Below are 113,116 nucleotides of genomic sequence, written 5' to 3'. Positions count from 1 at the left end.
TGCACGGCACCAACGACCTGTCGACCTTGGCCGTGATCGGGCCGAGGTTCGTGGTGATCGTCATGGTCTGCACACCCTTGGCGGACTGCTGGTTGCTCGGCAGCCCGACATCCTTGATCTGCGGGGACCGCTGGTCGGCCGGCAGCTCGTTGTAGACGCACTCGGCCGCGCCGGCCGCCGGTGCGGCGGTGTCGGTCTTGTCGTCGTCGCCGCCGAGGGTGGTCGCGAGCCAGACGGTGCCGGCGACCACGAGCACCAGCACGGCGGCCGCGCTGACGATCGCCTGCGTCTGGCGGCGCTTGCGGGCCTTGCCCGCCCGCTCGGCCATCTCCTTCTCGAGTCGGGCGCGTGCCGCCGCGCGCTGCCGCTCTCTGGTGGACGTCACGCCTGGATCCTCCTGGCTGTCTGTTTCCGGGTGCCGCTCGGGTGGGTGGTGCGACCGGTCAGCCGGCGCTCGGGCTGCTGGCCGGGGCGCCGGACGGCGACGCTGCCGCGCCGGTGGCCGGCTCGCCGACCGTGAGGCTCTGGATCACCACATCGGTCTTGGGCTTGACCTTCGCCCCGGTCCCATTGTCCACGGTCGGCAGGGCGCCGATTTTCTCGACCACGTCCAGACCGCCGGTGACCTTGCCGACCACCGGGTACTTGGGGTCGGTGGTGGTGAAGTCCTTGAAGAAGATCAGGAACTGGCTGCCGTTGCTGCCCGGCGGGTTGGAGATCATCGCCACGGTCCCCTTGGGGTACGTGGGCGGCTGGCCGGGCGCCGGGCTGGCCGACGGGGACGCCGACGGCACGGTCGGCACCTCCTCGTCGTAGAACGAGTAGGTGGGCCCGCCCAGGCCGGTGCCGCTGGGGTCGCCGCAGCGCAGCGCCCCCTCGGCGGTGATCTCGTGGCACTTGGTGTTGTCGTAGAACGACCGGCTCGCCAGGTGGGCGATGCTCGCCGCCGCGCACGGCGAGTTGGCGAGGTTCAGCTCGGCGGTGATGGGCGCGCCCTGGTTGGTGGTCACGGTCATCGCCCGGGTGCCGGCGGTCGGCAGGCCCTTGGTCTCCGGCGTGCCGACGTCCTTGAGGTTGGTGTTGGCCGTCGCGTCCTGCGGCGTCCAGAGGCAGGTGTCCTCCGCGGCCGTGTTCTGCTTCGGGTCGGAGTCGAACGCTCCCAGCGCCCACGCCGAGCCGGCCACGATCAGCACGAGGACCAGCGCGGCACCGACACCGGCCTGGATCTGCCGACGCCGCCGCGTGGCGGCTGCCCGGCGGGCCAACTGTCGGTCGAGCTTGGCACGCGCCAGTTTGCGCTGCCGGTCCCTGCTGGAAGCCACAGGTGCTCCCCTCTCCTTCGCCAGGTCGTCGCCGGCGGCCGGGCGTCCCGGCCCGTCCGGGCGTCACGTGTGCCGCGCCACACGCCCGCCAGAGTGTACGGCTAGCGACTGGGAATGTGGTGTACGAGGTCCACCCCTCCGCGAGCAGCGTTTATCGGGCGATGTCACTGTGCTGGACGGGGCGGGCGGGACGGACGCGACAAACCGGTTCGCCCGGCCGGATAGGCTGCTGGGCAGGACGACAGTTCGACGGAAGGACAGCGCCCGTGCTCGTGGCCGGCTTTCCCGCCGACGCCTTCGGCACCAACTGCTACGTGGTGGCGACCGCGCCGGGGGAGCAGTGCGTGGTGGTCGACCCCGGCATCGGGGTGCTCGACCAGCTCGACGCGTTGCTCGCCGAGCACCGCCTGCATCCGGCCGCCGTGCTGCTGACCCACGGCCACCTCGACCACACGTTCTCGGTCGCGCCGGTCTGCGGCGCGCGCGGCATCACCGCGTACGTGCACCCCGGCGACCGGGAGATGCTGGCCGACCCCGCCAAGGGCCTGTCCACCGACCTGACGTCACTCTTCGGCGGCCGGTTGAGTTACACCGAGCCGGAGGACGTGGCGGAGCTGACCGACGGCGCCACCCTGACGCTGGCCGGGCTGGAGATCGCCGTCGACCATGCCCCGGGCCATACCGGCGGGTCGGTGCTGTTCCGGCTGCCCGGCGCGGGCTCGGGCTGGGAGGCGGACGAGATCTGCCTCTCCGGCGACGTGCTCTTCGCCGGTTCGATCGGCCGCACCGACCTGCCGGGCGGGAGCATGCCGGCCATGCTCACCAGCCTGCGCGACAAGATCCTCCCGCTGGCCGACGACACAGTCGTCCTGCCCGGCCACGGCCCGAGCACCACGATCGGCCGCGAGCGCGCCAGCAACCCGTACCTCGTCGAGGTGGCCGGCACGTCGCCGGCCGCGCCCACCCGGGGCCTCTAGTTCTTCGTCCGCGCCGCGCGCGGACCCACGACATCACCGCGCCGTGTGGGCGCGGCACCGCAAGGAGTACGCCGATGAGCAAGCCCACGCCCATCTCCGGTTTCCCGGAGTGGACCCCCGGTCAGCGGATGGTCGAGCAGTTCGTGCTCGACAGGATCCGGGCGACCTTCGAGCTGTACGGCTTCGCCCCGCTGGAGACCCGCGCGGTGGAGCCCCTCGACCAGCTTCTGCGCAAGGGGGAGACCTCCAAGGAGGTCTACGTGATCCGGCGGCTGCACGCCGACGCCGAGGGCGCCGGCGGCGACGACCAGCTCGGGCTGCACTTCGACCTGACCGTGCCGTTCGCCAGGTACGTGCTGGAGAACGCCGGCAAGCTGGCCTTCCCGTTCCGCCGCTACCAGATCCAGAAGGTGTGGCGCGGCGAGCGGCCGCAGGAGGGGCGTTACCGGGAGTTCGTCCAGGCCGACATCGACATCGTCGACAGGGACACTCTGGCGCCGCACCACGAGGCGGAGATGCCGCTGGTGATCGGCGACGCGCTGCGCTCGCTGCCGATCCCGCCGGTGACCATCCAGGTCAACAACCGCAAGATCAACGAAGGCTTCTACCGGGGCATCGGGTTGACCGACCCGGAGGCGGCGCTGCGCACCGTGGACAAGCTCGACAAGATCGGCCCCGCGAAGGTCGCCGAGCTGCTGGCGCAGACCGCGGGGGCGAGCGAGTCGCAGGCCAAGGCGTGTCTGGCGCTTGCCGAGATCTCCGCGCCGGACGCCTCGTTCGCCGACGCCGTCCGCGCGCTGGGGGTCACCGACCCGCTGCTGGACGAGGGCATCGAGGAACTGGTCCGGGTGGTGGAGACCGCGGCCGAGCACTCGCCCGGCCTCTGCCTGGCGGACCTGCGCATCGCCCGCGGGCTGGACTACTACACCGGCACCGTCTACGAGACCCAGCTGCGCGGCTACGAGCGGTTCGGTTCGATCTGCTCCGGCGGCCGGTACGACAACCTGGCCAGCGCGGGCGCCACCTCGTACCCAGGGGTGGGCATCTCGATCGGGGTGACCCGGCTGCTCGGGCTGCTCTTCGGCGCGGGGCAGCTGCCGGTCTCCCGGGAGGTGCCGACTGCCGTGCTGGTGGCGGTGACCAGCGAGGAGCGGCGTACGGCGAGCAACCGGGTGGCGGAGGCGCTGCGGCGGCGCGGGGTGCCCACCGAGGTGTCGCCGAGCGCGGCGAAGTTCGGCAAGCAGATCCGCTACGCCGAGCGGCGGGGCATCCCGTACGTCTGGTTCCCGGGGGCCGACGGCGCGCCGGACGAGGTGAAGGACATCCGCTCGGGTGAGCAGGTCACGGCCGTCGCGGGGGAGTGGATGCCGCCCCGGGAGGACCTGACTCCGACGGTTGGCTGAGCTTCCTGACTGGCGCGTACGGCCGCGGGGACCTACGGTAGCGTAAGTTACGCCACCGTAGGGAGCTTCTCGTGACCATGAGCACCACACTCAGCCAGACCGCACTCCTCGTCGAGTTGGAGCCGGTGGTTGCCCGCAACCTCGACCGCCACCTCTCACTGGCCAAGGAGTGGTTCCCGCACGAGTACGTGCCGTGGAGCGAGGGGCGGACCTTCGACGGGCCGCTCGGCGGCGAGGCGTGGTCACCCACCGACTCCACCATCCCCGACGTGGCGCGCACCGCGCTGATCGTGAACCTGCTGACCGAGGACAACCTGCCCTCGTACCACCACGAGATCGCCACCCTGTTCGGCCGCGACGGCGCGTGGGGCACCTGGGTGCACCGGTGGACGGCCGAGGAGGGCCGGCACGGGACGGCCATCCGTGACTACCTGACGGTCAGCCGGGCGGTGGACCCGGTGGCGCTGGAGCGGGCCCGGATGACGCACATGTCCGCCGGGTACGTCAACGCGCACGACGACGAGGTGCTGCACTCGCTGGCGTACGTCTCGTTCCAGGAGCTGGCCACCCGGATCTCGCACCGCAACACCGGCAAGGCCACCGGCGACCCGGTCTGCGAGGCGCTGCTGGCCCGCGTCGCCGCCGACGAGAACCTGCACATGGTCTTCTACCGCAACCTGCTCGCCGCCGCCTTCGAGCTGGCCCCGAGCCAGGCCATGCGGGCCGTCGCCGACGTGGTGGCCGACTTCCAGATGCCCGGCAACGGCATCGACGGTTTCGCCCGCAAGTCGGTGGCGATCGCCCTGGCCGGCATCTACGACCTGCGCCAGCACCGTGACGAGGTCCTCCAGCCGGTGCTGCGCCAGTGGGACGTGTTCAACGTGACGGGCCTGAACGCCGACGGCGAGGCGGCCCGCGAGCAGCTGGCGGCCCAGCTGGAGACTCTGGAGAACGCCGCCCGCCGCTTCGAGGAGAAGCGCGACGCCCGGGCAGCCCGCCTAGCCCTCCGCTAATCCCCCTCCGCCCCCTGCGCCCGCACTCCGCACCCCGCCGCTCGTGCACTTCTGTCGTCACAAAACCGGGCGTAGTCCTCATGTCCGCGACCGAAACTGCAAGATCGGCGGGGGAGAGGGTGGCGCGGGTTAGGGGAGGGGGAGGATCAGGCAGGTGCTTGTGGCGTGGGCCACCAGGCGGTTGTCGGCGCTGGTGAGGCGGGCTTCGGCCAGGGCTGTGCGGCGACCGCGTTGCAGGACTGTGCCCTCGCACCGCAGGGTGCCGCTGTCGACCGTGACGGGGCGCAGGAACTTCACGTTCAGGTCCAGTGAGGTGTACCCGACGCCGGCGGGAAGCGTGGTGTGCACGGCGCAGGCGGCGGCGGTGTCCAGCAGCGTCGAGATGACGCCACCGTGGACGGTGCCCAGCGGGTTGTAGTGGAATTCCTGCGGGACCAGCTCGATGGTGACCCGGCCCTCGTCGGCCTCCATCCGCCCCATGTCGATCAGGTTCATCACCGGCGGCCCGGCCAGCTCGCCGGCGATCATCGCGCGGAGCATCTCGAGGCCGCTGCGCCGACCGACCTGGGCGGCGTTGGCCGCCGGGTCCGACCAGGTGAAGGTACGGCTGCGGGCCGGCTCCTGCGTCTGTGTCATGGACGCAGCGTGGCAGCCCGTTGCTGAGTCTGTCAATGAGACCTAGCCTGGGCGGATGAGACCCGCGGCACTGGACTGGTCGGTGGACAACTGCACCATCGCGCGCGCGATGGCGATCCTCGGCGAGCGGTGGACGCTTGTGGTGCTCCGCGAGGTGTTCAACGGCGTCCGGCGCTTCGACGACATGCGGGTGCGCACCGGCATCCCGCGTCAGGTGCTGACCAATCGGCTGACCGCTCTGGTGGGGCAGGGCGTGCTGCGTCGCGAGCCGTACCGGGAGCCGGGCAGCCGGCTGCGCCACGAGTACCGGCTGACCGAGAAGGGCCTGGACCTGTGGCCGGTGCTGGTCGCCGTACTCGGCTGGGGTGACAGGTACCTCGCCGATCCGGAGGGCTCGCCGTTGAGCGTGGGGCACCGCGACTGCGGAGCCGAGGTGCGCGTCACGCTGCGCTGCGCCGACGGGCACGAGGTGGGCGAGCCCCGCGACGTACTGCCCCGCCCGGGTCCGGGCGCCCACCGCCGTACCCCCTGAGGTCGATCGCCGGGCGGACCGGCGCCCGCCTGTCGCGTGACCCGCCGGGACATCGATGCTCATGCGTGTCCGAAACGGATCCGGCGCCCGTCCGGTGTGACGGCCGGTGTCGGCGAGCGTGTCAGCGGTGTTGCGGGCATGTGGCCGATGAAGATCGGCGAATCCGGGCGAATCCAAGTCTTGTTAATGATCTTAAGCATGTGAATACTTCAGTTCACCCGACCGGTTTCCCCTGATCGGCCGGGTTGCCCTCGGGTCGGCCGTCCCCCGGCGTGACCCGTATCCCCCGCCCAGGAGGTTTGTTACATGCGACCCACGAGGTCCTCGTTCCGCGTTGCGGCCACCGTCGCCGTGGCCGGAAGCCTGGTCGTCGGCACGCTCATCGGCGCACCCGCCCAGGCCGCCCCCGCAGCCTCGCCCGACGCCGCCGCCGCCCTCTCCGCTCAGCTCGGCGACAGCTCCGCCGGCTCGTACATCGACGCCAGCGGCCGGTCCGTCGTCACCGTGACCGACGCCGCCGCCGCCCGCAAGGCGAGCAAGGCCGGCGCCACCGTCAAGTACGTGACCCGCGGCGCCGCCGAGCTGAACCGGGCCACCGCCGAGCTGGAGCGCTCCGCGAAGATCCCGGGCACCGCCTGGTGGAGCGACCCGGTCACCAACCAGGTAGTCGTCTCCGTCGACAGCACCGTCACCGGTGCCAAGCTGGAGCGGGTGAAGGCCGCCGCCGCGCGGGCCAACGGCGCGGTGCGGATCGAGGCCGAGGCCGGCGTGCTGAGCACCCGGATCTCCGGCGGTCAGGCCATCTACGCCGGCGGCGGCGGGCGCTGCTCGCTCGGCTTCAACGTGCGCAGCGGCAGCACCTACTACTTCGTGACCGCCGGGCACTGCACCAACATCTCGTCGAGCTGGTACTCGAACTCCGGCCAGACCGCGCTGATCGGCACCCGTACCGGCACCAGCTTCCCGGGCAACGACTACGGCATCGTGCGGCACAGCAACTCCGCCAACGCCGCGGGCAACGTCTACCTCTACAACGGCAGCTACCGGGACATCACCGGCTCCGGCAACGCGTCGGTCGGTCAGTCGGTGCAGCGCTCCGGCAGCACCACCGGCCTGCGCAGCGGCTCGGTGAACGCCACCAACGCCACGGTGAACTACGCCGAGGGCTCGGTCTCCGGCCTGATCCGCACCAACGTCTGCGCCGAGCCGGGCGACAGTGGCGGCTCGCTGTTCAGCGGCAGCACCGCCCTGGGCATGACCTCCGGTGGTAGCGGCAACTGCCGCACCGGTGGCACCACCTACTTCCAGCCCGTCACCGAGGCCCTGAGCCGCTACGGCGTCAGCGTCTTCTGATCGACCCACCGCACGCGGGCCGCCGGAGCACTCCGGCGGCCCGCGTCGCGTCCGCGGCCCGCCTCACACGAGCCCGTCGGCGCCGTCCACCGGTCGCAGAGGATCCGGGGGTACGACACCGGGCAGGGCCGGCCCGACAGCTGTGACGGCTGTCGTCGACGCCAGGTGCGCCCGCCGGGCCGACAGCACCGCCAGCAGCGGCCAGAGCGACACCGCCACCGCCGTCACCCGCTCGGCCAGCCCCGTGCGCGACCCGCTTGTCACCTCGAACGCCGACCAGCCGAACAGGGCGAGCAGCACCGCTGTGGCACTCAGCCCCACGGTCCGGCGGAACGCCCACGGCGGGTGCGGAGCATCCGGATGCGCGGTGTCCGGACCGCGCGGCAGCCGCAGCGCCGAACCGGCGGGCCACAGCGCGAGCGCCAGCACCGCCACCGTCGCCGCGATGCCGTGACTGAGCGAACCACCCACCGGCGGCCGGGGAAAGGCCACAAGCGCGACGGTGGCCACCCCGCCGACCGCGAGCAGAAACCGGCTGGGCAGGCCGGCCGCGTGCAGCACCGCGGCGACCGACACGTAACAGCAGCCGAGCAGCACCAGGGCCACGATCATGATCCAGGAGTCGGTGGCGTCCTGCCCCGCCAGCTCGCTTATCGTGTCCCGGATCGGGTCGTACCCGGCGGGTTGGCGAGCCTGCGCGACTGTCCAACCTCCCACCAGCAGCACGGGCGCGGCCGCCGCCGTGGCGACGGCCCAGTTCGGTACGGCGCGCATTTCGCCACGGTAACTGGCGAGACGGCCGGTTGAATCGGATTCCCCCCGGCTGTCAGCCCGCGCTGACCGCGGCGTCGGTGAGAACGACCGACCCGCCCGGATACTGGCACTGCACCCGCAGCGTCAGCTCGTCGGCCCCCTCCACATCGGCGACGAGCTTCTGCGGATTGTCCATCCGCGCGTCGAACTGCTGCCCCCGGGTCACCCGGGTGATCGTTCCGTCCCGCTGGCGAATCCCCACCTGCGCATAGACGAGAACGATGCCGTCGCGATCGTCGGTAGACGAGAAGAATGGTCGTACGGTCGAGGTGAGATCGAGATATCGGCGCTGGAGCCGATACGTGACGTCGCGTTGTTTGTCCGCACCGGCATTCTTCGGGCAGTCGATGACGACCGGACGGTCGTACCCGGGCTGGCCGGTGAGTTGACGCGGCAGTTTCCCGAGATTGGCCGCCCCGGCCTCGACGGCCAGGGTGTCCAGCCGGACGGACGATACAGAGGCCGGGGTGGGCGACGCGTTCCCGGCCGGTGACGGCGTCGTCGGCGCGGTCCCGGGGCTCGACGCGCTCGTCGCCGGCCCGCCCGGCCCGACCTTCCAGTCGAAGACGGTCACGGCCAAGGAGGCCGCCGCGATGAGCACCCCGAGCGCCGTGAGAACGACGACCGTCTGCGCGCCGCGACGGGCAGGCATTGCCGTCGGTGCCTGGCTCGAATCCTGCATATCCGGCATCTACCACTCCACCAGTGACGTTGGGAACCGGCCGCTGATATCTGACGGCTTTCGGTCAGATCGCGTCGGCGAAGAATACTCTCTCCCGACCAGTGGCGAGTTACTGATAACGTGCCGGTCCCGAGCCGAAATCCCATCCGACGTTGACTTCTGCCGATGCAGGAGGTTCTAGCGGTGAGCCAACCCGATCCGCGCGCAGAGCAATCCGCCCCCACCCCACCACCCCCTGCGGGTGGCACCGCGCCACCGGGCGGCGGTACCGCCCCACCACCCCCTTCGGGCGGCGGCACCGCACCGCCGCCCTCTGCGGGCGGCGGCACGCCGCCGCTCCCGGGTGGCGGCACAGCACCACCGCCGGGTCGCGGCGGACCCCCGCCGGGCGGTGGGGCGGCACAGTCGTTCCCGGGCGGCACCGCACCGCCGCCGGGTGGTGGGCCACCACCGTCGTTCCCGGCGGGTCCCGGGCCGGCCGACCCGCCGGCGTCCGGCGCGCGGCGCGGTCGGCTGGGTCTCGTGGTGATCGCCGTGGCCGCCCTGGCGCTGCTGGTGTCCCTCGGGTCCGCCATCCTGTCCTGGCGCGCGTTGGACCAGGCGCAGACCGCGCGGGACATCGCGTCCGCGCGAGGGCCTGTCGGCTCCACCGGCGGCGTTCCGACGCCCTCCGACCCGGCCCCGCCGAGCGACGCACCGCAGACGTCCCCGACACCGGAGGATTCGCCGCGTGACCCCGGAACCCCACCGGACATCCCCGAAACGGCCGTCTACGAGGTGGAGTACGAGAACCAGAGCCTGACGCTGAGGCCGGGGGACTGCTTCACGAAGATGCGCGTCGACCTCGATGAACCCCGGGCGAACGTGGGGACGAACGGGTGGGAGTTCAGCCTCGATCCCGGCTGTCAGGGTGGTACTCCCAACATCACGTTGAGCGACGGGGTGGAAGGCAGCGAGACGACGGCGGCGATGAAGCCGGGCGAGTGCTACAACGCCATCCGCTCGTCTCCGATCGCCGAGGGGGCCGAGGTGCCCCTGCGCAAGGGGGCGTGGCTCTGCCTCAGCACCAACTACGCCGCCGCCCGGGAACGACGTGACGAGTGGCGGATGGTGCTCATGGAGGTCATTTCGATAAACAACGACCGGACGGTCGTCATCCGTGCCACGGCCTGGAACATCCCGGATAACTGACGCGCACCGACCGGCCGCGCCACCCGTCCAGCCGCCCGGATCAATGGGCCGGGTCGACGGGTGGCGCGGACCGTTTCCGGCACTCCTGACAGAATGCGGAGGCAGACCGCACCGCAGATGAGGAGACGCACGTCGTGATCCGTACCCATGATGCCGGCAGCTTGCGCGCGACGGACGCCGGCACGACGGTGACGCTCGCCGGGTGGGTGGCCCGCCGGCGTGACCACGGCGGCGTCATCTTCGTCGACCTGCGCGACGGCTCGGGCGTGGTCCAGGTGGTGTTCCGCGAGGAGGACGCGCACGCGCTGCGCAACGAGTTCTGCGTGAAGGTCACCGGTGAGGTGACCCGCCGGCCGGACGGCAACGAGAACCCGGAGCTGCCCACCGGTGAGGTCGAGGTGACCGCCGCCGAACTGGAGGTGCTCTCCGAGGCGGCCCCACTGCCGCTGCCGGTGGACGACCAGGTCGAGGCCGGTGACGACATCCGGCTCAAGTACCGCTACCTGGACCTGCGTCGCAGTGGCCCGGCGAACGCGCTGCGGCTGCGCTCGCGGGCCAGCCAGCTGGCCCGGGGTGTGCTGCACGACCGGGACTTCCTGGAGATCGAGACCCCGACGCTCACCCGTTCGACGCCCGAGGGTGCCCGCGACTTCCTGGTGCCGGTGCGCCTGCAGCCGGGCAGCTGGTACGCGCTGCCGCAGTCGCCGCAGCTGTTCAAGCAGCTGCTGATGGTCGGCGGCATGGAGCGGTATTACCAGATCGCCCGCTGCTACCGCGACGAGGACTTCCGCGCCGACCGGCAGCCGGAGTTCACCCAGCTCGACATCGAGATGTCCTTCGTCACCGAGGACGACGTGATCGACCTCGGCGAGGCGATCGTCTCGGCGCTGTGGAAGGACCTGGCCGGGCGCGAGATCACCAGGCCGATCCCGCGGATCACCTGGCACGACGCGATGGCCCGGTACGGCTCGGACAAGCCGGACCTGCGCTACGGCGTGGAGCTGACCGAGCTGACCGACTACCTGCGCGGCACCGAGTTCCGGGTGTTCGCCGGGGCGATCGACGCGGGTGGCTACGTCGGCGCGGTCGTCATGCCTGGTGGTGCGTCGCAGACCCGCAAGGAGCTGGACGGCTGGCAGGACTGGGCCAAGGCGCGCGGCGCGCGGGGCCTGGCGTACGTGGTGCTGGACGCCGAGAGCGGCGAGGCGCGCGGCCCGGTGGCGAAGAACCTCTCCGCCGAGCACCTGGGTGGCCTCGCCGACGCGGTAGGGGCCAAGCCGGGCGACGCGGTCTTCTTCGCCGCCAGCGCGAACACGCGGGAGGCGCAGGAGCTGCTGGGTGCGGCCCGCGTGGAGATCGCCAAGCGGGCCGGCCTGGTCGACGAGAGCGCCTGGGCGTTCTGCTGGGTGGTCGACGCGCCGATGTTCGAGAAGACCGACGAGGGCGGCTGGACGGCCGTGCACCACCCGTTCACCTCCCCGAACGCCGAGTGGGTGGACCGGTTCGAGGAGGCGCCGGACCGGGCCCTCGCGTACGCGTACGACATCGTCTGCAACGGCAACGAGATCGGCGGTGGGTCGATCCGTATCCACAGGGGTGACGTGCAGAAGCGGGTCTTCGACCTGCTCGGCATCACTCCCGAGGAGGCGCAGGACAAGTTCGGCTTCCTGCTGGAGGCGTTCAAGTACGGCGCCCCGCCGCACGGCGGCATCGCCTTCGGCTGGGACCGGGTCTGCATGCTGCTCGCCGGCGCCGACTCGATCCGCGAGGTCATCGCCTTCCCGAAGACCCGGGGCGGTTTCGACCCGCTGACCGGCGCGCCGACGCCGATCACCGGCCAGCAGCGCGCCGAGGCGGGCATCGACGCCAAGCCCAAGCCCGCAGCCACCCCCCACACCGGCACCGCCGGCCCCGCCGCCCCGGTGGCAGACCCCGTCTGACCCCCCGCCCCCTGCTTGGTTGATCAAGAGGTTTGCGTCATGCTCGCCCGGCGAGATGACGCAAACCTCTTGATCGTCTGCGGGGGAGTGGTGGGGATGCGGGCGCTTGTCGTCGGGGGTAGCGGGTTTCTGGGGCGGGAGGTCTGTCGGCGGGCCGTTCACGGCGGGTTCTCGGTCGTCGGGACGTTTCACTCGCGTGAGGTAGCGGTGCCGGGTGTCGTGGCGCTGCGGCTGGACGTGACCGACCGGGCCGCGGTGCGCGCGCTGGTCGCGCAGGTGCGGCCGGACGCCGTGGTGGGGACCCCCTACCGGTACGGGGACTGGGCGGTCACCGCCGACGGGGCGGCGCACGTGGCCCTCGCCGCCGCCGAGGTGGGCGCCCGGCTGGTGCACGTGTCGAGTGACGCGCTGCACGCCGGCCGTCCCACGCCGTACGCCGACGACGACGTGCCCACCCCGATGAACGCGTACGGTGCCGCGAAGGCGGCTGCCGAGACCGCCGTTCGTGCGATCGACCCGGGCGCGGCCCTGGTGCGGACCTCCCTGATCGTGAGGGAGGGCAGCAAGCAGATCCAGCTCTGCCGCGAGGCCCTCGCCGGCCGGGCGGTCCTGTTCAGCGACATGGTCCGTTGTCCGATCGACGTCACCGACCTGGCCGACGCCGTGCTGGAACTGGTCGGCGGCGATCATGCCGGCCCGCTCAACGTGGCAGGCGCGGACGCGGTCAGCCGTGCCGAACTGGGTCTGCTGGTGGCCCGGTACTTCGGGCTGGACGCCGCCGGGCTGAAGACCACCACCAGCGCCGCCGCCGGACAGGCCGGCCCCACCGACGTACGCCTGGACTGCGCGCGTGCCGCCGGTCTGCTGTGGACGAGGTTGCGGGGAGTGCGGGAACTCCTGGCCTGACATCATGCACACATTCTGTGCACAACTCTTGTGCACAGAATGTGTGCAGAGATAGTGTGCAGTCATGGCTGACGACGAAGCGACCCCGCGGCCGGCCCCGCGTGAGGTACGGATCGACAAACGGCAGGTCCGGGTGCTCGCGCACCCTCTGCGGATGCGGCTGATCGGCGCCCTGCGGGTGCACGGGCCCGCCACCGCCACCACCCTCGCCGAGCTGCTCGGCACCAACACCGGCGCGACCAGCTACCACCTGCGGCAACTCGCCGAGGTCGGGCTCGTCACCGAGGACCCCGACCGGGGCAGCGGACGGCAGCGCTGGTGGCAGGCCGCGCACGACGTCACCAGCTGGGAGCCGAGCGACTTCGACGACGACCCCGACGCCCGTGCCGCCATCGAGTGGATCCAGGGCGACCAGGTGCGCCATCTCGTCGAGCACGCCGAGCGCTGGTTCGCCACCCAGCACGAGTGGACCCCCGCCTGGCGGGACGCCCTCGGCATGGGTGACATCTTCATGACCCTTGCGCCGGACCGGCTGGAGGAGCTCAAGGCGGAGGTGTGGCAGGTGCTGGAGCGGTACAACCGCGAGGCCGGGGCCGGCAACTCCGCCGACCCGCAGGCCCGCCCGGTGCAGGTGTTCCTGGCGGCCTACCCGCTGCTGGACGGTCCCCGATGAGCGCGCTGACCGTACGCCAGGTCCGGGGTCGCTACCTCACGCTGTACGGCCTGCGGTGGCTGCCGACGGGCCTGATGATCCCGGTGACGATCCTGCTCATGCAGGAGCGTGGCCTGTCGCTGCCGCAGATCGGCCTGACCTTCACCGCGCAGGGGCTGCTCGTGCTCGCGCTGGAGCTGCCCACCGGTGGGTTCGCCGACGCCCTCGGCCGCCGGCCCGTCCTGCTCGCCGCCGGCGCGCTCAACCTCGCCTCACTGGCGCTGTTCGCGGTGGTCGACTCGTTCGCGTTGTTCTTCCTGGTCTGGGCCCTGCAGGGCGTCTACCGGGCGCTGGACAGCGGCCCGCTGGAGTCCTGGTACGTCGATGCCACCCTCGCCGCCGACCCGCAGGCCGAGTACGAGAAGGGCCTCGGGTACGCCGGCACCGTCATCGGCGCGGCCATCGCCGCCGGGGCGCTGCTCAGCGGTGGCCTGGTGGCGCTCGGCCCGATCGGGCCGGTCAGTGCGCTCACCGTGCCCGTCCTGGTCGCCATCGTCGCCCAGGCCGTGGCGCTTGTCGCGCTGCTCGTCCTGCTGGTCGAGGAGCGGCCCGCCACCGGGTTCGCGGCGGTGCGGGCCTCGGTGGTCGAGGCGCCCCGCATGATCCGCCAAGCGGTGGGCCTGCTACGTCGCTCCCGGGTGTTGCTCGCCCTGGTGGCGGTGGAGTTGTTCTGGGGCTTCGGCATGATCACCTTCGAGTCGCTGCTGCCGGTGCGGCTCGCCGAGGTGGTCGGTGACTCCGAACGCGCCGCCGCGCTGCTCGGGCCGGCCAGCTCGGCCGCCTGGCTCGCCTCGGCCGCCGGCGCGGCCCTGACCCCGCTGCTGCTGCGCTGGTTCGGTGCCGCTGCGGGCGCGGCCCTGCTGCGAATCCTGCAGGGCGTGACGGTGGTCGGGATGGGACTGTTCGCCGGGCCGGTCGGGGTGCTCGTGGCGTACCTGGCCTGCTACGCCGTGCACGGCGCGTCGAACCCGCTGCACAGTGGGCTGCTGCACCGGCAGGTCGACGGCCCGTACCGGACAAGTGTGCTCTCCCTCAACTCGATGGTGGGGCAGCCTGCCGCCGCGCTCGGCGGGGTGGTGCTCACCGCGCTCGCCGCCGCCACGAGCATCAGCACGGCCATGGTGGTCGGTGCGGTCGTGCTGGCCGTCGCCGCCCCGCTCTACCTGCCCGCCTGGCTGGCCGGCCGTCGGACCGCCCCGGCCGTCGAGCCGACAGCGGTCCCGGTACCCGCCGCCGACCGTTAGCGACGATCCCTCGCCTGGCCGGCCGAAACGCCGGTCAGGCGAGGCGGATCGAGCTGAGCGGGAGAGTGTCGGTGAAGCCGAGCCGACGGTAGAGCCGTGCCGCACCGACGTTGTGCGTGTACACGCCGAGCCCTACGACGTCGTGGCGTGCCAGCAGCGCCCGGGTCATCCCCGCGGTCAGGGACGCGCCCAGCCCCCGGCCTCGCTGGTCGGGGGCGACGGTCAGGCCGGCGAGGAAACCGATGTCGCCCTGGCTGCGGTCCGCGCCGCACGCCACCAACCGGTCGCCGGCCCGGCTGCCGTACCAGTCGACCACCCGCGGGTCGCCCGGGCGGGAGGTGCTGCTGGGGAAGGATCCTTCGACCAGCGCCGCCAGCGCCGGTTGGTCGGCGTCGGTGAGGCGTACCACCGGCTGCTCATCTGGTTGCGGTGGTGGCGACGTGTCGGTCCAGTGGAAGTCCCAGTCGCTGTGCTCGGCCACCGCCAGTCCGTCGACCAGCAGGCCGCGATCGTGTCGAGGCAGGTGCAGCCGCTGGCCCGGCTGGAGCGTCCCGTCGGCGGCGAGCGCGGCGCAGATCTCCAGCGCCGGTTCGGCCGGGCCGATCGCACAGCCGGCCGGGCCGTGCGCGGGCGGCACCAACCACAGCACGGCGCCAGCACGCCGGTATCCGCGCACCGGCATGGCCCGCCCGAGCGCGTGCCGGGCGAACGGATGATGGCCGACCGCGGCCAGGACGGCGCTCCGCTCCTGGAGCACCTGGTCGTCGATGATCATGCGGACCAGCCTAGGAGCCGCGGGGCGAACGGCCGCGTCGGGCCGGCGGCGCGTACCCGATCCACCGTGGAGATTGACGAGTCGACCGATTGGGTACATCACGCGCCGACCTACTGGGAACCCCCACCGGAGGACCGACATGCTCGCCATTCTCGCGGCCATCGTCTTTGGCTTCGCTCTGCTGCTCGACCTGCTCAACACCGATTTCGGAGCGCCGGACCTGTTCAACTGGAACACCCTCGTGCTCATCGGATTGCTCCTGCTCTCGCTCTACCTGGCCGGCGTGGGCAGCGGCCCGCGCGGCGGTGGCGGCGGCCGCTGGTACCGGGGTCGTCGCCCCGGCCGCGGCTGACCGGAAGCGATCACCGGTGGCGGGCCCACGGCGCGATTCCGGCGCCGTGGGCCCGGCCCGGTACTGTCTTCGTGATGGAGTCCGACGCCCTCTTCTCCCTCGGTGCCCCCGCCGGGCCGCGTGACGCGCCCGCCGGTCCCGTTGGTGTCGACGGGTTCACTCCGGTAGCTGACGATTCGCCCCTACCCGTCCGGATGCGCCCGGCGACCCTCGACGAGTTGGTCGGGCAGGACCACCTGCTCGCCCCCGGGGCTCCGCTGCGGCAACTGGTCTCCGGCGGCGCGCCGATGTCGGTCATCCTCTGGGGACCTCCGGGCAGCGGCAAGACCACCATCGCGCACCTCGTCGCCGCGGCCACCGACCGCCGGTTCGTGGCCATGTCGGCGCTCTCCGCCGGGGTCAAGGACGTCCGCGCGGTCATCGAGACGGCCCGCCGTCAGCGCCGCTCGGGCGGCCCGCAGACCGTGCTGTTCATCGACGAGGTGCACCGGTTCAGCAAGACGCAGCAGGATTCACTGCTCGCCGCCGTCGAGGACCGCACGGTCACGTTGCTGGCGGCCACCACGGAAAACCCGTACTTCTCGGTCATCTCGCCGCTGCTGTCCCGGTGCGTGCTGCTCACCCTGCAACCGCTCGACGACGAGGCGGTCCGGGGCCTGCTGCGCCGCGCGGTCGCCGACGAGCGCGGCCTCGGTGGCGCGCTCACCCTGACCACCGACGCCGAGGACCACCTGGTACGCCTCGCCTCCGGCGACGTCCGCAAGGCGCTGACCGCGCTGGAGGCGGCGGCCGCCTCGGCCACGGCGCTCGGCACCGGCCGGATCGACCTCGCCACCGCCGAGCAGGCTGTCGACGTGGCCGCGGTGCGCTACGACCGCGACGGCGACGCCCACTACGACGTGGTCAGCGCGTTCATCAAGAGCATGCGCGGCTCGGACGTGGACGCCGCCGTGCACTGGCTGGCCCGGATGCTTGTCGCCGGCGAGGACGCCCGGTTCATCGCCCGCCGACTTGTCATCTTCGCCAGCGAGGACGTCGGCATGGCCGACCCCGACGCGTTGAGCGTGGCCACCGCCGCCGCGCACGCGGTCGAGTACGTGGGGTTGCCCGAGGCGCAGCTCAACCTGGCCCAGGCGGTGATCCACCTGGCCACCGCACCCAAGTCCAACTCGGCCACCACAGCCATCGGCGCCGCGATCGCCGACGTACGGGCCGGCCGGGGTGGTCCGGTGCCCCGGGGTCTGCGCGACGCGCACTACGCCGGCGCCCGGGGGCTGGGCCACGGGACCGGCTACCGCTACCCGCACGACGACAAGCGCGGCGTCGTCACCCAGCAGTACGTTCCCGACGACCTCGTGGGCACCGACTACTACCGGCCGAGCCCGCACGGGGCAGAGCGCTCGGTGGCCACCCGGCTGCCGCTGCTGCGCCGCATCGTGCGCGGGCTGCCCGCCCCGGTGACCCGTCCGGAGACCCCGAGCGCCGGGCAGCGCGTAACGGAGCAGACCGCGCCAGCGCCTGCTGGCGAGAACGGTCGCCCGACGACGGACCCGGGCGGATCCGGATCGACGCAGGACAGCGGCACCGACGCCGCAGGAGAGGGTCAACAGTGAAATCGCGTGGTGGGGACCGCCCGGACGAGAGCCCGGACGAGCGGCGCGATACCCGGCCCAAGGGCCGCCGCTGGGGTCGGGGCCGAGCCGAGCCCGAGCCGGAGGAGCCGGTGTCGGGTGAGGAGTTCGGCTGGATCGACGACCTGCGCTCGGCCAAGCAGCAGCGTACGGAACTCGGCCCCGAGGGCGCCGCGGCGGAGCCTGCCGGCCCGCGCGGTGCCGCCCCGGCGCCGCCCCCTGGTGTACGACGTGGTGACCCGGAGGGTGCCGCCGCGCGCCGTCCCGTGGACGGTCCGTGGCCGGGCGAGACCCCGCCGCCGCCCCGCAACCCCGCCGACCGGCCCCCGGTCGCCGGTACGCCCGCAGCCGGTGAGCCGGCGCGGCGCGGCGCGACGCCGGCACCCGGTGCCCGCTCTGCCGCACCGCCCCCCGCAGCCCGTCCCGTCGCCGCTGAGCAGGCGGGACCTCCCGGCCCGCGGCCGACGTCCGGCGGTCCGGCGGGACCGGCCCGCTCGACGTCCGGCGGTCCGGTTGGACCGGCCCGCTCTGCTCCGGGTGCGGTCCCGCCCGGTGCGCCCGCCGGTCCGCCGATGCCGGGCGCACCGACCGGCCGTCGCCCGGACGTCCCCGCCCCGACCGGTCGGGCGGACGCCGTGCCGCCGCTGCGCCGGCCGGACGCCGTGCCACCGGCTCGTCCCGGCCCGGAGACCACCGAGCCCGTCCGCCCGACGCCCGCCGGCGGCAGGCCCGCCGCCGGCCGTGTAGCCGGTCCGGCGACCGGTGCTGGTCGCGTGGCCGGTCCGGCGGCCGGCGCTGCTGGTCGCGTGGCCGGTCCGGCGACCGATCCGGCGCGCGCCGCCGGGCCGCCCGGCGCTCGTGCGGCGGCCCGGTTCGACGCCCCGCCGGCTGGCGTCGTGCCACAGGTCTCCGACGGACTGCGCCCCGATCCCGCCATCGACATCGACCCCCGGACCGCTCGGCGGCGCCCGGGACCGGTCGGCCCCGGAGCGCCCGAGCCGACAGGCTCCGGGCCCGCCACCGGGGCCCGCGCAGCCTCCGCCGGCCGCCGCCGCGCCGCCGAGCCGGCCCCGCCGGTGGTGCCCCGCTCGGGCAACGCCCCGCCGGTGCCCGACGCGACAGGCGGCACCACAGGCGCCATGCCCACCGTCGGCACGCCCACCGGTGGCATGCCCACCGTCGGCCCGGCCGACCGCGCCGGGCGTCGCCGGGCCGTCCCCGACGAGCAGGAGCGGCGTCCGCAGGTCGGCGGCGAACCCCGGGCGGATCGCCCGGAGCGGCCGGCCGACTGGCTGCGGCAGGCCGGGCGCCTGCCGCACACCGACCCCGGCCTGCCGGTGGTCAACCGACGAGGTGGTCCTCCCGGTGGGCAGGCCGCCGCACACCGCCCCGCACCGCCCCCGGGTGATGTGAGCGAGCGTCCGTCCGGCCGGCTCGCCGTGCCCGACCCGGCCGCCGAGCGGCCCGGCCGCCGCCCCGTCGGGCCGCCGCCGGACCCGGGCGCGGAGCCACCTACCGGTCGTCGGGGTGCCCGAGCCGACGCGCCGGACCCCACCGGGGAGCAGCCGAGCGGCGGTCCGACCTACGCGTCGGGCACCGGCGAACGGCCCATCACCCGCCGGGGTGCCTCGGCGCCCCCGCCGGACCCGACCGTCCGACGCCGCCGCCCTCCGACGGAACCCGGCTCCGACGGTCCGGCCGGCCCGGCGGGCGACACGTACACCGGTCCCGCCGTCGCGGGTGGCCGGCCCACGCCCGCCGGCGGTCCCGCCGGTGCTGGCGCGCCGCCGCGTGGTGCCGCCCGTCCCGGCCGGGCCCGACAGGCGCCCGGCGACATGCCGCCGCCCGGCGACGGCCGTGGCCCCGACGGTCCCGCTCGAACCGGCCCGGGCGCCGAGCCCGCCGCCCGGGCCGCCGTCCGGCCCGACGGCGCCGCCCGGGCCGCCGTCCCACCGGGTGTCGGCCCCGACGGTCCGGCCCGCCCGGGTCCCGACGGTCCGACCCGTTCGCGTCCCGACGGTCCGGGGCGCCCACGCCCGGACGGCCCGGCCCGGGCGGCCGTACGCCCGCCCGGCGTCGCCGGTCCGCCCGGCGTCGACGACCGGGTCGGCCCACCGACCGGGGCAGACCCCGGGGCACCCGTGGTGGCCCGGGGCGGGGCGCCGGCCGTCCGACCCACGCCGGCGGACCGTGCCGCCGGCCGCGCGCTGCCGCCGCACCGGGAGCCCGGCCGCCCCGAACCGTCCGGAGTCGCGCCCGTCGGGCCGCCGGGACGCCCGGGAGAACCCGTCGGTGTGGCACGCGCCGCCGCCGCGGTGCCCGCCCCGGCGGGACCTGTGGACCGGCCGGCACCCGAAGCGGCGCCCGGCCCCGCGTTGCGCCAGGCCGGTCAGGACACCCCCGAGGACGACGGCCCCGCCACCGGCGCCCGGTCCGAGCAGCGTCGGCAGACGCGCGAGCGACGGCGGCTGCGGGCGCTGGCACTGGCGTTGGTCAGCATCGTGCTGCTCGGTGCGGTGCCGCTCTTCTTCGGCATCCGTACGCTGAGCCGCGACCCGGTCTTCGACAACCTGGACCAGCTCAACGTGCCGGCCTGGGCGGCCGCGAAGACCGACGACGACGTCAGCGGCAGCCGCTGGTGCCTGCTCGACTGCCGGCTGCGCGAGCGCACCGTCACCTCGGAGAAGTCACCTGCGGATACCACCAAGGTCTACGAGGACGCGCTGCGCGAGGACGGCTGGCGACCGTGGAAGGTGAGCCGCTGCCCGGAGCAGGAGACCAAGGGCAGCTACACCTGCTGGCGTCGGGACGAGTTGACCCTCGACCTGTGGGTGCGCGAGCCGACCTGCGTGCCGCCGCCGGTCGACGGCGAGCCCGCCATCGTGCCGTCTCCCGAGGCGTCGGCCGCTGCGACCGAGTGCGCCGGCTCGTTGGTGTCGGTGAAGGTGCGCAACGCGATCGACGACGAACGGACCAGGCCCCAGCCGACCACGGATCCGTCACTGACCGGAGAGGATCCGTTCCCGACAGTCAGTGGTGACCCGCTTGGCGACCTGACACCCTCACCGTCCTGAGCCGGTTTCCATCACGGACGGTAGGGTCTGGGGCTGGCGGGCTCTCCCGCCTCCGCCGACCGGCGACGGTCGGCGTGTCTGGTATTCGTAGCACCGTTGTGCGTTCCGGGGACGTCGGATCCTGCGGAACTCTGCTTGAGGAGGACAGGCGTGGGCGACATTGGAGCGATCGCGGCGCTGGTCGCGGCGTGCGCGTTCGCGGTGCTGGTGCTCATCCTGACGCTGCCCATCCTGCGGCTGCGGCACACGGTGGACGCCACCACGCGGATGATCAACGACCTCAACGATCGGACCGCGCCGCTGCTCGGTGACGTGAACACCACTGTGAAGAACGTCAACGTCGCGCTGGAGCAGGTGCAGACCTCGCTGGACGGCGTGAACCTCCAGTTGGCGAAGGTCGACACGATGACCAGCCACGCGCAGAACGTCACCGCAAACGTCGCCAACCTGGCCACCGTGGTCTCCGCCGCGGCGGCGAATCCGCTGGTCAAGGTGGCGGCGTTCGGCTACGGGGTGCGCAAGGCCGCCGCCGGCCGTCGGCACGCCGAGACCGAGCGCGAGGTGCGCGACACCATCAAGCAGCAGCGGCGGGCCGCGAAGCGCGGCAACCGCTGACCGGCCGCCGTACCAGGAGGTAGCAAGACATGAGGCGGTTGTTCTGGCTCGGCATCGGGCTCGCCGTTGGCGTCGTGGTGGTCCGCAAGGCGACCAAGACCGCGCAGGCGTACACCCCGGCCGGCATGGCCAGCTCGTTGTCGGAATCCGCTGGCGGGCTGGTCGAGTCGCTGCGTAGCTTCGTGGAGGACGTTCGCATCGGGATGGCCGAGCGCGAGCAGGAGATCCACCAGGCGTTCGCCCAGGGCGAGGCGTTCGACGACAAGTTCGCCGAGCTGCGGGAGGACCCGCGGATCGGCGATCGACACATCTTTCCGGAGGAACACCAGCGATGAAGACGGCGGAGATCAAGCGGCGGTACCTCGCGCACTTCGAGGCGAACGGCCACGCCGTGGTGCCGTCCGCTCCGCTGCCCGCCATCAGCGACCCGAACCTGCTGTTCGTCAACGCCGGTATGGTGCAGTTCGTCCCCTACTTCCTGGGTCAGCAGGCGCCGCCGTACCAGCGGGCGGTAAGCGTGCAGAAGTGCCTGCGTACGCCGGACATCGACGAGGTCGGCAAGACCAGCCGGCACGGGACGTTCTTCCAGATGAACGGCAACTTCTCCTTCGGTGACTACTTCAAGGAGGGGGCGATCCCGCTCGCCTGGGAGTTGATCACCAAGCCTCTGGACCAGGGCGGGTACGGCCTGGACCCGGAGCGGATCTGGCCGTCGATCTACCTCGACGACGACGAGGCGTTCGAGATCTGGCGCTCGATCGGTGTGCCGGCGGACCGGATCGTGCGCCGCGGCAAGGCTGACAACTTCTGGTCGATGGGCATCCCCGGGCCGTGCGGCCCGTCCTCGGAGCTGTTCTACGACAGGGGTCCCGAGTACGGCCGCGAGGGCGGCCCGGCGGTCGACGAGGACCGCTACATGGAGTTCTGGAACCTCGTCTTCATGCAGTTCGAGCGGGGTCCGGGCACCAGCAAGGAGGACTACCCGATCCTGGGTGACCTGCCGGCGAAGAACATCGACACCGGCATGGGCCTGGAGCGGATGGCCTCGATCCTGCAGGGTGTCGACAACCTGTACGAGATCGACGAGGTCCGGCCGATCCTGGCCCGGGCGGCCGAGCTGACCGGCAAGCGGTACGGCGCGCACTCCGGTCATGTGGCGAGCGAGTCGCACCCGGACGACGTGCGGCTGAGGGTCGTCGCCGACCACGTGCGCACGGCGCTGATGCTGATCGGCGACGGGGTGACCCCGAGCAACGAGGGCCGCGGGTACGTGCTGCGGCGGATCATGCGCCGGGCGATCCGCTCGATCCGGCTGCTCGGCTGGCAGGACCGGGCGCTGCCCGAGCTGCTGCCGGTGGCGCGGGACTGCATGGCGCCGTCGTACCCGGAGTTGGCTACCGACTTCGACCGGATCTCGCAGTACGCGTACGCGGAGGAGGAGGCGTTCCTGTCCACCCTGCGGGCGGGGACGACGATCCTGGACACGGCGATCGCGGAGACCCGGACGTCGGGTGGCACGGCGCTGTCCGGCGCGAAGGCGTTCCAGTTGCACGACACGTACGGCTTCCCGATCGACCTGACCCTGGAGATCGCCGCCGAGCAGGGCCTCAAGGTCGACGACGAGGGTTTCCGCCGGCTGATGGCCGACCAGCGGACGCGGGCGAAGGCCGACGCGCAGGCGCGCAAGACCGGGCACACCGACGTGTCGGCGTACCGGTCGGTGCTCGACTCGGGTGGTCCGGTGACGTTCACCGGGTACGCCGAGGTGGCCCGCGAGGCGACGGTGCGGGCGCTGCTCGGCGCGGACGGGCCGCGCGCGGCGGCGACCGAGGGCGAGACCGTCGAGCTGGTGCTCGACACGACCCCGTTCTACGCCGAGGGCGGTGGCCAGCAGCCCGACCAGGGCATGATCACCGTTGGTGGCGGTCAGGTCGAGGTGCTCGACGTGCAGCAGCCGGTGCCGGGCCTGATCGTGCACCGGGCCCGGGTGATCCGGGGTGAGGTGCGCGCGGGCGAGACCGGCTACGCGGAGATCGACACCACCCGCCGCCGGGCGATCTCGCGGTCGCACACGGCCACCCACCTGGTGCACCAGACCATGCGGAACTTCCTGGGCGAGTCGGCGACCCAGGCGGGTTCGTTGAACGCGCCGGGCCGGCTGCGGTTCGACTTCAACACCCCGACGGGGGTGTCGCCGACTGTGTTGCGCGATGTGGAGCAGCAGGTCAACGAGGTGCTCCTGGCCGACCTGGAGGTGCACGCCTTCATCACCTCGCTGGAGGAGGCGCGGCGGATCGGCGCGATGGCGCTCTTCGGCGAGAAGTACGGCGACGAGGTGCGGGTGGTCGAGGTGGGTGACTATGCGCGGGAGCTGTGCGGTGGCACGCACGTGGCCCGTTCGGCCCAGCTCGGCCTCGTGAAGATCCTCTCCGAGTCGTCCATCGGCTCCGGTGTCCGTCGGGTCGAGGCGCTCGTCGGGATGGACGCGTTCAGCTTCCTGGCCCGCGAGCACCTGTTGGTCTCCCGGCTGGCCGAGTTGTACCGGGTGCCCAGCGAGCAGGTCGCCGACCGGGTGGAGCAGACCGTCACCCAGCTGCGCGACGCGGAGAAGGAGCTGGAGAAGCTCCGCGCCCAGCTGGTGCTGGGTGGGGCGTCGGCGCTCGCGGCGCAGGCCAAGGACGTGGGCGGCGTGGCGTACGTCGGCACCGAGGCGCCGGAGGGCGCGGCCGGTAACGATGTGCGGACCCTCGCCCAGGAGATCCGCGGCAAGATCGACCCGGCACGGCCGGCGGTGGTCGCGGTGGCGGCTCGGGCGAACGGCAAGGCGTCGCTGGTGGTGGCGGTGAACCAGGCCGCGCGGGGCCGGGGCCTGGCCGCCTCGGATCTGGTGAAGGCGGCGTTCTCCGGGCGCGGCGGGGGTAGCCCCGATCTCGCCCAGGGTGGCGGTCTGCCGGCCGCGGAGGCGCCCAAGCTGCTGCTCACCGTAGAGAAGGCGATCACCGGGGCGTGAACAGCGACATCGGGCGACCGGGGCGGACCGTTCGGTCCGCCCTGGTTCGTAGGTCCCCGGGGGTGACCCTCGGTGGCTGAGCTGACGCGTGGTGTGCGCATCGGGGTGGACGTCGGGCAGGTGCGGGTGGGCATCTCCCGCTCGGATCCGGACGGGATCCTGGCGACGCCCCTGGTGACCCTGGCCCGCGATCTCACGGCGGCCCCGGACGCCGTGCCCAGTGACCTCGCCGAACTGGCCGCGCTGGTGGCCGAGCACGAAGCTGTCGAGGTGGTGGTCGGCCTTCCGGTCAACCTCGCCGGCAGGCACGGCCCCGCGGCTGTCCATGTGAAGGCGTACGCTGACCGACTGGTCGATGTGATAGCGCCCGTCCCGGTAACGCTCACTGACGAGAGGATGTCGACCGTGGTCGCTTCTCGTAGGCTTGCCGAGCGTGGCGTCCGAGGTAAACGTCAACGTGCGGTTGTCGACCAGGCGGCCGCGGTGGAGATCCTGCAGAGCTGGCTGGATGCGCAGCGGAGGCGGACGCAATGATCGACGATCTGGACCTTGGGTTCGACGAGCCGGAGCGGGGGGAGAAGGGCCGGCACCGGCGGGGCTTCGTGCAGAAGCGCAAGGGCAAGGGCGGTTCGGGCGGCGGCCGGGGCAAGACGTTCCTGGCGCTGCTGTTGGCCCTGTTCCTGCTGGGCGGCATCGGCGGCGGGGCGTTCTACGGTTTCGACCGGATCCAGAACTACTTCGTGACCCCCGACTACGATGGCTCGGGCACCGGTGAGATCACCGTCGAGATCAAGAACGGCGCGTTGCTTGCCGACATGGCCGATGCCCTGGTCGCCGCCGACGTGGTGAAGAGCCAGAAGGCGTTCATCGAGGCCGCCGAGGCCAACTCGCGCAGCAAGAACATCCAGCCGGGCACGTACAAGCTGCGCAAGCAGATGAGCGGCGCGAGCGCGGTCACCGCGATGCTCGACCTCAAGAACAAGATCGTCAACGGGATCACCATCCCCGAGGGTCGGACCAGCAAGAACATCTACAAGCTGCTCTCCGAGAAGACCAAGATCCCGGTGAAGGAGTTCGAGGCCGCCGCCAAGGACCCCGAGGCGCTCGGTGTTCCGGACTGGTGGTTCACGCGCGAGGACGGCAAGAAGGTCGTCAAGTCCGTCGAGGGGTTCCTCTACCCGGACACGTACGAGATCCCGCCGAAGGCCACCGCGGAGAGCATCCTCAAGCTCATGGTGGACAACTTCCTCTCGGTGACAGGTGAGATGAAGTTCGCCGGCCGGGTGCAGAAGGAGCGGGGCGGCGTCAGCCCGTACGAGGCGTTGATCGTGGCCTCGCTGGCTCAGGCCGAGGCCGGCAACAAGGACGACCTCGGCAAGGTCGCCCGGGTGGCCTACAACCGGGTGTACGGCGAGTTCAACTGCAACTGCCTGGAGATGGACGTCACCGTCAACTACTACCTGGAGTCGATCGGCAAGCCGACCAAGACGTCCGCGCAGATGACGGCGTCGGAGCTGGACGACCCGAAGAACCCGTACAACCGCAAGCTGCGGGGACTGGTCCCCACCCCGATCAACAACCCGGGTAAGCAGGCACTGGAAGGGGCGATGGACCCGCCGGTGGGCAAGTGGCTCTACTTCGTGGCGATCGACAAGCAGGGCCACTCGGCCTTCGCGGAGGACTACGAGCAGCACCAGCGCAACGAGGCAAAGGCCCGCGAGGCCGGCATCATCTGATGACGCTCCGACGGCGGGCGGCGGTGCTGGGCAAGCCCATCGCGCACTCGCTCTCCCCGGTGATCCACACCGCCGGCTACGCCGCCGCGGGGCTGACCGGCTGGTCGTACTCCCGGATCGAGTGCGCGGCCGCGGAGCTGCCGGATCTGGTCGCCGGCCTGGGCCCGGAGTGGGCCGGGCTGTCGGTGACCATGCCGGGCAAGGAGGCGGCGCTCGCCGTGGCCGACGCCGCGTCGCCGGTCGCCGCCGCCGTCGGCGCGGCCAACACGTTGGTACGCCGTCCGGACGGCTCCTGGTACGCGGACAACACCGACGTCGCCGGCATGGTGCACGTGCTCGACGAGGCCGGGGTGGTGCCCGGCGCCACGGTGACGGTGCTCGGCGCGGGGGGCACGGCACGCGCCGCGCTCGCCGCCGCCGCACAGTTGAGCTGCTCCTCGGTCACCGTGGTGGCCCGCCGCGCCGAGGCGGTCGACGAGTTGCGGCCGGTGTCGGCGGCGGTGGGTGTGTCGCTGAGCGCCGGCGCCTGGGCCGACGCCTCGGAGCACCTCGCGGCCGACGTGGTCGTCTCGACGGTGCCGAAGGGCGTGGCCGACCCGCTCGCCGACGAGGCGCACTGGCGGCCCGACGCGGTGTTCTTCGACGCGCTGTACGACCCGTGGCCGACGCCGCTTGCCTCGTCCGCGCTCGCCGCCGGCCTGCGGGTGGTGTCCGGGCTGGACCTGCTGCTGGCGCAGGCCGCAGGCCAGTTCGAGCAGTTCACAGGCGTGCGCGCCCCGGTCGAGGCGATGCGTGCCGCGCTGGGCCGACGCCTTCCTTAGCGGACAGTTAAGACGCGCTTACGGAAAACTGTCCTGCCCACGACCTGCCCTGGTCATCGATACGCTGCTCACGGTTACCGCAGCAGACACAGGGAGTACTCCTTGACCAGGCACGGACTGCACCGCATCACCCGGCTCCGCAACGGTCCCCGGCGCAAGGCCATCGCGATCGGGGTGGTCGGCGGCTCGGTGGTGGCGGGCATCGTGGCGACCATGATGCCGCTGTTGGCAAGTGATGAGCTGTCGATCCAGGCGGTGGCGGACACCACCGCCACGGCGGTGGCGCAGGACGGCGACAACGCCGCCAAGACGACAGTGGCCACCTGCCCGACGCGCTGCGACGGTAACCCGCGTGGTGGCCGTGAGGCGGTCATCGAGTTCGCGGTGACCACCGTGCCGGCCGCCGCGGTCAACGTGCGGGCGACGCTGCGGCTGCACGCCTGGCAGCAGTTCGCCGCGACGGTGACGGCGCACGCCTCGCCGCTGAGCGCCCGCGAGGCGCGCCCGGCCCTGGCGTCCGCCGGCGCCGCGCTGGACACCGTGACAGGTGTGTCCAAGGGCGTCAACGAGTGGGACGTCTCCAAGCTGGTCACCGGCAACGGCACCTGGACGGTGTCGCTCGCCCAGTCCGGTCTGGACACCCGGATCTACTGGGCGTCGGTGGAGAACCGGAACCCTGACCTGCGACCCAGCCTGGTGATCAGCTACGACGTCGGGGCCCGGCCGTCGTCGGTGACGACCACCCGGCCGGCGCCCTCGCCGACGCCCAGCGCGTCGCCGACCCCCGCGCCGAAGCCGTCACCGACAGTCGCCCCGACGGGGACGCCCACGCCGAGCGCGAGCACCACGCTCCCGACGGGCAAGTGCGGGTCGGTGTCCACCAAGCTCGTGCCCTCCTGCGGCGCCTGGTGGGGCATGTACTCACCCGCCGGCGCGGGCGGCGGCTGGGACCACGGCAAGGCGATCACGGACGTGGAGGCGCAGGTCGGCCGGAAGTTCGACATCGTGCACCGCTACCACGACTTCTCCAACTCCGGCAGCAACGGCGCCTTCCCTGACGCGTACGAGACGCAGCAGATGCGCGAGGGCCGGCTGATGTTCTTCGCCTGGGAGTCCCGCGACTTCTCCGCCGGCACCACGCTGAAGTGGGCGGATGTCTACAGTGGCCGGCAGGACGCGACGATCGACGCGGTCGCCGGGCGGATCCGCGCCACCGGGGTGCCGGTCTTCCTCGGCTTCGACCACGAGCCCGAGGACGAGCCGGGCAAGGGCAGCGACGCCGATTTCGTCAGGGCCTGGCGGTACGTGTACGAGCGGTTCGCGAAGGCCGGCGCGACGAACGCGGTATGGGTCTGGACGATGATGGGCTGGTCCGGTCACTACTCCCGGTACGCCGGCCTCTACCCCGGGGACCGCTACGTCGACTGGGTGGCCTACGACCCGTACAACTTCCACGTCTGCAACGGCAGCACCGTGTGGAAGAGCCCCAGCACGACTGTGGGCGGCTTCTACCGCTGGTTGGACGAGAACGGCATCGGCGCCGGCAAGCCGCGGATGCTCGCCGAGTTCGGCACCAACTTCAACTCCGCCGACCCGGGCGCCAAGCAGCGCTGGTTCCAGGAGTTCCCGGCGGCGCTGAAGGCGCACCCGAAGATCAAGGCGGCCATCTACTTCAACTCGCCGGGCATGACGACCCGCACCTCGACCTGTGACATGACGATGAACCACGACGCGTCGGCGCTGGAAGGCTTCTCCCAGGCCGGTCGGGACGGGTACCTGCGGCAGCCCACCGGGGTGAGCCGCTGACGATCGTGAATTTGTGGTGACGGCACATCGCCTGGTCGGATCGCATATCCGACCCCCAGGTGTTCTGTCATCTTGCTGATCGATGCACCGCCCAATCGGCGGATGCGCCTCCCAGCGTGGGCGAGGGACGCTACCTCGGGTTCTCATCCACCTTGGAGGCGCAGCGTGCCCAAACTTCCGCACATGTGGCGTTTCGCAGGACGACGTCGTACTCGGGCGGGGATGGTCGCGCTGGCGATCGTCGCCGCGGTGCTCGGTGTGCCCTCGGTGTCCTCGGCGGCTGTGGTTCCGGTCCCGGAGACGGCGACCCTCGTGTCGGCGAACCCCGCCGACTCGACCCCGCACGCCCGCAACGGTGAAACCCGGGCGTTCGCGCAGGTGGGCAACACGGTCTTCGTCGGTGGCAGCTTCACGCAGCTCCGGCAGACCGCCAGCTCGCCGTGGATCAACCAGCCCTACCTCTTCGCGTACGACCGCACCACCGGCACCGTGTCCACCACGTTCCTGCCGGTGCTCGACGGCGCGGTCAACACCCTCGTCGCCGGCCCGGGCGGCACGCTGATCGTCGGCGGGGCCTTCAAGAACGTCAACGGCGTGTCCCGCAGGAACCTGGTGGCCCTCGACCCGTCCAGCGGCGCGATCATCGACGCGTGGGTGGGGCGCTCCGACGGCGGCAACGTCCGCAAGGTCGTGCTGCACGGCAACTGGCTGTACGTGGCCGGCGCGTTCAACTGGCTCAACGGCACCGCGCACGCCGGCCTCGCCCGGCTCAACGCGACCACCGGCGCCATCGACCCGACCTTCGCCATCAACGCCACGGTCGGGCGGCACAACACCACCTCGTACGTCTGGACCATCGACGTCACGCCGGACGGCAACACGCTGGCCGTCGGCGGCAACTTCACGCTCGTCAACGACCTGCCGCGTAACCAGATGGCGCTTGTGGACGTCTCCGCCACCCCCACACTCATCGACTGGAGCACGGAGAAGTTCGTTCCGCCGTGCGCCTCCCCGTCGACGTTCGTGCACTACGTGCAGGACGTGAAGTTCGGCGCGGACGGCAGCTGGTTCGTGGTCGGCACCAACGGCGGTTCGGGGTGGCCCACCGCCTACTGCGACACGCTCGTCCGGTTCGAGACGGCCAACCGGGGCAGCGGGCAGCTCGCCACCTGGGCCGACTACACGGGCAACGACACCATCACCTCGGTCGAGGTCGCCGACAACGTCATCTACCTCGGTGGGCACTTCCGTTGGTTGAACAACCCCAACGGCGTCGACGTCGCCGGCCCCGGCGCGGTCGACCGGCTCGGCATCGCGGCTGTCACCCCGGCCACCGGCATGCCGGTGAACTGGAACCCGCGCCGCAGCGGCAGCGCCTCGATGCCTGCCGGCACCAGCAGTTGGGGTTCGTCGGTGCCGGTGCTCTGGCGCGGTACGGACGGCCTCTACTTCGGGCACAACTCCGATGGCATGGGCGAGGAGTACCACGGTCGGCTCGGCATGTTCCCCCTCGCGGGTGGACGGACGTTCACCCCGAAGAACCCGCCCACCGCCACCACCGGCAACCTCTACCTGAGCACCGCAGCGGCCACAGTGGCCCGGGTGCCGTTCGACGGCACCACCCTGGGCACCCCGACCACGGTCAGCCAGCCGGCCTACACGGCGGCCGGCGCGACGTGGCGGGTCGACGACCGGATCTACTGGTCGCACACGGTCGCGGGTACGCCCACCGGCAGCCGGATCGACGTGTCGCTGTTCAACGGAGGGGCGATCGGGGCGCCGTGGGAGGCGTCCGGCTACAACGACTGGTACAACCCGGCGGTGTTGAGCGGCGCCTTCTTCCTCGACGGCCGGCTCTACTACACCCGTACCGGCGCCAACAACCTGTACTACAGGTACTTCGAGATCGACGGCAACTACCTCGGCGCCACCGAGTTCACAGTGCCGACGACAGGCGTGCCGTGGTCCGGGGTGCGTGGCATGGCGTGGGTGGCCGGCCGGATCGTCTACGGTGCTACCGACGGCACACTGCGTAGTGTGCCCTTCAACCCGACGGCCGCGCCGAGCGCGGTGGTCGACGGCACGGCAGCGACGGTGCTCGCCCTCGCGACGCCCGAGTTGTCCTGGTCCACCCCCTCAACATTCTTCTCCGTGCAGTAAGGGTCTACGGTTCGTAACGGAGGATCGATAGATTGTTCACGTTGGGTCGGCGGCGGCACCACCGCTGCCGGCCCCGCGATGTGGGGGAGGGGTCGGTTGGTCGGCGCCGCTGGCATCCGCGCGCGACACGCGGTGCGCCTGGTCTTCGCGGTCAAACGTGGCTGGTACAGGCTGCGCTACCGGCGGCTGACGCTCGGCCGGGACGTGGAGATCCGGGGCCGGGTCCGGCTGCGCCGCGGAGTACGGGTGACAATCGGCGACCGCACCCGGTTGAACAAGCTGGTCCGCTTCGCCGGACCCGGCGAGGTGCGCATCGGCGCCGACTGTCTGTTGAACGCGACCTGGATCGGCACCTGGACCTCGGTGACCGTCGGCGACAGGTGCCTACTGTCCGACTGCGAGCTGCTCGACAACGACTTCCACAACCTGCCACCGGAGCAGCGGCACGAGCCTCCCGGCCCGGCCACCCGCGCCCCCATCGTCCTCGAGGACAACGTGTGGGTCGGAGCGCATGCGCTGGTGATGAAGGGCGTACGCGTCGGCCGGGACAGCGTCGTGGGCGCGGCGTCGGTGATCCGTACGGACGTGCCGCCAGGCGTCGTGGTCGTCGGCAATCCTCAACAGACGGTGAAGAAGTTCCATGACTGACGCGACTCCCACCTCCTGGTCGACGGACGCCCCGGCCGCCGGCGCCGATCGCACCGTCACGGTGACCGACCTGCTGCGGGTGCCGATGCACCGGCTGCGGCTGGTGACGGCCGTGGCAGTGGTCGGGCTGCTCCTCGCGCTCGGCTACGTGCTGATGGTGCCGGCGGCGATGACCGCGAACGCCGTGGTGGCGGTCCGTCCGGTGGTGACCGACGCGTTCACCCCCAGCGGCGCGGGCGCCGACCGGGCGGTCAACATGAACGTGGAGAGCGGCATCGCCACCGGCACCGAGGTGGTGCAGCGGCTCGCCGACGCGGCCGGCGCCGACCCGCGCGACATCCGTAACGCGCTCGAGGTCGAGGTGCCCACCGGCGGGCAGATCCTGCGCTTCAGCTACCAGGCGAAGGACGCGCAGCGGGCGGTGCAGAGCGCCAACCTGGCCGCCCGCGCCTACCTGGACGTGCGGCGCACGATGTACGAGCAGCAGCGCGCCGAGATGCTGCGCTCGTACGACGCGAGCATCACGAAGGTCGCCGCCCAGCAGGCGGCGGTGCAGAAACGGGCGAGCACCGCCAAGGACACCACCGCCGGGGACGCCGCAGTGGCCGAACTGGCCGGGATCAACAACCAGCTCACCCAGCTCAACGCCGCCCGTACCGAGATCGCCGCCGTGGACATCAACCCCGGCTGGGTCACGCAGACCGCCGAGCGCGCCCTGGTCACCTCCACCGGGCACCGCCCGCTCTACCTGGTCGCCGGCCTGCTCGGTGGCGCCCTGATCGGCGTGGTGCTGGCGTACGCGTGGGAGTCGACCGACCGGCGGGTCCGTTCGGTCGCCGACGGTCGGGACGCCACAGGCCTGCCGCTGCTCGGCACGGTCCGCCGCCCGCCGTGGCGGGGCAGTCCCCGGGCCGTCGACGCGGACATCAGGTACGTGGCGATGGCGGTCGCCGAGCGGGTCCGCCAGCCGGCCTGGGTGGCGCTGCTCGCCGCCCGGGAGGACGCCACCGCGCTCACCGCCGGGCTCGCGGTGGCGCTCGCCGTCGACGGCCGGGAGGTCTTCGTCGCCGACGACAGCGGACGTACCGAGCGGCTGCGCGCCGCGGTGCTCGCCGACCGGGGGCGGTTGCCGATCGACCCGTCCCGGCCGCTCGTGCCCAAGCCCCGCCCGGCCGGCAGCCCCGCCACCCCGGGCGCCGCCGCCGAGACGGTGCCCGCCCGCCGACCGTCCCCGCACCCGCCGGGCGCCCGCCCGTCCACCGATCCGGACGCCACGCTCACGCTGCCCCGGGCGTCGCCCGCCCGGGCCGAGAACGGCCGGGTCGCCGCCCCGGACGAGGTGAGCGTGGGGGTGGGCGGCGTCCGGTTCGGCACCTGGCGGCAGGGCGCCGACCACGGGCTTGTGCTGTTCAACGCCCCACCTGCCGAATCCGACGAGCGCGGCGTCGCGGTGGCCCGGCAGGGCAGCGCGGTGGTGGTGGTCGAGCGGGACCGCACCCGCCAGGTCGACCTGCGTCGCCTCGTGCAGCGGCTGCGCGCCGCAGGGGTGACCCCGCTGGGTTTCGTCCTCACCCGCAACGGTCGGGCCTGACCGGTGACTGTCACCCGCGCACCGGCGACCGGGCCGCCGCCAGGTGACTCTCCTGCCGTCGGCGGGCCGGTGTCGCCGCCCCCACCGCCGCCCCGGCTGCCGCTCTGGCCGCTGTCGCTGATGTTCGGCCTGGTGCCCCTGTGGTGGGCGCTCGGCGCGTTCTACCTGGGGTGGCCGCTGCTGGGGGCGTTGCTGCTCGCGTTGCTGCTCACCCGGGGACGGGTGCCGCTGCCGCCGGCGAGCGCCATCTGGCTGCTGTTCCTGGCCATCGTGGTGGTCAGCGCCACCCAGTTGGCGTCGCCGGCCTCGCTGCTCACCTTCGCCCTGCGGTTGGCCTTCTACCTGACCGCGCTGGTGGTCGGCGTCTACGTGCACGCCGCCGCCCGGGAACGCGCCGACCTGGTGGCGGTGCTCAGCCCGCTCTGCGCGTTCTGGTTCGGCCTGGTCGTGCTGGGCTGGCTGGGCGTGCTGGCGCCCCGGCTGGCGATGAGCACCCCGATGGAGGTGCTGCTGCCCGGTGGGGTGGCCGGCACACCGTTCATCCAGGACATGGTCCACCTGACCACCGCCGAGTACAGCGCCCGCTCGCTCAACCCGATCTACCGGCCGGCCGCGCCCTTCGCGTACACGAACAACTACGGCAGCGCGTACGCGATGACCCTGCCGTGCGTGGTGGCCTTCGCCATGCTGCGCCCGCGCGGGCCGCTGCGCTGGGTGCTGCTGGCGTCGCTGCCGCTGTCGCTGGCGCCCGCGTTCCTCACCCTCAACCGGGCGATGTTCCTCAGCCTGGGCGCGGGCCTCGCGGTGCTCGGGGTGCGGGCGAGCCTGCGGGGCAACGTGCGGGTCGCCGCGTCCATCGTCGGGCTGGTGCTGATCGGGGCGCTGGCCACGCTGTTCATCCCCATCACCGACCTGATCAACAAGCGGGTCGACTCCAGCGACACCAACACCGACCGGCTCTCGCTCTACACGGAGGTGATCCGCCGGGTGCAGGAGTCGCCGTGGCTGGGCTACGGCGCACCGGTGAACGTGGACACGGTCTCCGCGGCGGCGCCGATCGGCACCCAGGGGCAGTTCTGGATGGTGCTGTTCAGTCACGGCGTACCGGCGTTGCTCTGCTTCCTGGCCTGGTTCGTGGCCGCCGCGGTGATCTGCGCGCGGGCGACGTCGGCGGCCGGGCAGTGGCTGGCCGTGGTGCCTGTGGTCTGCCTGGTGCAGATCCCGTTCTACGGCATGGCCAACCAGAACCTGTCGGTCGCGTTCTTCGCCGTCGCGTTCGCGATGGCCCTCACCGAACGGGAACGGTCCGCCCGGTGGCGTCCGCTGCCGGCCCGCCCTGTGGGGGTGCCGGCGTGACCGCCGTGACCAGGCCGCCCGCCGACCCGGACCGGCCGCCGCCGCTAGCCACTGTCGGCGCGGGCGACGCCGGCGCGGCCGAGACCCGGCGCAGCGCGCGCAGCGGCGTGGCCGGCCTGCTCGGCGCGGCCACCAGCGGTCTGTTCGGCTTCGTGCTGGCCGTGGTGATCACCCGGGAGTACGGCACGGCGGGCGCCGGCGCGTTCTTCGCCGCGATCGGTGTGGTCACAGTGGCCACCGCCGTCTGCACCCTCGGCGCCGAGACGGGTCTCATGTGGGCGCTGCCGCGACGTCGTACCGGCACCCGGGGGGACGCGGCCCGGGTACTGCCGGTGGCCCTCGTCCCGCCGCTGCTGGCCGCCCTCGTGGTCGCCGCCGCGGGTGTCCTGGCCGCCGACGTGCTCGCCCCCCGGCTGCTGAGCGGCTCCGGCGCGGACGGCGGCGCGCTGCTCACCCTCACCTTCGCCGCCGTGCCGGTGGTGGTGGCCATGACCCTGCTGCTGGCCGCCCTGCGGTGCGTACGACCCATCCGGGCGTACGTGGCTGTGCAGTTCCTCCTGCTGCCGGTCGCCCGACCGGCGCTTGTCGGCGCGGCGGCGCTGGCCGGTGGCGGCCTGCTCGCCGGCGTGACCGGCTGGCTGGTGCCGGCGGCGCTGGCGCTGCTGGCGTGTCTCGTGCTGGTGGCCGGGCCGCTCGGGCTGGGCCGTGGCGGGGCGTTGCGGCCCGGGCGCACCGACTGGTCGACGTTCTGGCGTTTCGCGCTGCCCCGCGCCGCGTCGGCGGCCATCGACGCGGGCAGCATGTGGGTGGGCGTGCTGCTCACCTCGGTGCTGGCCGGCCCGGCCGACGCCGGGGTGTTCGGCGCGGTCGGCCGGTACGTCCTCGCCGGCCAACTGGCCATGCAGGGGTTGCGGGTCGCGGTGTCACCGCAGTTGTCCCGACTGCTCGGCCGTGGCGAGCGGGCCGCCGCCGCGGCGGTGCACAGGCGGTTGACGATCTGGGGGCTGGTGCTGTCCTGGCCGGTGTACCTGCTGCTCGCGGTGTTCGCGCTGGCGTTCCTCCAGCTGTTCGGGCCGGAGTTCACCGCGGGCGTGCCGGCGATGACCGTGCTCGCGCTGGCGATGCTCGTGAACACCGGCGTGGGCAACGTGCAGAGCCTGCTGCTGATGGGCGGGCGCAGCGGCCTGCATCTGGCGGCCACGCTCGCCGGGCTCACCGTGACCGTGTCGCTGGGCCTCTGGCTGATCCCCGGGCACGGCGCCACCGGCGCGGCGGGCGCGTGGGCCGCCGGAATCGCCACCGAGAACCTGACCGCCGCCTTCTTCGCCCGCACGGTGGTCCGGGAACCGCTTGTCGACACCGCGATGCTGCGCGCGGCGGCGGTGACCCTCGCCGGTGTCGGCGTGGCGGCCGCTGTCGGCGTCCTGGCCGGCGGGCGGGGCCTTCCCGGCCTGGCGGTGGCCCTGGTCGTGTTGGCGGCCGCGTGCGTCGGCTTGTTGACGTTGCCCCGGGTACGCGCCGGCATCCGGCTGACCATGAGACAGATTCGTGGACGGGGCGACGCGGCCACGGCCGCCGGCCCCGCCCCGGCATCGACGAGAGGCAGGTGAGGTCCGTCGTGGCGTCCATCCGTGACCGGATGAAGCAGCTGGTCCCGACCCAGGTCACCGTCCGGGTGAAGGAGTCCCTTGTGGACTACGGGGTCCGTACCAGCGACCGGCGGCCCCTGCCGGACTTCCTGATCATCGGCACCAAGCGGGGTGGCACCACCTCCCTGTGGAACTACCTCATCCAGCACCCCCTCGTGCCCCGGCTCTTCCCCGCGTGGAACACCAAGTCGGCGCACTACTTCGAGGAGCACTGGGGGCGCGGCGAGGCCTGGTACCGCTCACACTTCCCGACCCAGCGCCAGCGCGACGCCCTGGCCAGGCGGCACGGCGGGCCGGTCCGGGTAGGCGAGGCCGCACCGCTGTACATGTTCCACCCGCTCGCCGCGCAGCGGGTCGCCGCGCTCATGCCCACGGTGAAGCTGATCGTGCTCCTGCGCGACCCGGTGGAGCGGGCGTACTCGCACTGGAAGGAACGCCGCACGCACGGCATCGAGCCGCTGGACTTCGCCGCCGCGCTGGCCGCCGAACCGGAGCGCACGGCGGGGGAGCGGGAACGGCTGATCGCCGATCCGGAGTCGTTCAGCGAGGCGTACGACTGGTACACGTACCGGGCCCGGGGGCGGTACCTGGAGCACCTGGAGCCGTGGCTGGAGCGGTTCGACACCTCGCAGATCCTCTTCCTGCCCAGCGAGGACCTGTACGGCGACGCCCGCGCGACCTACCGGCGCACCCTGGACTTCCTCGGGCTGCCCGCGTACGACCTGCCCAACTTCAAGGTCTACAACGATCGGCGTTCGGCTCCACTGGATCCGGCGGTGCGCGCCGAGCTGACCGACTACTACCGCCCGTACAACGACGCGTTGCGTCAGCGGTTGGGGTTGGACCTCGACTGGGCGGACCGGGCGGCATGACATCGGTGGTCGAGGGGGCCACCGACCCACGGTCGAGAGTGGACGGGCTGGGCTGGGTGAGCCGCGCGGTCTTCCCGGACGACCGGGTCGCCCTGCGCGTGGGCGGCAGCCCGCCGGCGGGTCACCGGGTGGTGGCCCGGTACGCGGTGGTGCCGTCGGTGGCCCGGGCGCGGTTCCTGGTGCCGTTGGGCGCGCCCCGGGCCGGTGCGGCGTCGCTGCTGGCGTACAACGCGTTGCGGCCACCGAAGGTGCGCGCGCTGCGCGCGGTGCTGGGCGGGCTGGCCCGGTTCGGCGCGGTGGGTCTGGCGCCCTTTCCGACGTTGAGCGTCTCGGTGCCGTCCGGTGCGGCGCCTGCCGAGCTGCTGTTGACCGAGCGGCTCGCCGCCGCGCTGGGCGGTGCGCCGCTGCTGGCGGCCTGCGGTGTCCGCCCGCCGGACCCGAACGGCAAACCCACCCTGCAACTGTTCACCGCCGACGGTCGCCCGCGCGGCTACGCGAAGATCGGCTGGAACGACGCGACGCGGGCGCTTGTCACCGCCGAGGCGGCCGCCCTGCGGGCGGTGCGGGACACGGCGGGTGTCGCCGACCATCCGGTGCCGCCGGGGCTGCTCACCGAGACAGCGTGGGCCGGCCAGGTCGTCGCGGTGATCGAGCCGCTGCCACCGGACGTCCGTGGTGTGCCTGTCGACGACCCGCCACGGATCGCGGCGCTGCTCGCGGTCGCCCGTCGTGGCGGTCCCGCCGGTACGCCCCGACCCCTGGCCTCCTCGCCGTTCCTGACCCGGCTGGCCGCGCAGGCCGACCGGGCGGCCGACGCCGTGCCGGCCGGCGCGCGGGCCGTCGACGCGGTGGCCGCGCTGGGCCGCCGGCACGGTGACACCACCGTCGAGTTCGGTCACTGGCACGGTGACTGGGTGCCGTGGAACCTGGGCCGGCACGCCGGCCGGCTGGTCGCCTGGGACTGGGAGCACAGCGCGCCGGACGTACCTGTCGGGTTCGACCTGGCCCACGACGCCTTCCAGCGGGCACTGGTGCTGCGCGGCGAGCCGGCGGCGGCGGCCGCGTCGGCGGTGGACGGGCACCTGGAGCGCCACGGCGAGCGGCTCGGCCTCGGCTCCGCGCAGCGCCGGCTGGTGGCCGACGCGTACCTGGTGGAGATGTGGCTGCGGACCTGGCGGTTGGCCCACGCGGGGGCGGGCTGGAACGCGGCGCTGCATCCCGCACTGCTGGACGTCATCGAGAAACGACATAGCGGTTGATCCGGTGAAATCGACGGACCGCCGGCGTGTCGCAGAGTGACGGCAAACTAGCAGGTCGTGATGATTATCGATGGACCTCGGGGGGCCGGCGCCCCCGATATTCCCAGGTGGAGATCGCTGGCCCGCCCGGTCGCGCTGTTCAACGAACCGGGGAACCTGTGATCTGCTTCTGCCTGGCGTAGACCGAAATTCCAAGCGAACTTGTGGGGAGTCGCGTGGACGTGAACAACGACGAGTCCGAGCCGCCCGTGCTGCTGCTGGTCAGTTCCAGCGGTGGACATCTGGCCCAACTGCTCGCCCTGCGGCCCTGGTACGAGAAGCTGCCGCGCTGCTGGGTCACCTTCGACACCCCGGAGGCGGTGTCGCTGCTGGCCGGCGAGGACCTGGTGCCCGCGTACCACCCGACCACCCGCAGTGTGCCGAACCTGCTGCGCAACGCCCTGCTGGCCTGGCGCGTACTGCGGCGTCGGCGGGTCGCCGCGGTGGTCACCACAGGTGCCGGCGTGGCCCTGCCGTTCGTGGTGCTGGCCCGGCTGCGGCGCATCCCGACCGTCTACATCGAGGTGTACGACCGGATCGACACCGCGACGCTCACCGCCCGCCTCTGCCGGCCGTTCCTGTCCGCCATGCTCGTGCAGTGGGACGAGCAGCGGCGGCAGTATCCCGAGGCGATAGTCGTGGGGGCGCTGCTGTGAGCGGGGAGATCGACACCAGCCCACGTCCGCAACCGCCCCGGCCCGCCGCCGAACCGGCCCGGTTGCCCCGCCAGCGCGACACCGCGCCCACCGGGCAGACCCGGCTGCTTGTCGCGGTCGGCACCGACAAGCACCCCTTCGACAGGCTCGTCGACTGGCTGGCCCAGTGGCACGCCGACGCCGCCGACGCGGTCGGGCTGACCGTCCAGCACGGGCACACGAAGGCACCCGGCCTGCCCGGCGCCGTGCCGTTCCTCGGCCACGACGCCCTTCAGCAGGAGATGGCCGACGCCGACCTGGTGGTCTGCCACGGAGGGCCGGCCACCATCCTGGAGGCACGCCGGCACGGTCACCTGCCGATCGTGGTGCCCCGCGACCCGGGTCGCGGCGAGCACGTCGACGACCATCAGCAGCTCTTCGCCCGCCGGCTCGGCGCCGCCGGGCTGGTGGCGCTCTGCGAGACCCGCGAACAGTTGCACGACGCGCTGGCCGCCGGGCTGGCCGACGCCTCCCGGTTCGCGGTCGCCGCCGACCCCGACGCCCACGAGGCGCGCCGCGCCGCGGTGGCGCGGGTCGGTCAGATCGTGGAGGACCTGGTGGCCCGCGCCGCCCGACGCCCACCACGGTGGCGGCCCTGGGCACGATCCGACCGGACGGAGGGACGACGATGACCGCGCCGCCGAGCGTCAGCGTGGTGGTGCCCACCCGGGACCGCCCCGAGCTGCTGCGCTCCGCCATCCGGGCGATCCTGGCCCAGGAGTATCCCGGCCCGATCGAGGTCGTGGTGGTGTTCGACCAGTCCACCCCCGACGGGTCACTGGCCGACCTCGCCGGCCCGGACCGGGCGGTCCGGGTGATCCGCAACTGCCGCACGCCGGGGCTGGCCGGCGCGCGCAACAGCGGCACCCTCGCCGCCGGAGGGCAGCTCGTCGCGTTCTGCGACGACGACGACGAGTGGCTGCCCGGGAAGTTGGCCGCCCAGGTCGACGCCCTGACCGCCGACCCGGCCGCCGAGTTCGTTTGCTGCGGCATCCGGGTCAGCTACGAGGGGAACACCGTCGACCGGGTGCTCGACAAGGACCGGATCACCCTGGACGACCTGCTGCGGGACCGGATGACCGAGCTGCACCCGTCCACCTTCCTGATCCGCGCCACCGCGCTGCGCGAGGGCTTCGGTCTGGTCGACGAGGAGATCCCGGGCAGCTACGCGGAGGACTACGAGTTCCTGCTGCGGGCCGCGCGCAGCGCCCCGCTGATCAACCTGCGTACGCCCTCGGTGCTGGTCCGCTGGCACAAGCGCTCCTACTTCGCGCAGCGGTGGGACACCATCTCCGAGGCGTTGCAGTGGCTGCTGCGGCGGTATCCGGAGTTCGCCGGCCAGCCGGCCGGCGAGGCCCGGGTGACCGGGCAGATCGCGTTCGCCCGGGCGGCCTCGGGGGACCGGCGGGGGGCGGTGCGCTGGGCCCGGCGCACGCTGCGCAGCAACCCGCGCGAGCCGCGCGCGTACCTGGCCCTCGCGGTGGCCGGCCGGGTGGTCGGCGCGGACGCGGTGCTGCGCACCCTGCACAGGCGCGGCCGGGGCATCTGAGCTGCCGCCGGCGTCCGGCCGACCGGGCGCCGGCGTCCGCTGGGCGGGACGCGGCGGGCAGCGCACCGGGCCGGTGGCGGGCCGTGACAGACTGATCGCTGTGTTGCGCTGGTTGACTGCAGGTGAATCGCACGGTCCCGCCCTCGTCGCGCTGCTGGAGGGGGTGCCGGCCGGCATCGAGGTGACCACCACCGAGATCGCCGACGACCTGGCCCGCCGCCGGCTCGGCTACGGCCGGGGCGCGCGGATGTCGTTCGAGCGCGACGAGGTCGAGGTGCTCGGCGGCCTGCGGCACGGCGTCACCCTGGGCAGCCCGGTCGCCATCCGGGTGGGCAACTCCGAGTGGCCGAAGTGGCAGACGGTGATGGCCGCCGACCCCGTCGACCCCGACGAGTTGGCCCGCCAGGCGCGCAACGCCCCGCTGACCCGTCCCCGTCCGGGCCACGCCGACCTGGCCGGGATGCAGAAGTACGGCCACACCGACGCCCGCCCGATCCTGGAACGCGCCAGCGCCCGGGAGACCGCCGCCCGGGTCGCGGTCGGCGTGGTCGCCAAGGCGCTGATCCGTCAGGCGCTCGGCATCGAGATCGTCTCCCACGTCGTCGAGCTGGGCCCGGTGGCCGCGAAGCCCGGGCTGCGCCCGACCCCGGCCGACGCCGCCCGCATCGACGCCGACCCGCTGCGCTGCCTCGACCCGGAGGCCAGCGCCCTGATGGTCGCCGAGGTGGACGCCGCGAAGAAGGCAGCCGACACCCTCGGCGGCGTGGTCGAGGTCCTGGCGTACGGGGTGCCGCCGGGCCTGGGCAGCCACGTGCAGTGGGACCGCAAGCTCGACGCCCGGCTGGCCACCGCGCTGATGTCCATCCAGGCGATCAAGGGCGTGGAGATCGGCGACGGTTGGCAGCAGGCCCGCTCCCGGGGCTCCGAGGCGCACGACGAGATCATTCCGTCGGCGACGGGCGTTCGACGGGTCACCGACCGCGCCGGCGGGCTGGAGGGCGGCATCACCACGGGCGAGCCGCTGCGGGTGCGCGCCGCCATGAAGCCGATCTCGTCACTGAACCGGGCGCTTGCCACCGTGGATGTCACCACCGGCGAGCCGGCCACCGCGATCAACCAGCGCTCGGACGTCTGCGCGGTGCCCGCCGCGGCGGTCGTCGCCGAGGCGATGGTGGCGCTGGTGCTCGCCGAGGCGGCCACCGAGAAGTTCGGCGGAGACTCGATCACCGAGATCCGCCGCAACCTGGCCGGCTACCTCGACGCGCTGGTCATCCGCTGATGGCGCCGGTCGTCGTGCTGGTCGGCGCGCCGGGCTGCGGCAAGACCACTGTCGGGCAGGCGCTCGCGGCCACCCTCGGGGTGGAGTTCCGCGATACCGACGCCGACATCGAGTCGATGGCCGGCAAGCCCATCCCGGAGATCTTCATCGACGAGGGTGAGGCGCACTTCCGTACCCTGGAGCGGGCCGCCGTGGCCGCGGCGCTCGCCGCCGGCACGGGCGTGCTCGCCCTCGGGGGTGGCGCGGTCCTGGCCGAGGAGAACCGCGCCGCACTGGTGGGCCACCGGGTGGTGCACCTGTCCGTGGAGCTGCCCGACGCCGTGAAGCGGGTCGGGCTCGGTGCCGGCCGACCCCTGCTGGCGATCAACCCGCGGGCCACCCTCAAACACCTGCTGGACCAGCGCCGGCCGCTCTACGCGGAGGTGGCCACCGAGACGGTGGTCACCGACGGCCGGACCCCGGCGCAGGTCGTCGCCGAGGTCGCCGCGCTGCTGCCCCGCTGACCCGGCTCAGCCGCGGGCGGCCGCGTCGAGCACGTCGGCAAGCGCCTTCGGTTCGCTGAGCATCGGCCAGTGCCCGGTGGGCAGCTCGAACAGCTGACCATCGGCGAGCCCGGTGAAGAACGGGTGGCCCTTGTCGATCATCTCGCGCACCACGCTGAGCGGGAAGGTGCTGGCGACCAGGGCGGTGGGCACCGGCCGGCCGCCGGTGCGCCGGACCGGATCGGTGGCCGTGCGCAGCGGCTGCGGGGTGGCGCGGGAGCGCAGGACGGCGAGTGTCGCCTCGTCCAACCCGGCCAGGTTGCTCGGGTCGGCCACCGGATCCCAGGCGGGCGGCGGCAGCAGGTGCCCGTCGCCGATCGCCTCCCGCAGCCGCTGCTGCTCCGGTGGGGGCACGGTGTCGAACTGCGCGGTGCCGTCCGGCAACGGTCCACTCTCCACGTAGACCACCCGGGCGACGCGCTCCGGGATGCGGTCGGCGGCCTGCGCGACAGGCATCCCGCCGCCGGAATGCCCGACCAGCAGCACGTCGTGCAGGTCCTCGACCTCGATCAGCCGGACGATGTCGGTGGTGTGCGTCTCCAGGCTCACCTCCGGCCCGGCGAGGTGGTCGCGCTCGGCCAACCCGGTAAGGGTCATCGGGTGGACGTCATGCCCCTGCGCGCGCAGCAGTCCGGTCACCTCCCGCCACGCCCACGCACCCAACCAGAACCCCGGCACCAGCACGAACGTCGCCATCTGTCGCTCCTTCTCTCGGCTACCGACAGACCGTACGATCGAAACCGGACAGCATCCGCCCGGTTTCCAGGAGTTTTCCGTGTCCCATCCCGCTGGCCGGGTGCTCGCCCTGCTCGAACTGCTCCAGGCCCGGCACCGGGCCACGGCCGGCGAACTCGCCGGCCGGCTCGGCGTCGACGAGCGGACCGTGCGCCGGTACGCGGCGACCCTGGTCGAGCTGGGCATCCCGGTCACCGCCGACCGGGGCCGCCACGGCGGCTACCGCCTGCACCCCGGCTTCAAGCTGCCGCCGCTGATGCTCACCGACGACGAGGCGGTCGCCGTGCTGCTCGGCCTGGTCGTCGCCGAACGGGTAGGGCTCGCCACCGAGCAGCCGGCCACGGCGACGGCGCTGGCGAAGATCCGCCGGGTGCTGCCGGCGGCGCTCGCCGACCGGCTGACCGCCGTGCAGGAGCACCTCGGCTTCACCCTGCGGCCGCCCGGGTCGGAGCCCCGGCCCGCGTCCGGCACCCTGCTCGCACTGGCCGAGGCCGCCCGGCACCGGCGGCGGGTGGCACTTGACTACCGATCCTGGCGCGGTGAGCGGACGCACCGGGAGCTCGACCCGTACGGCCTGGTCTTCCACGCCGGCCGCTGGTACGTCACAGGCCACGACCACCGGCGCGGGGAGGTCCGCACGTTCCGGCTGGACCGCGTCGGCGCCGTCACCCCCGGCACTGCGACGTTCACGGTGCCGGACGGCTTCGACCCGGTGGACCGGGTGACCCGGTCGCTGGCCGGCGTGCCGTACACCCACGAGGTCGAGGTGCTGGTGGAGACCGACCTGGTCGCCGCCCGCCGCCGCATCCCGCCGAGCGTGGCCGAGTTGACCGCCACCGCCGACGGGGTGCTGCTGCGGGCCCGGGCCGAGAGCCTGCCCGGGATGGCCGCGCTGCTCGCCGGTCTGGGCTGCCCGTTCACCGTGCGCCACCCGGACGCGCTGCGCGCCGCCGTGGCCGAGCACGCCCGCCTGCTCGCCGACTGGGCGGCCCGGCCAGCAGGTGGGCGGCCACCCGCACCACGCCGTCCGCTCGACTAGGCTGCCGGCGATGGACGAGGTGACCCGGATCCCGGTCGGCGGCGAGCGGCCGTACGACGTGCTTGTGGGACGCGACCTGCTGGGCGCGCTGCCCGGCCTGCTGCCCGGCGCGAGTCGGGCGGCGGTGCTGCACGCGCCCCCGCTCAAGGCCCTGGCGGACGCGCTCGGCGAGCGGCTGCGCGCGGCCGGCGTCGAGCCGCTTCCGATCGAGGTGCCCGACGCCGAGTCGGGCAAGCAGATCGACGTGGCCGCCGCCTGCTGGGACCGGCTCGGTGCGGCGGGCTTCACCCGTACCGACGCGGTGGTAGGCGTGGGCGGCGGGGCGGTGACCGACCTGGCCGGTTTCGTGGCGGCCTGCTGGCTGCGCGGCGTGCGCTGGGTGCCGGTGGCCACCTCGCTGCTGGGCATGGTTGACGCGGCAGTGGGCGGCAAGACGGGCATCAACACGGCCGCCGGCAAGAACCTGGTCGGGGCGTTCCACCCGCCGGTCGGGGTGCTCGCCGACCTGGCCACCCTGGACAGCCTGCCCGCGGTCGACCTGACGGCCGGGCTCGCCGAGGTGGTCAAGTGCGGGTTCATCGCCGACCCGGTGATCCTGGACCTGATCGAGGGTGACCCGGCGGCCGCCACCGATCCCCGGGGGCCGGTGAGCCGGGAGCTGATCGAGCGGGCGATCCGGGTCAAGGCCGACGTGGTCGCCGGCGACCTGCGTGAGTCGGGCCTGCGGGAGGTGCTCAACTACGGGCACACCCTCGCGCACGCCATCGAGCAGAACGAGGGCTACCGCTGGCGGCACGGCCACGCCGTCTCCGTCGGCCTGGTGTACGCGGCAGCGCTGGCCCGGCTAGCCGGCCGGCTCGACGCGCCGACCGCCGAGCGGCACCGCCACGCCCTGACCGCGCTCGGTCTGCCGGTGAGCTACCCGGCCGACGCCTGGGAGCGGCTGCTGGCCGTCATGCGGGTGGACAAGAAGGCCCGGGGCAGCCGGCTGCGGTTCGTGGTGCTGGACGGGCTGGCCCGCCCGGCGATGCTGGAGGGCCCGGACGACGCGCTGCTGGAGGCCGCCTACCGGGAGGCGGTGGCCGCATGAGGGTGTACGTCCTGAACGGGCCGAACCTGGGCCGGCTGGGCACCCGGGAGCCGGCGGTGTACGGCTCGACCACCTACGCCGATCTCGTGGCGCTCTGCGAGGAGACCGGCCGGGAGTTGGGGCTGGACGTGACGGTCCGGCAGACCGACGCCGAACACGAACTGCTCGGCTGGCTGCACGCCGCGGCCGACGAGGAGGCCGCCGTGGTGCTGAACCCGGCCGCCTGGTCGCACTACTCGTACGCGGTGCGGGACGCCTGCGCCATGCTGCGCGGGCCGCTGGTGGAGGTGCACCTGTCCAACATCCACGCCCGCGAGGAGTTCCGGCACCATTCGGTGGTCTCCGCGGTGGCGACCGGTGTGATCTGCGGTCTCGGCATTGACGGTTATCGTCTCGCGCTGCACCATCTGGCCGCCCGTTGAAGGGCCGCCCCGAGCGGGGGCGGGCCGATTCGACGCAGCTAGTAGACTCGTAGGGTCTGTCCGCCAATTGATGATCAAGGCAGGAAATGGCCTCCACCAACGACCTCAAAAACGGCCTGGTACTCAACCTTGACGGCGAGCTCTGGGCCGTCGTCGAGTTCCAGCACGTCAAGCCCGGTAAGGGTGGTGCCTTCGTGCGCACCACGCTGAAGAACGTGCTGTCCGGGAAGGTGGTCGACAAGACCTTCAACGCGGGCACCAAGGTCGAGACCGCGACCGTGGACAAGCGCACGATGCAGTACCTGTACGCCGACGGCGAGGACTTCGTCTTCATGGATCTGGAGACCTTCGACCAGATCACCGTTCCCGGTGGCACCGTCGGCGAGGCAGCCAACTACCTGCTGCCCGAGGCGGAGGCGACAGTCGCCCAGCACGAGGGTGTGCCGCTCTACATCGAGCTGCCCACCAGCGTCGTGCTGGAGGTCACCTACACCGAGCCCGGCCTTCAGGGCGACCGCTCGACCGGCGGCACCAAGCCGGCGACCGTGGAGACCGGCGCCACCGTGCCGGTTCCGCTGTTCATCACCACCGGCGAGAAGATCAAGGTCGACACCCGCGACGGCCGTTACCTCGGCCGCGCCTGATGGCCGAGGGTTCCAAGCAGCAGATGCCGGCGCGCCGCAAGGCGCGCAAGCGGGCGCTGGATGTCCTCTACGAGGCCGACCTGCGGGACAAGCCTCCGGTGGAGGTGCTCGCCGGTTACGTGCAGCGGATGGAGCAGCCCCGACCGGAGCACCTCGGCTACGCCGTCGGCCTGGTCGAGGGTGTCGCCGAGCACCTCAACCGGATCGACGAACTGATCGCCAGCTACGCCGAGGGGTGGACCCTGGAGCGGATGCCCGTCGTCGACCGCAACCTCGCCCGGATCGCCGTGTACGAGCTGCTCTACGTCGACGAGATCGACGACGCGGTGGCGATCAGCGAGGCCGTGGAGCTGGCCCGGCAGATGTCGACAGACGATTCGCCGCGCTTCCTCAACGGGGTGCTCGGCCGGATCGCCGAGTACGCCACCCGCTGAGTCACCACCCGCAGCACCGAAAGGGCCCGTGCCGTACGGCACGGGCCCTTTCGGGTGAAGCGACAGCTCAGGAGGCGAAGAACGCCCGGGGGTCGGCCACCAGCACTCCGTGCTCGGTGAGCCGCTCGATCAGACCCGACGGCGAGGCGTCGTAGACGATCGCGAGCGCCCGCAGGTCGTCGGCGCGGATGGAGAGCACCCGACCGTTGTAGTCACCGCGCTGCTGCTGGATCGCGCGGGCGTAGCGGGCCACGTAGGCCAGGTCCTCGGAGGCCTCGTCGTAGAGCCGCTCCAGGTCCAGGACGATCTTGCTGGTGGGCTCGTGACGGACACCACTGCCGTCGGGCAGCAGCTCCGAGACGGGGACACGGTAGAACTCGGCCAGCTCGGCCAGACGGGAAACCGTCACGGCCCGGTCGCCGCGCTCGTACGAGCCGACCACCACTGCCTTCCACCGCCCGTTCGACTTCTCCTCCACGCCCTGCAGGGACAGACCCTGCTGCTGGCGGATGGAGCGCAGGCGGGCGCCCAGAGACTTGGCGTATTCAGAGGGCATTCGGACACTCCCAGTGCTGCTCGGGGTTCTCCCGTCGATCGCTACGGAGCGTGACGGTACGGGGATTGCGACACCTGGTCAAGTGGTCGTGACCTTACCGTTGGGGAGCACCGGGGGAGTTATCCCCATTTCGTCGACCTGATCCGGTGGTCAGTGGCCGCCGACCATCGGCCCGGTGACCACTGGTAACGTGGCGTGAAGCCCCGGCCCAGGTCCGCTCCCGCGGTCCGCCGGAGGTGCCCGACATCCTTTAACGACCCGTCCCGTGAGGCGGGGAAGGAGGTCCGCCGTGGCGTACCCACCGGCTGCCCGTTCGTCACCACCGCGACAACCCTCGGTGAAGGTGATCCTCGCCAGCGCCGACGTGCAACGCGTGGTCGACCGCATCGCCCACCAGATCCTGGAGAAGACCCAGGGCGCCGCCAACACGGTGCTGCTGGGGATTCCCACCAGAGGTACGCCTCTCGCTCGGCGGCTCGCCGACCGGATCAGCACCTTCGAGGACGTCGTCGTTCCGGTGGGTGTGCTCGACATCACGCTCTACCGCGACGACCTGCGCCGGCACGCCACCCGCGCGATCGGCCCGACCCAGGTGCCCACCGGCGGCATCGACGGCAAGCGGGTCATCCTCGTCGACGACGTGCTCTTCTCCGGCCGCACCGTGCGGGCCGCGCTCGACGCGCTCAACGACGTCGGCCGCCCGGCGTCCGTGCAACTCGCCGTCCTGGTCGACCGCGGGCACCGGGAGCTGCCGATCCGCGCCGACTACGTCGGCAAGAACATCCCGACCTCGCTCGCCGAGAGCGTGAAGGTGACGCTCGCCGAGACCGACGGGACGGACGAGGTCAAGTTGTACGGGGGTGCGCGGTGAGCGCGAGCAGTGCGGCGCAGCGGAGCCCCGCAGTCGCGAACGAAAGGCAGGCGCAGCTCTCATGATCAGGCACCTGCTCTCCGGCGCCGACCTGGACGCCGACACCGCCACCGAGATCCTGGACACCGCCGCCGAGATGGCCACGGTGGCCGGCCGGGAGATCAAGAAGTTGCCCGCGCTGCGCGGCCGTACGGTGGTGAACCTCTTCTACGAGGACTCGACCCGCACCCGGATCTCCTTCGAGGCGGCGGCGAAGCGACTCAGCGCCGATGTGATCAACTTTTCCGCGAAGGGGTCGAGCGTCACCAAGGGCGAGAGCCTGAAGGACACGGCGCTGACCCTGCAGGCCATGGGCGCCGACGCGGTGGTCGTCAGGCACCCGGCCTCCGGAGCGCCGCACCGCCTCGCGAACTGGGTGGACGGGTCGGTGGTCAACGCCGGAGACGGCACCCACGAGCACCCCACCCAGGCGCTGCTCGACGCGTACACCATGCGGTCCCGGCTGGGCCGGCTCGCCGGCCTGTCGGTCGCGGTCGTCGGGGACGTGCTGCACTCCCGGGTGGCCCGCTCCAACGTCCTGCTGCTGTCCACCCTCGGCGCCAAGGTCACCCTGGTCGGCCCGCCCACCCTCATCCCGGTGGACATCGCGGCGGCGCTCGCCCCCGGCACGGACGTCTCCTACGACCTCGACTCGGTGCTGCCGAACGTGGACGTGGTGATGATGCTGCGCGTCCAGCGGGAACGGATGAACGACTCCTACTTCCCCTCCGCGCGCGAGTACGCCCGCCGCTACGGCCTGGACGGCCCGCGCATGCGCCGACTGCCCGAGCACGCGATCGTCATGCACCCCGGCCCGATGAACCGCGGGATGGAGATCACCCCCGAGGTGGCCGACTCACCCCGATCCACAATCGTCGAACAGGTCACCAACGGGGTCTCCGTGCGGATGGCTGTTCTGTACCTGCTGCTCGGAGGGAACAACAGGTGACCGCGTACCTGATCGCCAACGTGAGCGTCGTCGGCGCCGCGCCGACCGACCTGCTGATCCGCGACGGCGTCGTCGCCGAGGTCGGCCCCGACCTGTCCGCGCCGGACGCCACAGTCGTCGACGGCACCGGGCTGGTCGCCCTGCCCGGCCTCGTCGACCTGCACACCCACCTGCGCGAGCCCGGCCGCGAGGACGCCGAGACCGTCGAATCCGGATCCCGCGCGGCGGCGCTTGGCGGCTACACGGCCGTCTGCGCGATGGCGAACACCTCGCCTGTCGCCGACACCGCGGGCGTCGTCGAGCAGGTCTGGCGGCTCGGCCGCGAGGCCGGACTTGTCGACGTGCAGCCGATCGGCGCGGTCACCGTCGGGCTGGCCGGCGAGCGCCTGGCCGAGCTGGGCGCGATGGCCGACTCGGCGGCCAGGGTGCGGATCTTCTCCGACGACGGGCACTGCGTCGCCGACCCGAAGCTGATGCGCCGCGCCCTGGAGTACGTCAAGGCGTTCGACGGGATCATCGCCCAGCACGCCGAGGAGCCCCGGCTCACCGAGGGCGCCCAGATGCACGAGGGTGAGGTCTCCACCCGACTCGGCCTGATCGGCTGGCCGGCCGTCGCCGAGGAGGCGATCATCGCCCGGGACGTGCTGCTCGCCGAGCACGTGGGCAGCCGACTGCACGTCTGCCACGTCTCCACCGCCGGCAGCGTCGAGGTACTGCGCCAGGCGAAGGCCCGTGGGGTACGCGTCACCGCCGAGGTCACCCCGCACCACCTGCTGCTCACCGACGAGCGCGCGCAGACGTACGACCCCGTGTTCAAGGTCAACCCGCCGCTGCGGACGGCGGCGGACATCGCCGCGCTGCGGGCCGCGCTCGCCGACGGGGTGATCGACATCATCGCCACCGACCACGCCCCGCACGCCGTGGAGGACAAGGAGTGCGAGTGGGCGTACGCCCGCCCGGGGATGCTCGGTCTGGAGACCGCCCTGTCCATCGCCCTGGACGTGCTCGGCCCCGAGTGGGACCTGATCGCCGAGCGGATGTCGCGTACCCCCGCCCGGATCGCCGGGCTGACCGGGCACGGCGTCGACCCGGCGCCAGGCGTGCCGGCCAACCTGACACTCATCGACCCGGCCGCCCGCCGCACCATCGAGCCGGCGGAGCTGGCCAGCCGCAGTCGCAACACCCCGTACGCCCGCATGACGCTGCCAGGTCGCATCGTGGCGACCTTCCTGCGCGGCGAGCCGACGGTCCTGGACGGAAAGGCAGTTCGGTGAGCGCGAGGAGTGCAGCGAAGCGGAGCCCCGCAGTCGCGAACGAAAGGCAAGCACAGTGACCCGCAGACGTTCCGCGATCCTCGTTCTCGAGGACGGGCGCACGTTCCCCGGTGAGGCGTACGGCAGTGTCGGTGAGACCTTCGGTGAGGCGGTCTTCAACACCGGCATGACCGGCTACCAGGAGACCCTCACCGACCCGTCCTACCACCGGCAGGTGGTGGTGCAGACCGCGCCGCACATCGGCAACACAGGAGTCAACGGCGAGGACGACGAGTCCGGCCGGATCTGGGTGGCGGGGTACGTCGTGCGCGACCCCGCCCGGATCGGCTCGAACTGGCGGGCCACCGGCTCGCTGGAGGACCGGCTCGCCACCGAGGGTGTGGTGGGCATCAGTGGGGTGGACACCCGGGCGCTGACCCGGCACCTGCGCGAGCGGGGCGCCATGCGGGTCGGCATCTCCAGTGTGGACACCGATCCGCAGAGCCTGCTGGCCCGGGTCCGCCAGTCACCGCAGATGGTCGGCGCGGACCTGTCCGCCGAGGTGACCACCGCCCAGCCGTACGTCGTCGAGGCGGTAGGCGAGCACCGGTTCACCGTGGCGGCGCTCGACCTGGGCATCAAGCGCAACGTGCCGCGCCGGCTCGCCGCGCGCGGGGTGACCACCCACGTCCTGCCTGCCTCGTCGAGCATCGACGACCTGCTCGCCACCGGCGCGGACGCGGTCTTCTTCTCGCCCGGTCCGGGTGACCCGGGGACCGCCGACGGGCCGGTGGCGCTGGCCCGGGAGGTGCTGACCCGGCGGATCCCGCTGTTCGGCATCTGCTTCGGCAGCCAGATCCTCGGCCGGGCGCTGGGCTTCGGCACGTACAAGCTGGGCTACGGCCACCGGGGCATCAACCAGCCGGTGCTCGACCGGGCCACCGGCAAGGTCGAGGTGACCAGCCACAACCACGGCTTCGCGGTGCGGGTGCCCGGTGCGGGTGCCGGCGCGGTCGTCCCCGACCAGGTGATCGACACCGAGTTCGGTGGCGTCCAGGTGTCCCACGTCTGCCTCAATGACAACGTGGTCGAAGGGCTTCGGGCGATCGACGTGCCCGCGTTCACCGTGCAGTACCACCCGGAGGCGGCGGCCGGCCCGCACGACGCGGACTACCTCTTCGACCGTTTCGCCGAACTGATCGAAGGCCTGACCCACAGCAGGGGGCGCAGCAATGCCTAAGCGGACCGATCTCAAGCACATCCTCGTGATCGGCTCCGGGCCGATCGTCATCGGGCAGGCCTGCGAGTTCGACTACTCCGGCACCCAGGCCTGCCGGGTGCTGCGCAGCGAGGGGATCCGGGTCAGCCTGGTCAACTCCAACCCGGCGACGATCATGACGGATCCGGAGTTCGCCGACGCGACCTACGTCGAGCCGATCACCCCGGAGTTCGTGGAGCTGGTCATCGCCAAGGAGCGCCCGGACGCGATCCTCGCGACCCTCGGCGGGCAGACCGCGCTGAACACGGCCGTCGCCCTGCACGAGGGCGGCGTCCTGGAGAAGTACGGCGTCGAGCTGATCGGTGCCAACATCGACGCCATCAACCGGGGCGAGGACCGGCAGCTGTTCAAGGACATCGTCGCCAAGGCCGGGGTTCGCCTCGGTGTACCCAGTCCGGCGAGCCTGGTGCCCCGCTCCCGGGTCTGCCACTCGATGGACGAGGTCGAGGCGACAGTCGCCGAGCTGGGCCTGCCGGTGGTGATCCGGCCGTCGTTCACCATGGGTGGACTGGGCTCCGGCATGGCGCACACCCCTGAGGACCTGGCCCGCATCGCCGGCGACGGCCTGGCCGCCAGCCCGGTGCACGAGGTCCTCATCGAGGAGAGCGTGCTCGGCTGGAAGGAGTACGAACTCGAGCTGATGCGCGACCGGCACGACAACGTCGTGGTGGTCTGCTCGATCGAGAACATCGACCCGATGGGCGTGCACACCGGCGACAGCGTCACCGTGGCCCCCGCCATGACGCTCACCGACCGGGAGTACCAGCGCCTGCGCGACCTGGGCATCGCCGTGCTGCGCGAGGTCGGGGTGGACACCGGCGGCTGCAACATCCAGTTCGCGGTCAACCCGGCCGACGGCCGGATCGTCGTGATCGAGATGAACCCCCGGGTGTCGCGCTCCTCGGCGCTGGCCTCCAAGGCGACAGGCTTCCCGATCGCGAAGATCGCCGCCAAGCTGGCCATCGGCTACACCCTCGACGAGATCCCCAACGACATCACGTTGAAGACCCCTGCGGCGTTCGAGCCGACCCTGGACTACGTGGTGGTGAAGATCCCCCGGTTCGCGTTCGAGAAGTTCCCCGGAGCGGACCCGGAGCTGACCACCACTATGAAGTCGGTCGGCGAGGCCATGAGCCTCGGGCGTAACTTCACCGAGGCGCTGAACAAGGCGATGCGCTCGATGGAAACCCGATCATGTGGTTTCTGGACCACCCCGGACCCGGCGGGCGTCACCCTGGCGGACACCCTCGCCGCGCTGCGCATCCCGCACGACGGCCGGCTGTACACCGTCGAGCGGGCGCTGCGCCTCGGCGCGTCGATCGCCGAGGTCGCCGAGGCGTCCGGCGGGATCGACCCCTGGTTCCTGGACCAGATCGTCGCGTTGATCGAGCTGCGCGCCGAGATCCTGGACGCCCCGGTGCTCGACGCCGACCTGCTGCGCCGGGCCAAGCGGGCCGGCCTGTCCGACCGGCAGCTCGCCGCGCTGCGCCCGGAGCTGGCCGCCGAGGACGGCGTCCGCGCCCTGCGACACCGCCTCGACGTACGCCCGGTCTACAAGACGGTGGACACCTGCGCGGCCGAGTTCGAGGCGACCACCCCGTACCACTACTCGTCGTACGACTCCGAGACCGAGGTCGTGCCGTCGGACCGGCCGAAGGTGCTGATCCTGGGCTCCGGGCCGAACCGGATCGGGCAGGGCATCGAGTTCGACTACTCCTGCGTGCACGCGGTCCAGGCGCTGAGGGCGGCCGGCTACGAGACCGTCATGGTCAACTGCAACCCGGAGACGGTCTCCACCGACTACGACACCGCCGACCGGCTCTACTTCGAGCCGCTGACCTTCGAGGACGTGCTGGAGGCCTGGCACGCGGAGGACTCGTCCGGCCGGGCGGCCGGCGGGCCGGGTGTGGTCGGTGTGGTCGTGCAGCTCGGCGGGCAGACCCCGCTGGGCCTGGCGCAGCGGCTCAAGAACGCCGGCGTACCTGTGGTCGGCACCTCCCCGGAGTCGATCCACCTCGCCGAGGAGCGGGGCGCGTTCGGCGCGGTGCTGGCCCGGGCCGGGCTGCGCGCGCCGGCGCACGGCATGGCCACGTCCTACGACGAGGCCAAGGCGATCGCCGACGAGATCGGCTACCCGGTGCTGGTCCGCCCGTCGTACGTACTGGGCGGTCGGGGCATGGAGATCGTCTACGACGACCCGACGCTGCGCGACTACATCGGCCGGGCCACCGACATCTCCCCGGACCACCCGGTGCTTGTGGACCGGTTCCTCGACGACGCCATCGAGATCGACGTGGACGCGCTCTGCGACGCCGACGGTGAGGTCTACATCGGCGGGGTGATGGAGCACATCGAGGAGGCCGGCATCCACTCCGGCGACTCGTCCTGCGCGCTGCCGCCGATCACCCTCGCCGGCTCGCACCTGGCCGAGGTGCGCCGCTACACCGAGGCCATCGCGCGGGGCGTCGGCGTCCGAGGCCTGCTCAATGTGCAGTACGCGCTCAAGGACGACGTGCTCTACGTCCTGGAGGCCAACCCGCGCGCGTCGCGGACGGTCCCGTTCGTCTCCAAGGCCACGGCGGTGCCGCTGGCCAAGGCGGCGGCCCGGATCGCGCTCGGCGCGAGCATCGCCGAACTGCGCGCCGAGGGCCTGTTGCCGGCGACCGGGGACGGGGGCACGATGCCCGCCGACGCGCCGATCGCGGTCAAGGAGGCGGTGCTGCCGTTCAAGCGCTTCCGTACCCGCGCGGGCAAGGGCATCGACTCGCTGCTCGGGCCGGAGATGAAGTCGACGGGCGAGGTGATGGGCATCGACACCAACTTCGGGCACGCCTTCGCCAAGAGCCAGTCTGCCGCGTACGGGTCGCTGCCGACCGCCGGGAAGATCTTCGTCTCCGTGGCCAACCGGGACAAGCGCGGCATGATCTTCCCGATCAAGCGGCTGGCCGATCTGGGCTTCGAGATCGTGGCGACCACCGGCACGGCCGAGGTGCTGCGCCGGCACGGCATCGCCTGCGAGCAGATCCGCAAGCACTACGAGGCCGGTGAGGGCGACGACGCGGTGTCGCTGATCCTCCGTGGCGATGTGGCGCTGGTGATCAACACGCCGCAGGGTTCGGGTGCCAGTGCCCGCTCCGACGGGTACGAGATCCGCAGCGCGGCAGTCACCGCGGACATCCCGTGCATCACCACGGTCCCCGGCGCGGCCGCGGCCGTGATGGGCGTCGAGGCGCGTATTCGCGGTGACATGCAGGTCCGCCCGTTGCAGGATCTGCACGCCACCCTGCGGGCGGCCCAGTGACAGTGTTCGAGCGGGTGGTGCGGCCCCAGCTGTTCCGCCTCGGCGGCGGGGACGCCGAGGCGGCCCACGAGTGGACGTTGCGGAGGCTTGCCGCGCTCTCCCGGCGTCCGGCGGCGTTGGCGGCCCTGCGGGCCCGTTACGCGGTCCAGGCGCCGCGCACGGTGTTCGGCGTGCGGTTCCCCAACCCGGTGGGGCTGGCCGCCGGCATGGACAAGGACGGCGTGGCACTGCCGGCGTGGCCGGCCCTCGGCTTCGGTTTCGTCGAGGTCGGCACGGTCACCGCGCACGCCCAGCCGGGCAACCCCCGGCCCCGGCTGTTCCGGCTACCGGCCAGCGAGGCGGTGGTCAACCGGATGGGCTTCAACAACGCCGGCGCCGCCGCGCTGGCCGCCCGGCTGGCGGCGCTGCCGCGCCCGCTCGGGGTGCCCCTGGGCATCTCGCTGGGCAAGTCGAAGGTGACTCCGTTGGACGAGGCGGTCGAGGACTACCTGGCCTCGTACCGGGCGCTGCGCGGGCACGGCGACTACTTCGCGGTGAATGTCTCCTCGCCGAACACGCCGGGCCTGCGGTCCCTTCAGGACCGGGCGCACCTGGACGCGCTGCTCGCCGCTCTGGTGGGGGAGAAGCCGGTGCTCGTCAAGATCGCACCGGACCTGACCGACGCGGCCATCGCCGAGCTGCTGGAGGTGTGCCTGGCGCGGGGCGCGGCCGGGGTGATCGCCACCAACACCACACTGGCCCGTGCCGGGCTGGCCACTGTGGACGCCGAACGCGGCGCCGAGGCCGGCGGTCTCTCCGGCCGGCCACTGACCGCACGGGCCCGCGACGTGGTCGCGTTCGTGCACTCCGAGACCGGTGGCCGGCTGCCGATCATCGGGGTCGGCGGGGTGCTGGACCCGGACGACGCGGCGCGGATGTTCGACGCCGGGGCGGCCCTGGTGCAGCTCTACACCGGCTTCATCTACCGGGGTCCGGCCCTGGTGCGGGCAGCCGCCCGCGCGACGGCCACGGCGGCGGCACCGGACCCGGTCGCCGGCCGGTGACCGGACCGGGCCCGGTGCCGGCCCAGCCCGGCGCCGAGCCGGCTCCGCGCCGGGCTGCCCACCCGCTCTGCTGGCCCTTTGCTCTGCTTCACCCCACGCAACGGCCGACGTCCGATATCCGGACACCGGGCGTTGCCTCCGTTGAAGCAGAGCAAAGGCGGAGAAGGAGGGGCCGGACGGGCCGCCTGACGACCGCCGCGCGGCCCGTCCGTTCCTGGAAGGAGTACGTGTGACACCCGAGGAGATCCTGGCCGCCGACCGGGCGCACGTCTGGCACCCGTACGCCGCGCTGCCGCCGGCGAACCCGCCGTACGTGGTGCGCAGCGCCGAGGGCGTGCGACTGCGGCTCGCCGACGGCCGGGAGCTGGTGGACGGGATGTCGTCCTGGTGGGCGGCGATCCACGGGTACCGGCACCCGGTGCTGGACGCGGCGGTCACCGACCAGCTCGGCCGGATGAGCCACGTGATGTTCGGCGGGCTCACCCACGAGCCCGCGGTGCGACTCGCCCGGAACCTGGTCGAGCTGACGCCTGACGGCCTGGAACACGTCTTCCTGGCCGACTCCGGCTCGGTCAGCGTCGAGGTGGCGGTGAAGATGTGCCTGCAGTACCAGCGGGCCGTCGGACGGCCGCAGCGGCGCCGGCTGGCGACCTGGCGGGGCGGCTACCACGGCGACACGTTCCACCCAATGAGCGTCTGCGACCCCGAGGGCGGCATGCACCACCTCTGGGGCGACGTGCTGCCCCGGCAGGTCTTCGCGCCGGTCCCCCCGGGTGGCTTCACCGACCCGCCCGACGAGGCGTACGTGGCGGCGCTCGTGGACACCGTCGAGCGGCACGCCGACGAGGTGGCCGCGGTGATCGTGGAGCCGGTGGTGCAGGGCGCCGGCGGGATGCGCTTTCACCACCCGGGTTACCTGCGCGTCCTGCGCGAGGTGACCCGGGCGCACGGGATCCTGCTGATCTTCGACGAGATCGCCACCGGCTTCGGCCGTACCGGCGAGATGTTCGCCGCCGAGCACGCCGGCGTCACCCCTGACGTGCTGTGCGTGGGCAAGGCGCTCACCGGCGGGTACCTGACCCTCGCCGCGACGCTGTGCACCTCCGAGGTCGCCCGGGGCATCTCCGCGGACGGCGTGCTGGCGCACGGACCCACGTTCATGGGCAACCCCCTTGCGTGCGCGGTGGCCAACGCCTCCATCGGTCTGCTGCGGGCCGGGGACTGGGCGGCGCAGGTCGCGAGGGTGGGCGCCGGTCTACGCGCCGGCCTGGAGCCGCTGCGCGGCGCGCCAGGGGTGGCCGACGTGCGGGTGCTCGGCGCGATCGGCGTGGTCCAGCTCGACCACGAGGTCGACCTCGGCGCGGCCACCACCGCGGCCGTCGAGCGGGGGGTGTGGTTGCGGCCGTTCCGCGACCTGGTCTACACGATGCCGCCGTACGTCACCGACGACGCCGACCTGGCCCGGATCACGTCCGGGGTGGCGGCAGCGGTGGCGGCCGGCTGACGAGAGAGGAAGTACGCGATGGCGACCTTCGGAACCCGGCTGCACCGGGCGGTAACCGAACGGGGACCGCTCTGTGTGGGCATCGACCCGCATCCCGCTCTGCTGGCCCGCTGGGGCCTCGACGACGACGTCCAGGGTCTTGACCGGTTCACCCGGACCGTCGTGGACGCCCTCGGTGACCGGGTTGCGGTGGTCAAGCCTCAGTCGGCCTTTTTCGAACGTTTCGGCTCCCGCGGAGTGGCTGTTCTTGAGTCAACTATCCGACAGTTACGTAATGCCGGCTCGCTCGTTCTGCTGGACGTCAAGCGCGGCGACATCGGCTCGACGGTCCACGCGTACGCCTCCGCGTACCTTGATCCATCCAGCCCGATGTATGTCGACGCGGTCACGGCGAGCCCCTACCTGGGAGTAGGTTCGCTGGCCCCGATGTTCGAGCTGGCCGCCGAGCACGGCGGCGGGGTCTTCGTGCTCGCCCTCACCTCCAACCCCGAGGGAGCCGCCGTGCAGCGCGCCCGCACGGCCGACGGGCGCACCGTCGCGCAGACCGTGATCGACGAGATTTCCCAGCTCAACAAGGGTGCGGAGCCGCTCGGCAGCTTCGGTTTGGTGGTCGGGGCGACCATCGGTGACACCGGTCACGACCTCTCCGGCGTGGGGGGTCCGCTGCTCGCACCGGGGCTCGGCGCGCAGGGTGCCGGGGCGGCCGATCTGCGTACCGTCTTCGGTCCGAGCCTCGCCGCGGTGCTTCCCTCGTACTCCCGGGAAGTGCTCTCGGCGGGCCCCGACGTCGCCGCGCTGCGGGCCGCCGCGGACCGGGTGCTGGGCGAGTGTCGGGCCGTTCTGGCTGCCCGGTGACTGACTGACGGCTCGGTCACTTTGTGGTGATCATCGCGCGCCCACGTTGCCGAAAGCTCCGTTGACCGCTAGTTTTCCCCGCGCTGGGAACCACGGACCCCTTGGTTCACAGCGACACCACGTTTCACAGATGCGGCGGTGCGCCCCGCCCGCCGCGATAGGGACCTGAGGAGAACTGGTGCCGCTCCCGTCACTGACCCCCGAACAGCGCGCTGCCGCGCTCGAGAAGGCCGCGGAGATCCGCAAGGCCCGTGCCGAGCTGAAGGAGCAGCTCAAGCAGGGCAAGACCACCCTTGGTGCCGTCCTCGAGCGCGCCGAGAGCGACGACGTCGTGGGCAAGCTCAAGGTTTCGGCCGTCCTGCAGGCGATGCCGGGCATCGGCAAGATCCGGGCTACCCAGATCATGGAGAAGCTCAAGATCGCTGACAGTCGTCGCCTGCGTGGCCTCGGCGAGCAGCAGCGCAAGGCACTGCTTGGAGAGTTCGCCGCCAACTGAACCTGGCAGCGTGTAGAAACAAGCAGTGAGCACGGATGACGAGGCGCGCCCGGCGGCTCGGCTCACTGTCCTGGCTGGACCTTCGGGTTCCGGCAGGGAGAGTGTCGTCGAGCTCGTCCGGGCGCGTTCTCCGTCCGTGTGGATCCCGGTGCAGGCCACGACCAGGCCGCGCCGGGAGCACGAGGTGGACGGCGTCGACCGGGTGTTCCTCGCCCCGGCCGAGTTCGACCGCCGGGTCGCCGCCGGCGAGCTGCTGGAGTGGTCAAGGGCCGGCCCGCATCGCCGGGGTACGCCGTATCCGCCGCTGCGCGCCCGGCTCGACACCGGGCAGCCGGTGCTGCTCCCGCTCGACCTGCGCGGCGCCCCTCTGATCCGGGCGCGCCTGCCCGACGCCCGGCTGGTGTTGCTGAGCCCGCCCGGGCAACCGCCCGACGCCGCCGTCGCGGCCCGGTTCGACCACGCCCTGACGCACGACCACACCGAGCGGGTCGTCGACGAGCTGGTAGGCTTACTCGGTTCTTCTTATCCGGATCCGGCCTGGTCGCGCGTGCGCGGCTGACCGCCGGCCACCGTTGAGACTCAGCACCGCGTCCGCGCGGCTCGAAAGACGCAGAGGTTAATTCGTGGGATCCATCGCCAACCCCGAAGGCATCACCAACCCGCCGATCGACGAGCTCCTCGAGAAGACGACGTCGAAGTACGCGCTTGTCATCTTCGCCGCCAAGCGGGCGCGCCAGGTCAACGCCTACTACAGCCAGCTCGGTGAGGGCCTGCTCGAGTACGTCGGCCCGCTCGTGGAGACCACCCCCCAGGAGAAGCCCCTCTCCATCGCCATGCGCGAGATCAACGCGGGCCTGCTGACCGCCGAGCCGACCGACCAGCCGTAAGCCCGCAACCGTCGATGTCCGCCTCGATCGTCCTCGGGGTCGGCGGCGGCATCGCCGCCTACAAGGCGTGTGAGCTGCTGCGACTCTTCACCGAGTCGGGCCACCGGGTCCGCGTCGTACCGACCGCGTCGGCGCTCCGCTTCGTCGGAGCGCCGACCTGGGCGGCGCTGTCCGGCCAGCCGGTCGCCGACGACGTCTGGTCCGACGTGCACGAGGTCCCGCACGTGCGCCTCGGCCAGCAGGCCGACCTGGTGGTGGTCGCGCCGACCACCACCGACCTGCTCGCCAAGGCCGCGCACGGGCTCGCCGACGACCTGCTGACCAACACGCTGCTGACCGCCCGCTGCCCGGTGCTGCTGGCCCCGGCCATGCACACCGAGATGTGGGAGCACCCGGCCACGGTGGCGAACGTCGCCACACTGCGCGCCCGCGGGGTCCGGGTCATCGAGCCGGCCGTCGGGCGGCTCACCGGCGCGGACAGCGGCAAGGGCCGGCTGCCCGACCCGGCGGAGATCTTCGCCGTGGCCCGTCGGGTCCTCGCCCGGGGCGCCTTCGCACCCAGCGACGACCTGGCCGGCAGGCGGGTGGTCGTCACCGCCGGTGGCACCCGCGAACCGTTGGACCCGGTCCGCTTCCTCGGCAACCGCTCCTCCGGCAAGCAGGGCTACGCCTTCGCCCGCGCGGCGGTCGCCCGGGGCGCCCGGGTCACCCTGATCGCGGCGAACGTCTCCCTCCCCGACCCCGCGGGGGTCGACCTGGTCCGCGTCGGCTCCACCGCCGAACTGCGCGAGGCGACGGTCAAGGCCGCCGACCAGGCCGACGCGGTGGTGATGGCGGCGGCTCCGGCCGATTTCCGGCCGGCGACGTACGCGCCTGGCAAAATCAAGAAGTCGGACGACGGCGTCGCTCCCACCATCGAACTCGTCACGAACCCGGACATCGCCGCCGAGCTCGGCCAGCGCAAACGATCCGGGCAGGTGCTTGTCGTGTTCGCCGCCGAGACCGGCGACGCCGAGGCCAACGGCCGGGCGAAACTCGCCCGGAAGCGGGCCGACCTCATCGTCGTCAACGAGGTCGGCACGGACAAGGTCTTCGGGGCCGACACCAACACGGTGACGGTCATCGGCGCGGACGGCTCGGTCAGCCGGCTGCCGGAGCAGGCCAAGGAGGACGTCGCCGACACCGTGTGGGACCTCGTCGTGGCGCGGCTGGCCGACCGCTCCTGACGGGTGGAACAGGGCGGAACCGATCCCGACACCTGCCGCAGTCGTGACTAGACTGCCGCGGAACGACATCACACGCTTAGGAGTGCCGTGACACGCCGCCTCTTCACGTCCGAATCGGTCACGGAAGGCCACCCGGACAAGATCGCCGACCAGATCAGCGATGGCATCCTCGACGCCCTGCTCGCCGAGGACCCGCACAGCCGGGTAGCGGTCGAGACCATGATCACCACCGGCCAGGTGCACATCGCCGGCGAGGTGACCACCAAGGCGTACGCCGACATCCCGACGATCGTCCGCCGGACCATCCTCGACATCGGCTACGACTCGTCGAAGAAGGGCTTCGACGGTGCCTCCTGCGGCGTCAGTGTCTCCATCGGCGCCCAGTCCGAGGACATCGCCCAGGGCGTGGACAACGCCTTCGAGCTGCGTACCGGCGCGTCGGAGAGCGCGCTCGACGCGCAGGGCGCCGGCGACCAGGGCATGATGTTCGGCTTCGCCTGCTCGGAGACGCCCGAGCTGATGCCGCTGCCGATCGCCCTCGCGCACCGTCTGGCGCGCCGGCTCGCCGCGGTCCGCAAGGACGGCACGATCCCGTACCTGCGCCCGGACGGCAAGACCCAGGTCACCATCGAGTACGAGGGGCTGCGCCCGGTCCGGCTGAACACCGTTGTCGTGTCCAGCCAGCACGCCGCGGACATCTCCCTGGACTCGCTGCTCACCCCGGACGTGCGTGACCACGTCATCGCCCCGGAGCTGGAGAGCCTCGGTCTGGACACCGACGGCTACCGGCTGCTGGTCAACCCGACCGGGCGGTTCGAGATCGGCGGCCCGATGGGGGACGCGGGCCTCACCGGCCGCAAGATCATCGTCGACACGTACGGCGGGTACGCCCGACACGGCGGCGGCGCGTTCTCCGGCAAGGACCCGTCGAAGGTGGACCGCTCGGCCGCGTACGCGATGCGCTGGGTGGCCAAGAACGTGGTCGCCGCCGGCCTGGCCGAGCGGTGCGAGGCGCAGGTCGCCTACGCCATCGGCAAGGCGCACCCGGTGAGCCTGTTCATCGAGACGTTCGGCACCGAGACGGTGCCCGTCTCCTCGATCGAGAAGGCCGTCGGCGAGGTGTTCGACCTGCGCCCGGCCGCGATCATCCGGGACCTCAACCTGCTCCGCCCCATCTACCAGCAGACCGCCGCGTACGGCCACTTCGGCCGGGAGCTGCCGGACCTGACGTGGGAGAGCACCGACCGGGCCGCCGACCTCAAGTCGGCCGCGGGAGCCTGACCGCCACCAGGCGTAGCGACCGGCGACCCGCGGACGGGTCGCCGGTCGCGCGCGTCTGCGTGGATGTCCCGCTGGCGCACCTGGACCGGCCGTTCGACTACCTGGTGCCTGCCGAGCTGGACGACGTGGCGGTGCCCGGCACCCGGGTGAAGGTGCGCTTCGCGGGGCAGCTCGTCGACGGGTGGCTGCTGTCCCGCGCCGACGACTCCGGGCACACCGGCCGGCTCGCGTACCTGGAGAAGGTGGTCTCCCCGGAACCGGTGCTGGCGCCGGAGATCGCCCGGCTGGCCCGCGTGGTGGCCGACAGGTACGCGGGCAGCCTCGCCGACGTGCTGCGGCTCGCGGTGCCGCCCCGGCACGCCCGGGTGGAGAAGGAGCCCCGCGACGACCAGCCCGGGTCCGTCGCCCCCGCCGAGGAGCCGACCGCCGCCGAGGAGGTCGCTGACCCGGTGGACCCGCGCGGGTGGCGGGACTACCCCACCGGCCCGGCCCTGCTGCGGGCGCTCACCGACGGCCGGGCGCCCCGCGCGGTCTGGTCGGCGTTGCCCGGCGAGGACTGGGCTGCCCGCTACGCCGACGCGGTAGCCGCAACGGTGGCCGGTGGGCGGGGCGCCGTGGTGGTGGTGCCCGACGCCCGCGACCTCGACCGGCTCGACGCCGCGCTCACGGCCGTCCTCGGTCCGGGGCGGCACGTCAGCCTCTCCGCCGCGCTCGGGCCGGCCCGGCGGTACCGGGCGTTCCTCGCCGTCCGGCGCGGGCGGGTGCCTGTGGTGATCGGCACCCGGGCGGCGATGTTCGCCCCGGTGGACCGGCTCGGCCTGGTCGCCGTCTGGGATGACGGCGACGACCTGCACTCCGAGCCCCGCGCGCCCTATCCGCACGCCCGCGACGTCCTGCTCACCCGCGCCCAGCTCGCCGAGGCCGGTGCGCTCGTCGGTGGGTTCGCCCGCACCGCCGAGGCGCAGCTGCTGCTGGAGACCGGCTGGGCCCGGGAGGTCGTGGCGGACCGGGCGACGGTGCGCGCCCGGGTTCCGGCCATCGCGCCGACCGGCGACGACCCCCAGCTGGCCCGTGACCCGGGCGCGGCGACCGCCCGGCTGCCCAGCCTGGCCTGGACGGCCGCCCGGGACGCCGTCCGGGCGGACCTGCCGGTGCTGGTGCAGGTGCCCCGGCGCGGCTACCTGCCGTCGATCTCGTGCGCCGACTGCCGTACCCCGGCGCGCTGCGCGCACTGTGCCGGCCCGCTGGCGCTGCCCTCGGCCGGCGGTACCCCGGCCTGCCGCTGGTGCGCCCGGGTGGCCGCCGCGTACGCCTGCCCGGAGTGCGGTGGACGGCGGCTGCGGGCGGCGGTGACAGGCGCGCGGCGGACGGCCGAGGAGTTGGGGCGGGCGTTCCCCGGCGTGCCGGTGCGCACCTCGGGGCGGGAGGAGGTGCTCACCGAGGTGCCCGGCGGGGCGGCCCTGGTGGTGGCCACCCCGGGCGCGGAGCCGGTCGCCGATGGCGGGTACGGCGCGGTACTGCTGCTCGACTCGTGGGCGTTGCTGACCCGGGCCGACCTGCGGGCCGGTGAGGAGGCGCTGCGGCGCTGGCTGGCCGCGGCGGCGCTGGCCCGGCCGGCCCCGGCGGGCCGGGTGGTGGTGGTCGCCGACGGCGCGTTGGCCCCGGTGCAGGCGCTGCTGCGCTGGGACGCGGCCTGGTTCGCCGGCCGGGAGCTGGCCGAGCGCCGGGAGTTGGGCTTCCCCCCGGCGGTGCGGATGGCGAGCGTCACAGGCCCGGCGGAGGCCGTGGCCGACCTGCTCGCCGCCGCCCGGCTGCCCGTCGACGCCGAGGTGCTCGGGCCGGTGCCCGCCGACGAGGGCCGGGAGCGGATGCTCGTCCGGGTGCCCCGGGCCCGGGCCGCCGCGCTGGCCGAGGCGCTGCACTCGGCCGCCGGGGCGCGGGCCGCCCGCAAGGCCGCCGATCCGGTCCGCCTCCAGGTCGATCCGCTGAGCCTGTTCTGACCGGTCCGGCCGCCGCCGGCGGCCCCCGACCTGCTCGGCGGGGGTGGCGCCCGCACACCGCGTCCGGCTGAGCGCCGCCGCTCGGGTGGTAGCATCGCCCGTCATGCCCGGGCGTACGACGGTTCCTGGTTGCGGTGCGGCGTCGAAAGCGCCGGACCGGAGCCACCGCAGGACGGCGACGGTGGCGGGAACGCGTCGGTCGGACGCGATGTCGATGATGTCAAACAGCCGGTTATCAGGGGTGGACCAGTCGTGACCGTTCGACAATCGATCGTCTTCAACGGCGACCTCGGCAGCGGCAAGAGCACCGTGTCGGTGGAGATCGCCAAGCGGCTCGGGATGCGCCGGGTCAGCGTCGGTGACCTCTACCGGGAGATGGCGCAGCAGCGGCAGATGACCGCTCTGCAACTCAACCTGCACGCCGAGCTGGACCAGGCAGTCGACGGCTACGTCGACCAGCTCCAGCGGGACATCGCCGCCTCCGGCGAAAGTCTGATCATGGATTCGCGGCTGGCCTGGCACTTCTTCACCGACGCGCTCAAGGTCCACATGATCACCGAGCCGGGTGAGGCGGCCCGCCGGGTGCTGGCCCGCCCCTCGGGGCCGGCGGAGAGCTACGCCTCGCTGGAGGAGGCCAAGGCCAAGCTCCGGGAGCGCAGCGAGAGCGAGCGCAGCCGGTTCATCGTCAGGTACGGGGTGGACAAGGCCCGCCTGCGCAACTACGACCTGGTGTGCGACACCACCCGTGCCTCGGCCGCCGAGGTGATCGAGCACATCGTCGCGGCGTACGAGGGGACGCTCGGCGCCGAGGTGCTGCGCGACGGCCCGCCGCTGCTGCTGCTCGACCCGGCCCGGGTCTACCCGACCGAGGACATCGCCACGCTGCGCGGACTGTGGGACACCGAGTTCGTCGGTGAGGTCGCCGAGGCCGGTGACGAGGGGCTGGAGCCGTTGAAGATCGGCTTCACGGGTGAGTACTTCTTCGTCGTCGACGGCCACCGCCGGCTCAGCGCCGCCCTGCAGAGCGGCTTCTCCCTCGTACCGGCCCAGCTCGTCGCCGAGGTCGACGAGCAGGTGGTGGGTGGCATGACCGCCATCGACTACTTCGCCGCGCAGGTGCGTCCCGGCCTTGTCTACGACTGGGAGGCGGCCCACCGGATCCAGCTGCCGCTGCCGGAGCCCGCCCTGCTCGGCGGCGACGCGGTGCTCGCGGGGGATCCGAGCGTCAGCGCCTGACCCGACGTCGGCTCCCGAGCGGGGGTGCCGGGCGCCGGCGGCGTGGGCATGATGGAGCCTTCGACGCATCGACGGGGGAGGCCGGTCATGGACGCTGCCGAGGCGCTCACACTGCTCATGTCGCCGCAGGGGCGGGTCGACCCCTACCCGACGTACGAGCGGCTGCGCGCGCACGGACCCGTGGTGCAGGCGCTGCCCGGCCTGTACGTGGTGACCGGCTACCCGGAGGTCGACGAGCTGCTGCGCGACCCCCGGCTCGGGGTGCTCGACGACGCCCTGCGGGACCAGATGTGGCCGAACTGGCGACAGAGCCCCGCCGTGTCGTCGATCGCCAGGTCGATGCTGCGGACCAACCCGCCCGACCACAGCCGGATGCGTCGGCTGGCCGCCGGGGCGTTCAGTCCGCGCCGGATCGCCGGGATGCGCGACGTGGTGCGGGCGCAGGCCGAGGAGCTGCTCGACGCGATCGTCGAGCGCGCCGGGGACGGCGGGCCGGTGGACGTGCTCGCCGACTTCGCGTACCCGCTGCCGGTCGGGGTGATCTGCGCGCTGCTCGGTGTGCCGGCGGCCGACCGGCCGCTGTTCCGGCGCTGGGCCGGTGACCTGACCGGGGTGCTGGAGCCGGAGATCACCACCGAGGAGCTGGCGGTCGCCGACGCGGGCGCCGCCGAGCTGCGCGACTACTTCGTCGAGCTGATCGTCGCCCGACGGCGGGCGCCGGCCGATGACCTGACCACCGCGCTGGTCCAGGTGCACGACGCCGACGGTGAACGGCTCACCGGCGACGAGCTGCTGGCCAACCTGGTGGTGCTGCTGGTGGCAGGCTTCGAGACCACCACCAACCTGCTCGGCAACGGCCTCGTCGTGCTGCTGCGTCACCCGGCGGCCGCCGACGCGCTGCGCGCCGACCCCGCGCTCGCCCCGGCGTACGTCGAGGAGCTGTTGCGCTACGACTCCCCGGTGCAGCTGACCACCCGGACCAGCACGGCGCCGGTGCGTTGCGGCGGCCTCGACCTGCCGGCCGGCAGCGCGGCGCTGCTGCTGCTCGGCGCGGCCAACCGCGACCCGCGCCGGTTTCCCGACCCGGGGAAGTTCGACCCGACCCGAGGGCAGGCGCACCCGCTGTCCTTCGGCGCCGGCCCGCACTACTGCCTCGGCGCCGGCCTGGCCCGGCTGGAGGCGCAGCTGGCGTTCCCGATGCTGCTGCGCCGGCTGCCCGAGCTGGCCCTGGCCGAGCCGCCCCGGCACCGGACCCGGCTGACCCTGCGCGGCTACGAGAGCCTGCTGGTGACGCTCGGCACACCGGCGCCGGCCGATCGAGGTGCGCCGGCCGGTGCGCGCCCGGGCACTCCGTAGACTGGTACGGCACCGCCCGTCCCACCCATGAAGGAGCCGTCCCGCGTGACCGTCCAGCCCATCCGTCTTTTTGGGGATCCGGTGCTGCGCACGCCGGCCGATCCGGTTGTCGACTTCGACGTCGAGCTGCGTAGGCTCATCGCCGACCTCACCGACACGATGCGTGAGCAGAACGGCGCCGGCCTGGCCGCCCCGCAGCTCGGTGTGAGCCTGCGGGTGTTCGCCTTCGACGTCGACGACGTGCTCGGGCACCTGGTCAACCCGGTCCTGGAGTTCCCCGACGAGGAGGAGCAGGACGGCCCGGAGGGCTGCCTGTCCATTCCCGGGCTCTACTTCGACACCAAGCGCCGGCAGAACGTCATCGCCAAGGGCTTCAACGGCTACGGCGACCCGTTGCAGATCGTCGGCACCGGCCTGATGTCCCGCTGCGTGCAGCACGAGACCGACCACCTCGACGGTGTGCTCTTCCTGGACCGGCTCGACTCCGCCGGCCGCAAGGAGGCCATGAAGGCGATCCGCCAGGCCGAGTGGTACGACCCGGCCGCCCCGCCGGTGGTCAAGGTCAACCCGCACGGCGCGGGCAGTCCCTTCGGTCTGGGTCGGTGACCCGGATGCGTGTGATCTTCGCCGGTACGCCGGCCGTCGCCGTCCCCGCGCTGGCCGCCGTCGCCGCCTCCCGGCACGAGCTGGTCGCCGTGGTCACCCGACCCGACGCGCCCGCCGGACGTGGCCGAGGCCTGTCCCGCTCCCCGGTGGGCGAGTGGGCCGACGAGCACGGCGTGGAGGTGCTCACGCCGGCCCGCCCCCGCGATCCGGAGTTCCTCGACCGCCTCCGCGAGCTGGCACCGGACTGCGTGCCCGTTGTCGCGTACGGCGCGCTGGTGCCGCCGGCCGCCCTGGAGATCCCCCGGTACGGCTGGATCAACCTGCACTTCTCGCTGCTGCCGGCCTGGCGGGGTGCCGCGCCCGTGCAGCACGCCGTCCTGCACGGTGACGAGCTGACCGGCGCCAGCGTCTTCCAGCTGGAGCAGGGCCTGGACACCGGCCCGGTGTACGGCACCCTGACCGACGAGATCCGCCCCGCCGACACGTCCGGCGACCTGCTGGAGCGGCTCGCCGACTCCGGCGCCGGCCTGCTCGTGGCGGTGCTCGACGCGATCGCCGACGGCACCGCCCGCGCCGAGCCGCAACCCGCCGACGGGGTGTCGCTGGCGCCGAAGCTGACTGTGGACGACGCCCGGGTCCGCTGGGCCGACCCGGCGTTCGCCGTGGACCGCCGGATCCGGGCGTGCACGCCCGCGCCTGGCGCCTGGACGACGTTCCGGGGCGAGCGGGTGAAACTCGGCCCGGTCGTGCCGGTGCCCGACGGGCCGGAGTTGAAGCCGGGTGAGTTGCTCGTGGAGAAGGCCCGGGTGCTTGCCGGTACGGCCACCGCGCCGGTGCGCCTCGGCGAGGTTCGTGCCGCGGGCAAGCGGGCGATGGGCGCTACCGACTGGGCGCGCGGCGTCCGGGTCGGCACTGGAGAGGACTTCGCGTGACAGCCCCCGAGGGCACCCGCCCCACCCGCTCCGGCCCGACCGCGGGTCGTGGCGGGGACCGCCGGCCGGTCCGGCCACCACTGGACCGCCCGCGCCGCGCGGCGTACGAGGCGGTGGCGGCGGTGCACCGCGACGACGCGTTCGCCAACCTGGTGCTGCCGATCATCCTGCGCGAGGAGGGGCTGTTCGGCCGGGACGCGGCCTTCGCCACCGAGCTGACCTACGGCACGCTGCGTCACCTGGGCACGTTGGACGCGATCCTCACCGACGCGGCCGGGCGGGACGTGGCCCGGATCGACCCGCCGGTCCGCGACGCGCTACGGATCGGGGCGTACCAGCTCCTGCACACCCGGGTGCCGCCGCACGCCGCGGTCTCCTCGACGGTGGACCTGGTCCGCGCGGTCGCGCCGGGCGCCACCGGGTTCGCCAACGCGGTGCTGCGGGAGGTGTCGACCCGCGACTCCGACGGCTGGGTGGCGAAGCTCGCCCCGCCGATGGAGACCGACCCGGTCGGGCACCTGGCGGTCGCGTACAGCCACCCGCAGTGGATCGTGCGGGCCTTCTCCGAGGCGCTCGACGGTGACCTGGGTGAGACGGCACGCCTCCTGATCGAGGACAACGAGCGGCCGCCGGTGCACCTGTGCGCCCGGCCCGGCCTGATCGACCCGGTGGAGCTGGCCGACCAGGTCGGCGGCGCGCCTGGCGCGTTCTCGCCGTACGCCGTCTATCCGCCCGGCGGCGCGCCTGGCGACGTGCCGGCGGTGGCGGACGGCCGCGCCCACGTCCAGGACGAGGGCTCCCAGCTGGTGGCCGCCGCCCTGGCCGACGCGCCGCTGGACGGCCCGGACGGGCGCTGGCTGGACCTGTGCGCCGGTCCGGGTGGAAAGGCCGGGCTGCTCGGTGCGCTTGCCGCGCAGCGTGGCGCCCGGGTGACAGCTGTGGAGGTGGCCGAGCACCGCGCCCGGCTGGTCTCCCAGGCGACCCGGGGGCTGCCCGTTGCCGTGCTGACGATGGACGGCCGGGAGGTCGGGGGCGACCCGAAGCTGCCCGAGGGGCACTTCGACCGGGTTCTGGTGGACGCCCCCTGCACCGGGTTGGGGTCGCTGCGCCGCCGGCCGGAGTCCCGCTGGCGCCGCCAGCCCTCCGACCTGCCGCCGTTGACGCGACTGCAACGTGAGCTGCTCGGCGCGGCGCTGCGGGCGGCCCGCCCGGGCGGGCTTGTCGCCTACGTCACGTGCTCGCCGCACACCGTCGAGACGCACGTGACGGTCACCGAGGCGGCCCGTCGCAGCGGCGTGTCGGTGGACTTCGTCGACGCCCGACCGCTGCTGCCGGCCGGCATGCCGGGCCTCGGCGACGGTCCGACGGTGCAGCTCTGGCCGCACCGGCACGGCACCGACGCGATGTTCCTCGCCGTCCTGCGCAAGGGCTGACGCGACACCGCACCCGGCCGGGCCCGGCCGGGTGCGGTCATGCGCGGCCGGTCAGGTGACCGGGAGGCCCTTCGTGCCCGCGTTGCGCAGCGAACGGGTCAGGTTCCGGTCGCTGATCCACAGGAAGCACTGCACGCCCCGGTTCCCGTTCTTCCACTCCTGCTCGTACGGCTGGTAGTAGATCGTCCCGGCGCGGAAGTCGAGCTGCGAGTTGTCCGGCACCTTGGCGAACTTCGCGGTCATCGTCTGGCAGGCCCGGTGGGTCCGCTTGGTGGTGCGGGTGAACTCGGCGTAGCTGATGTCCGGGGCCTGCCAGATCCCGACGAACTCGGCGTGGTGCTTGGCGGTGCAGGGCACCGCGACCATCTCGTCGATGTCGTCCTTGACGAGCTTGGGGTTGAAGCAGCGGTACGCCAACGGCGCCGCCCCGGTCAACGACCCGCGGAGGCTGCCGGTGCGCAGGTCGACTGCCGTGTCGTCGATGCTGGCGATCTCGGTGACGTCGCAGCGGTACCAGCGGGCCCCACCGGCCCAGGCGGACGCGGACGGCGGGACGACGGTCAGGCCGAGCCGGCCGGAGCGCCAGTCCGCGCCGACGGCCTTGCTGACCTCCTTGTCGCAGCCGGCCTGCGCGGCCCGCATGCCCTCCGAGCCGGGCGGCGGGGGTGTGCCGCGCTCCGCGCCCTTACCGGTGAGGGTGCCGACGAACAGGGTCTCCACCCGGTGCGACTCGGCGCACGACATCGGGTTGTAGCCGGTGAGGAAACCGACCTGCTGCGAGGAGTGGTGGCAGACGTCGGCGGCGGGAACGAACTGCTGCGCCGCGACGGGCGCGGGCCAATCGTCGGTGAGGTTGCGGTCGACCCCGGCCGGCGCGCCACACCCGGCGAGCGCCAGGGCAACCGCCGCGCCACCGGCAACCGCCGTCAACCACCGTCGCATCTCCGACCTCCCGCCGCTGGTGGCCTCCGGTCGACCCCTCGGCCGGTCGGTAGCGCCACGGCGCAGCAGCATACGGCACCGATGCTCAGATCGCCGGTAGTCCCTCGGGGCCGACGCCGCGCATCGAACGGGTGAGCTTGCGGTCGTCGCTCCACAGGAAACACCGCACGCCCCGGTCACCCTCCTCCCACTCCCGTTGCGACGGTGGGTAGTAGATGGACCCGGCCCGGTACGGCAGGTCGGCGTTGTTCGGCACGTCGGCGTACGCGGCGATCAGGGCCATGCAGCGGCGGTGCGCCTGCTCGGCGGAGCGGGTGAACTCGGCCCAGCTCATGTCGCGCTCGGTGTAGACGCCGACGAACTCGGCCCGGTGCGGTTCGGTGCACAGCACGGGCGCCATGTAGTTGAGGTTGTCGCCGATCAGCTTGGGGTCGAAGCAGCGGTGCGTCAGCGGGGCGTCGCCGATCAGCGCTCCGCGCAGGCTGCCGCTGCGGTTCACCGGCCGGGTGTTGTCGATGCTGTCGGTCTCGCTCAGGTCGCAGCGGAACCAGCGTGCGCCGCCGGCCCAGGCCGGTGCGGACGGCAGCGCGAGCGACAGGCTGAGCCGTGCCGTGTGCCAGTCGCCGCCGAGCACCTCCCGGGCCCGCTGGTCGCACTCGCCGCGGGCGGCGCGCAGCGCCGGTGAGCCCGGCCCGGGCCGGGTCCTGGCCGACGCGGCGGGGCCGGTGAAGGCGCCGACGTGGATCGCCTCGGCCAGGTGGCTGCGCGCGCAGTCGACCGTCTCGTACGTGCTGGCCTGCACGATGGAGGTGATGCGCGGCAGGCAGGTGTCGGTGGCCGGGGTGAACGGCTGGGGGGCGCCCAGCCCGGGCCAGTCGTCGGTCAGGTCACCGTCCGCGCCCCGCGCCGGCCCGCAGCCGGTCAGCAGCACCGTCGTGACGCACACCGACGCCAGCACTCCGAGCCACCGTCGCATCGTCCGCCTCCCGGGAGCTGGCGGCCGGTCACCGCGCCCCGCGGCGAGACCCCGGCGGGCGTGCAGCCTACGGCACCGTCCCGCTTGGAGTGTCGTCGCGTTTCCGTCGATCGGCCAGTAGCTGATGTCTGTTCGTCCGGATTCGTCAGTCCGGATCGACCAATTCTGCACCACTGGTCACTGCCGGGTCACAGCGCGTCCGAGGTGGTGCCGCGATGCGGGCGGCGGGGGGCCGCGTTCGTACACTGGCCTCGTGACCGTACCGCCGCCGATCGTCGCGCCGAGCATCCTGGCCGCCGATTTCGCCCGTCTCGCCGAAGAGGTCCGCGCCGTCCAGGACGCCGCGGACTGGTTGCACGTGGACGTGATGGACAACCATTTCGTGCCCAACCTGACGATCGGTCTGCCTGTGGTGCAGAGCCTGCGGGCGGTCACCGAGATGCCGTTCGACGTGCACCTGATGATCGAGGACCCGCGTCGCTGGGCCCCCGGTTACGCCGACGCCGGGGCGTACAACGTGACGTTCCACGCCGAGGCGTGCGACGACCCGGTGGCACTGGCCAAGGATCTGCGTTCGGCGGGCGCGAAGGCCGGACTGGCCATCGACCGGGACACCCCTATCGAGCCGTACCTGGACCTGCTGCCCAGCTTCGACACCCTGCTGATCATGACGATCAAGGCGGGCTTCGGCGGGCAGCGGTTCATCCCCCAGCTGCTGGACAAGGTCCGTGCCGCCCGCCGGCACGTCGACACCGGGCACCTGGAGCTGCGCATCGAGGTGGACGGCGGGATCGCCGCCGACACCATCGAGCAGGCGGCGTCCGCCGGCGCCGACGCGTTCGTGGCCGGCACCGCCGTGTACGGCGCCGCCGACCCGGCCCAGGCCGTACGGCACCTGCGGGCACTCGCGGAACGCGCGACCCGCGGGGCCTGAGGTGGAGCCCGACGGCGACCGCAAGGACATCATCCTCGTCGTCGACGACGACGAGGACATCGCTCGTTTCGTCGAGTTCAACCTGCGGTTGCACGGCTTCGACGTGATCCACGCCAGCGACGGCCAGGAGGCCCTGGAGGTCATCGAGCGGCAGCGGCCCGACCTGGCCGTGGTCGACCTCATGATGCCCCGCATCGACGGGATGGAGCTGACCCGGCGGCTGCGCGCCGACCCGATGACCTCCGCCCTGCCGGTGATCATGCTGACCGCGAAGGGCATGACCGTGGACAAGGTGCACGGGCTCAGCGCCGGCGCCGACGACTACCTGGTCAAGCCGTTCGACACCGCCGAGCTGGTGGCCCGCGTCTCGTCGACCCTGCGCCGCAACAAGGAGTTCCGGGAGGTCTCGCCGCTGACCGGGCTGCCCGGCAACAGCCGGATCCGGCGGGAGATCAGCGACCGGGTCCGGCACGGCGTGGACTACGCGGTCGGCTACATCGACATCGACCGGTTCAAGAGCGTCAACGACAGGTACGGCTTCGTCCGCGGCGACGACTTCATCTCCGCCCTGGCCCGCAGCCTGCACCGGGCCGTTGTCGCGGTGGGGTTGCCGCCGGCCTTCCTCGGCCACGTCGGCGGCGACGACTTCGTCATCGTCTGCGCGCCGGACCAGGTCCGCCCGCTGACCTCCAGGGCCGTGGTCGACTTCGAGAAGTCGGCCGACACGCTCTACGACCCGACCGACCGGGAGCGGGGCTTCGTCGAGTTGAAGGATCGACGGGGCACGATCCGCCGGGCCGCCCTGGTCACCCTCTCCATCGGGGTCTCCCTCTCCGACTCCGGCAAGCGGTTCACCGACCCCCTGGAGGCCATCGCGGTGGCCTCGGAGATGAAGACGGTCGCCAAGAGCCAGCCCGGTTCGTACGTGGCGGTGGACCGGCGGCGCGGCGTCACCTGACGCGTGATCCCGCTGTGAAGTAGCTCGCCTGGATAAGGACACACCGTGCTCGGCGTGTAAGACTGCGAGGTACCCACCACGCGCTGGCGGGACTCGGTGAAATTCCGAACCGGCGGTGATCCACGGTCCGACCGTGGTCAGCCCGCGACCCGGACGGCTTCGGCCGGCCGGTGGACCTGGTGAAACTCCGGGGCCGACGGTTGGGAGCGGTTCGTCCGCACCCAGACAGTCCGGATGGGAGACAGCGCGCGGGACGGACGGGTCCGCCCGGCCGCTGGCGTCAGCGTGCCGTGCCCACCCTCCGGGGCGGCTGTGCCGTTCCCGGAATCCGCCACCGCCTGCCCGCGGCCCATGCCGCCTCCCTGACCGCCAGCGCGCGGACCGGCGAGTGAGAGGGCGGGAAAGGGCGATGGCCAGCGTCTCCGTCGACGAGGCGATGCGGCGTGCGATCGAGTTGGCCGCACGGGGGTTGGGCACGACCAGCCCCAACCCGGTGGTCGGCTGTGTGCTGCTCGACGAGGACGGACAGGTCGTCGGGGAGGGCTTCCACGCCTACGCCGGCGGGCCGCACGCCGAGATCGTCGCGTTGGCCCAGGCCGGGCAGCGCGCCAAGGGCGGCACCGCGGTCGTCACTCTGGAACCCTGCAACCACACAGGCCGCACCGGCCCCTGCAGCACCGCGCTTGTCCAGGCCGGGGTGGCCCGGGTGGTCATCGCCGTGCCCGACCCCAACCCGGTGGCCTCCGGCGGCGCCGCCACGTTGCGCTCCGCAGGGGTCCGGGTCGACCTGGGGGTACGCGGCGACGAGGCCGAGGCCGGCAACGTCGCCTGGCTGACCTCGATGCGCCGGGGCTGGCCGTACGTCATCTGGAAGTACGCCGCCACGCTCGACGGGCGCTCCGCGGCGGCGGACGGCACCAGCATGTGGATCACCTCGGAGGCGGCCCGGATCGACGTGCACGCGCTGCGCGGCACCGTCGACGCGGTCCTCGCCGGGGTGGGCACCGTGCTCGCCGACGATCCCCGGCTGACCGCCCGCAACCTGCGCGACGGCAGCCTGGCCATCCGGCAGCCGCTGCGGGTGGTGGTGGACAGCTCGGGGCGTACCCCGGCCGACGCCCGGGTCCGCGACGGCGCCGCCCGGACGTGGATCGCGACCGCCGCGGAGGTCGGCGCCGGCCCGGACGGCCGGGTCGACCTGCCGGCGCTGCTCGCGGCGCTGCACCAGCGCGGGGTCCGCGCGGTGCTCCTGGAGGGCGGCCCCCGGCTGGCCGGCGCGTTCCTCGCCGCCGGCCTGGTCGACAAGATCATCGGGTACGTCGCGCCCCGGCTGCTCGGCGCCGGCCCCACGGCCCTGCTCGACGCGGGAGTGACGACCATCGCTGAGGCAATCGATCTGGAGTTCGTCGACGTTACGCAGGTCGGTCCGGACCTCCGGATCACCGCTTTGCCCCGTAAGAGGGAGGGCTGACATGTTCACCGGCATTGTCGAGGAAATGGGTGAGGTCGTCCGGGTGACGGCCACGGCGGGCGATTCGGCGCTTGTCGCCGTACGCGGCCCGCTTGTCACCTCCGACGCCCGCCACGGCGACTCCATCGCCGTCAACGGCGTCTGCCTGACCGTGGTGGACGTCGCCGACGGCGTCTTCACGGCCGACGTGATGGGCGAGACGCTGCGCCGCTCCGCGCTTGGCGCGCTGCGCGCCGGCGACCCGGTCAACCTGGAGCGGGCCGCCGCCCTGGGCAGCCGGCTCGGCGGGCACCTCGTGCAGGGCCACGTGGACGGCGTCGGGGAGGTGCTCTCCCGGGAGCCGGCCGAGCAGTGGGAGACGGTCCGGTTCCGGCTGCCCGCCGCCCTGGCCCGGTACGTGGTGGAGAAGGGCTCCATCACCATCGACGGCGTCTCGCTCACCGTCGCCGAGGTGGGCGCGGACGAGTTCGCCGTCGGGCTGATCCCCACCACCCTCACGCTGACCACGCTCGGCGCGAAGGGCGTCGGCGACCCGGTCAACCTGGAGGTCGACGTGCTGGCGAAGTACGTGGAGCGGCTGCTGGGCGCCCGCGTGGCCGAGACCGGCGGGGTGGCCTGATGGGCACCCTCGGTTGGCTGCTCGACGCCCAGGTGCAGATCGCCGGGTCGCCGGTGCTGGTCCGGGAGATCGTCGGCAACGCGTTCGGGCTGGTCTCGGCGCTGCTCGGGCTGCGCCGGCTGGTCTGGGCGTGGCCGGTCGGCATGATCGGCAACGCGCTGCTGCTCACCGTCTTCCTGGGCGGGGTGTTCGCCACCCCGCAGGCGCACGACCTGTACGGGCAGGCCGGTAGGCAGGTGTTCTTCTTCGCGGTCAGCGTCTACGGCTGGTGGCGCTGGCGGCGCAACAGTCGCACCGACGACGAACACGCCGCGGTGCTGCCGCGCTGGGCCACCTGGCGGGAGCGACTGGCGATGCTGCTGGCCGCCGCCGTCGGCACCGCCGCCGCCTACCCGGTGCTCGCCGCGCTGGGCTCCTGGGGCCCGCTGCCGGACGCCTGGATCCTCACCGGCAGCCTGCTTGCCACCTACGGCATGGCCCGCGGCTGGGTGGAGTTCTGGCTGATCTGGATCGCCGTGGACGCGGTGGGTGTGCCACTGCTGCTGCGCGGCGGGTTCTATCCGTCGGCAGTCATGTACCTGATCTACGGCGCGCTCTGCGCCTGGGGATTCGCCGCCTGGTGGCGCACCTCGCGCGTCACCCGGCCGGCCAAGCCCCGTACGCCCATCTACACGGAGGCCGTCGCATGAGCGAACGAACCATCCATGACGCCACCGAGCGCAGCGGAGCGGCGGCATGAGCGCCTTCGGGAGTATCGAGCAGGCGATCGCCGAGATCGCGGCCGGACGGCCGGTCGTCGTCGTCGACGACGCCGACCGCGAGAACGAGGGCGACCTGATCTTCGCGGCCGGGCTGGCCACGCCGGAACTGATGGCGTTCATGGTGCGCCACACCTCCGGATACGTCTGCGTGGCGTTGACCGAGAGCGAAGCCGACCGGCTCGACCTGCCGCCGATGCACCACACCAACCAGGACCGGCGCGGCACCGCGTACACGGTGACCGTGGACGCCCGGGAGGGCGTCAGCACCGGCATCTCGGCGGCCGACCGCGCGCACACCAGCCGGCTGCTCGCCGACGCCGCTACCGACCCGACCGACCTGGCCCGCCCCGGGCACGTGGTGCCGCTGCGCGCCCGCGAGGGCGGCGTCCTGCGCCGCCCCGGGCACACCGAGGCCGCCGTCGACCTGACCCGGCTCGCCGGGCTGCGCCCCGCCGGCGTGCTGTGTGAGCTGGTCAACGACGACGGCACCATGATGCGGCTGCCGGACCTGGAGAAGTTCTCCGCCGAGCACGGCCTCACCCTGATCACCATCGCCGACCTGATCGCCTACCGGCGGCGCACCGAGAAGCAGGTCGAGCTGGTCGCCGACGCCCGGATGCCCACCCGGCACGGGGTGTTCCGTGCCCTGGGTTACCGCGCCGAGCACGACCCGGCCGAGCACGTCGCGATGGTCCTGGGCGACCTCGGCGACGGCCAGGACGTCCTGGTCCGGGTGCACTCCGAATGCCTGACCGGCGACGTGTTCGGCTCGCTGCGCTGCGACTGCGGCCCCCAGTTGGACGCCGCGCTGGCCAGCGTCGCCCGCGAGGGCCGGGGCGTGGTGCTCTACGTCAGGGGACACGAGGGGCGCGGCATCGGGCTGCTGCACAAGCTCCAGGCGTACCAGTTGCAGGACCAGGGCCGCGACACAGTGGACGCCAACCTCGACCTGGGTCTGCCGGCCGATGCCCGCGACTACGGCACCGGCGCGCAGATCCTCTACGACCTGGGTGTGCGCTCGATGCGGCTGTTGACCAACAACCCGGCCAAGCGGGCCGGGCTGGAGGGCTACGGGTTGACCATCACCGGCCGGGAGGGACTGCCGGCCGGCGCGCACCCGGAGAACCTGCGCTACCTGCGTACCAAGCGGGACCGGATGGGTCACCTGCTGGAGTTGGGTGAGGCGACCGAGGCCCCGATGGGGCGTCCGGTCGCCAACGACGAGATCGGAGCATGACGATGGCGGGTTTCGGTGAGCCGGGGGTCGACGCGGTGGACGCCGCGGGGCTGACCGTCGGTGTGGTCGCCGCCCGGTGGCACGGCGAGCTGACCGACCACATGCTCGAGCGCGCGGTAGCCGCCGCCGAGGCGTGCGGGGCGCGTTCGGTGGTCGCCCGGGTCGCCGGCTCGGTCGAGCTGCCCGTGGTCGCCCAGGCCCTCGCGCGCCGCTGCGACGTCGTGGTCGCGCTCGGCGTGGTGGTCCGGGGCGCCACCGCCCACTTCGACTACGTCTGCCGTTCGGTCACCGACGGGCTGACCCGGGTGGCGTTGGACGAGGGCAAGCCGGTCGCCCACGGGGTGCTCACAGTGGAGACCATCGAGCAGGCCCGGGACCGGGCCGGGCTGCCCGGCTCGGCCGAGGACAAGGGCTGGTCGGCCACCGTCGCCGCGCTCGACGCCGCGCTCGCCGTCCGGACCGTGGCCGCCGGCAACGCCCAGCGGGTCGGCTTCGGCGGCTGACCCGCCTGCCCGCTGGCGTCTGTCTCGGCTGGCGTTTCGTGTCGGGGTGGCGTTTCGTGTCGGGGTGGCCCTCAGAGCCGGCCGGCCTCGATGATCCGGCGTAGGAACTGCCGCGTCCGGGGCTGCGTCGGCTCACCGAGCACCTGCTCGGGTGGGCCGCTCTCGACGACCCGTCCCGCGTCGAGGAAGCAGACCTCGTCGGCGACCTCCCTGGCGAAACCCATCTCGTGGGTGGCCAGCACCATCGTCATCCCGTCGGCCTTGAGGTCCCGGATCATCGCCAGCACCTCACCGACGAGTTCCGGGTCCAGCGCCGAGGTCACCTCGTCCAGCAGCATCAGTCGCGGCGAGTTGGCCAGCGCCCGCACGATCGCCACCCGCTGCTGCTGCCCGCCCGAGAGCCGGTCCGGGTACGCGTCCGCCCTCGCGCCCAGCCCCACCCGGTCGAGGAGTTCGCGGGCCTGCGCCTCGGCCTCCGCGCGGGCCCTCCGGTGCACCCGACGCGGGGCAAGGGTGATGTTCTCCAGCACGCTCAGATGCGGAAACAGGTTGTACGCCTGGAACACCATGCCGATCCGCCTGCGTACCCGGTCGGCGTCCACCCGGGGGTCGGAGATGTCCTCGCCGTCCAGCTCGATGGTGCCGTCGTCGAGGTCGTCGAGGAGGTTCACGCAGCGCAGCAGTGTGGACTTGCCCGACCCGGACGCGCCGATCAGCGCGACCACCTGATGCTCGGCGACCGTCAGGTCGAGCCCGTCGAGCACGACGGTGCCGGCGTACTCCTTGCGCAGTCCCCGGCAGCGCAGCAGCGCCATCACGAGCCTCCCGACTGTCGACGGGCCGCGCGCAGCGTCACCCAGTCGGTGACCGCGATCAGCGGGATCGCGAGCAGCACGAAGAGCACCCCCGCCACGACGTACGGCGTGTAGTTGAACGTCTGGGCGGTGGCGATCTGGGCGGCGCGGACGGCGTCGATCGGCCCGGCGAGCGAGACCAGACCGACGTCCTTCTGCAACGCCACCACGTCGTTGAGCAGCGGCGGCGCCACCCGGCGGACCGCCTGCGGCAGGACCACGTGCCGCATCGTCTGCCGGTACGTCAGGCCCAGCGACCGGGCCGCGGCGAGCTGGCTGGGGTGCACCGACTCGATGCCGGCCCGGAACACCTCGGCGAGGTAGCCGCCGTAGGTGAGCACCAGCGCGAGCCCGCCCAGCACCAGCACCGGTGGCATGCCCTGCAGACGCAGCCCCGGCACGCCGAGGGTGAGCAGGTACAGCACGATGATCAACGGCAGGCCGCGGAAGGTGTACGTGTAGCCGGCGGCCAGCGCCCGGACCGGAAAGAAGATCGGCCCGCGCAGCGTACGCAGCACGGCGATCACCAGCCCGAGCAGCAGTGCGCCGGCCGCGCAACACACCAGCAGCCGTACGTTGAGCCAGAGCCCGGCCAGCACCGCGGGCAGCGCGTCCCGGGCGATCTCCGGGTCCAGAAAGGACCGCCGCACCCGATCCCAGCCCGGCGCCCCGGTCACCGCGACGACCAGCAGCGTGCCGAGCGCCGCCGTCGAGGACGCCGCCACCAGCACGCTGAAGACCGTCTGCCGCCGCCGGTACGCGGCCCGCCGCTGCTGGGCCTCGGAGGGGATGTGATCCAGCAGGGTCACCTGAGCTCGGCCGCCCCCGCCACCTGCGCGAGCCACTTCTGCTCCAGCTGGGTGAGCGTGCCCGCCTCGCTGAGCTGCCCGATCGCGCCGCTCACGCAGGACGTCAGCGGGGAGTTCCGGTCCAGCAGCAGCCCGAACGCCTCCGGCACACCCACCCGCGGCACCTGCCCGACGATAGTCGCGTCGGTGATCTCCGCACCGGTGATGTAGAACGCGGTCGGCAGGTCCACCACGAGACCGTCGAGCTGCCCGTTCTGCAGGGCCTTCTTGGCGTCGTCGTTGCTGTTGTAGACCTGCGGCTTCGCGCTCGGCTTGATCACGTCGGTGATCGCCTGGTAGCTGGTGGTCCCCACCTGGGCGCCGAGCCGGGCGTCGCGCAGGTCGGCCAACGACGTCCTACCGGCGATCTTCGACGACTTCAGCGCGATGACGCTCTGGCGCACCAGGTAGTACGGCGCGGAGAAGTCCACCGCCTGCTTGCGCTCCTCGGTGATGGAGAACTGGTTGATGTCGAAGTCGAAGGTCTTCGGCCCGGGCGCGATCGCGGAGTCGAACTTGACGCGGGTCCACGTCACGTCGGCGCGGGAGTAGCCCAGCTTCTCGGCCACCGCGTACGCGACGGCAGACTCGAAGCCCTCGCCGTTGTCCGGCTTGTCCTGTCGGAACCACGGCTCGTAGGCGGGCTGGTCGGTGGCGATGGTGAGCTTGCCCGGCGTACGCGTGGGCAGGCTCTCCTTCGCGCAGGACGGCGCCGCCGTGACATTCGGGGTCGGTGTCTCCTGCTGGGGCGCGCACCCGGCGGTGGCGGCGGCGACGGCACCGGCGAGGGTGAGCGCGACGAGACGAGAGCTGCTGGCCATGGCGGACAGCGTAGAGCTCAACGGGCGTCGATCGAAGATTTTCCCACCATGTTGATAGGGAATTGCCCGCCTGCTGGATGCCGGCGGACCCGGGGGAGGGGCGTCACCCGGGCGGCTGGAAGAATCGCTCCCCGTGAAGACGTTCGAGGAGTTGTTCGCCGAGTTGCAGGCCAAGGCCGCAGCGGGCACCCCCGGCTCGGGCACCGTCGCCGCCCTGGAGAAAGGCGTGCATTTCATCGGCAAGAAGGTCGTCGAGGAGGCGGCCGAGTCGTGGATGGCCGCCGAGCACGAGGGGCCGCAGCGCACCGCCGAGGAGATCTCCCAGCTGCTCTACCAGGTCCAGGTCCTGATGCTGGCCAGCGGTCTGGAGCTCAAGGACGTCTACCGACATCTGTGAGTGCCCCCAACCGTTGATCGCCATCCGGATCGAAGGAGCACTCCGTCATGCTGCGTGTCGCCATCCCCAACAAGGGCACCCTGGCCGAACCGGCCGCCCAGATGCTGCGCGAGGCGGGCTACCGCCAGCGCACCGACCCCAAGGACCTCGTCTGCCGTGACGAGGCCAACGACGTGGAATTCTTCTACCTGCGTCCCAAGGACATCGCCACCTACGTCGGCTCCGGTGACCTCGACCTCGGCATCACCGGCCGGGACCTGCTGATCGACTCGGCAGCGCCCGCCGAGGAGGTCGTCGACCTCGCGTTCGGCCGGGCCACCTTCCGCTTCGCCGCCCGCCCCGACGACATCGCCTCCGTACAGGACCTGGGCGGCCACCGGATCGCCACCGCGTACCCGGGGCTCGTCGAGCGGCACCTCGCCGACCTGGGTCTCAAGGCCGAGGTGATCCGCCTCGACGGTGCGGTGGAGAACGCCGTACGCCTCGGCGTCGCCGACGTGGTCGCCGACGTCGTGGAGACCGGCGCCACCCTGCGCCAGGCCGGCCTCGTGGTCTTCGGGGAGCCGCTGCTGCGCTCCTCGGCCGTGCTGGTCCGCCGGGCCGGCGCGCCCGCGCACCAGCAGGCCGAGCAGTTGCTGCGCCGCCTGCACGGCGTGCTGGTGGCCCGCCGCTACGTGATGCTCGCCTACGACGTGCCGGCCGGCCTCCTGGACCGGGCCAGCGGCCTCACCCCGGGCATCGAGTCGCCCACCGTGTCGCCCCTGCACCGCGAGGGTTGGGTGGCCGTGCAGGCGATGGTGCTCCGCGACGACGTGCACCGGATCATGGACGAGCTGTACGACCTGGGCGCCCGCGCCATCCTGGTCACCAACATCCACGCCTGCCGCCTCTGACCGGCCTGTCTGATCGACTCCGGCTCGGCGGTGTGGGTGTCCCCGTCTGTGGACTCCCACCTCGCCGACCCGGGGCTGATCTCGACCGCCGATCTCGCCCTGCCCTCGAAGATCGCGCTGGAACCTGGAAGTAGTGGCTTCCGGCGGCACGGATGCCACTGGATCCAGGATCGAGCACGATCGTGCGGTGCGACACCCCGACACGGCGCGGTGCCACGCTGAGTGGTGGCTCGGCGGGTGGTGCGGTCGGTGCGCGGGTGCGGATGGCAGACTGGTGGGGTGAGTGAAACCGAGCTGGTCCGCCTGAAGCCCCGCCGCATCCGGGTGGTCTGCTGGTCGGCGGCGGTCGCGCTGGTGGTGGTGTTCGCTCTCGTCGCCACCTCGCTGAGCGGGCCGACCGGCGACGGCTACGGCAGTTTCCAGCGCGGCGACCAGATCGCCATGATCGGCCTGGGCGTCTTCGGCGCGTTGGGCTTCCTGTTGTTCACCCGCCCGCGGGTGGAGGCCGACGCGCGGGGCATCCGGGTGCGCAACGTCGTCAGCTCGTACGAGCTGCCCTGGGAGGTCGTCCGGGGGGTCCGCTTCGACCGGGGCGCGCCGTGGGCCAGCCTGGAGCTGCACGACGACGACCTGCTGCCGATGGTCGCCCTGCAGGCCGCCGACAAGGAGCTGGCCGTCGACGGCGTCCGTGCCCTGCGCCGGCTGCACGAGGCGCACCTGGCCCGCCTCGCCGAACGCGCCGCCGGTCGCTGACCCGCGCCCGGGGGTGTCCGGTTTGGGGGCGGCCCGGGCCGGGGTGTAGTGTTGTGAGGTCGACCAGGCTGTCTCCGCGTGCGAGCAGACAGCCACGAAAGCGGAGCGCCTGCTCCCACCCGAGTCGCCGCCACGGTGGCCGGGTCCGGTCCCCGGTTCCGGGTGCGTCCCGGTTCCGGATGCGCGATCCTGTGATCGTGCTGACCGGTCGAGCGGGCCCTGGCATGCGCCGGGGCCTTCTGCTTTCCAGGATGACCCCCACCCGGGGGCCGCGAGGGTCGGCAACTGAGCAGAAACGACTCGAGGAGGCCCCATCAGCGTCGAACCACGCGTGAACGATCAGATCCGGGCACGTGAGGTCCGACTGGTCGGCCCCGAGGGTGAGCAGGTGGGCATCGTCCCGCTGGAGCGCGCCCTTCAGCTGGCCGCGGACGTCGATCTGGACTTGGTCGAGGTTGCGCCGATGGCGCGCCCGCCGGTGTGCAAGCTCATGGACTTCGGCAAGTTCAAGTACGAGAGCGCACTCAAGGCGCGCGAAGCGCGGCGTAACCAGCAGCAGACCGTCATCAAGGAAATGAAGCTTCGGCCGAAGATCGACCCGCACGACTACGAGACCAAGAAGGGTCACGTGGTGCGGTTCCTCAAGGCGGGCGACAAGGTCAAGGTGACGATCATGTTCCGTGGTCGCGAGCAGAGTCGCCCGGAGCTGGGTTACCGGCTCCTGCGTCGGCTCGAGTCTGAGATCACGGACCTGGGATACGTCGAGGCCGCTCCGAAGCAGGACGGTCGAAACATGATCATGGTTCTCGCTCCGCATCGGGCCGTCAAGGCCTCCGCGGTCGCCGCTACGGCGTCCCGCGGTGCACCTCGGGACCGGGGCGCGGACGAGTCCGCGCCGGCCACCGATGAGACCGCGGCGGGCGGCGAGACCGCAGCAGCCGTTGACGGTGGCACCGCCACCGACACCAGCGGCGAGTAACAGGGGAGAGACGTTCCACATGCCGAAGATGAAGAGCCACACGGGTATGGGTAAGCGGGTCCGGGTCACCGGCAAGGGCAAGATCGTTGCCCAGCAGGCTGGCCTGCGCCACAACCTGGAGAAGAAGCCCTCCACCCAGACCCGCCGGCTGACCGGCACGGTCGTGCTGGCCAAGGCCGACGTCAAGCGCATCAAGAAGCTGCTCGGCCGCTGACGCGCGCCACCTTTACGTAAGAAGGAGTTGAGATGGCACGCGTCAAGCGGGCTGTGAACGCCCAGAAGAAGCGTCGTACCCTGCTGGAGACCGCGAGCGGTTACCGCGGTCAGCGCTCCCGGCTGTATCGCAAGGCCAAGGAGCAGGTGCTGCACTCGATGCAGTACGCCTACCGGGACCGTCGCGACCGCAAGGGCGACTTCCGGCAGCTGTGGATCCAGCGGATCAACGCGGGCGCCCGTGCGAACGGGATGACCTACAACCGCCTGATCCAGGGCCTGCGTCTGGCCGGCATCGAGGTCGACCGCAAGATCCTGGCCGACATGGCTGTCAACGACGCCGCCTCGTTCGCGGCGATCGTCGAGCTGGCCCGGGCCGCGGTCACGGCCGAGGGCACCGGCGGCGCGGCGGCTCAGGCCGCCTGATCCCCACGCACCAGAGCGAGGCGTCTCCCGTGTCGGCACCACCGTCCGGGGGGCGCCTCGATCGTGCCGGAGGAGCGCACACCATGGCCTTCACCCCGCGTACCCCGAGGGTTGTCGCCGCCCGTCGCCTGCAACGCCGCCGGGACCGCGACGCCACCGGCCGGTTCCTGGCCGAAGGCCCGCAGGCGGTCCGCGAGGCCCTGGCGCGGCCGGGGGTGGTCACCGAGCTTTTCGGTACGCCCACCGCGCTGGACCGGCACCCGGAGCTGGCCGCCACGGCGGCCCGCGCCGACGTGCCCGTCTCCGAGGTGACCGACGACGCCCTCGCCGCGCTGGCCGAGACCGTCGCCCCGCAGGGGCTGGTCGCGGTCTGCCGGCACCTCGACGTGTCGTTGGAGCAGGCCCTCGCCGGTGCTCCCCGGCTGGTGGCGGTGCTCGCGGAGATCCGCGACCCGGGCAACGCCGGCACGGTGCTGCGCACCGCCGACGCGGCCGGTGCGGGGGCGGTGGTCTTCGCCGGCGACGCCGTCGACCCGTACAACGGCAAGTGTGTGCGGGCGTCCGCCGGCAGCCTCTTCCACGTCGACGTGGTCCGCGCGCCCGACCCGGTCGAGGTGGTCGACGCGCTGCGCGCCGCCGGGCTGTCGATCTTCGCGACCACGGGGTACGGCGACAGCGACCTGGACGACCTGACCGACTACGGACGGCTCGTCGGGCCCACCGCCTGGCTGTTCGGCTCGGAGGCGCACGGCCTGCCCGAGGCGTTGACAGCCGCCGCTGACGCCCGCGTGCGGGTGCCGCTGTACGGGCGCGCCGAGAGCCTCAACCTGGCTGCCGCAGCCGCCGTCTGCCTGTACGCTTCAGCGAGAGCACAGCGCTGATGGTGTCCACACCCGGCGCGACTGACAGCAGGGGAGAGCGTCCGTCCATGAACGCGCCACGGCGTTCGTTTAGCCAGCCCGCCGGTGTCGGCGGGCGGCGGGCCTGACCTGCTCCCTGCGCAACTCCTACCGGCGGGCTGCGGCACAGCCGCGCGTCCGTAGACTCGCCTAGCCGCCCCGGTGAGGGCTGGCGCCGCCGTGAGGGAGTGCCCGTACGCCATGAGCTACCGCAACGATCCGTACGACCCGAAGCAGGTTGCCCTGCTCGACCCCGCCGCCCTGGCCGAAGCCGTCGCGGACGCCACGAAGGCGTTCGAGGCCGCCGCCGACCCGGACGCGCTTACCGCGCTGCGCCCGGTGCACCTGGGTGACCGGTCACCTGTCTCCCTCGCGCGCCGGGAGATCGGCGCGTTGCCGCCTGCCGCGAAGTCCGACGCCGGTAAGCGGGTCAACGAGGCCCGCCGGGCGATCGAGTCCGCGTACGCCGAGCGCGCCGAGGTGGTGGAGCGCGAGCAGGCCGAGCGGGTGCTCGTCGAGGAGCGGGTGGACGTCACCCTGCCGTACGACAGGCGTCCGCGTGGCGCCCGGCACCCGCTGAGCGTCCTGATGGAGTCGATAAGCGACCTGTTCGTCGGGATGGGCTACGAGGTGGCCGAGGGGCCCGAGGTCGACCTGGAGTGGGTCAACTTCGACGCGTTGAACATCCCCGCCGACCACCCGGCGCGCGGGTTGATGGACACGTTCCACATCGCATCCCCTGATGGCTCTGCGGGCTCGGGCCTTGTTCTACGAACGCACACGTCGACGGTGCAGACCCGCACCATGCTCAGCCGCAAGCCGCCGATCTACGTGATCGTGCCCGGCCGCGTCTACCGCACCGACGAGATCGACGCCACGCACAGCCCGGTGTTCCACCAGGCCGAGGGCCTCGTCGTGGACAAGGGCATCACGATGGCGCACCTGCGGGGCACGCTCGACCACTTCGCCCGGGCGATGTTCGGCCCGGAGGCGAAGACCCGGTGGCGGCCGCACTACTTCCCGTTCACCGAGCCGTCGGCGGAGTTCGACGTGTGGTTCCCGGAGCACCGCGACGGCCCGCAGTGGGTCGAGTGGGGTGGCTGCGGCATGGTCAACCCGCGCGTGCTGCGTGCCTGCGGCGTCGACCCGGAGGTCTACTCCGGATTCGCCTTCGGCATGGGCATCGACCGGACCCTGATGGTCCGGCACGGGGTCAGCGACATCCGCCATCTCTTCGAGGGCGACGTGCGGTTCAGCCGGGCGCTCGGGACCGGGGCGTAGGCGATGCGGGTACGAGACACGGGAACGGTGGTCTGAAGTCATGCGAGTTTCTGTCAGTTGGCTGCGGGAGTACGTCGACCTCCCCGCCGACCTGCCCACCGGTGATCTGGAGCAGGCCCTTGTCGACCTCGGCATCGAGGTCGAGTCCGTGGTGGACCTGGCCGCGTCGGTCACCGGTCAGCTCGTCGTCGGCGAGGTGCGCGAGATCGAGGAGCTGACCGGCTTCAAGAAGCCGATCCGGTTCTGCCGGGTGGACGTGGGCGCCGCCAACGGCACAGGCGAGCCCCAGGAGATCGTCTGTGGGGCGCGCAACTTCGCCGTCGGTGACCGCGTGGTGGTGATCCTGCCCGGCGGTGTGCTGCCCGGCGGGTTCGCCATCGGCGCCCGCAAGACGTACGGGCACAACTCGGCGGGCATGATCTGCTCGGCGAAGGAGCTGGGCCTGGGCGACGACCACTCCGGCATCATCGTGCTGCCGCCGGACACCACCGCCAAGCCGGGCGACGACGCCCGTCCGGTCGTGGGCCTCGACGACGTCGTGCTCGAGCTGGAGATCACCCCGGACCGGGGGTACGCGCTGAGCCTGCGCGGCCTGGCCCGGGAGCTGTCGCACGCGTTCGACGTGCCGTTGCGCGACCCGGCCCTGGCACCCGCCCCGGGTGGCACGCCGACGCCGGCGTACCCGGTGGAGGTCCGCGACACGGTCGGCTGCGACAGATACGCCGCCCGCCTGGTCCGCGGCGTCGACCCGAACGCGCCCACACCGTCCTGGATGGCCAAACGGCTCGTCACCGCCGGCATCCGCAGCATCTCGCTGCCGGTCGACATCACCAACTACGTGATGCTGGAGCTGGGTCAGCCCATGCACGCGTTCGACGCCGACCGGATCGTCGGGCCGCTTGTGGTCCGCCGCGCCGAGGCGGGGGAGAAGCTGACCACCCTGGACGGCGTCAACCGGGTGCTCACCGCCGACGACATGGTCATCTGCGACGACACCGGGCCGATCTCCCTCGCCGCGGTGATGGGCGGCGAGACGAGCGAGGTCGTCGACGGCACCACCAACGTGCTCTTCGAGGCGGCGCACTGGGACCCGGCGATGGTCGGCCGGACCGCCCGCCGGCACAAGCTGTTCAGCGAGGCCGCGAAGCGCTGGGAGCGGGGTGTCGACCCGGCCGTGCCGCTTGTCGCGCTGGAGCGGGCCGTCGGGCTGCTCACCGAGCACGGTGGCGGCACCCCGAGCGCCGAGATCCTGGACATCGACCACGTCCGTCCGCGTACCCCGATCACCCTGCCGGCGGACCTGCCCACCCGGCGGGTCGGCGTCGAGTACCCGCCGGCGCGGGTCGTCGCCCTGCTGGAACGGGTCGGCTGCACCGTCGCGCAGGGCACGGACCGGTTGTCCGAGGACCCGGGCGCCGTCGGCGTGGCAAGCGGCGCGGGGACGGCGCTCAGCGTCACCCCGCCGACCTGGCGACCCGACCTGACCGACCCGGCCGACCTGGTCGAGGAGGTCGTGCGCCTCGACGGGTACGACAAGGTGCCGTCGGTGCTGCCGACCGCACCCCCCGGTCGCGGCCTGACCCCCCGGCAGCGTCGCCGCCGGGCGGTCGCCGGGTCGCTTGCCGAGCGGGGGTACGTGGAGGTCCTCGCGCACCCGTTCGTGTCGCCGGAACTCGCCGACCAGCTCGGCCTGCCGGCCGACGACAGCCGCCGGCCCGCGGTGCGCCTGGCCAATCCGCTGTCCGAGGAGGAGCCGCTGCTGCGCACCACGCTGCTCGGCCCGCTGCTCGGCATCCTCAAGCGCAACCTCGGGCGGGGTCACCGCGACCTGGCCCTCTACGAGATCGGCGCGGTCTTCCACCCGCGCCTCGGCGCCGGCAGCCCGCCCGCGATGGGCGTGGACCGGCGGCCCACCGACGAGGAGTTCGCCGCGGCCGACGCGGTGGTGCCGGCGCAGCCGGTGCACGTAGCGGTGGTCCTCGCCGGGGACATCGACCCGGCCGGCTGGTGGGGCGCCGGTCGACCGGCCGGCTGGGCGGACGCCATCGAGGCGGCCCGTGACGTGCTGGCCGCCTCCGGGATCCCGGACGAGCGGGTCGAGGTGCGCGCGGCCGAGTACGCGCCGTGGCACCCCGGCCGCTGCGCCGAGCTGCGGGTCGACGACGCGGTCGTCGGGCACGCCGGTGAGCTGCACCCGGCCGTGGTGGCGGCGCTGGAGCTGCCCCGCCGTACCTGCGCCATGGAGCTGGATCTCGACGCGCTGCCGCCGACCCCGGTGACGCCCGCGCCGACGGTCTCCGGCTTCCCGCCGGCCCTGATCGACGTCGCGCTGGTGGTGGACGACTCGGTGCCTGCCGAGCAGGTCCGCCGGGCGCTGGAGGCGGGCGCCGGCGAGCTGCTGGAGGACGTGCGGCTGTTCGACGTGTACTCGGGCGCGCAGCTCGGCGAGGGCCGCCGGTCACTGGCGTACAAGCTGACCTTCCGGGCGCCGGACCGGACGCTGACCGTCGAGGAGGCCGTAGCGGCCCGGGACGCGGCGGTGGCGGTAGCGGCCGAGCGCGTCGGAGCGACCCTGCGCGGCGCCTGAGCGCCCCGCCCCGCTCCTCCCCGCGATCTTGCGTTTTGTGTTGCCAATACGCACCTTTCGGGGGCTTTTTGGAGCAACCGGAAACGCAAGATCGCGGGGCGGGACGGGCGGAGCGACCTCGGATTACATCTCCATGCAGTGGTCTGTATTAAGTTGCATCTTGCCTGTCTCCGCTGTTAACCTCCTTTGCATAGTCATGCGGAGGTGGGTATGGGGATCCGAGTCGCGGTCGCCGGTGCGAGCGGTTACGCCGGGGGTGAGCTGCTGCGCCTGATCGCCGGGCACCCGGAGTTCGACCTGGTCGCTGCCACCGCACACAGCCAGGCCGGGCACCGCGTCGATGTGGTGCACCCGCAGCTCACCGGGCTCGACCTGGTGCTCGCCGAGACCGACCCGGCGACCCTGGCCGACGCCGATCTGGTCTTCCTGGCCCTGCCGCACGGCGAGTCCGCGGCCCTCGCGGCCCGCCTGCCCTCCGAGGTGCGCGTCGTCGATCTGGGCGCGGACCACCGGCTCGCCGATCCGTACGCCTGGGCTCAGTACTACGGGGGCACGCACGCCGGGCAGTGGACCTACGGCCTGCCCGAGCTGCCCGGCCAGCGGGAGTTGATCGCCGGCTCCACCCGGGTGGCGAACACGGGCTGCTACGCGGCGGCGATCACGCTGGCGCTCGCCCCGCTCATCGCGGACGGCGCGGCCAGCCCCGCCGACGTGGTGGTGGTCGCCGCCTCCGGCACCTCCGGCGCCGGACGGGCCACCAAGCCGCACCTGCTGGCCAGCGAGGTGATGGGCGACCTGTCGCCGTACCGGGTCGGTACCCACCAGCACGTACCGGAGATCAAGCAGGCTTCCGGCGCGACCGGGCTGTCGTTCACGCCGGTCCTGGCGCCGATGCCGCGCGGCATCCTCGCCACGGTGACCGCGGTGCCGGCACGCGGCGTCGACCCGCAGGAGGTGCTGGCGCGGGCGTACGCCGACGCGCCGTTCGTGCACGTGTTGCCGGAGGGGCGCTGGCCGCACACGGCCGCCACGCTGGGTTCCAACTCGTGTCACCTCCAGGCGACAGTCGACGTCGACTCGGGTCGGCTGATCGTGCTGAGCGCGCTGGACAACCTGGGCAAGGGCGCGGCCGGCCAGGCCGTGCAGAACGCCAACCTCATGCTCGGCCTGCCGGAGGCGACGGGCCTGTCGATCTGGGGAGTCGCACCATGAGCGTCACCACCCCTCGGGGGTTCCGGGCGGCCGGGGTGGCCGCCGGGTTGAAGGCAAGCGGTGGCGCGGACGTCGCGCTGGTGGTCAACGACGGCCCGGACGCCGGTGTCGCAGGTGTCTTCACCACGAACCGGGTCAAGGCCGCGCCGGTGCTCTGGAGCCAGCAGGTCGTCCAGGGTGGCGTCGTCCGCGCGGTGGTGCTCAACTCCGGCGGTGCCAACGCCTGCACCGGCCCGGGCGGCTTCCAGGACACGCACGCCACCGCCGAGCACACCGCCGCGGCGCTGACCTCGGTCAGCCCGCGGCTGATCCTCGGCGCCGGTGAGGTGGCGGTCTGCTCCACCGGCCTGATCGGTGAGCGGCTTCCGATGCCGAAGTTGCTGCCGGGGGTCCGCTCGGCTATCCGGGGGCTGTCCCGGGACGGCGGTCAGGCCGCCGCCGAGGCCATCATGACCACCGACACCCGACCGAAGACCACTGTGGCCAGGGGTAGCGGCTGGACGGTCGGCGGGATGGCCAAGGGCGCCGGGATGCTCGCGCCGGGGATGGCCACCATGCTCTGTGTGCTGACCACCGACGCGGTGGCCGGGCCGGACGTGCTGGACGAGGCGCTGCGCGCCGCCACCCGGATCACCTTCGACCGGGTCGACTCGGACGGCTGCATGTCCACGAACGACACGGTGCTGCTGCTGTCCAGTGGCGCGAGCGGCATCGAGCCGACGGCTGCCGAGCTGGCCGCCGCGGTCACCGCGGCCTGTCACGACCTGGCCCAGCAGCTCATCGCCGACGCGGAGGGCGCCACGAAGCAGGTCGCCATCGACGTGGTGGGCGCGGCGAGCGAGGACGACGCGGTCGAGGTGGGTCGGTCGGTGGCCCGCAGCAACCTGGTCAAGACCGCGCTGTTCGGCAATGATCCGAACTGGGGTCGGATCCTCGCCTCGGTCGGCACCACGGCCGCCGCCTTCGAGCCGGACGAGGTGGACGTGGCGGTCAACGGCGTGTGGCTGTGCCGGGGCGGTGCCGCCGCCGAGGACCGGTCGAAGGCCGACCTCACCGGGCGGGACGTGACCATCCGCATCGACCTGCACGCCGGCACGTCCGCCGCGACGATCTGGACCAACGACCTGTCCCACGCGTACGTGCACGAGAACTCGGCGTACTCAACGTGAGCGCGAGGAACGCAGCGCAGCGGAGTCCCGCAGTCGCGAACGGAAGGCTGGCACGGTGAGCCTCAGCGGTGACCTCACCCGGGCCCAGGCCAAGGCGGAGACGCTCATCGAGGCGCTGCCCTGGCTGGCGCGTTTCTCCGGGTCCACAGTGGTGGTGAAGTACGGCGGCAACGCCATGACGGACCCGGAGTTGCAGCGGGCGTTCGCCGCCGACATGGTCTTCCTGCGCTACGCGGGCCTGAAGCCGGTCGTGGTGCACGGCGGCGGCCCGCAGATCTCGGCGATGCTGGGCCGGCTCGGGATCGCCAGCGAGTTCCGTGGCGGCCTGCGGGTGACCACCGCCGAGGCGATGGACGTGGTCCGGATGGTGCTGGTCGGGCAGGTCGGCCGGGAGCTGGTCGGGCTGATCAACTCGCACGGTCCGTTCGCCGTCGGCCTCTCCGGCGAGGACGCCCGGCTGTTCACCGCGGTGCGCCGCCCGGCGTACGTGGACGGGCAACCAGTGGACGTCGGCCAGGTCGGCGACGTCGAGTCGGTGGACGTGTCGGCGGTGACCGACCTGATCGACGCCGGTCGGATCCCGGTGATCTCGACTGTCGCGCCGGACGTCGACGGGGTGCTGCACAACCTCAACGCGGACACGGCCGCCGCCGCTCTGGCGATCGCGTTGCGGGCGCGCAAACTCGTGGTGCTCACCGACGTGGCCGGTCTGTACGCCGACTGGCCGGACACCACAAGCCTGGTCTCCGAGATCACCACGGACGACCTGGCGAAGCTGCTGCCCAGCCTCGAGTCGGGGATGGTTCCCAAGATGGAGGCCTGCCTGCGGGCGGTGCGCGGGGGAGTGCCCGCCGCGCACGTCGTCGATGGTCGGGTGGCGCACTCCACGTTGCTTGAGGTGTTCACCTCGGAAGGGTTCGGAACGATGGTGATCGGATCATGAGCGCCCTGGCGCAACGGTGGGGTCAGTCCATGATGGACAACTACGGTACGCCGCCGCTGGCCCTGGTGTCCGGTTCCGGCGCGGTGGTGGTCGACGACGCCGGCCGGGAATACCTGGATCTCGTGGGCGGCATCGCGGTGAACTCGCTGGGCCACGCCCACCCGGCAGTGGTGGCCGCGGTGTCGAAGCAGGTCGCCACCCTCGGGCATGTCTCCAACCTCTACATCGCCGAACCTCCGGTCGCCCTGGCCGAGCTGCTGCTGGCCCTCGCCGGCCGGCCCGGCCGCGTCTTCTTCGCCAACTCCGGCGCGGAGGCGAACGAGGCGGCGTTCAAGCTCTCCCGGCGTACCGGGCGCAGCCACGTGGTCGCCACAGTTGGCGGGTTCCACGGCCGCACCATGGGCGCCCTCGCGCTGACCGGCCAGCCGGCCAAGGCCGACCCGTTCCGGCCGCTGCCCGGCGAGGTGACCCATGTCGGGTACGGCGACGTCGCCGCGCTGCAGGCGGCGGTCACCGACGCGACCGCCATGGTGATCCTGGAGCCGATCCAGGGCGAGAACGGTGTGGTCGTCCCGCCGGCGGGTTACCTCGCGGCGGCACGGGAGATCACCGCCCGGCACGGCGCGCTGCTGGTGCTCGACGAGGTGCAGACCGGCATCGGCCGGACCGGGCACTGGTTCGCGCACCAGGCCGAGGGCGTGGAGCCGGACGTGGTCACGCTGGCCAAGGGCCTGGGCGGTGGGTTGCCCATCGGCGCCACGCTCGCCTTCGGCCGGGCCGCGGACCTGCTCACCCCGGGCTCGCACGGCACCACCTTCGGCGGCAACCCGGTCAGCTGCGCGGCGGCGCTCGCCGTGGTGGCGACCATCGCCAACGAGGGGCTGCTCGACCACGTCAAGCGCGTCGGCGAGCGGCTGCGCCGGGGCATCGAGGCGCTGGGCCATCCGCTGATCGACGGCGTACGCGGCGCCGGGCTGCTGCTCGGCGTGACGCTCACCGCGCCGGTGGCGACGGTCCTGGCCGAGGCGCTGCGCGAGGCCGGTTTCCTGGTCAACCCGGTGCAGCCGGGTGTGCTCCGGCTCGCCCCGCCGTTGATCCTCACCGTCGACCAGGCGGACGCCTTCCTCGCCGCGCTCCCCGCGGCGCTCGACGTGACGGCACCGGCCGCCGCCGGCACGAGCGGCCACCCGGCCCCGGCGGCCTCCGGCACGGCACCCGAACCCTCCACCCAGCCCACCACGACGGGGACGATCGCATGATCCGGCACTTCCTGCGCGACGACGACCTCTCGCCCGACGAGCAGTCGACGGTGCTCGACCTGGCGGCGCGAATGAAGGCCGACAGGTTCGGTCACCAGCCGCTGGCCGGCCCCCGCTCGGTGGCGGTGCTGTTCGACAAGCAGAGCCTGCGGACCCGGATCTCGTTCGACGCCGGCATCGCCGAGCTGGGCGGTCACCCGCTGGTCGTGGACACCCAGGTCACCCACTTCGGCCGGGGCGAGACCCTCGCGGACGCCGGACGGGTGCTGTCCCGTTATGTGGCGGCGATCGTGCTGCGCACCCACGGCGACGACCGGATCGCCGAGGTGGCGCAGGGCGCCAGCGTGCCTGTGGTCAACGCGCTCACCGATGGTTTCCACCCCTGCCAACTGCTCGCCGACCTGCTCACCATCCGGGAGCGGTGCGGCGGCACGGCCGGGCGCACCCTCACCTACGTGGGCGACGGCGCGAACAACATGGCGCAGTCGTACCTGCTGGCCGGGGCGACGGCCGGGATGCACGTCCGCGTCGCCGGGCCGGACGGGTTCGCGCCGGACGAGGCGGTGGTCGACGCCGCGGCCCGGATCGCCGCCGGCACCGGCGGGTCGGTACGGGTCCTCACCGACCCGGCCCAGGCGGTCCGCGACGCCGACGTGCTGGCCACCGACACGTGGACGTCGATGGGGCAGGAGGCCGACGGTCTGGACCGGGTCACCCCGTTCCTGCCGTACCAGGTCAACAAGGAGCTGCTCGGCCAGGCCGCGCCGGACGCGATAGTGCTGCACTGCCTGCCCGCGCACCGGGGCGAGGAGATCACCGACGAGGTGCTCGACGGGCCGCAGAGCGCGGTCTTCGACCAGGCGGAGAACCGGCTGCACGCCCAGAAGGCGCTGCTGACGTTCCTGCTCGCCGCCACCGGGACGACGCGATGACCGCCCCGTTGACCCGCGCCGCGCGGCACGCCCGGATCGTGGAGCTGATCCGGGACCGGGCCGTGCGTTCGCAGACCGAGCTGGCCGACCTGCTCGCCGCCGACGGCGTCGGTGTCACCCAGGCCACCCTCTCGCGGGACCTGGAGGAGCTGGGCGCGGTCAAGGTGCGCGGTGGCGACGGCCCGGCCGTCTACCTGATCCCCGAGGACGGCCACCGGCCCCTGCGCGACGCCGAGGCCGCACCGGCCCGGCTGGTGCGGCTGTTGCGCGAACTGCTCAACGGCGTCGACTCCAGCGGCAACATCGCGGTGCTGCGGACCCCGCCGGGCGCAGCCCAGTACCTGGCCAGCGCGTTGGACCGAGCGGGACTGCCTGAGGTCGTCGGCACCATCGCCGGCGACGACACCATTCTCGTGGTGGCCCGCGAGTCCGTCGGCGGGGCCGCGCTCGGCGACAAGCTCGCCGGCTGGGCCCGCCGGGAAGACACAGTCGAAGGGAACACCACACCATGACCGACCGGGTCGTCCTGGCGTACTCCGGAGGGTTGGACACCTCCGTCGCCATTCCCTACCTGGCCGAGCAGACGGGCGCCGAGGTGATCGCGGTGGCCGTCGACGTCGGCCAGGGCGGCGAGGACCTCGACGCCATCCGCCAGCGCGCCCTGGACTGCGGCGCCGCCGAGTCCGAGGTCATCGACGCGCGCGACGAGTTCGCTGCCGACTACTGCCTGCCGGCGATCCGGGCCAACGCCCTCTACATGGACCGCTACCCCCTCGTCTCGGCGCTGTCCCGGCCGCTGATCGTCAAGCACCTGGTGGCGGCGGCGCGCAAGCACGGCGGCACGATCGTGTCGCACGGCTGCACCGGCAAGGGCAACGACCAGGTCCGGTTCGAGGTGGGCCTGAACGCCCTCGCCCCCGACCTGAGGATCATCGCGCCGGCCCGGGACTTCGCCTGGACGCGGGACAAGGCGATCGCCTTCGCCGAGGAGAAGGGCCTCCCGATCGACGTGTCGGCGAAGTCCCCGTACTCGATCGACCAGAACCTGTGGGGTCGCGCGGTGGAGACGGGCTTCCTGGAGGACATCTGGAACGCCCCCGTCGAGGACCTCTACTCGTACACGGCCGACCCGTCCGAGCCCCGCGACGCCGACGAGATCGTGATCACCTTCGACGGTGGCGTGCCGGTGGCGATCGACGGTGAGACGGTCACCCCGTACCAGGCGATCCTGGAGCTGAACAGGCGCGCCGGCGCGCAGGGCGTCGGCCGGCTCGACATGGTGGAGGACCGCCTCGTCGGCATCAAGAGCCGCGAGGTGTACGAGGCGCCCGGCGCGATCGCGCTGATCACCGCCCATCAGGAGCTGGAGGCGGTGACGGTGGAGCGGGACCTGGCCCGGTTCAAGAAGAGCGTGGACCAGCGCTGGGGCGAGCTGGTGTACGACGGCCTGTGGTTCTCGCCGCTGAAGGACTCGCTCGACGCGTTCATCGACGACGCGCAGCGGCACGTCAGCGGTGAGGTACGGATGGTCCTGCACGGCGGACGCGCCACGGTCACCGGCCGGCGCTCCGAGGCGAGCCTGTACGACTTCGGCATGGCCACCTACGACACCGGCGACACCTTCGACCAGTCCCTGGCGAAGGGCTTCGTGCAACTGTGGGGGCTGCCGAGTCGGATGGCCGCCGCACGCGACGCCCGGCTGGGTGGCTGACGAGCATGGGGACAACAATGGGCGGCGTGGACGACAAGAGCCTCACCGAGAACAGCGCCGGCACGAACCGGACGAGCCTGTGGGGTGGCCGGTTCGCCGGCGGCCCCGCCGAGGCGCTCGCCCGACTGTCGGTGAGCGTGCAGTTCGACTGGCGCCTGGCCCCGTACGACATCGCCGGTTCCCGGGCGCACGCCCGGGTCCTCGCCGGCGCCGGCCTGCTCGACCCCGAGGAACTGGGCCGGATCCTGGCGGCCCTGGACGACCTGGAGGCCGCCTGCGCGTCCGGGGCCTTCCGCCCCACCATCGACGACGAGGATGTGCACACCGCGCTGGAGCGGGGGCTGCTGGAGCGCCTCGGCAGCCTCGGCGGCAAGCTGCGCGCCGGCCGGTCCCGCAACGACCAGGTCGCCACGGACCTGCGGCTCTACCTGCGTGATCACGCCCGGGGCGTGGCCAGCCGTCTGGTCGAGCTGGCCGAGGCGCTGGTCGAGCAGGCCGAGCGGCACGTCGACACCGCCGCGCCCGGCATGACGCACCTGCAGCATGCCCAGCCGGTCACGTTCGGGCACTGGCTGCTGGCCCACGTGCAGCCGTTGCTGCGGGACCTGGAACGGCTGCGCGACTGGGACCACCGGGCGGCGATCAGCCCGCTCGGCGCGGGTGCGCTTGCCGGTTCCGGTCTTCCCCTGGACCCGGTGGCAGTGGCCAAGGAGCTGGGTTTCCGCACGTCGTTCGCCAACTCGATGGACGCGGTGGCGGACCGGGACTTCGTCGCCGAGTTCCTCTTCACCACAGCCCTGATCGGCGTGCACCTGTCCCGCCTCGGCGAGGAGGTGGTGCTCTGGACCTCGCACGAGTTCGGTTGGGTGGAGCTGGACGACGCGTTCGCCACCGGCTCGTCGATCATGCCGCAGAAGAAGAACGCGGACATCGCCGAGCTGGCCAGGGGCAAGTCCGGCCGGCTCGTCGGCGGCCTGATGACGGTGCTGACCATGCTCAAGGGTCTGCCGATGACGTACGACCGGGACATGCAGGAGGACAAGGAGCCCGCCTTCGACGCGGTCGACACCCTGGAACTGCTGCTGCCGGCCCTCGCGGGCATGATCTCCACGATGACGGTCCGGGTGGACCGCCTCGTCGCCGCCGCGCCTGTGGGCTTCTCCCTCGCCACCGAGGTCGCCGACTGGCTGGTCCGGCGCAACGTGCCGTTCCGCGACGCGCACGAGATCACCGGCCGGCTGGTGGCGTTGTGCGCGGCCCGGGAGTGTGAGCTGGAGGACGTCTCCGACGAGGATCTGGCCGCGGTCAGTGAGCACCTCGACCCGTCGGTGCGGGACGTGCTGTCGGTGCGTTCGGCCCTCGCGGCCCGGACGACGCCCGGCTCGACCGGCCCCGGCCCGGTCGCCGACCAGCTCGCCGCCGCCGCGGACCGCCTGGTCGGCTGGCGGGAGTGGGCCACCGAGCGGGTCGTACCCCGCTGATCTCGCCGTGGCGCCGGCGCGTGTCGCCGGCGCCACGGTCGGTTCAGGCCGTCGGACGCTCCCGCTTGGGGAGCTTGGCCACCACCATGTCGTACGACGCGTCGACCGCCTCGGTCAGCTCGTCGGCGTCGATGCCACCGTCGAGGCTCAGCGTGTTCCATCCCGACCGGCCGATGTAGGCCATCGGGCGGGCGTCGCCGGGGTGACGGTGCAGCCACTCGTCGGCGATCTCGCGGGTCGCGCCGCACTTGATGCCGACCGTGGGCTTCCCGTCGCCGTTGCCGAGGAACGCGAAGATCCGCCCGCCGACCTTCACCACCTCGTCGTTCTCCCATGGCCGGTCCAGCCATGCTCCCGGTTTGGCCAGGCAGTACGCCAGCATCTCCGCGCGATCCATCGGCCCTCCTCGTCGTGCGCACAGTCTGCCCGTCCGGGCGTCCACAGGCACGCGGCGTGCCGGCTGGCCCGGGGCGTCCCGGTCAGCCCGCCTGCTCGGACGAGCGTGCGGCCACCCGCTCGTAGCGCTGGCGGGCCGCCTGCGCGCTGCCCAGGCCCAGCCCGTACGCGATGGCCTGCCAGGTCAGCCCTCGATCGCGGGCCAGCGTCAACAGCCCCGCCTCCAGGGCGTCCAACTCGGCGCGGACGTACGGCAGGAGGGTCAGCGCGGCGGTCAGGTCGGCCGCGTCGACCGGTTCCTCGGTGGGTTCCGGCTCGGCGCCGCCGGCGGCGAGGGCGGTGACCAGGGCGACGGCCTCCCACGGGTCGAGCACGTAGGGGTGGGCCCAGCGCCCCCGCCGGGCTACCGAGCCGGCGTGTCGGTCGCTGATCCGTTGCAGCGCCTCATGGGTGCGGTGGGCGCGGGCCCGGGCCGGATCGGGCGCGGTGAACAGGTCCTCGGTCGTCATGTCCCGAGCACACACCATGAACGCACAGTTGTCAACAGAATGTTGAAGCCTGGCGGCGCGACGTGCCGCGCCGCCAGGCGTCATGTCAACGCGCCAGGTCGAACCGGTGCTCGTCGATGAAGGTCGTGCAGGCCGGGCCCGGGTCGCAGGAGCTGGCGCTCACCACGCCGAACGCGACGCCCCGTGCGAACGGGCGCTCGACCGGGATCACCGCGATCCGTACCTCCTGGGTGGCCGCCGCGCAGGTGACCCGGCGAACGGTGGTGCCCGCGCGCATCGTCTCGCCGACCGCCTGCGCGACCTTGATCGTGAGGTCGAACTCGGTGGCCTTCGAGCAGGTCAGGGTGACCGGAACGAACACCGCCGCGCCGTTCGCGTCGAGCTTGCCGGTGGTGCCGAGCGCGATCGCGGTAAGTGCCCCGTCGGCCTGCGCCGCGGCCCGCAGCGGGACGCTCGCGCTGGCGGACGGGGTGAAGGCCAGGGTCGCGGCAGCCGCGACGAGACCGGTGGCGAGCAGTGATCGCCGGATGCTCCGTGCCGTCATGGTGACTTCCTCTCGGTGCGGTCGTCGCCCCCTGCGACGACACGCCTCACACACCCCTGGACCCCCGCCCGGGTTCCATCGCAGGCCCGGATGACTGATGTGTGACAGAAGCCTTGTCCGGTTCGACCGAGGAGGTCGGCCGGGCTTCCGGGGCGGCGGGATGGGTACCGTCGTGCCATGGACCTCTCGCCCGGTGACCACGCCACCGACGCCGACCTGGCGGCGCTGGCGGATCTGCTCGCCGGCCCTCTGCTGCCGGCGGCGCGCGGGCTGCTGGGCTGCCTGCTGCACGCCGGCGGTGTCACCGTCCGGATCACCGAGGTCGAGGCGTACGCCGGCACGGCCGGTGACCCTGCCTCGCACGCCCACCGGGGCCGCACCCCGCGCAACGCGGTGATGTTCGGTCCCGCCGGGCACGCCTACGTCTACTTCACCTACGGGATGCACTGGTGCATGAACGTGGTGACCGGTGTCGAGGGGGAGGCCTCCGCCGTGCTGCTGCGCGCCGGCGAGGTGGTCGACGGGCTGGCCACGGCACGGGAGCGTCGGCCGGCCATCCGGCGGGACGTGGACCTGGCCCGGGGACCGGCCCGGCTCTGCGCGACGCTGGGCATCGACCGATCGGCGTACGGCGGGTATCTGCTGGGCGGCGGGCCGGTCCGGTTGCGGCCACCGGCACGGCAGGTGCCGCCGGAGGCGGTGGTCGCCGGCCCGCGGGTCGGTGTGACGGGCGCGCACGACCTGCCGTGGCGGTTCTGGCTGGACGGTGACCCGACGGTCAGCGCCTACCGGCGGCATGTGCCCCGCACCCGGCGCTGACACCCGGATGTGGTGTTCCCCGAAGTGTCGGGGGATGTGGCCATAATCACCCGGACCTGCTCACGGACGGTTCGGAGGACGTCATGGCAACACTGCTCGCGATCGGCACCGCCAAGGGTCTGTTCCTCGCCACCAGCGCCGACGACCGGCGCAGCTGGGAGATCAGCGGCCCGCACTTTCCGATGACCGGGGTGTACGCGGTGGCTGTCGACACCCGTCGCGCCACGCCGCGCCTGCTCGCCGGGATGACCAGCTCGCACTTCGGGCCCAGCGTCGCCACCAGCGACGATCTCGGCGGTTCTTGGGACGAGCCCGACCACGCGCCCGTCGCGTTCCCGGCCGACACGGGCGTCTCCCTCGGCCGGGTCTGGCAGTTGACGCCGGCCGGCCCCGACGAGCCGGACGTGGTCTGGGCCGGCACCGAGCCGTCGGCCCTGTTCCGTTCCACCGACGGCGGTCGCAGCTTCGAGCTCGTCCGCTCCCTCTGGGACCATCCGCACCGGCCGGAGTGGGGGGCCGGGTTCGGTGGCCAGGCCGTGCACACGGTGCTGCCGCACCCGCGTGACCCGGCTCGGCTGCTTGTCGCGATGTCCACCGGCGGCGTCTACCGCTCGCAGGACGCGGGGGCGAGCTGGTCGCCGGGCAACACCGGGATCCGGGCCTCCTTCCTGCCCGACGAGTGGCCGGAGTTCGGCCAGTGCGTACACAAGGTGGCTCGTGACTCCGGCAACCCCGAGCGGCTGTACGCGCAGAACCACCACGGCGTCTACCGCTCCGACGACGACGGGCGCACCTGGGCCTCGATCGCCGGCGGGCTGCCCAGCGACTTCGGCTTCCCGATGGTGTCGCACCCGTCGCGGCCCGACACGGTGTGGACGTTTCCACTGGTGGCCGACGGTGAGCGCTTCCCCGTCGACAGTCGCTGCCGGGTGTTCCGCTCGACCGACGCCGGCGCCAGATGGGAGCCGCTGTCGGTGGGTCTGCCCGAGGGCCCGTTCTATCCGGCGGTGCTGCGCGACGCGATGTGCGCCGACGACGCCAGCCCGGGCGGGGTCTACTTCGGCACCCGCTCGGGCGCGGTCTACGCGAGCCGCGACGAGGGCGACTCCTGGTCGCTGGTGGCCGCGCACCTGCCCGACGTGCTCTGCGTCCGCGCCGCGGCGGTCTGACGTGGTCACCGTGCTGCTGCCCGGCCCGCTGCGCGGCGAGGCCGGCGGTGCCAGCCGGCTCAGTGTCTCCGCCGCCGGCACGCTGCGGGCGGTCCTCGACGAGCTGGCCGTCGCGCATCCGCGGCTGGCCCGGCGGCTCCGCGACGAGAGCGGCGAGCTGCGCCGGTACGTCAACGTCTACGTCGACGGCGAGGACTGCCGGCACTCGGGCGGGCTGGCCACCCCGGTCGGCGACGGGGCCGAGGTGCGGGTGCTGCCCTCGGTGGCCGGCGGCTGAAGCCGAACGTCCGGGTATGTCCCGTTCCCTGCGTGACCCGCGCCACCCGGAGATAGGCCGCCCACGGAATAGTTGCGTCGTCAAATAAGTTGTGAGCTGCGTCCGGGTACCACGACGGACCCGGTAGACACGCGAGGAGCTGGTCATGCAGTTCGGAGTCTTCACCGTCGGCGACGTCACGGTCGACCCGACCACCGGTCGGGAGCCGACCGAGCATGAGCGGATCAAGGCGATGGTCACCATCGCGTTGAAGGCCGAGGAGGTCGGCCTGGACGTCTTCGCCGCGGGCGAGCACCACAACCCGCCGTTCGTGCCCTCGTCGCCGACCACCATGCTCGGCCACATCGCGGCGCGCACCGAGCGGCTGCTGCTGTCCACGGCGACCACGCTGATCACCACAAACGACCCGGTGAAGATCGCCGAGGACTACGCGATGCTCCAGCACCTGTCCGACGGTCGGGTGGACCTGATGATGGGCCGGGGCAACACGGGCCCGGTGTACCCGTGGTTCGGCAAGGACATCCGCGCCGGCATCCCCCTCGCCATCGAGAACTACGACCTGCTGCACCGGCTGTGGCGCGAGGACGTGGTCGACTGGAAGGGCAAGTTCCGCACCCCGCTGCAGTCCTTCACCTCGACGCCGCGCCCGCTCGACGGGGTGCCCCCGTTCGTCTGGCACGGCTCGATCCGCAGCCCGGAGATCGCCGAGCAGGCGGCCTACTACGGTGACGGCTTCTTCGCCAACCACATCTTCTGGCCCAAGGAGCACACCCAGCGGATGGTCGGGCTCTACCGCCAGCGGTACGCCCACTACGGGCACGGCACCGCCGACCAGGCCATCGTCGGCCTCGGTGGGCAGGTGTTCATGCGGCGCAACTCGCAGGACGCGGTCCGGGAGTTCCGGCCGTACTTCGACAACGCCCCGGTCTACGGGCACGGGCCGTCGCTGGAGGACTTCACCAGGGAGACCCCGCTGACCGTGGGCAGCCCGCAGCAGGTCATCGACCGCACGCTGGGCTTCCGCGAGTACGTCGGTGACTACCAGCGCCAGCTGTTCCTGATGGACCACGCCGGGCTGCCCCTGAAGACGGTGCTGGAGCAGCTCGACCTGCTCGGCGAGGAGGTCGTTCCGGTGCTGCGCAAGGAGTTCGAGGCGCTGCGCCCGGCGCACGTGCCCCAGGCGCCGACCCACGCATCGCTGGTCGCCGCCGCCGGCGGTGGCAAGGACAGCACAGTGCACGCGGTGGACGACGTGACGGGAAAGGCACCGGAGGGGGCGACCCGATGACCCGCCGCACCCTGGCCGTGGTCTCGGCGGGGCTGAGTCAGCCCTCGTCGACCCGGCTGCTCGCCGACCAGCTCGCCGGGGCGACCCGTGACGAGCTGGTCCGGCGCGGCCACGAGGTCGATCTGCGCGTCGTCGACCTGCGGGAGTACGCCCACGACGTGGTGAACAACATGCTCACCGGGTTCCCGCCGACCGCGCTTCGCGAGGCCATCGACGCGGTGACCGGGGCGGACGGGATCATCGCCGTCACCCCGATCTTCAGTGCCTCGTACAACGGGCTGTTCAAGTCCTTCTTCGACGTGCTCGACGCGGGGTCGCTTGTCGACCGGCCGGTGCTGGTCGGGGCGACCGGCGGCACCGCCCGGCACTCGCTGGCGCTGGAGCACGCCGTCCGCCCGATGTTCAGCTACCTGCGGGCGGTGGTGGTCCCCACAGCGGTCTTCGCCGCGCCTGAGGACTGGTCCGACGGCACCGCGGACGGCGCGCTGCGCGGCCGGATCCGGCGTGCCGCGGGGGAGCTGGCCGACCAGATCGAGCGTCGGCCGCCGGCCAGTGGCCCCGCCGACCCGTTCGCCCTCACCACCGACTTCCTCCAGATGCTCGGCAGGGGCGGCGACACCGCTGTCAGCTGACCGGGTGGGCGACCAGCACCGGGCAGTGCGCGTGCTGGATCGCCGCCTGACTGACCGATCCGAGCAGCAGACCGGCGAATCCGGACCGGCCCCGGGTGCCCACGACCAGCAGCGACGCCGTGCCGCTGGCCTCGATGAGCCCCTGGGCCGCGCCGGCCGCCCGGACCGGATGCTCCCGCACCACGAGGTCGGGATGCTCGGCCCGGACGGCGGCGGACGCGTCGGCGAGCAGTCGCACCGACTCGGCCTGGTACGCGGCCTGCGACTCCTCGATCTCCTCAGGTATCGGCCGGTCGCCGTCCGGCGGCGGGCTGATGTGCGTGAGCACCAGCGGCACGGTGCGCAGCGAGGCCTCGTACGCGCCGAGCCGCACGGCGAGCCCGGACGACTCGGACCCGTCCACGCCGACGAGCACCGGCGCGTCCACCGGAATCGGCTGCTCGTCCGGGCGGACCACAAGCACCGGACAGTGCGCGTGCGCGGCGACCTGTGCGCCCACCGAGCCGAGCAGCAACCCGGTGAACCCGCCCAGCCCGCGGCTGCCCACGACGACGAGGTCGGCCCGGCGGGACTCCTCGACCATCGTGGCGCCGGGGCCCCCGGCGACCTGGCTCACCTCGACCGTGAGGCCGGGCCAGCGGTCGGTGAGATCGGCCGCCGTCCGTTCCAGCATCTCCTGCGCCTCCCCGGAGGGCGCCGGCACACCGAGGTCGTACGGGTTGAGCGGCACGCCGTAGCCGAGCGGATGCAGGTAGCCGTGCACCAGCCGTAACGGGCGGGACCGGAGCAGGGCGGCGCGGGCCGCGTGCTCGGCGGCGACGAGGCTGGACGGTGAGCCGTCCACACCCACCACGACAGGTCGGTTCATCGGCACTCCCTGGGTCGGTCAGGCCATTGTCGGCGCACCCACCGCGCGACGCCGGCATTTGCCGGTACGCGCCGCCGCCCGGACGCGGCGCCCCGCGCCCGGGCGGACGGGGTGTCAGCCTTCCCGACCCTCGCGGTTGCGGACGACCACCACCGGGCTGTGCGCGTGGTGCAGCACCGCGTGGCTCACCGAACCGAGCAGCATGCCGGCCAGCGCGCCCCGCCCACGTGCCCCGACCACTGTCAGCTGCGCCCTGGCCGACTCCTCAACCAGCAGCCGCGCCGGCGCGCCGTACGCGACGTGACGCCGTACCGGCACGTCGGGATAGCGCTGCGACCAACCGGCGACCGCCTCGGCGAGTTCCCGCTCCTCCTCGGCGACGAGCGCGTCCACGTCGTACCCGGTCGGCAGGAGGTCGGACGGCCCGGCCGGGATGATCCAGGCGTGCACGGCCACCAGGCCGGTGCCCCGCAGCGAGGCTTCCTCGAAGGCGAACCCCAGGGCCTCGGTGGACAGGGCCGAACCGTCGACTCCGACCACCACCGGTCCGTCGGCGCGGGCCTCACCCTTGACGACGAGGACGGGGCAGCCGGCGCGGGCGGAGACCTGCACCGCCACCGAACCGATCAGCAGCCCGCCGAAGCCGCCCAGGCCCCGGCTGCCGAGCACCAGCAGCGCGGCGTCCCGGGCCTCGGCCAGCAGCACCGGGGTGGGTGCGCCCTCGACGACCGCGCCGGTGACGGCGAGATCCGGCGCGACCTTGGTGGCCTCGGTCACCGCGTCGGCGACCAGCTGGTCCGCCTGGCGCCGGAAGCCGGAATTGGCGGGAGCGCCCGGCGCAGGCTCCAGCGGTACGCCGTAGAGCGCCCAGATGAACGCGTGCACGACCCGCAGCGGGCGTCCCCGCGTCACGGCTTCCCGGGCGGCGACCCGCACCGCCTCCAGCGCCGACGTCGAACCGTCCACCGCCACCACCACGGGGGCACCAGATCTGATGGTCATTTCCGTCCTCCTTCGTTGCACCTCCATCGTCACGCGTACCTGCTCGGACGGTCAGGGGCGGACGGTAGGGGACCCGGGGGCCGTTGGTCCCGTAACGACCACGTCCTCGCGCCGCGACGCCGGGACGGTCGGGTCGCCCCGCCGGGACGGTTCGCCGCCGGCGTCGTCGTCGCGGGTGCCCGGGTCGTCGCCACCGTCGGCTCGTCGTGCCGGTGGCGGCGTCGGGCGGCGGCGGGTCAGCCACAGCACCAGCGCGGGGACGGCGCTCACCGCCGCGCAGGCCAGCAGCACGCCAGGTGTCAGTGGGTCGGTGCCCAGCAGGTCCCGCAGCGGGGCGACCAGCACGCCGCCGACCTGGAGCAGGGCCGACACGGCGACCGCGACGAGGAGGCCTGGGTTGCCACGCGGCGCCCCCGCCGGGCGGGGTGCCCGCACCGCCAGCGCGACGCCGAGCTGGGCCAGGCCGAGCACCACGAAGACCACCGACTGCCAGGGCAGGTCCCGGCCGGCGGCGACCACGCCGGCGCCGAGCACCACGGCGGCGATCAGCGCGCCGGTGAGCAGGACGTCCCGACCCAGCCCCGCGCCGAGCACCGACTCCTGCGGTGAGCGGGGCGCCCGCCGCAGTGTGCCCGGTTCGGCCGGTTCGGCGCCGAGGGCCACCCCGGGCACGCCGTGCGTCAACAGGTTCACCCAGAGGATCTGCGCGGGCAGCAGCGGCACGGTCAACCCGAACAGCGGCCCGATCAACATCACCAGGATCTCGGCCACCCCGCCGGAGAGGGCGTACCGCAGGAACCGCCTGATGTTGTCGTAGATGCGCCGGCCCTCGCCGATGGCGGCGGCCACGGTGGACAGGTCGTCGTCGACCAGGACCAGGTCGGCGGCCTGCCGGGCGACCTCGGTGCCGCCGCCCATCGCCACCCCGATGTCGGCGCGGCGCAACGCCGGGGCGTCGTTTACCCCGTCTCCGGTCATCGCGACGACGTGCCCGCGGGCCTGGAGGTCGGCGATGATGTCGAGCTTCTGTTCCGGCTGGGTGCGGGCGAAGACCCGGGTGTCCGGGTGCGGCGTCGCCGCGTCGTCGCCGCGGGCGAGGGGGTCGCCGTCGCGCCAGAGGCCGAGCTGGGAGCCGATCGCGGCCGCCGTGGCCGGGTGGTCCCCGGTGATCAGCAGCAGTCGCACCCCTGCGGTGTCGAGGCTCTCGGCGATCTCGGGGGCGCCCGGGCGCAGCGGGTCGCCGACGGCGACCAGCCCGAGCGGGCGCAGACCGGTCGGCGCGGCGAGGTCCGGCGGGGTGTCCACCAGGGCGGCGGCGACGGCGAGCACCCGCAGCCCCTCCGCGGCGAGCCGGTGGGCGGTGCGGGTCAGCGCGGCGATCTCGTCGTCGGTGGCGTCGAGCAGGTGCGGGCCGAGGACGCTCTCCGGGGCGCCCTTGCAGACCACGAGGTGGCGCTGGTCGCCGGAGCGGTGCACGGTGACCATCCGGCGTTGGGCCTGGTCGAAGGGGTGTTCGGCGACCCGGGGCCAGGCGCTGCGGGTGGCCTGCGGGTCGAGGCCGCACCGCGCCGCGAAGGCGACGAGCGCCGCTTCCAGGGGGTCGCCCACGGCGCCCCACTCGGCGCGTTCCTCGTCGGGAGGTGACAGGGCGGCGTCGTTGCAGAGCAGCCCGGCCCGTGCCAGGCGGCGCAGTTCCTCGGGTACGGCCACCGCCGCGCCGTCACGGTGCACGGCGCCGTGCGGGGTGTACCCGCTGCCGGTGACCCCGTACCGCGCCCCGTCGGTGGTGACGGCCTGCTGGACCGCCATCCGCCCCTGGGTGAGGGTGCCTGTCTTGTCGGAGGCGATCACGGTCACCGAGCCGAGCGTCTCCACCGCGTGCAGCCGGCGCGGGATGGCGTTCGAGGCGGCCATCCGGCGCGCGCCGAGCGCCAGCGCCAGCGTCACCACCGCGGGCAGGGACTCGGGTACCGCCGCGACGACCAGGCTCACCGCCGTGATGGCCATGTCGACCACCGGCCGGCCGGCGACCACCCCCGCGGCGAAGACCAGCCCGGACAGCGCGACAGCGACCAACCCGAGCGTGCGGCCCAGGACGGCGAGCCGGCGCTGCAACGGCGTGGCGGTGGGCCGGGTGCCCGCCACAAGCGTGCTGATCCGGCCCAGTGCGCTCGCCGGCCCGGTCCGCCGCACGGTGCCGGCCGCGCGGCCGGTGGTGACGACGGTCCCGGCGAGGGCGTCCTGCCCGACGGTCCGCCCCACCGGCACCGACTCGCCACTCAACGCGGACTCGTCCAGTTGCAGGCGGTTCGCCTCGACCAGCAGCAGGTCGGCGGGCACGATGTCGCCGGCCTCGACCCGGACGAGGTCGCCCCGGACCAGGTCGGCTGCGGGGACGGCAAGGTCCCGGCCGTCCCGTACGACCCGGGCGGCGGGCGCGGCCAGCTGACCCAGCGCCGCCACGGCGCGGTCCGCGCGGATCTCCTGCACCACCCCGATGACCGTGTTCACCAGCACGACCAGGACGATCACGGCGGTGTCCGGGTAGTCGCCGAGCGCGGTGGTCACCACTGCGGCGGCGAGCAGCAGCGCCACCAGGGGATCGGTGAGCTGGCGCAGCACGCGTACGGCCAGATGCCGGCGCGGCGGCGGCGCCACCGCGTTGGGCCCGTCCGTGCGCAGCCGGGCGGCGGCCTCCGCCGCGTCGAGCCCGAGCGGGACGAGCTGGTCGACGGCGTCGTCCAGCGTCCGGCTCTGTCCGCCGGTCTCTGCCACCGTGCGCTCCCCACCCTCGCGCGGCGCGTCGCAGGCACGCCGTCCGCACCAACCCTCGCCTGGTGGAGCCCCGGCCGGCAGGGGCGTTGCGCCCGCCGGACCCGGGACCAACGACCCCCGGTGCCGGGCGTCCGGGCCGCACGGCGGGCAGGGCCCGTTCCCCGCGTACCCTCGTCGGATGACCGCCGACGTGCGCCTGCGCCCGGTCCGCGAGGACGACCTCGTGGAATTCTTCCTGCACCAGCAGGACCCGGAGGCCAACCGGATGGCCGCGTTCGGCCCGAAGGACCCGACCGACCACCGTGAGTTCGCCGGGCACTGGGCGCGGGTGCTCACCAACCCCGCGAACCTGGTCCGCACCGTCGAGGCCGACGGCGAGGTCGTCGGGTACGTGAGCGCGTTCCCTGTCGACGACCAGACCGAGGTCAGCTACTGGATCGACCCGGCCCGCTGGGGCCGGGGTCACGCCACCGCCGCCCTGGCCGCGCTGCTGCGCGAGGTGCCCCGGCCGGTGCACGCCCGCGCCGCCAAGGACAACGCCGCCTCCCTCGCGGTGCTGCGCAAGTGCGGCTTCGTGGTGGTCGGCGAGGATTCGGGATACGCCAACGGGCGCGGCGAGGACGTCCAGGAGTGGCTGCTGGAGCTGCCCGCCGACTCCGCTGACCTGGGCGGGCACTAGTCTCGCGGGGTGAACTGGTTGGATCTGGTCGGCTGGGCCGGCTCCGCGGTGCTGGTGTGGTCGCTGTTGCAGTCGCGCGTCCTGCGGCTGCGCGCCCTCAACCTCGTCGGCTGCGTCGTGCTGATCGGCTACAACGCCGCCATCGAGGTGTGGCCCATGGTCGGGCTCAACATCGTCCTCTCGGTGATCAACATCTGGTACCTGCGGGCGATGCTCGCCACCCGGCACGACGAGAAGACCTACCAGGTGGTCGAGGTCGGCGTCGGTGACCAGTTCCTGGCGCACACGCTGCGGGTGCACGGTGCGGACATCGCCCGGTTCAACCCTGACTTCCACTGGGAGCCGGACGCACCCAGTCGCTCCGCGTTCCTGGTGGTCACCGCCGACGAGGTGGTCGGGGTGGTGCTCTCGCACGCCGAGGCCCGCGGAACCGCCCAAATCGACCTGGACTACGTGACCCCGAAGTTCCGCGACTTCACCCCCGGCGAGTTCGTCTACCGGCGCAGCCGCCTCTTCACCGAACGCGGCTTCCACCGGGTGGTCAGCCCGCCCGGGATGCTCGCCCCGTACTACCACCGGCTCGGCTTCCGCCCCGAGGGCGGCTCGTACGTCCTCGACCTGCCGGCGCCGGCGACCACCGGTTCGGCGTAGCGTCGCCCGAGCAGGATTCGGTCGACCCCGGACGGGGCACAGAAGCGCGTACGCCGGCCGGCTCGCCGACCGGCGGCGCCGCGCGTACCCGCCGGCGTCACCACCGTTGAGGGAGCGAAGCGGGCGTGCAGAGCTACGGGAGCCAACTGGCCCTGGTCGGGATCCTGATCGTCATCAACGCGCTCTTCGCCGGCAGTGAGATGGCGTTGGTGTCGCTGCGGGACAGCCAGATCCAGCGGTTGGAGCGCACCAGCCGGGCCGGGCGGGTGCTGGCCCGCCTCGCGAAGGACCCGAACCGCTTCCTGGCCACCATCCAGATCGGCATCACCCTGGCCGGTTTCCTGGCCTCCGCCGCCGCCGCGGTCTCCCTGGCCAAGCCCCTCGTACCGCTGCTCGGCATGTTCGGCAACGCCGCCGAGACGGTCGCCATCGTGGTGGTCACCCTGGCGCTGACCTTCGTCACCCTGGTCTTCGGCGAGCTGGCCCCCAAGCGGATCGCCATGCAGTCCGCCGAGCGGTGGGCCCTGCTGGTGGCCCGCCCGCTCGACCTGCTCGCCAGCATCACCCGCCCGGCCGTCTGGGCGCTCGGCGCCACCAGCGACCTGGTCGTCCGGCTGGTCGGGCTGAACCCGAAGCACCAGCCGGAGGAGATCGGCCCGGACGAGCTGCGCGACATCGTCGCCGGCAACCACGGCTTCACCAAGGAGCAGCGCACCATCATCGCCGGCGCCGTCGAGATCGCCGACCGGCGGCTGCGGGCTGTCCTCGTACCCCGGTTGCAGGTCTTCACGCTCGACAGCGGGACCACCGCGGAGGCCGCACGGCTCGTGCTGGCCGCCACCGGGCACTCCCGCGCGCCGGTGGTGCGCCACGGCGGCCTGGACGACACGGCCGGGGTGATCCACCTGCGTGACCTGGTCGGGGTGCCCGACGACCGGCCGGTCGACGAGATCGCCCGCCCGCCGATGCTGCTGCCCGACTCGCTGCCCGTGGTGGACGCGCTGCGCCAGTTCAAGGCCGAACGCCAGCACATCGCCCTGGTGGTGGACGAGCGCGGCGCCGTCGACGGGATCGTGACGCTTGAGGACATCCTGGAGGAGATCGTCGGGGAGATCTACGACGAGACCGACCGGGACGGCTACTCGGTGCGCCGCGAACCGGACGGCGCCCTGGTGCTGCCGGGCACCTTCCCGGTGCACGACCTTCCGGACATCGGCGTCGAGCTGCCGTCGCGCCCGGACGGCGACTACACCACCGTCGCCGGGCTGGTGCTGGCCCGCCTCGGGCACATCCCCACCGTCGCCGGTGAGGACGTGACCCTGGACGGCTGGGTCCTGGTGGTGGCTGGCATCGACCACCGGGCCATCACCGAGGTACGACTGAGCCGGGTGCCCGACGAGACGGACGCCGAGCGGGACGCCGAGCCGGTGCTGGACGAGGCCCGCAGCTGACCCCGTCGAGGGCGCGGCTCAGTCGCGGGAGAGGTTCTGCAGACGGACCTGCCCGCGGGCGACCAACCGCTCGTCACCGTCGGTGATCTCCACCTGCCAGAGCTGCTGGCTGCGGCCCCGGTGCACGGGCGTGCCGACGGCGGTCAGCTCGCCCTCCCGGACGGCCCGCAGGAAGTCGGTCTGGTTCGACACGCCGACGACAGTCCCCCGGTCGGCCAGCCAGAGCGAACCACCGACGCTGGCCGCGGTCTCCACCACCGAGCAGTACACCCCGCCGTGCTGGATGCCGAACGGCTGGTGCAGCTCCGGTCGGACCTGCCAGCTGATGACCACCCGGTCGGCGGTGGCCTCCTCGAACGTGAGCCCGAGCAGGGCGACGAACCCACCCGTCAGATCCGGCTTCTCCACGGCAAACCCTCCTCGATCAACGGGGCGCAAGCCTAACCGGGACGGGTTGCGCGAAACCCGGTACGGGTCGGGGCGGGCGATGGGGGAGAATCGGTGACCGTGACCGACAGCAGCCCCCCGCCGACCGAGCGGGACTCCCTGACCGACGACCTGCTCTGGCGTGGCCTCATTCAGGACTCGACAGGCCTCGACGAGCTGCGCGAGCTGCTCGACGGCGGGGCTGCCGCCACCTATTACGTGGGCTTCGACCCCACCGCCCCGAGCCTGCACGTCGGCAACCTCATGCAGGTCCTGATGGCCCGCCGGCTGCAACTCGCCGGGCATCGACCGTTGCTGCTGGTCGGCGGGGCCACCGGGCAGATCGGTGACCCGAAGGAGAGCGCCGAACGGGCACTCAACCCACTCGACGTGATCGCCGGCTGGGTCGAGCGGATCCGCGAGCAGCTCGCGCCGTTCGTGTCGTACACCGGCGACAACGCGGCGCAGCTGGTCAACAACCTGGACTGGACCGGCGAGATGTCGATCGTCGAGTTCCTCCGCGACGTGGGCAAGCACTTCCCGGTGAACAAGATGTTGGCCCGGGAGGTGGTGCGGGCCCGGCTGGAGACCGGCATCAGCTTCACCGAGTTCAGCTACCAGCTGTTGCAGGCCAACGACTTCTACGAGCTGCACCGCCGGCACGGCTGTCAGCTCCAGTTCGGTGGCTCCGACCAGTGGGGCAACATCACCGCAGGCGTCGACTACGTCCGCAGGCGCGGCGCGGGGCCGGTGCAGGCGTTCACCACGCCCCTGGTCACCAAGGCCGACGGTACGAAGTTCGGCAAGAGCGAGGGCGGCGCCGTCTGGCTCGACCCCACGATGACCAGCCCGTACGCGTTCTACCAGTTCTGGCTCAACGTGGACGACCGGGAGGTCGACCGCTACCTGCGGTACTTCAGCTTCCGCTCCCGGGAAGAGTTGGAGGAGCTGGCGAAGGCCACCGCCGAACGACCGGCCGCCCGGCTGGCCCAGCGGGCGCTCGCCGAGGAGCTGACCACTCTTGTGCACGGCCCCGAGGAGACCCGGCAGGCGGTCGCCGCCAGCCAGGCGCTGTTCGGGCGTGGTTCGCTCGACGACCTCGCCCCGGAGACGCTGCGCGCGGCGTTGACCGAGGCGGGCCTGGTACGCCTCACCGGCGAGCTGCCGGACGTGGCAGGCCTCCTTCGGGACTCCGGGCTCGTGAACGGCCTCAAGGAGGCCCGCCGGGTGATCGCCGAGGGCGGCGCGTATGTCAACAACAACCGGGTGACCGAGGTGGACGCCGCGGTGTCTCCGGACGATCTGCTGCACGGCAGGTACCTGGTGCTGCGCCGCGGCAAGCGCTCCTTCGCGGGCGTTGAGCTGGGCGGATAGTCGGCCGTCGACGGTGTGACGGGGGACGCGTCCGGCGGATTTGACGATCACTCCGCCGGACGCGTAACTTTCTCTCTGCCAGCGCGGAACGGACGAAACAGGCGAAAGCCGAAATCGGCCGGAGCGCGGCGAACGGCCTCGGGGCCGGGCGGGCGTGCCCGCCGGATCCCGGACCGGGAGGTGCCACCAGAAACGCCGCGAGGCGGATTTGGCGCGGCGAAACCGACCGGGTATGGTTGGCAGTCGGTAGGGCACCGGGCGGGTCGCGGGAAATCGCGACGGCCGGCCTACCGAATCCGTGACGAGAGCGGCGCAAGCCGATCGAGACATGGTGCCCGCATTACCGGCTGAAGCACGACGAACCGCGAAACACCGGTTTGACACGGCGGAAACGGGCGGGTAACGTAGTAAAAGTGCCTGGCGCTGAAAGCGCCGGGACGCAGAGCGGAAAAGCCCCGAAACGGGTGCCACTGAGTGTGGTGTTTGGTTCGGTGTGTGGTTGTTCTTTGAGAACTCAACAGGGTGCTTGTAAAGCCAGTGCCAATTA

At 72.8% G+C, this 113,116-nt stretch carries 108 protein-coding genes, 1 pseudogene and 1 riboswitch (1 of these 110 cut by a window edge); of the genes and pseudogenes, 89 read left to right on the top strand and 20 right to left on the bottom strand.

Annotation, left to right across the window (positions count from 1 at the left end; genetic code table 11):
- Both ACZ6N8_RS11255 and ACZ6N8_RS11250 read right to left on the bottom strand, forming a co-directional pair.
- A protein-coding gene (locus ACZ6N8_RS11255) for a peptidylprolyl isomerase (protein ID WP_364371190.1) crosses the window boundary here: on the bottom strand, nt 1-385 show its start. Its footprint begins 455 nt before the window's first position; only the first 385 of its 840 coding nucleotides appear in the window; its start codon is at nt 383-385; its stop codon lies off the left edge, out of view.
- Nucleotides 386-443: 58 nt separating this feature from the next.
- Nucleotides 444-1,322 carry a peptidylprolyl isomerase gene (locus ACZ6N8_RS11250; RefSeq protein WP_466009295.1) on the bottom strand — a complete coding sequence of 293 codons (879 nt, stop codon included), beginning with the start codon at nt 1,320-1,322 and terminating at the stop codon, nt 444-446.
- A 266-nt stretch (nt 1,323-1,588) separates the two neighbouring features.
- Between ACZ6N8_RS11250 and ACZ6N8_RS11245 the strand changes: the two genes are divergently transcribed.
- The 3 genes from ACZ6N8_RS11245 (at nt 1,589) to ACZ6N8_RS11235 (ending at nt 4,715) form a co-directional block, all read left to right on the top strand.
- On the top strand, nt 1,589-2,299 hold the full coding sequence (locus ACZ6N8_RS11245) for an MBL fold metallo-hydrolase (protein ID WP_139587296.1): 711 nt from the start codon (nt 1,589-1,591) through the stop codon (nt 2,297-2,299).
- Between the two features lie 74 nt (nt 2,300-2,373).
- Nucleotides 2,374-3,702, top strand: coding sequence for a histidine--tRNA ligase (gene hisS, locus ACZ6N8_RS11240; RefSeq protein ID WP_466009294.1), 1,329 nt, complete (start codon nt 2,374-2,376; stop codon nt 3,700-3,702).
- A gap of 77 nt (nt 3,703-3,779) precedes the next feature.
- Entirely contained in the window at nt 3,780-4,715 is a 936-nt protein-coding gene (locus ACZ6N8_RS11235; RefSeq protein WP_364372107.1) for an acyl-ACP desaturase, read from the top strand.
- Between the two features lie 129 nt (nt 4,716-4,844).
- On the opposite strand, the gene ACZ6N8_RS11230 is transcribed toward ACZ6N8_RS11235, so the two are convergent.
- A complete protein-coding gene (locus ACZ6N8_RS11230; protein WP_466009292.1) occupies nt 4,845-5,351 on the bottom strand; it encodes a PaaI family thioesterase in 507 nt (168 codons plus the stop codon).
- Between the two features lie 55 nt (nt 5,352-5,406).
- Between ACZ6N8_RS11230 and ACZ6N8_RS11225 the strand changes: the two genes are divergently transcribed.
- Together ACZ6N8_RS11225 and ACZ6N8_RS11220 are read left to right on the top strand one after the other, a co-directional pair.
- Nucleotides 5,407-5,883, top strand: a complete 477-nt coding sequence (locus ACZ6N8_RS11225; RefSeq protein WP_357993169.1) for a winged helix-turn-helix transcriptional regulator — start codon at nt 5,407-5,409, stop codon at nt 5,881-5,883.
- A 306-nt stretch (nt 5,884-6,189) separates the two neighbouring features.
- The gene (locus ACZ6N8_RS11220; protein WP_357993166.1) at nt 6,190-7,236 is read left to right on the top strand and encodes a S1 family peptidase; all 1,047 of its coding nucleotides are present in this window, start codon (nt 6,190-6,192) and stop codon (nt 7,234-7,236) included.
- A gap of 63 nt (nt 7,237-7,299) precedes the next feature.
- Here ACZ6N8_RS11220 and ACZ6N8_RS11215 read toward each other — a convergent pair whose 3' ends face one another.
- Together ACZ6N8_RS11215 and ACZ6N8_RS11210 are read right to left on the bottom strand one after the other, a co-directional pair.
- Entirely contained in the window at nt 7,300-8,010 is a 711-nt protein-coding gene (locus ACZ6N8_RS11215; RefSeq protein WP_466009291.1) for a DUF998 domain-containing protein, read from the bottom strand.
- Between the two features lie 52 nt (nt 8,011-8,062).
- Nucleotides 8,063-8,740, bottom strand: coding sequence for a hypothetical protein (locus ACZ6N8_RS11210; RefSeq protein WP_466009289.1), 678 nt, complete (start codon nt 8,738-8,740; stop codon nt 8,063-8,065).
- 513 nt (nt 8,741-9,253) lie between these two features.
- Here ACZ6N8_RS11210 and ACZ6N8_RS11205 point away from each other — a divergent pair.
- The 5 genes and pseudogenes from ACZ6N8_RS11205 to ACZ6N8_RS11185 all read left to right on the top strand — a co-directional run.
- On the top strand, nt 9,254-9,922 hold the full coding sequence (locus tag ACZ6N8_RS11205) for a hypothetical protein (protein WP_466009287.1): 669 nt from the start codon (nt 9,254-9,256) through the stop codon (nt 9,920-9,922).
- Nucleotides 9,923-10,056: 134 nt separating this feature from the next.
- Nucleotides 10,057-11,862 carry an aspartate--tRNA ligase gene (gene aspS, locus ACZ6N8_RS11200; RefSeq protein WP_466009285.1) on the top strand — a complete coding sequence of 602 codons (1,806 nt, stop codon included), beginning with the start codon at nt 10,057-10,059 and terminating at the stop codon, nt 11,860-11,862.
- 96 nt (nt 11,863-11,958) lie between these two features.
- Entirely contained in the window at nt 11,959-12,768 is an 810-nt protein-coding gene (locus ACZ6N8_RS11195; protein WP_466009826.1) for an SDR family oxidoreductase, read from the top strand.
- A gap of 64 nt (nt 12,769-12,832) precedes the next feature.
- Nucleotides 12,833-13,441, top strand: coding sequence for an ArsR/SmtB family transcription factor (locus tag ACZ6N8_RS11190; protein WP_466009284.1), 609 nt, complete (start codon nt 12,833-12,835; stop codon nt 13,439-13,441).
- Nucleotides 13,438-14,758, top strand: a pseudogene (locus ACZ6N8_RS11185) (MFS transporter); the annotation flags it as partial. The gene ACZ6N8_RS11190 and the pseudogene ACZ6N8_RS11185, both read left to right, overlap by 4 nt.
- On the opposite strand, the gene ACZ6N8_RS11180 reads toward ACZ6N8_RS11185, so the two are convergent.
- Entirely contained in the window at nt 14,759-15,499 is a 741-nt protein-coding gene (locus ACZ6N8_RS11180) for a GNAT family N-acetyltransferase (protein WP_466009824.1), read from the bottom strand.
- A 139-nt stretch (nt 15,500-15,638) separates the two neighbouring features.
- Here ACZ6N8_RS11180 and ACZ6N8_RS11175 point away from each other — a divergent pair, with 139 nt between their 5' ends.
- From ACZ6N8_RS11175 to ACZ6N8_RS11070, 22 genes are all read left to right on the top strand, one after another.
- Nucleotides 15,639-15,851: a hypothetical protein gene (locus ACZ6N8_RS11175; RefSeq protein ID WP_007458297.1), complete on the top strand. Its 213-nt coding sequence runs from the start codon at nt 15,639-15,641 to the stop codon at nt 15,849-15,851.
- A 74-nt stretch (nt 15,852-15,925) separates the two neighbouring features.
- Nucleotides 15,926-17,464 (top strand): replication-associated recombination protein A, encoded by a 1,539-nt coding sequence (locus tag ACZ6N8_RS11170; RefSeq protein ID WP_466009822.1) that lies wholly within the window; start codon nt 15,926-15,928, stop codon nt 17,462-17,464.
- A 2,393-nt stretch (nt 17,465-19,857) separates the two neighbouring features.
- Nucleotides 19,858-20,556 carry a hypothetical protein gene (locus ACZ6N8_RS11165; RefSeq protein WP_466009820.1) on the top strand — a complete coding sequence of 233 codons (699 nt, stop codon included), beginning with the start codon at nt 19,858-19,860 and terminating at the stop codon, nt 20,554-20,556.
- Between the two features lie 150 nt (nt 20,557-20,706).
- Nucleotides 20,707-21,171: a DUF948 domain-containing protein gene (locus ACZ6N8_RS11160; protein ID WP_139582396.1), complete on the top strand. Its 465-nt coding sequence runs from the start codon at nt 20,707-20,709 to the stop codon at nt 21,169-21,171.
- A 29-nt stretch (nt 21,172-21,200) separates the two neighbouring features.
- Nucleotides 21,201-21,506, top strand: a complete 306-nt coding sequence (locus ACZ6N8_RS11155; RefSeq protein ID WP_357987521.1) for a hypothetical protein — start codon at nt 21,201-21,203, stop codon at nt 21,504-21,506.
- Nucleotides 21,503-24,181: an alanine--tRNA ligase gene (gene alaS, locus ACZ6N8_RS11150; RefSeq protein ID WP_466009282.1), complete on the top strand. Its 2,679-nt coding sequence runs from the start codon at nt 21,503-21,505 to the stop codon at nt 24,179-24,181. The genes ACZ6N8_RS11155 and alaS overlap by 4 nt, the downstream gene beginning before the upstream one ends.
- Before the next feature lie 72 nt (nt 24,182-24,253).
- A complete protein-coding gene (ruvX, locus tag ACZ6N8_RS11145; RefSeq protein WP_139582390.1) occupies nt 24,254-24,715 on the top strand; it encodes a Holliday junction resolvase RuvX in 462 nt (153 codons plus the stop codon).
- Nucleotides 24,712-25,917, top strand: coding sequence for an endolytic transglycosylase MltG (mltG, locus tag ACZ6N8_RS11140; RefSeq protein ID WP_466009279.1), 1,206 nt, complete (start codon nt 24,712-24,714; stop codon nt 25,915-25,917). Before ruvX ends, mltG begins: the two co-directional genes overlap by 4 nt.
- On the top strand, nt 25,917-26,738 hold the full coding sequence (locus tag ACZ6N8_RS11135; RefSeq protein WP_466009278.1) for a shikimate dehydrogenase: 822 nt from the start codon (nt 25,917-25,919) through the stop codon (nt 26,736-26,738). Before mltG ends, ACZ6N8_RS11135 begins: the two co-directional genes overlap by 1 nt.
- Nucleotides 26,739-26,840: 102 nt before the next feature.
- A complete protein-coding gene (locus tag ACZ6N8_RS11130) occupies nt 26,841-28,544 on the top strand; it encodes a glycosyl hydrolase (RefSeq protein WP_466009276.1) in 1,704 nt (567 codons plus the stop codon).
- A 222-nt stretch (nt 28,545-28,766) separates the two neighbouring features.
- A complete protein-coding gene (locus ACZ6N8_RS11125) occupies nt 28,767-30,704 on the top strand; it encodes a hypothetical protein (protein WP_466009274.1) in 1,938 nt (645 codons plus the stop codon).
- Between the two features lie 96 nt (nt 30,705-30,800).
- Entirely contained in the window at nt 30,801-31,352 is a 552-nt protein-coding gene (locus ACZ6N8_RS11120) for a DapH/DapD/GlmU-related protein (protein WP_466009273.1), read from the top strand.
- Nucleotides 31,345-32,943 carry a YveK family protein gene (locus tag ACZ6N8_RS11115; RefSeq protein ID WP_466009272.1) on the top strand — a complete coding sequence of 533 codons (1,599 nt, stop codon included), beginning with the start codon at nt 31,345-31,347 and terminating at the stop codon, nt 32,941-32,943. The genes ACZ6N8_RS11120 and ACZ6N8_RS11115 overlap by 8 nt, the downstream gene beginning before the upstream one ends.
- Nucleotides 32,944-33,012: 69 nt before the next feature.
- Nucleotides 33,013-34,299 carry an O-antigen ligase family protein gene (locus ACZ6N8_RS11110; RefSeq protein ID WP_466009818.1) on the top strand — a complete coding sequence of 429 codons (1,287 nt, stop codon included), beginning with the start codon at nt 33,013-33,015 and terminating at the stop codon, nt 34,297-34,299.
- Entirely contained in the window at nt 34,296-35,909 is a 1,614-nt protein-coding gene (locus ACZ6N8_RS11105) for a lipopolysaccharide biosynthesis protein (protein WP_466009270.1), read from the top strand. Before ACZ6N8_RS11110 ends, ACZ6N8_RS11105 begins: the two co-directional genes overlap by 4 nt.
- An 8-nt stretch (nt 35,910-35,917) precedes the next feature.
- Nucleotides 35,918-36,820, top strand: coding sequence for a sulfotransferase domain-containing protein (locus ACZ6N8_RS11100; protein ID WP_466009816.1), 903 nt, complete (start codon nt 35,918-35,920; stop codon nt 36,818-36,820).
- Nucleotides 36,817-38,079: a hypothetical protein gene (locus ACZ6N8_RS11095; protein WP_466009268.1), complete on the top strand. Its 1,263-nt coding sequence runs from the start codon at nt 36,817-36,819 to the stop codon at nt 38,077-38,079. Before ACZ6N8_RS11100 ends, ACZ6N8_RS11095 begins: the two co-directional genes overlap by 4 nt.
- A gap of 215 nt (nt 38,080-38,294) precedes the next feature.
- Complete coding sequence (locus ACZ6N8_RS11090) at nt 38,295-38,774, top strand: UDP-N-acetylglucosamine--LPS N-acetylglucosamine transferase (protein WP_466009266.1); 480 nt, start codon at nt 38,295-38,297, stop codon at nt 38,772-38,774.
- Between the two features lie 104 nt (nt 38,775-38,878).
- Nucleotides 38,879-39,445: a glycosyltransferase gene (locus ACZ6N8_RS11085; protein ID WP_466009815.1), complete on the top strand. Its 567-nt coding sequence runs from the start codon at nt 38,879-38,881 to the stop codon at nt 39,443-39,445.
- The gene (locus tag ACZ6N8_RS11080) at nt 39,442-40,362 is read left to right on the top strand and encodes a glycosyltransferase family 2 protein (RefSeq protein WP_466009264.1); all 921 of its coding nucleotides are present in this window, start codon (nt 39,442-39,444) and stop codon (nt 40,360-40,362) included. The genes ACZ6N8_RS11085 and ACZ6N8_RS11080 overlap by 4 nt, the downstream gene beginning before the upstream one ends.
- 100 nt (nt 40,363-40,462) lie before the next feature.
- Nucleotides 40,463-41,641 (top strand): chorismate synthase, encoded by a 1,179-nt coding sequence (gene aroC, locus ACZ6N8_RS11075; protein WP_466009262.1) that lies wholly within the window; start codon nt 40,463-40,465, stop codon nt 41,639-41,641.
- Nucleotides 41,641-42,144 (top strand): shikimate kinase, encoded by a 504-nt coding sequence (locus tag ACZ6N8_RS11070; protein WP_357987559.1) that lies wholly within the window; start codon nt 41,641-41,643, stop codon nt 42,142-42,144. The genes aroC and ACZ6N8_RS11070 overlap by 1 nt, the downstream gene beginning before the upstream one ends.
- 6 nt (nt 42,145-42,150) lie before the next feature.
- Here ACZ6N8_RS11070 and ACZ6N8_RS11065 read toward each other — a convergent pair whose 3' ends face one another.
- On the bottom strand, nt 42,151-42,879 hold the full coding sequence (locus tag ACZ6N8_RS11065; protein WP_466009260.1) for an alpha/beta fold hydrolase: 729 nt from the start codon (nt 42,877-42,879) through the stop codon (nt 42,151-42,153).
- Between the two features lie 79 nt (nt 42,880-42,958).
- Here ACZ6N8_RS11065 and ACZ6N8_RS11060 point away from each other — a divergent pair, with 79 nt between their 5' ends.
- The 5 genes from ACZ6N8_RS11060 (at nt 42,959) to nusB (ending at nt 46,547) form a co-directional block, all read left to right on the top strand.
- On the top strand, nt 42,959-43,957 hold the full coding sequence (locus tag ACZ6N8_RS11060; protein WP_466009258.1) for a helix-turn-helix transcriptional regulator: 999 nt from the start codon (nt 42,959-42,961) through the stop codon (nt 43,955-43,957).
- Nucleotides 43,958-43,967: 10 nt separating this feature from the next.
- Complete coding sequence (aroB, locus tag ACZ6N8_RS11055; protein WP_466009256.1) at nt 43,968-45,047, top strand: 3-dehydroquinate synthase; 1,080 nt, start codon at nt 43,968-43,970, stop codon at nt 45,045-45,047.
- Nucleotides 45,044-45,469, top strand: coding sequence for a type II 3-dehydroquinate dehydratase (aroQ, locus tag ACZ6N8_RS11050; RefSeq protein ID WP_387123467.1), 426 nt, complete (start codon nt 45,044-45,046; stop codon nt 45,467-45,469). Before aroB ends, aroQ begins: the two co-directional genes overlap by 4 nt.
- An 86-nt stretch (nt 45,470-45,555) precedes the next feature.
- The gene (gene efp / locus ACZ6N8_RS11045; protein ID WP_007458344.1) at nt 45,556-46,113 is read left to right on the top strand and encodes an elongation factor P; all 558 of its coding nucleotides are present in this window, start codon (nt 45,556-45,558) and stop codon (nt 46,111-46,113) included.
- A gap of 23 nt (nt 46,114-46,136) precedes the next feature.
- A complete protein-coding gene (nusB, locus tag ACZ6N8_RS11040; protein WP_466009813.1) occupies nt 46,137-46,547 on the top strand; it encodes a transcription antitermination factor NusB in 411 nt (136 codons plus the stop codon).
- A 67-nt stretch (nt 46,548-46,614) separates the two neighbouring features.
- Here the strand turns inward: nusB and bldD are convergent, their stop codons facing one another.
- On the bottom strand, nt 46,615-47,103 hold the full coding sequence (bldD, locus tag ACZ6N8_RS11035) for a transcriptional regulator BldD (RefSeq protein ID WP_007458348.1): 489 nt from the start codon (nt 47,101-47,103) through the stop codon (nt 46,615-46,617).
- 289 nt (nt 47,104-47,392) lie between these two features.
- Here bldD and pyrR point away from each other — a divergent pair, with 289 nt between their 5' ends.
- From pyrR to ACZ6N8_RS10940, 19 genes are all read left to right on the top strand, one after another.
- Complete coding sequence (gene pyrR / locus ACZ6N8_RS11030; RefSeq protein WP_466009254.1) at nt 47,393-47,974, top strand: bifunctional pyr operon transcriptional regulator/uracil phosphoribosyltransferase PyrR; 582 nt, start codon at nt 47,393-47,395, stop codon at nt 47,972-47,974.
- Nucleotides 47,975-48,035: 61 nt separating this feature from the next.
- Complete coding sequence (locus tag ACZ6N8_RS11025; protein WP_466009253.1) at nt 48,036-48,962, top strand: aspartate carbamoyltransferase catalytic subunit; 927 nt, start codon at nt 48,036-48,038, stop codon at nt 48,960-48,962.
- On the top strand, nt 48,959-50,236 hold the full coding sequence (locus ACZ6N8_RS11020) for a dihydroorotase (RefSeq protein WP_466009252.1): 1,278 nt from the start codon (nt 48,959-48,961) through the stop codon (nt 50,234-50,236). The genes ACZ6N8_RS11025 and ACZ6N8_RS11020 overlap by 4 nt, the downstream gene beginning before the upstream one ends.
- Before the next feature lie 55 nt (nt 50,237-50,291).
- Complete coding sequence (carA, locus tag ACZ6N8_RS11015) at nt 50,292-51,455, top strand: glutamine-hydrolyzing carbamoyl-phosphate synthase small subunit (RefSeq protein WP_466009251.1); 1,164 nt, start codon at nt 50,292-50,294, stop codon at nt 51,453-51,455.
- Nucleotides 51,448-54,795 (top strand): carbamoyl-phosphate synthase large subunit, encoded by a 3,348-nt coding sequence (gene carB, locus ACZ6N8_RS11010; protein WP_466009250.1) that lies wholly within the window; start codon nt 51,448-51,450, stop codon nt 54,793-54,795. Before carA ends, carB begins: the two co-directional genes overlap by 8 nt.
- Nucleotides 54,792-55,838, top strand: coding sequence for a quinone-dependent dihydroorotate dehydrogenase (locus tag ACZ6N8_RS11005; protein ID WP_466009249.1), 1,047 nt, complete (start codon nt 54,792-54,794; stop codon nt 55,836-55,838). The genes carB and ACZ6N8_RS11005 overlap by 4 nt, the downstream gene beginning before the upstream one ends.
- Nucleotides 55,839-56,067: 229 nt before the next feature.
- On the top strand, nt 56,068-57,342 hold the full coding sequence (locus tag ACZ6N8_RS11000) for an adenosylmethionine--8-amino-7-oxononanoate transaminase (protein WP_466009248.1): 1,275 nt from the start codon (nt 56,068-56,070) through the stop codon (nt 57,340-57,342).
- Between the two features lie 18 nt (nt 57,343-57,360).
- Nucleotides 57,361-58,197: an orotidine-5'-phosphate decarboxylase gene (pyrF, locus tag ACZ6N8_RS10995; RefSeq protein WP_466009247.1), complete on the top strand. Its 837-nt coding sequence runs from the start codon at nt 57,361-57,363 to the stop codon at nt 58,195-58,197.
- 178 nt (nt 58,198-58,375) lie between these two features.
- Complete coding sequence (gene mihF, locus ACZ6N8_RS10990; protein WP_007458370.1) at nt 58,376-58,693, top strand: integration host factor, actinobacterial type; 318 nt, start codon at nt 58,376-58,378, stop codon at nt 58,691-58,693.
- A gap of 25 nt (nt 58,694-58,718) precedes the next feature.
- On the top strand, nt 58,719-59,252 hold the full coding sequence (locus ACZ6N8_RS10985) for a nucleoside/nucleotide kinase family protein (RefSeq protein ID WP_466009246.1): 534 nt from the start codon (nt 58,719-58,721) through the stop codon (nt 59,250-59,252).
- Nucleotides 59,253-59,316: 64 nt separating this feature from the next.
- Entirely contained in the window at nt 59,317-59,580 is a 264-nt protein-coding gene (gene rpoZ / locus ACZ6N8_RS10980; RefSeq protein ID WP_007075826.1) for a DNA-directed RNA polymerase subunit omega, read from the top strand.
- Nucleotides 59,581-59,594: 14 nt separating this feature from the next.
- Nucleotides 59,595-60,806: a bifunctional phosphopantothenoylcysteine decarboxylase/phosphopantothenate--cysteine ligase CoaBC gene (gene coaBC, locus ACZ6N8_RS10975; RefSeq protein ID WP_466009244.1), complete on the top strand. Its 1,212-nt coding sequence runs from the start codon at nt 59,595-59,597 to the stop codon at nt 60,804-60,806.
- Between the two features lie 87 nt (nt 60,807-60,893).
- Nucleotides 60,894-62,087: a methionine adenosyltransferase gene (metK, locus tag ACZ6N8_RS10970; RefSeq protein ID WP_387123486.1), complete on the top strand. Its 1,194-nt coding sequence runs from the start codon at nt 60,894-60,896 to the stop codon at nt 62,085-62,087.
- The gene (locus tag ACZ6N8_RS10965) at nt 62,084-64,087 is read left to right on the top strand and encodes a primosomal protein N' (protein WP_466009812.1); all 2,004 of its coding nucleotides are present in this window, start codon (nt 62,084-62,086) and stop codon (nt 64,085-64,087) included. Before metK ends, ACZ6N8_RS10965 begins: the two co-directional genes overlap by 4 nt.
- 252 nt (nt 64,088-64,339) lie before the next feature.
- The gene (locus tag ACZ6N8_RS10960; RefSeq protein WP_387123490.1) at nt 64,340-65,323 is read left to right on the top strand and encodes an AAA family ATPase; all 984 of its coding nucleotides are present in this window, start codon (nt 64,340-64,342) and stop codon (nt 65,321-65,323) included.
- An 87-nt stretch (nt 65,324-65,410) separates the two neighbouring features.
- A complete protein-coding gene (locus ACZ6N8_RS10955) occupies nt 65,411-66,679 on the top strand; it encodes a cytochrome P450 (RefSeq protein ID WP_466009242.1) in 1,269 nt (422 codons plus the stop codon).
- A gap of 45 nt (nt 66,680-66,724) precedes the next feature.
- Nucleotides 66,725-67,285 (top strand): peptide deformylase, encoded by a 561-nt coding sequence (gene def, locus ACZ6N8_RS10950; protein ID WP_357987614.1) that lies wholly within the window; start codon nt 66,725-66,727, stop codon nt 67,283-67,285.
- A gap of 5 nt (nt 67,286-67,290) precedes the next feature.
- A complete protein-coding gene (fmt, locus tag ACZ6N8_RS10945; RefSeq protein ID WP_357987617.1) occupies nt 67,291-68,217 on the top strand; it encodes a methionyl-tRNA formyltransferase in 927 nt (308 codons plus the stop codon).
- The gene (locus tag ACZ6N8_RS10940) at nt 68,172-69,650 is read left to right on the top strand and encodes an RsmB/NOP family class I SAM-dependent RNA methyltransferase (RefSeq protein ID WP_466009810.1); all 1,479 of its coding nucleotides are present in this window, start codon (nt 68,172-68,174) and stop codon (nt 69,648-69,650) included. The genes fmt and ACZ6N8_RS10940 overlap by 46 nt, the downstream gene beginning before the upstream one ends.
- 51 nt (nt 69,651-69,701) lie before the next feature.
- Here ACZ6N8_RS10940 and ACZ6N8_RS10935 read toward each other — a convergent pair whose 3' ends face one another.
- Together ACZ6N8_RS10935 and ACZ6N8_RS10930 are read right to left on the bottom strand one after the other, a co-directional pair.
- Nucleotides 69,702-70,592 carry a septum formation family protein gene (locus tag ACZ6N8_RS10935; RefSeq protein WP_466009241.1) on the bottom strand — a complete coding sequence of 297 codons (891 nt, stop codon included), beginning with the start codon at nt 70,590-70,592 and terminating at the stop codon, nt 69,702-69,704.
- An 85-nt stretch (nt 70,593-70,677) separates the two neighbouring features.
- Nucleotides 70,678-71,568 (bottom strand): septum formation family protein, encoded by an 891-nt coding sequence (locus ACZ6N8_RS10930; RefSeq protein WP_466009240.1) that lies wholly within the window; start codon nt 71,566-71,568, stop codon nt 70,678-70,680.
- A gap of 253 nt (nt 71,569-71,821) precedes the next feature.
- Here ACZ6N8_RS10930 and rpe point away from each other — a divergent pair, with 253 nt between their 5' ends.
- From rpe to ribH, 7 genes are all read left to right on the top strand, one after another.
- On the top strand, nt 71,822-72,502 hold the full coding sequence (rpe, locus tag ACZ6N8_RS10925) for a ribulose-phosphate 3-epimerase (protein ID WP_466009239.1): 681 nt from the start codon (nt 71,822-71,824) through the stop codon (nt 72,500-72,502).
- Between the two features lies 1 nt (nt 72,503).
- Nucleotides 72,504-73,460 carry a GGDEF domain-containing response regulator gene (locus tag ACZ6N8_RS10920; RefSeq protein ID WP_466009237.1) on the top strand — a complete coding sequence of 319 codons (957 nt, stop codon included), beginning with the start codon at nt 72,504-72,506 and terminating at the stop codon, nt 73,458-73,460.
- A 78-nt stretch (nt 73,461-73,538) separates the two neighbouring features.
- Nucleotides 73,539-73,710: riboswitch (FMN riboswitch) on the top strand.
- A 159-nt stretch (nt 73,711-73,869) separates the two neighbouring features.
- Nucleotides 73,870-74,931 (top strand): bifunctional diaminohydroxyphosphoribosylaminopyrimidine deaminase/5-amino-6-(5-phosphoribosylamino)uracil reductase RibD, encoded by a 1,062-nt coding sequence (ribD, locus tag ACZ6N8_RS10915; protein WP_387123502.1) that lies wholly within the window; start codon nt 73,870-73,872, stop codon nt 74,929-74,931.
- 1 nt (nt 74,932) lies between these two features.
- The gene (locus ACZ6N8_RS10910) at nt 74,933-75,550 is read left to right on the top strand and encodes a riboflavin synthase (protein ID WP_357987634.1); all 618 of its coding nucleotides are present in this window, start codon (nt 74,933-74,935) and stop codon (nt 75,548-75,550) included.
- Nucleotides 75,550-76,239, top strand: coding sequence for a nicotinamide riboside transporter PnuC (pnuC, locus tag ACZ6N8_RS10905; protein WP_466009235.1), 690 nt, complete (start codon nt 75,550-75,552; stop codon nt 76,237-76,239). The genes ACZ6N8_RS10910 and pnuC overlap by 1 nt, the downstream gene beginning before the upstream one ends.
- Before the next feature lie 46 nt (nt 76,240-76,285).
- Nucleotides 76,286-77,548 (top strand): bifunctional 3,4-dihydroxy-2-butanone-4-phosphate synthase/GTP cyclohydrolase II, encoded by a 1,263-nt coding sequence (locus tag ACZ6N8_RS10900; RefSeq protein ID WP_466009233.1) that lies wholly within the window; start codon nt 76,286-76,288, stop codon nt 77,546-77,548.
- A 2-nt stretch (nt 77,549-77,550) separates the two neighbouring features.
- Nucleotides 77,551-78,051: a 6,7-dimethyl-8-ribityllumazine synthase gene (gene ribH / locus ACZ6N8_RS10895; RefSeq protein WP_357987713.1), complete on the top strand. Its 501-nt coding sequence runs from the start codon at nt 77,551-77,553 to the stop codon at nt 78,049-78,051.
- 71 nt (nt 78,052-78,122) lie between these two features.
- Here ribH and ACZ6N8_RS10890 read toward each other — a convergent pair whose 3' ends face one another.
- From ACZ6N8_RS10890 to ACZ6N8_RS10880, 3 genes are read right to left on the bottom strand one after another with little or no spacing between them, the layout of a single operon-like run.
- Nucleotides 78,123-78,866 carry an amino acid ABC transporter ATP-binding protein gene (locus tag ACZ6N8_RS10890; protein ID WP_364371020.1) on the bottom strand — a complete coding sequence of 248 codons (744 nt, stop codon included), beginning with the start codon at nt 78,864-78,866 and terminating at the stop codon, nt 78,123-78,125.
- Nucleotides 78,866-79,714 carry an amino acid ABC transporter permease gene (locus tag ACZ6N8_RS10885; protein ID WP_466009230.1) on the bottom strand — a complete coding sequence of 283 codons (849 nt, stop codon included), beginning with the start codon at nt 79,712-79,714 and terminating at the stop codon, nt 78,866-78,868. The genes ACZ6N8_RS10890 and ACZ6N8_RS10885 overlap by 1 nt, the downstream gene beginning before the upstream one ends.
- A complete protein-coding gene (locus tag ACZ6N8_RS10880; RefSeq protein ID WP_466009229.1) occupies nt 79,711-80,574 on the bottom strand; it encodes an ABC transporter substrate-binding protein in 864 nt (287 codons plus the stop codon). Before ACZ6N8_RS10880 ends, ACZ6N8_RS10885 begins: the two co-directional genes overlap by 4 nt.
- A 133-nt stretch (nt 80,575-80,707) precedes the next feature.
- Here ACZ6N8_RS10880 and ACZ6N8_RS10875 point away from each other — a divergent pair, with 133 nt between their 5' ends.
- The 17 genes from ACZ6N8_RS10875 (at nt 80,708) to argH (ending at nt 97,709) form a co-directional block, all read left to right on the top strand.
- Entirely contained in the window at nt 80,708-80,971 is a 264-nt protein-coding gene (locus ACZ6N8_RS10875; RefSeq protein WP_007458408.1) for a phosphoribosyl-ATP diphosphatase, read from the top strand.
- 47 nt (nt 80,972-81,018) lie between these two features.
- A complete protein-coding gene (hisG, locus tag ACZ6N8_RS10870; RefSeq protein ID WP_364371012.1) occupies nt 81,019-81,864 on the top strand; it encodes an ATP phosphoribosyltransferase in 846 nt (281 codons plus the stop codon).
- Between the two features lie 279 nt (nt 81,865-82,143).
- On the top strand, nt 82,144-82,617 hold the full coding sequence (locus tag ACZ6N8_RS10865) for a PH domain-containing protein (protein ID WP_466009226.1): 474 nt from the start codon (nt 82,144-82,146) through the stop codon (nt 82,615-82,617).
- Between the two features lie 331 nt (nt 82,618-82,948).
- Nucleotides 82,949-83,596, top strand: coding sequence for a translation initiation factor IF-3 (infC, locus tag ACZ6N8_RS10860; RefSeq protein ID WP_364371006.1), 648 nt, complete (start codon nt 82,949-82,951; stop codon nt 83,594-83,596).
- A 19-nt stretch (nt 83,597-83,615) separates the two neighbouring features.
- Nucleotides 83,616-83,810 carry a 50S ribosomal protein L35 gene (rpmI, locus tag ACZ6N8_RS10855; protein WP_030488428.1) on the top strand — a complete coding sequence of 65 codons (195 nt, stop codon included), beginning with the start codon at nt 83,616-83,618 and terminating at the stop codon, nt 83,808-83,810.
- 32 nt (nt 83,811-83,842) lie between these two features.
- The gene (gene rplT, locus ACZ6N8_RS10850) at nt 83,843-84,235 is read left to right on the top strand and encodes a 50S ribosomal protein L20 (RefSeq protein WP_007458417.1); all 393 of its coding nucleotides are present in this window, start codon (nt 83,843-83,845) and stop codon (nt 84,233-84,235) included.
- A gap of 83 nt (nt 84,236-84,318) precedes the next feature.
- The gene (locus tag ACZ6N8_RS10845; RefSeq protein ID WP_387123517.1) at nt 84,319-85,116 is read left to right on the top strand and encodes a TrmH family RNA methyltransferase; all 798 of its coding nucleotides are present in this window, start codon (nt 84,319-84,321) and stop codon (nt 85,114-85,116) included.
- Between the two features lie 219 nt (nt 85,117-85,335).
- Complete coding sequence (gene pheS / locus ACZ6N8_RS10840; protein ID WP_466009224.1) at nt 85,336-86,415, top strand: phenylalanine--tRNA ligase subunit alpha; 1,080 nt, start codon at nt 85,336-85,338, stop codon at nt 86,413-86,415.
- A 40-nt stretch (nt 86,416-86,455) separates the two neighbouring features.
- Entirely contained in the window at nt 86,456-89,002 is a 2,547-nt protein-coding gene (gene pheT, locus ACZ6N8_RS10835) for a phenylalanine--tRNA ligase subunit beta (RefSeq protein WP_466009222.1), read from the top strand.
- A 210-nt stretch (nt 89,003-89,212) separates the two neighbouring features.
- Nucleotides 89,213-90,214, top strand: a complete 1,002-nt coding sequence (argC, locus tag ACZ6N8_RS10830) for an N-acetyl-gamma-glutamyl-phosphate reductase (protein WP_466009220.1) — start codon at nt 89,213-89,215, stop codon at nt 90,212-90,214.
- Nucleotides 90,211-91,383, top strand: coding sequence for a bifunctional glutamate N-acetyltransferase/amino-acid acetyltransferase ArgJ (gene argJ, locus ACZ6N8_RS10825; RefSeq protein ID WP_466009219.1), 1,173 nt, complete (start codon nt 90,211-90,213; stop codon nt 91,381-91,383). The genes argC and argJ overlap by 4 nt, the downstream gene beginning before the upstream one ends.
- Before the next feature lie 55 nt (nt 91,384-91,438).
- Entirely contained in the window at nt 91,439-92,326 is an 888-nt protein-coding gene (gene argB, locus ACZ6N8_RS10820; RefSeq protein ID WP_357987687.1) for an acetylglutamate kinase, read from the top strand.
- Nucleotides 92,323-93,585, top strand: coding sequence for an acetylornithine transaminase (locus tag ACZ6N8_RS10815; RefSeq protein ID WP_466009217.1), 1,263 nt, complete (start codon nt 92,323-92,325; stop codon nt 93,583-93,585). Before argB ends, ACZ6N8_RS10815 begins: the two co-directional genes overlap by 4 nt.
- A complete protein-coding gene (argF, locus tag ACZ6N8_RS10810; RefSeq protein WP_364370980.1) occupies nt 93,582-94,517 on the top strand; it encodes an ornithine carbamoyltransferase in 936 nt (311 codons plus the stop codon). The genes ACZ6N8_RS10815 and argF overlap by 4 nt, the downstream gene beginning before the upstream one ends.
- A complete protein-coding gene (locus ACZ6N8_RS10805) occupies nt 94,514-95,029 on the top strand; it encodes an arginine repressor (RefSeq protein ID WP_364370977.1) in 516 nt (171 codons plus the stop codon). Before argF ends, ACZ6N8_RS10805 begins: the two co-directional genes overlap by 4 nt.
- On the top strand, nt 95,026-96,228 hold the full coding sequence (locus ACZ6N8_RS10800) for an argininosuccinate synthase (RefSeq protein ID WP_466009215.1): 1,203 nt from the start codon (nt 95,026-95,028) through the stop codon (nt 96,226-96,228). The genes ACZ6N8_RS10805 and ACZ6N8_RS10800 overlap by 4 nt, the downstream gene beginning before the upstream one ends.
- A 17-nt stretch (nt 96,229-96,245) precedes the next feature.
- Nucleotides 96,246-97,709 (top strand): argininosuccinate lyase, encoded by a 1,464-nt coding sequence (gene argH, locus ACZ6N8_RS10795; protein WP_387123541.1) that lies wholly within the window; start codon nt 96,246-96,248, stop codon nt 97,707-97,709.
- A 43-nt stretch (nt 97,710-97,752) separates the two neighbouring features.
- Here argH and ACZ6N8_RS10790 read toward each other — a convergent pair whose 3' ends face one another.
- The 3 genes from ACZ6N8_RS10790 to ACZ6N8_RS10780 all read right to left on the bottom strand — a co-directional run bounded on the left by ACZ6N8_RS10790 (nt 97,753) and on the right by ACZ6N8_RS10780 (nt 99,158).
- Nucleotides 97,753-98,106: an MmcQ/YjbR family DNA-binding protein gene (locus ACZ6N8_RS10790; protein WP_466009213.1), complete on the bottom strand. Its 354-nt coding sequence runs from the start codon at nt 98,104-98,106 to the stop codon at nt 97,753-97,755.
- 82 nt (nt 98,107-98,188) lie between these two features.
- Nucleotides 98,189-98,614, bottom strand: a complete 426-nt coding sequence (locus ACZ6N8_RS10785) for a DNA-binding protein (RefSeq protein ID WP_466009211.1) — start codon at nt 98,612-98,614, stop codon at nt 98,189-98,191.
- Nucleotides 98,615-98,699: 85 nt separating this feature from the next.
- On the bottom strand, nt 98,700-99,158 hold the full coding sequence (locus ACZ6N8_RS10780; RefSeq protein ID WP_466009209.1) for a hypothetical protein: 459 nt from the start codon (nt 99,156-99,158) through the stop codon (nt 98,700-98,702).
- Nucleotides 99,159-99,335: 177 nt separating this feature from the next.
- On the opposite strand from ACZ6N8_RS10780, the gene ACZ6N8_RS10775 reads away from it, so the two are divergent.
- The 5 genes from ACZ6N8_RS10775 to ACZ6N8_RS10755 all read left to right on the top strand — a co-directional run bounded on the left by ACZ6N8_RS10775 (nt 99,336) and on the right by ACZ6N8_RS10755 (nt 103,343).
- Entirely contained in the window at nt 99,336-99,977 is a 642-nt protein-coding gene (locus ACZ6N8_RS10775; RefSeq protein WP_466009208.1) for a DNA-3-methyladenine glycosylase, read from the top strand.
- Between the two features lie 83 nt (nt 99,978-100,060).
- On the top strand, nt 100,061-101,146 hold the full coding sequence (locus tag ACZ6N8_RS10770) for a WD40/YVTN/BNR-like repeat-containing protein (protein WP_466009207.1): 1,086 nt from the start codon (nt 100,061-100,063) through the stop codon (nt 101,144-101,146).
- 1 nt (nt 101,147) lies between these two features.
- Complete coding sequence (locus ACZ6N8_RS10765; protein ID WP_466009205.1) at nt 101,148-101,423, top strand: ubiquitin-like small modifier protein 1; 276 nt, start codon at nt 101,148-101,150, stop codon at nt 101,421-101,423.
- A 145-nt stretch (nt 101,424-101,568) separates the two neighbouring features.
- Entirely contained in the window at nt 101,569-102,711 is a 1,143-nt protein-coding gene (locus tag ACZ6N8_RS10760; RefSeq protein ID WP_466009203.1) for an LLM class flavin-dependent oxidoreductase, read from the top strand.
- Complete coding sequence (locus ACZ6N8_RS10755) at nt 102,708-103,343, top strand: FMN reductase (protein ID WP_466009201.1); 636 nt, start codon at nt 102,708-102,710, stop codon at nt 103,341-103,343. The genes ACZ6N8_RS10760 and ACZ6N8_RS10755 overlap by 4 nt, the downstream gene beginning before the upstream one ends.
- Here ACZ6N8_RS10755 and ACZ6N8_RS10750 read toward each other — a convergent pair.
- The 3 genes from ACZ6N8_RS10750 to ACZ6N8_RS10740 form a co-directional block, all read right to left on the bottom strand.
- Entirely contained in the window at nt 103,336-104,217 is an 882-nt protein-coding gene (locus ACZ6N8_RS10750) for a universal stress protein (RefSeq protein ID WP_466009199.1), read from the bottom strand. The two genes, ACZ6N8_RS10755 and ACZ6N8_RS10750, sit on opposite strands and share 8 nt — an antisense overlap.
- Nucleotides 104,218-104,325: 108 nt before the next feature.
- A complete protein-coding gene (locus tag ACZ6N8_RS10745; RefSeq protein WP_466009197.1) occupies nt 104,326-105,213 on the bottom strand; it encodes a universal stress protein in 888 nt (295 codons plus the stop codon).
- Nucleotides 105,214-105,264: 51 nt separating this feature from the next.
- Nucleotides 105,265-107,958 (bottom strand): cation-translocating P-type ATPase, encoded by a 2,694-nt coding sequence (locus ACZ6N8_RS10740; protein WP_466009809.1) that lies wholly within the window; start codon nt 107,956-107,958, stop codon nt 105,265-105,267.
- 208 nt (nt 107,959-108,166) lie between these two features.
- Between ACZ6N8_RS10740 and ACZ6N8_RS10735 the strand changes: the two genes are divergently transcribed.
- From ACZ6N8_RS10735 to ACZ6N8_RS10725, 3 genes are all read left to right on the top strand, one after another.
- Nucleotides 108,167-108,667 carry a GNAT family N-acetyltransferase gene (locus ACZ6N8_RS10735; RefSeq protein ID WP_466009195.1) on the top strand — a complete coding sequence of 167 codons (501 nt, stop codon included), beginning with the start codon at nt 108,167-108,169 and terminating at the stop codon, nt 108,665-108,667.
- A gap of 9 nt (nt 108,668-108,676) precedes the next feature.
- The gene (locus ACZ6N8_RS10730; RefSeq protein ID WP_466009193.1) at nt 108,677-109,318 is read left to right on the top strand and encodes a hypothetical protein; all 642 of its coding nucleotides are present in this window, start codon (nt 108,677-108,679) and stop codon (nt 109,316-109,318) included.
- 125 nt (nt 109,319-109,443) lie between these two features.
- On the top strand, nt 109,444-110,769 hold the full coding sequence (locus tag ACZ6N8_RS10725) for a hemolysin family protein (protein ID WP_466009191.1): 1,326 nt from the start codon (nt 109,444-109,446) through the stop codon (nt 110,767-110,769).
- Between the two features lie 18 nt (nt 110,770-110,787).
- Here the strand turns inward: ACZ6N8_RS10725 and ACZ6N8_RS10720 are convergent, their stop codons facing one another.
- Nucleotides 110,788-111,177 carry a PaaI family thioesterase gene (locus tag ACZ6N8_RS10720; protein ID WP_466009190.1) on the bottom strand — a complete coding sequence of 130 codons (390 nt, stop codon included), beginning with the start codon at nt 111,175-111,177 and terminating at the stop codon, nt 110,788-110,790.
- A 99-nt stretch (nt 111,178-111,276) separates the two neighbouring features.
- Here ACZ6N8_RS10720 and tyrS point away from each other — a divergent pair, with 99 nt between their 5' ends.
- Nucleotides 111,277-112,569, top strand: a complete 1,293-nt coding sequence (tyrS, locus tag ACZ6N8_RS10715) for a tyrosine--tRNA ligase (protein ID WP_466009807.1) — start codon at nt 111,277-111,279, stop codon at nt 112,567-112,569.
- Nucleotides 112,570-113,116 lie beyond the last annotated feature (547 nt).

Source organism: Micromonospora sp. NPDC047521 (assembly GCF_055587305.1).
This window is presented reverse-complemented; position numbering and strand designations above follow the sequence as displayed.

What these genes read in the sequence shown, in the direction of transcription:
- hisS (WP_466009294.1), top strand. Translation starts at nt 2,374, where the DNA reads ATGAGCAAGCCCACGCCCATCTCCGGTTTCCCGGAGTGGACCCCCGGT.
- ACZ6N8_RS11235 (WP_364372107.1), top strand. Translation starts at nt 3,780, where the DNA reads ATGAGCACCACACTCAGCCAGACCGCACTCCTCGTCGAGTTGGAGCCG.
- ACZ6N8_RS11230 (WP_466009292.1), bottom strand. Translation starts at nt 5,351, where the DNA reads ATGACACAGACGCAGGAGCCGGCCCGCAGCCGTACCTTCACCTGGTCG.
- ACZ6N8_RS11225 (WP_357993169.1), top strand. Translation starts at nt 5,407, where the DNA reads ATGAGACCCGCGGCACTGGACTGGTCGGTGGACAACTGCACCATCGCG.
- ACZ6N8_RS11220 (WP_357993166.1), top strand. Translation starts at nt 6,190, where the DNA reads ATGCGACCCACGAGGTCCTCGTTCCGCGTTGCGGCCACCGTCGCCGTG.
- ACZ6N8_RS11215 (WP_466009291.1), bottom strand. Translation starts at nt 8,010, where the DNA reads ATGCGCGCCGTACCGAACTGGGCCGTCGCCACGGCGGCGGCCGCGCCC.
- ACZ6N8_RS11210 (WP_466009289.1), bottom strand. Translation starts at nt 8,740, where the DNA reads ATGCCGGATATGCAGGATTCGAGCCAGGCACCGACGGCAATGCCTGCC.
- ACZ6N8_RS11195 (WP_466009826.1), top strand. Translation starts at nt 11,959, where the DNA reads ATGCGGGCGCTTGTCGTCGGGGGTAGCGGGTTTCTGGGGCGGGAGGTC.
- ACZ6N8_RS11190 (WP_466009284.1), top strand. Translation starts at nt 12,833, where the DNA reads ATGGCTGACGACGAAGCGACCCCGCGGCCGGCCCCGCGTGAGGTACGG.
- ACZ6N8_RS11180 (WP_466009824.1), bottom strand. Translation starts at nt 15,499, where the DNA reads ATGATCATCGACGACCAGGTGCTCCAGGAGCGGAGCGCCGTCCTGGCC.
- ACZ6N8_RS11175 (WP_007458297.1), top strand. Translation starts at nt 15,639, where the DNA reads ATGCTCGCCATTCTCGCGGCCATCGTCTTTGGCTTCGCTCTGCTGCTC.
- ACZ6N8_RS11170 (WP_466009822.1), top strand. Translation starts at nt 15,926, where the DNA reads ATGGAGTCCGACGCCCTCTTCTCCCTCGGTGCCCCCGCCGGGCCGCGT.
- ACZ6N8_RS11155 (WP_357987521.1), top strand. Translation starts at nt 21,201, where the DNA reads ATGAGGCGGTTGTTCTGGCTCGGCATCGGGCTCGCCGTTGGCGTCGTG.
- alaS (WP_466009282.1), top strand. Translation starts at nt 21,503, where the DNA reads ATGAAGACGGCGGAGATCAAGCGGCGGTACCTCGCGCACTTCGAGGCG.
- mltG (WP_466009279.1), top strand. Translation starts at nt 24,712, where the DNA reads ATGATCGACGATCTGGACCTTGGGTTCGACGAGCCGGAGCGGGGGGAG.
- ACZ6N8_RS11135 (WP_466009278.1), top strand. Translation starts at nt 25,917, where the DNA reads ATGACGCTCCGACGGCGGGCGGCGGTGCTGGGCAAGCCCATCGCGCAC.
- ACZ6N8_RS11125 (WP_466009274.1), top strand. Translation starts at nt 28,767, where the DNA reads ATGGTCGCGCTGGCGATCGTCGCCGCGGTGCTCGGTGTGCCCTCGGTG.
- ACZ6N8_RS11115 (WP_466009272.1), top strand. Translation starts at nt 31,345, where the DNA reads ATGACTGACGCGACTCCCACCTCCTGGTCGACGGACGCCCCGGCCGCC.
- ACZ6N8_RS11095 (WP_466009268.1), top strand. Translation starts at nt 36,817, where the DNA reads ATGACATCGGTGGTCGAGGGGGCCACCGACCCACGGTCGAGAGTGGAC.
- ACZ6N8_RS11080 (WP_466009264.1), top strand. Translation starts at nt 39,442, where the DNA reads ATGACCGCGCCGCCGAGCGTCAGCGTGGTGGTGCCCACCCGGGACCGC.
- ACZ6N8_RS11070 (WP_357987559.1), top strand. Translation starts at nt 41,641, where the DNA reads ATGGCGCCGGTCGTCGTGCTGGTCGGCGCGCCGGGCTGCGGCAAGACC.
- ACZ6N8_RS11065 (WP_466009260.1), bottom strand. Translation starts at nt 42,879, where the DNA reads ATGGCGACGTTCGTGCTGGTGCCGGGGTTCTGGTTGGGTGCGTGGGCG.
- aroB (WP_466009256.1), top strand. Translation starts at nt 43,968, where the DNA reads ATGGACGAGGTGACCCGGATCCCGGTCGGCGGCGAGCGGCCGTACGAC.
- aroQ (WP_387123467.1), top strand. Translation starts at nt 45,044, where the DNA reads ATGAGGGTGTACGTCCTGAACGGGCCGAACCTGGGCCGGCTGGGCACC.
- efp (WP_007458344.1), top strand. Translation starts at nt 45,556, where the DNA reads ATGGCCTCCACCAACGACCTCAAAAACGGCCTGGTACTCAACCTTGAC.
- nusB (WP_466009813.1), top strand. Translation starts at nt 46,137, where the DNA reads ATGCCGGCGCGCCGCAAGGCGCGCAAGCGGGCGCTGGATGTCCTCTAC.
- bldD (WP_007458348.1), bottom strand. Translation starts at nt 47,103, where the DNA reads ATGCCCTCTGAATACGCCAAGTCTCTGGGCGCCCGCCTGCGCTCCATC.
- ACZ6N8_RS11025 (WP_466009253.1), top strand. Translation starts at nt 48,036, where the DNA reads ATGATCAGGCACCTGCTCTCCGGCGCCGACCTGGACGCCGACACCGCC.
- carB (WP_466009250.1), top strand. Translation starts at nt 51,448, where the DNA reads ATGCCTAAGCGGACCGATCTCAAGCACATCCTCGTGATCGGCTCCGGG.
- pyrF (WP_466009247.1), top strand. Translation starts at nt 57,361, where the DNA reads ATGGCGACCTTCGGAACCCGGCTGCACCGGGCGGTAACCGAACGGGGA.
- coaBC (WP_466009244.1), top strand. Translation starts at nt 59,595, where the DNA reads ATGTCCGCCTCGATCGTCCTCGGGGTCGGCGGCGGCATCGCCGCCTAC.
- ACZ6N8_RS10955 (WP_466009242.1), top strand. Translation starts at nt 65,411, where the DNA reads ATGGACGCTGCCGAGGCGCTCACACTGCTCATGTCGCCGCAGGGGCGG.
- fmt (WP_357987617.1), top strand. Translation starts at nt 67,291, where the DNA reads ATGCGTGTGATCTTCGCCGGTACGCCGGCCGTCGCCGTCCCCGCGCTG.
- ACZ6N8_RS10935 (WP_466009241.1), bottom strand. Translation starts at nt 70,592, where the DNA reads ATGCGACGGTGGTTGACGGCGGTTGCCGGTGGCGCGGCGGTTGCCCTG.
- ACZ6N8_RS10930 (WP_466009240.1), bottom strand. Translation starts at nt 71,568, where the DNA reads ATGCGACGGTGGCTCGGAGTGCTGGCGTCGGTGTGCGTCACGACGGTG.
- ribD (WP_387123502.1), top strand. Translation starts at nt 73,870, where the DNA reads ATGGCCAGCGTCTCCGTCGACGAGGCGATGCGGCGTGCGATCGAGTTG.
- ACZ6N8_RS10910 (WP_357987634.1), top strand. Translation starts at nt 74,933, where the DNA reads ATGTTCACCGGCATTGTCGAGGAAATGGGTGAGGTCGTCCGGGTGACG.
- pnuC (WP_466009235.1), top strand. Translation starts at nt 75,550, where the DNA reads ATGGGCACCCTCGGTTGGCTGCTCGACGCCCAGGTGCAGATCGCCGGG.
- ACZ6N8_RS10900 (WP_466009233.1), top strand. Translation starts at nt 76,286, where the DNA reads ATGAGCGCCTTCGGGAGTATCGAGCAGGCGATCGCCGAGATCGCGGCC.
- ribH (WP_357987713.1), top strand. Translation starts at nt 77,551, where the DNA reads ATGGCGGGTTTCGGTGAGCCGGGGGTCGACGCGGTGGACGCCGCGGGG.
- ACZ6N8_RS10890 (WP_364371020.1), bottom strand. Translation starts at nt 78,866, where the DNA reads ATGGCGCTGCTGCGCTGCCGGGGACTGCGCAAGGAGTACGCCGGCACC.
- ACZ6N8_RS10880 (WP_466009229.1), bottom strand. Translation starts at nt 80,574, where the DNA reads ATGGCCAGCAGCTCTCGTCTCGTCGCGCTCACCCTCGCCGGTGCCGTC.
- hisG (WP_364371012.1), top strand. Translation starts at nt 81,019, where the DNA reads ATGCTGCGTGTCGCCATCCCCAACAAGGGCACCCTGGCCGAACCGGCC.
- rpmI (WP_030488428.1), top strand. Translation starts at nt 83,616, where the DNA reads ATGCCGAAGATGAAGAGCCACACGGGTATGGGTAAGCGGGTCCGGGTC.
- rplT (WP_007458417.1), top strand. Translation starts at nt 83,843, where the DNA reads ATGGCACGCGTCAAGCGGGCTGTGAACGCCCAGAAGAAGCGTCGTACC.
- ACZ6N8_RS10845 (WP_387123517.1), top strand. Translation starts at nt 84,319, where the DNA reads ATGGCCTTCACCCCGCGTACCCCGAGGGTTGTCGCCGCCCGTCGCCTG.
- pheS (WP_466009224.1), top strand. Translation starts at nt 85,336, where the DNA reads ATGAGCTACCGCAACGATCCGTACGACCCGAAGCAGGTTGCCCTGCTC.
- pheT (WP_466009222.1), top strand. Translation starts at nt 86,456, where the DNA reads ATGCGAGTTTCTGTCAGTTGGCTGCGGGAGTACGTCGACCTCCCCGCC.
- argC (WP_466009220.1), top strand. Translation starts at nt 89,213, where the DNA reads ATGGGGATCCGAGTCGCGGTCGCCGGTGCGAGCGGTTACGCCGGGGGT.
- argJ (WP_466009219.1), top strand. Translation starts at nt 90,211, where the DNA reads ATGAGCGTCACCACCCCTCGGGGGTTCCGGGCGGCCGGGGTGGCCGCC.
- ACZ6N8_RS10815 (WP_466009217.1), top strand. Translation starts at nt 92,323, where the DNA reads ATGAGCGCCCTGGCGCAACGGTGGGGTCAGTCCATGATGGACAACTAC.
- argF (WP_364370980.1), top strand. Translation starts at nt 93,582, where the DNA reads ATGATCCGGCACTTCCTGCGCGACGACGACCTCTCGCCCGACGAGCAG.
- ACZ6N8_RS10805 (WP_364370977.1), top strand. Translation starts at nt 94,514, where the DNA reads ATGACCGCCCCGTTGACCCGCGCCGCGCGGCACGCCCGGATCGTGGAG.
- ACZ6N8_RS10800 (WP_466009215.1), top strand. Translation starts at nt 95,026, where the DNA reads ATGACCGACCGGGTCGTCCTGGCGTACTCCGGAGGGTTGGACACCTCC.
- argH (WP_387123541.1), top strand. Translation starts at nt 96,246, where the DNA reads ATGGGCGGCGTGGACGACAAGAGCCTCACCGAGAACAGCGCCGGCACG.
- ACZ6N8_RS10790 (WP_466009213.1), bottom strand. Translation starts at nt 98,106, where the DNA reads ATGGATCGCGCGGAGATGCTGGCGTACTGCCTGGCCAAACCGGGAGCA.
- ACZ6N8_RS10785 (WP_466009211.1), bottom strand. Translation starts at nt 98,614, where the DNA reads ATGACGACCGAGGACCTGTTCACCGCGCCCGATCCGGCCCGGGCCCGC.
- ACZ6N8_RS10780 (WP_466009209.1), bottom strand. Translation starts at nt 99,158, where the DNA reads ATGACGGCACGGAGCATCCGGCGATCACTGCTCGCCACCGGTCTCGTC.
- ACZ6N8_RS10775 (WP_466009208.1), top strand. Translation starts at nt 99,336, where the DNA reads ATGGACCTCTCGCCCGGTGACCACGCCACCGACGCCGACCTGGCGGCG.
- ACZ6N8_RS10770 (WP_466009207.1), top strand. Translation starts at nt 100,061, where the DNA reads ATGGCAACACTGCTCGCGATCGGCACCGCCAAGGGTCTGTTCCTCGCC.
- ACZ6N8_RS10760 (WP_466009203.1), top strand. Translation starts at nt 101,569, where the DNA reads ATGCAGTTCGGAGTCTTCACCGTCGGCGACGTCACGGTCGACCCGACC.
- ACZ6N8_RS10755 (WP_466009201.1), top strand. Translation starts at nt 102,708, where the DNA reads ATGACCCGCCGCACCCTGGCCGTGGTCTCGGCGGGGCTGAGTCAGCCC.
- ACZ6N8_RS10745 (WP_466009197.1), bottom strand. Translation starts at nt 105,213, where the DNA reads ATGACCATCAGATCTGGTGCCCCCGTGGTGGTGGCGGTGGACGGTTCG.
- ACZ6N8_RS10735 (WP_466009195.1), top strand. Translation starts at nt 108,167, where the DNA reads ATGACCGCCGACGTGCGCCTGCGCCCGGTCCGCGAGGACGACCTCGTG.